Source organism: Variovorax sp. Sphag1AA, assembly GCF_014192575.1.
Classification (GTDB): domain Bacteria; phylum Pseudomonadota; class Gammaproteobacteria; order Burkholderiales; family Burkholderiaceae_C; genus Variovorax.
The window spans coordinates 113,066-226,184 of the sequence record NZ_JACHYC010000006.1; the positions used below are offsets into that span (position 1 = coordinate 113,066).

General features: G+C 65.9%; 112 protein-coding genes (2 of these 112 cut by a window edge). 71 read left to right on the top strand and 41 right to left on the bottom strand.

The genetic code is table 11. The annotated features are described in order from the left end of the window. Positions 1–749 carry the 5' portion of a hypothetical protein gene (locus FHW64_RS23345; protein ID WP_184530617.1) on the bottom strand. 1,198 nt of this gene lie to the left of the window's left edge, so only the first 749 of its 1,947 coding nucleotides appear in the window; it begins with the start codon at positions 747–749; its stop codon lies off the left edge, out of view. Between the two features lie 403 nt (positions 750–1,152). Between FHW64_RS23345 and FHW64_RS23350 the strand changes: the two genes are divergently transcribed. From FHW64_RS23350 to FHW64_RS23370, 5 genes are all read left to right on the top strand, one after another. Further along, positions 1,153–1,611 (top strand): excisionase family DNA-binding protein, encoded by a 459-nt coding sequence (locus FHW64_RS23350; RefSeq protein ID WP_184530618.1) that lies wholly within the window; start codon positions 1,153–1,155, stop codon positions 1,609–1,611. Between the two features lie 4 nt (positions 1,612–1,615). Beyond that, positions 1,616–2,191 carry a PIN domain-containing protein gene (locus FHW64_RS23355; protein WP_184530619.1) on the top strand — a complete coding sequence of 192 codons (576 nt, stop codon included), beginning with the start codon at positions 1,616–1,618 and terminating at the stop codon, positions 2,189–2,191. Between the two features lie 296 nt (positions 2,192–2,487). After that, on the top strand, positions 2,488–2,796 hold the full coding sequence (locus FHW64_RS23360) for a hypothetical protein (protein ID WP_184530620.1): 309 nt from the start codon (positions 2,488–2,490) through the stop codon (positions 2,794–2,796). Positions 2,797–2,936: 140 nt separating this feature from the next. Next, positions 2,937–3,236 (top strand): hypothetical protein, encoded by a 300-nt coding sequence (locus FHW64_RS23365; RefSeq protein WP_184530621.1) that lies wholly within the window; start codon positions 2,937–2,939, stop codon positions 3,234–3,236. A gap of 96 nt (positions 3,237–3,332) precedes the next feature. After that, complete coding sequence (locus FHW64_RS23370; protein ID WP_184530622.1) at positions 3,333–3,938, top strand: hypothetical protein; 606 nt, start codon at positions 3,333–3,335, stop codon at positions 3,936–3,938. Here FHW64_RS23370 and FHW64_RS23375 read toward each other — a convergent pair. Further along, positions 3,935–4,321: a hypothetical protein gene (locus FHW64_RS23375; RefSeq protein ID WP_184530623.1), complete on the bottom strand. Its 387-nt coding sequence runs from the start codon at positions 4,319–4,321 to the stop codon at positions 3,935–3,937. The two genes, FHW64_RS23370 and FHW64_RS23375, sit on opposite strands and share 4 nt — an antisense overlap. 101 nt (positions 4,322–4,422) lie before the next feature. Between FHW64_RS23375 and FHW64_RS23380 the strand changes: the two genes are divergently transcribed. Together FHW64_RS23380 and FHW64_RS23385 are read left to right on the top strand one after the other, a co-directional pair. Continuing rightward, positions 4,423–5,358 (top strand): hypothetical protein, encoded by a 936-nt coding sequence (locus tag FHW64_RS23380; RefSeq protein WP_184530624.1) that lies wholly within the window; start codon positions 4,423–4,425, stop codon positions 5,356–5,358. Positions 5,359–5,393: 35 nt separating this feature from the next. Further along, a complete protein-coding gene (locus FHW64_RS23385; RefSeq protein WP_184530625.1) occupies positions 5,394–5,705 on the top strand; it encodes a hypothetical protein in 312 nt (103 codons plus the stop codon). Positions 5,706–5,720: 15 nt separating this feature from the next. Here FHW64_RS23385 and FHW64_RS23390 read toward each other — a convergent pair whose 3' ends face one another. Beyond that, on the bottom strand, positions 5,721–6,998 hold the full coding sequence (locus tag FHW64_RS23390) for an MFS transporter (RefSeq protein WP_184530626.1): 1,278 nt from the start codon (positions 6,996–6,998) through the stop codon (positions 5,721–5,723). Between the two features lie 181 nt (positions 6,999–7,179). Between FHW64_RS23390 and FHW64_RS23395 the strand changes: the two genes are divergently transcribed. Further along, positions 7,180–7,797 carry a hypothetical protein gene (locus FHW64_RS23395; RefSeq protein ID WP_184530627.1) on the top strand — a complete coding sequence of 206 codons (618 nt, stop codon included), beginning with the start codon at positions 7,180–7,182 and terminating at the stop codon, positions 7,795–7,797. Positions 7,798–7,813: 16 nt separating this feature from the next. Here FHW64_RS23395 and FHW64_RS23400 read toward each other — a convergent pair whose 3' ends face one another. Beyond that, positions 7,814–8,452 (bottom strand): hypothetical protein, encoded by a 639-nt coding sequence (locus FHW64_RS23400; protein ID WP_184530628.1) that lies wholly within the window; start codon positions 8,450–8,452, stop codon positions 7,814–7,816. Positions 8,453–8,609: 157 nt separating this feature from the next. Here FHW64_RS23400 and FHW64_RS23405 point away from each other — a divergent pair, with 157 nt between their 5' ends. Continuing rightward, entirely contained in the window at positions 8,610–8,891 is a 282-nt protein-coding gene (locus FHW64_RS23405) for a hypothetical protein (RefSeq protein WP_184530629.1), read from the top strand. A 7-nt stretch (positions 8,892–8,898) separates the two neighbouring features. Here the strand turns inward: FHW64_RS23405 and FHW64_RS23410 are convergent, their stop codons facing one another. Beyond that, on the bottom strand, positions 8,899–10,449 hold the full coding sequence (locus tag FHW64_RS23410; protein ID WP_184530630.1) for an MFS transporter: 1,551 nt from the start codon (positions 10,447–10,449) through the stop codon (positions 8,899–8,901). Further along, positions 10,446–10,952: a MerR family transcriptional regulator gene (locus FHW64_RS23415; RefSeq protein ID WP_184530631.1), complete on the bottom strand. Its 507-nt coding sequence runs from the start codon at positions 10,950–10,952 to the stop codon at positions 10,446–10,448. Before FHW64_RS23415 ends, FHW64_RS23410 begins: the two co-directional genes overlap by 4 nt. A 115-nt stretch (positions 10,953–11,067) precedes the next feature. Between FHW64_RS23415 and FHW64_RS23420 the strand changes: the two genes are divergently transcribed. Further along, positions 11,068–11,469, top strand: coding sequence for a phage holin family protein (locus tag FHW64_RS23420; protein WP_184530632.1), 402 nt, complete (start codon positions 11,068–11,070; stop codon positions 11,467–11,469). A gap of 3 nt (positions 11,470–11,472) precedes the next feature. On the opposite strand, the gene FHW64_RS23425 is transcribed toward FHW64_RS23420, so the two are convergent. The 3 genes from FHW64_RS23425 to FHW64_RS23435 form a co-directional block, all read right to left on the bottom strand. After that, positions 11,473–12,450 (bottom strand): tripartite tricarboxylate transporter substrate binding protein, encoded by a 978-nt coding sequence (locus FHW64_RS23425; protein ID WP_184530633.1) that lies wholly within the window; start codon positions 12,448–12,450, stop codon positions 11,473–11,475. A 64-nt stretch (positions 12,451–12,514) separates the two neighbouring features. Beyond that, positions 12,515–12,940: a YbaY family lipoprotein gene (locus FHW64_RS23430; protein WP_184530634.1), complete on the bottom strand. Its 426-nt coding sequence runs from the start codon at positions 12,938–12,940 to the stop codon at positions 12,515–12,517. Further along, on the bottom strand, positions 12,937–14,958 hold the full coding sequence (locus FHW64_RS23435) for an acetoacetate--CoA ligase (protein ID WP_184531091.1): 2,022 nt from the start codon (positions 14,956–14,958) through the stop codon (positions 12,937–12,939). The genes FHW64_RS23430 and FHW64_RS23435 overlap by 4 nt, the downstream gene beginning before the upstream one ends. Before the next feature lie 191 nt (positions 14,959–15,149). On the opposite strand from FHW64_RS23435, the gene FHW64_RS23440 reads away from it, so the two are divergent. From FHW64_RS23440 to FHW64_RS23470, 8 genes are all read left to right on the top strand, one after another. Next, on the top strand, positions 15,150–15,809 hold the full coding sequence (locus tag FHW64_RS23440) for a peroxiredoxin (protein ID WP_184530635.1): 660 nt from the start codon (positions 15,150–15,152) through the stop codon (positions 15,807–15,809). An 11-nt stretch (positions 15,810–15,820) separates the two neighbouring features. Further along, complete coding sequence (locus FHW64_RS23445; protein WP_184530636.1) at positions 15,821–16,861, top strand: MBL fold metallo-hydrolase; 1,041 nt, start codon at positions 15,821–15,823, stop codon at positions 16,859–16,861. Between the two features lie 57 nt (positions 16,862–16,918). After that, positions 16,919–17,044: a hypothetical protein gene (locus FHW64_RS34505; RefSeq protein WP_260306302.1), complete on the top strand. Its 126-nt coding sequence runs from the start codon at positions 16,919–16,921 to the stop codon at positions 17,042–17,044. A gap of 138 nt (positions 17,045–17,182) precedes the next feature. Then, positions 17,183–27,745, top strand: coding sequence for a VCBS domain-containing protein (locus FHW64_RS23450; RefSeq protein ID WP_184530637.1), 10,563 nt, complete (start codon positions 17,183–17,185; stop codon positions 27,743–27,745). Between the two features lie 34 nt (positions 27,746–27,779). Then, a complete protein-coding gene (locus FHW64_RS23455) occupies positions 27,780–29,318 on the top strand; it encodes a TolC family protein (protein WP_184530638.1) in 1,539 nt (512 codons plus the stop codon). After that, positions 29,296–30,081, top strand: coding sequence for an efflux RND transporter periplasmic adaptor subunit (locus FHW64_RS23460; protein WP_184530639.1), 786 nt, complete (start codon positions 29,296–29,298; stop codon positions 30,079–30,081). Before FHW64_RS23455 ends, FHW64_RS23460 begins: the two co-directional genes overlap by 23 nt. Then, a complete protein-coding gene (locus tag FHW64_RS23465; RefSeq protein ID WP_311733353.1) occupies positions 30,078–31,421 on the top strand; it encodes an HlyD family efflux transporter periplasmic adaptor subunit in 1,344 nt (447 codons plus the stop codon). Before FHW64_RS23460 ends, FHW64_RS23465 begins: the two co-directional genes overlap by 4 nt. After that, a complete protein-coding gene (locus tag FHW64_RS23470) occupies positions 31,421–33,514 on the top strand; it encodes an HlyD family efflux transporter periplasmic adaptor subunit (RefSeq protein ID WP_184530640.1) in 2,094 nt (697 codons plus the stop codon). Before FHW64_RS23465 ends, FHW64_RS23470 begins: the two co-directional genes overlap by 1 nt. Before the next feature lies 1 nt (position 33,515). On the opposite strand, the gene FHW64_RS23475 is transcribed toward FHW64_RS23470, so the two are convergent. Both FHW64_RS23475 and FHW64_RS23480 read right to left on the bottom strand, forming a co-directional pair. Then, on the bottom strand, positions 33,516–33,869 hold the full coding sequence (locus FHW64_RS23475; RefSeq protein WP_184530641.1) for an energy transducer TonB: 354 nt from the start codon (positions 33,867–33,869) through the stop codon (positions 33,516–33,518). Then, on the bottom strand, positions 33,866–34,297 hold the full coding sequence (locus tag FHW64_RS23480) for a DUF1801 domain-containing protein (RefSeq protein WP_184530642.1): 432 nt from the start codon (positions 34,295–34,297) through the stop codon (positions 33,866–33,868). Before FHW64_RS23480 ends, FHW64_RS23475 begins: the two co-directional genes overlap by 4 nt. A gap of 115 nt (positions 34,298–34,412) precedes the next feature. Between FHW64_RS23480 and FHW64_RS23485 the strand changes: the two genes are divergently transcribed. Further along, on the top strand, positions 34,413–35,228 hold the full coding sequence (locus tag FHW64_RS23485; RefSeq protein ID WP_184530643.1) for a class I SAM-dependent methyltransferase: 816 nt from the start codon (positions 34,413–34,415) through the stop codon (positions 35,226–35,228). A 30-nt stretch (positions 35,229–35,258) separates the two neighbouring features. Next, positions 35,259–35,690: a MarR family winged helix-turn-helix transcriptional regulator gene (locus tag FHW64_RS23490; RefSeq protein ID WP_184530644.1), complete on the top strand. Its 432-nt coding sequence runs from the start codon at positions 35,259–35,261 to the stop codon at positions 35,688–35,690. 12 nt (positions 35,691–35,702) lie between these two features. Here the strand turns inward: FHW64_RS23490 and FHW64_RS23495 are convergent, their stop codons facing one another. The 5 genes from FHW64_RS23495 to FHW64_RS23515 all read right to left on the bottom strand — a co-directional run bounded on the left by FHW64_RS23495 (position 35,703) and on the right by FHW64_RS23515 (position 41,703). Next, positions 35,703–36,149: a MaoC family dehydratase gene (locus tag FHW64_RS23495; RefSeq protein ID WP_184530645.1), complete on the bottom strand. Its 447-nt coding sequence runs from the start codon at positions 36,147–36,149 to the stop codon at positions 35,703–35,705. Positions 36,150–36,152: 3 nt separating this feature from the next. Next, positions 36,153–37,433 carry a benzoyl-CoA 2,3-epoxidase subunit BoxA gene (boxA, locus tag FHW64_RS23500; RefSeq protein WP_184530646.1) on the bottom strand — a complete coding sequence of 427 codons (1,281 nt, stop codon included), beginning with the start codon at positions 37,431–37,433 and terminating at the stop codon, positions 36,153–36,155. Positions 37,434–37,487: 54 nt separating this feature from the next. Then, positions 37,488–38,915, bottom strand: coding sequence for a benzoyl-CoA 2,3-epoxidase subunit BoxB (gene boxB / locus FHW64_RS23505; RefSeq protein WP_184530647.1), 1,428 nt, complete (start codon positions 38,913–38,915; stop codon positions 37,488–37,490). A gap of 34 nt (positions 38,916–38,949) precedes the next feature. After that, complete coding sequence (gene boxC / locus FHW64_RS23510) at positions 38,950–40,620, bottom strand: 2,3-epoxybenzoyl-CoA dihydrolase (protein WP_184530648.1); 1,671 nt, start codon at positions 40,618–40,620, stop codon at positions 38,950–38,952. Positions 40,621–40,770: 150 nt separating this feature from the next. Further along, entirely contained in the window at positions 40,771–41,703 is a 933-nt protein-coding gene (locus FHW64_RS23515; RefSeq protein WP_260306304.1) for a helix-turn-helix transcriptional regulator, read from the bottom strand. 169 nt (positions 41,704–41,872) lie between these two features. On the opposite strand from FHW64_RS23515, the gene FHW64_RS23520 reads away from it, so the two are divergent. From FHW64_RS23520 to FHW64_RS23560, 9 genes are all read left to right on the top strand, one after another. Continuing rightward, positions 41,873–42,337 (top strand): DUF4863 family protein, encoded by a 465-nt coding sequence (locus FHW64_RS23520; protein ID WP_184530649.1) that lies wholly within the window; start codon positions 41,873–41,875, stop codon positions 42,335–42,337. Positions 42,338–42,348: 11 nt separating this feature from the next. Then, positions 42,349–43,908, top strand: coding sequence for a 3,4-dehydroadipyl-CoA semialdehyde dehydrogenase (locus FHW64_RS23525; RefSeq protein WP_184530650.1), 1,560 nt, complete (start codon positions 42,349–42,351; stop codon positions 43,906–43,908). Between the two features lie 37 nt (positions 43,909–43,945). Then, a complete protein-coding gene (locus tag FHW64_RS23530) occupies positions 43,946–45,493 on the top strand; it encodes a benzoate-CoA ligase family protein (protein WP_184530651.1) in 1,548 nt (515 codons plus the stop codon). Beyond that, on the top strand, positions 45,490–46,320 hold the full coding sequence (locus FHW64_RS23535) for an alpha/beta fold hydrolase (RefSeq protein ID WP_184530652.1): 831 nt from the start codon (positions 45,490–45,492) through the stop codon (positions 46,318–46,320). Before FHW64_RS23530 ends, FHW64_RS23535 begins: the two co-directional genes overlap by 4 nt. 96 nt (positions 46,321–46,416) lie before the next feature. Next, entirely contained in the window at positions 46,417–47,583 is a 1,167-nt protein-coding gene (locus FHW64_RS23540; RefSeq protein WP_184530653.1) for an ABC transporter substrate-binding protein, read from the top strand. Between the two features lie 139 nt (positions 47,584–47,722). After that, complete coding sequence (locus tag FHW64_RS23545; RefSeq protein ID WP_184530654.1) at positions 47,723–48,595, top strand: branched-chain amino acid ABC transporter permease; 873 nt, start codon at positions 47,723–47,725, stop codon at positions 48,593–48,595. A gap of 2 nt (positions 48,596–48,597) precedes the next feature. Then, complete coding sequence (locus tag FHW64_RS23550) at positions 48,598–49,548, top strand: branched-chain amino acid ABC transporter permease (RefSeq protein ID WP_184530655.1); 951 nt, start codon at positions 48,598–48,600, stop codon at positions 49,546–49,548. After that, entirely contained in the window at positions 49,545–50,291 is a 747-nt protein-coding gene (locus tag FHW64_RS23555; RefSeq protein ID WP_184530656.1) for an ABC transporter ATP-binding protein, read from the top strand. Before FHW64_RS23550 ends, FHW64_RS23555 begins: the two co-directional genes overlap by 4 nt. A 1-nt stretch (position 50,292) precedes the next feature. Then, positions 50,293–50,994, top strand: coding sequence for an ABC transporter ATP-binding protein (locus FHW64_RS23560; protein ID WP_184530657.1), 702 nt, complete (start codon positions 50,293–50,295; stop codon positions 50,992–50,994). Positions 50,995–51,007: 13 nt separating this feature from the next. On the opposite strand, the gene FHW64_RS23565 is transcribed toward FHW64_RS23560, so the two are convergent. From FHW64_RS23565 to FHW64_RS23575, 3 genes are read right to left on the bottom strand one after another with little or no spacing between them, the layout of a single operon-like run. Next, entirely contained in the window at positions 51,008–51,331 is a 324-nt protein-coding gene (locus FHW64_RS23565; protein ID WP_184530658.1) for a hypothetical protein, read from the bottom strand. Between the two features lie 11 nt (positions 51,332–51,342). Next, a complete protein-coding gene (locus tag FHW64_RS23570; RefSeq protein WP_184531094.1) occupies positions 51,343–52,875 on the bottom strand; it encodes a tripartite tricarboxylate transporter permease in 1,533 nt (510 codons plus the stop codon). A gap of 5 nt (positions 52,876–52,880) precedes the next feature. Next, on the bottom strand, positions 52,881–53,300 hold the full coding sequence (locus FHW64_RS23575; protein WP_409350639.1) for a tripartite tricarboxylate transporter TctB family protein: 420 nt from the start codon (positions 53,298–53,300) through the stop codon (positions 52,881–52,883). A 291-nt stretch (positions 53,301–53,591) separates the two neighbouring features. Here FHW64_RS23575 and FHW64_RS23580 point away from each other — a divergent pair, with 291 nt between their 5' ends. Then, entirely contained in the window at positions 53,592–55,403 is a 1,812-nt protein-coding gene (locus tag FHW64_RS23580; RefSeq protein WP_260306305.1) for a hypothetical protein, read from the top strand. A gap of 4 nt (positions 55,404–55,407) precedes the next feature. Here the strand turns inward: FHW64_RS23580 and FHW64_RS23585 are convergent, their stop codons facing one another. Both FHW64_RS23585 and FHW64_RS23590 read right to left on the bottom strand, forming a co-directional pair. Continuing rightward, positions 55,408–55,632, bottom strand: a complete 225-nt coding sequence (locus tag FHW64_RS23585; protein WP_184530659.1) for a hypothetical protein — start codon at positions 55,630–55,632, stop codon at positions 55,408–55,410. Positions 55,633–55,740: 108 nt separating this feature from the next. Continuing rightward, positions 55,741–56,175, bottom strand: a complete 435-nt coding sequence (locus FHW64_RS23590; RefSeq protein WP_184530660.1) for a hypothetical protein — start codon at positions 56,173–56,175, stop codon at positions 55,741–55,743. A gap of 151 nt (positions 56,176–56,326) precedes the next feature. Between FHW64_RS23590 and FHW64_RS23595 the strand changes: the two genes are divergently transcribed. The 3 genes from FHW64_RS23595 to FHW64_RS23605 are packed head-to-tail and all read left to right on the top strand — an operon-like array spanning position 56,327 to position 59,002. Next, positions 56,327–57,256: a DUF6502 family protein gene (locus tag FHW64_RS23595; RefSeq protein WP_221210471.1), complete on the top strand. Its 930-nt coding sequence runs from the start codon at positions 56,327–56,329 to the stop codon at positions 57,254–57,256. Next, entirely contained in the window at positions 57,253–58,605 is a 1,353-nt protein-coding gene (locus tag FHW64_RS23600) for a DUF5666 domain-containing protein (protein ID WP_184530661.1), read from the top strand. Before FHW64_RS23595 ends, FHW64_RS23600 begins: the two co-directional genes overlap by 4 nt. A gap of 28 nt (positions 58,606–58,633) precedes the next feature. Then, positions 58,634–59,002, top strand: a complete 369-nt coding sequence (locus FHW64_RS23605; protein WP_184530662.1) for an SseB family protein — start codon at positions 58,634–58,636, stop codon at positions 59,000–59,002. A 2-nt stretch (positions 59,003–59,004) separates the two neighbouring features. On the opposite strand, the gene FHW64_RS23610 is transcribed toward FHW64_RS23605, so the two are convergent. Next, positions 59,005–59,727: a Crp/Fnr family transcriptional regulator gene (locus FHW64_RS23610; protein WP_184530663.1), complete on the bottom strand. Its 723-nt coding sequence runs from the start codon at positions 59,725–59,727 to the stop codon at positions 59,005–59,007. Positions 59,728–59,832: 105 nt separating this feature from the next. Between FHW64_RS23610 and FHW64_RS23615 the strand changes: the two genes are divergently transcribed. The 4 genes from FHW64_RS23615 to FHW64_RS23630 all read left to right on the top strand — a co-directional run bounded on the left by FHW64_RS23615 (position 59,833) and on the right by FHW64_RS23630 (position 64,078). After that, positions 59,833–60,753: a 3-keto-5-aminohexanoate cleavage protein gene (locus FHW64_RS23615; protein WP_184530664.1), complete on the top strand. Its 921-nt coding sequence runs from the start codon at positions 59,833–59,835 to the stop codon at positions 60,751–60,753. Between the two features lie 16 nt (positions 60,754–60,769). Continuing rightward, a complete protein-coding gene (locus FHW64_RS23620; RefSeq protein WP_184530665.1) occupies positions 60,770–61,720 on the top strand; it encodes a 3-hydroxyacyl-CoA dehydrogenase NAD-binding domain-containing protein in 951 nt (316 codons plus the stop codon). A gap of 36 nt (positions 61,721–61,756) precedes the next feature. After that, positions 61,757–63,568, top strand: coding sequence for a feruloyl-CoA synthase (locus FHW64_RS23625; RefSeq protein ID WP_184530666.1), 1,812 nt, complete (start codon positions 61,757–61,759; stop codon positions 63,566–63,568). Positions 63,569–63,637: 69 nt separating this feature from the next. After that, a complete protein-coding gene (locus FHW64_RS23630; RefSeq protein ID WP_184530667.1) occupies positions 63,638–64,078 on the top strand; it encodes a surface-adhesin E family protein in 441 nt (146 codons plus the stop codon). A 16-nt stretch (positions 64,079–64,094) separates the two neighbouring features. Here FHW64_RS23630 and FHW64_RS23635 read toward each other — a convergent pair whose 3' ends face one another. Next, on the bottom strand, positions 64,095–64,649 hold the full coding sequence (locus tag FHW64_RS23635; RefSeq protein WP_184530668.1) for a DUF4136 domain-containing protein: 555 nt from the start codon (positions 64,647–64,649) through the stop codon (positions 64,095–64,097). A 133-nt stretch (positions 64,650–64,782) separates the two neighbouring features. Between FHW64_RS23635 and FHW64_RS23640 the strand changes: the two genes are divergently transcribed. From FHW64_RS23640 to FHW64_RS23650, 3 genes are all read left to right on the top strand, one after another. Beyond that, a complete protein-coding gene (locus tag FHW64_RS23640; RefSeq protein WP_184530669.1) occupies positions 64,783–65,241 on the top strand; it encodes an FHA domain-containing protein in 459 nt (152 codons plus the stop codon). A 263-nt stretch (positions 65,242–65,504) separates the two neighbouring features. Beyond that, positions 65,505–66,227, top strand: a complete 723-nt coding sequence (locus tag FHW64_RS23645) for an OmpW family protein (RefSeq protein ID WP_184531098.1) — start codon at positions 65,505–65,507, stop codon at positions 66,225–66,227. Positions 66,228–66,376: 149 nt separating this feature from the next. Continuing rightward, the gene (locus FHW64_RS23650) at positions 66,377–68,062 is read left to right on the top strand and encodes a methyl-accepting chemotaxis protein (RefSeq protein ID WP_184530670.1); all 1,686 of its coding nucleotides are present in this window, start codon (positions 66,377–66,379) and stop codon (positions 68,060–68,062) included. Between the two features lie 4 nt (positions 68,063–68,066). On the opposite strand, the gene FHW64_RS23655 is transcribed toward FHW64_RS23650, so the two are convergent. Together FHW64_RS23655 and FHW64_RS23660 are read right to left on the bottom strand one after the other, a co-directional pair. Further along, the gene (locus tag FHW64_RS23655; protein ID WP_184530671.1) at positions 68,067–68,459 is read right to left on the bottom strand and encodes a hypothetical protein; all 393 of its coding nucleotides are present in this window, start codon (positions 68,457–68,459) and stop codon (positions 68,067–68,069) included. Positions 68,460–68,583: 124 nt separating this feature from the next. Next, positions 68,584–69,906 (bottom strand): AsmA family protein, encoded by a 1,323-nt coding sequence (locus tag FHW64_RS23660; RefSeq protein ID WP_184530672.1) that lies wholly within the window; start codon positions 69,904–69,906, stop codon positions 68,584–68,586. Between the two features lie 107 nt (positions 69,907–70,013). On the opposite strand from FHW64_RS23660, the gene FHW64_RS23665 reads away from it, so the two are divergent. The 7 genes from FHW64_RS23665 (at position 70,014) to FHW64_RS23695 (ending at position 74,859) form a co-directional block, all read left to right on the top strand. Then, on the top strand, positions 70,014–70,442 hold the full coding sequence (locus FHW64_RS23665) for a hotdog fold thioesterase (protein ID WP_184530673.1): 429 nt from the start codon (positions 70,014–70,016) through the stop codon (positions 70,440–70,442). A gap of 73 nt (positions 70,443–70,515) precedes the next feature. Continuing rightward, on the top strand, positions 70,516–71,880 hold the full coding sequence (locus tag FHW64_RS23670; protein WP_184530674.1) for a solute carrier family 23 protein: 1,365 nt from the start codon (positions 70,516–70,518) through the stop codon (positions 71,878–71,880). Between the two features lie 109 nt (positions 71,881–71,989). Further along, positions 71,990–72,748, top strand: coding sequence for a septum site-determining protein MinC (gene minC / locus FHW64_RS23675; protein ID WP_184530675.1), 759 nt, complete (start codon positions 71,990–71,992; stop codon positions 72,746–72,748). Between the two features lie 50 nt (positions 72,749–72,798). Beyond that, complete coding sequence (minD, locus tag FHW64_RS23680; protein ID WP_184530676.1) at positions 72,799–73,614, top strand: septum site-determining protein MinD; 816 nt, start codon at positions 72,799–72,801, stop codon at positions 73,612–73,614. Positions 73,615–73,618: 4 nt separating this feature from the next. After that, positions 73,619–73,894 (top strand): cell division topological specificity factor MinE, encoded by a 276-nt coding sequence (minE, locus tag FHW64_RS23685; RefSeq protein WP_184530677.1) that lies wholly within the window; start codon positions 73,619–73,621, stop codon positions 73,892–73,894. A gap of 97 nt (positions 73,895–73,991) precedes the next feature. Beyond that, entirely contained in the window at positions 73,992–74,483 is a 492-nt protein-coding gene (gene phaP, locus FHW64_RS23690; RefSeq protein WP_184530678.1) for a TIGR01841 family phasin, read from the top strand. 130 nt (positions 74,484–74,613) lie between these two features. Further along, positions 74,614–74,859: a hypothetical protein gene (locus FHW64_RS23695; RefSeq protein ID WP_184530679.1), complete on the top strand. Its 246-nt coding sequence runs from the start codon at positions 74,614–74,616 to the stop codon at positions 74,857–74,859. A gap of 33 nt (positions 74,860–74,892) precedes the next feature. Here FHW64_RS23695 and FHW64_RS23700 read toward each other — a convergent pair whose 3' ends face one another. The 3 genes from FHW64_RS23700 to FHW64_RS23710 form a co-directional block, all read right to left on the bottom strand. Further along, on the bottom strand, positions 74,893–75,306 hold the full coding sequence (locus FHW64_RS23700) for an RcnB family protein (RefSeq protein ID WP_184530680.1): 414 nt from the start codon (positions 75,304–75,306) through the stop codon (positions 74,893–74,895). A 104-nt stretch (positions 75,307–75,410) separates the two neighbouring features. Further along, on the bottom strand, positions 75,411–75,701 hold the full coding sequence (locus FHW64_RS23705; protein WP_184530681.1) for a hypothetical protein: 291 nt from the start codon (positions 75,699–75,701) through the stop codon (positions 75,411–75,413). Continuing rightward, the gene (locus FHW64_RS23710) at positions 75,698–76,288 is read right to left on the bottom strand and encodes a cob(I)yrinic acid a,c-diamide adenosyltransferase (RefSeq protein ID WP_184530682.1); all 591 of its coding nucleotides are present in this window, start codon (positions 76,286–76,288) and stop codon (positions 75,698–75,700) included. The genes FHW64_RS23705 and FHW64_RS23710 overlap by 4 nt, the downstream gene beginning before the upstream one ends. A 67-nt stretch (positions 76,289–76,355) precedes the next feature. Between FHW64_RS23710 and FHW64_RS23715 the strand changes: the two genes are divergently transcribed. Further along, complete coding sequence (locus FHW64_RS23715; protein WP_184530683.1) at positions 76,356–77,780, top strand: FAD-binding oxidoreductase; 1,425 nt, start codon at positions 76,356–76,358, stop codon at positions 77,778–77,780. Between the two features lie 104 nt (positions 77,781–77,884). On the opposite strand, the gene FHW64_RS23720 is transcribed toward FHW64_RS23715, so the two are convergent. The 7 genes from FHW64_RS23720 to FHW64_RS23750 all read right to left on the bottom strand — a co-directional run bounded on the left by FHW64_RS23720 (position 77,885) and on the right by FHW64_RS23750 (position 83,869). Continuing rightward, positions 77,885–78,826 carry a ParB/RepB/Spo0J family partition protein gene (locus FHW64_RS23720; protein WP_184530684.1) on the bottom strand — a complete coding sequence of 314 codons (942 nt, stop codon included), beginning with the start codon at positions 78,824–78,826 and terminating at the stop codon, positions 77,885–77,887. A 5-nt stretch (positions 78,827–78,831) separates the two neighbouring features. Then, positions 78,832–79,374, bottom strand: a complete 543-nt coding sequence (locus tag FHW64_RS23725) for an alpha/beta hydrolase (RefSeq protein ID WP_184530685.1) — start codon at positions 79,372–79,374, stop codon at positions 78,832–78,834. Between the two features lie 40 nt (positions 79,375–79,414). After that, the gene (locus FHW64_RS23730; protein ID WP_184530686.1) at positions 79,415–80,275 is read right to left on the bottom strand and encodes a ParA family protein; all 861 of its coding nucleotides are present in this window, start codon (positions 80,273–80,275) and stop codon (positions 79,415–79,417) included. Between the two features lie 9 nt (positions 80,276–80,284). Next, complete coding sequence (locus FHW64_RS23735) at positions 80,285–80,899, bottom strand: LysE family transporter (RefSeq protein WP_184530687.1); 615 nt, start codon at positions 80,897–80,899, stop codon at positions 80,285–80,287. 60 nt (positions 80,900–80,959) lie between these two features. Further along, entirely contained in the window at positions 80,960–81,598 is a 639-nt protein-coding gene (gene rsmG, locus FHW64_RS23740; RefSeq protein WP_184530688.1) for a 16S rRNA (guanine(527)-N(7))-methyltransferase RsmG, read from the bottom strand. After that, complete coding sequence (gene mnmG, locus FHW64_RS23745; RefSeq protein WP_184530689.1) at positions 81,595–83,541, bottom strand: tRNA uridine-5-carboxymethylaminomethyl(34) synthesis enzyme MnmG; 1,947 nt, start codon at positions 83,539–83,541, stop codon at positions 81,595–81,597. The genes rsmG and mnmG overlap by 4 nt, the downstream gene beginning before the upstream one ends. A gap of 142 nt (positions 83,542–83,683) precedes the next feature. Beyond that, positions 83,684–83,869, bottom strand: a complete 186-nt coding sequence (locus tag FHW64_RS23750) for a DUF1328 family protein (RefSeq protein ID WP_184530690.1) — start codon at positions 83,867–83,869, stop codon at positions 83,684–83,686. Positions 83,870–84,053: 184 nt separating this feature from the next. On the opposite strand from FHW64_RS23750, the gene gstA reads away from it, so the two are divergent. Beyond that, positions 84,054–84,662, top strand: a complete 609-nt coding sequence (gene gstA, locus FHW64_RS23755) for a glutathione transferase GstA (RefSeq protein ID WP_184530691.1) — start codon at positions 84,054–84,056, stop codon at positions 84,660–84,662. 9 nt (positions 84,663–84,671) lie between these two features. Here the strand turns inward: gstA and FHW64_RS23760 are convergent, their stop codons facing one another. After that, complete coding sequence (locus FHW64_RS23760; RefSeq protein WP_184530692.1) at positions 84,672–85,898, bottom strand: YbfB/YjiJ family MFS transporter; 1,227 nt, start codon at positions 85,896–85,898, stop codon at positions 84,672–84,674. Positions 85,899–86,012: 114 nt separating this feature from the next. Between FHW64_RS23760 and FHW64_RS23765 the strand changes: the two genes are divergently transcribed. Continuing rightward, the gene (locus FHW64_RS23765; RefSeq protein WP_184530693.1) at positions 86,013–87,116 is read left to right on the top strand and encodes an alkene reductase; all 1,104 of its coding nucleotides are present in this window, start codon (positions 86,013–86,015) and stop codon (positions 87,114–87,116) included. Between the two features lie 12 nt (positions 87,117–87,128). Here the strand turns inward: FHW64_RS23765 and FHW64_RS23770 are convergent, their stop codons facing one another. Further along, a complete protein-coding gene (locus tag FHW64_RS23770; protein ID WP_184530694.1) occupies positions 87,129–88,499 on the bottom strand; it encodes a sensor histidine kinase in 1,371 nt (456 codons plus the stop codon). Further along, positions 88,496–89,185: a response regulator transcription factor gene (locus FHW64_RS23775; protein ID WP_184530695.1), complete on the bottom strand. Its 690-nt coding sequence runs from the start codon at positions 89,183–89,185 to the stop codon at positions 88,496–88,498. The genes FHW64_RS23770 and FHW64_RS23775 overlap by 4 nt, the downstream gene beginning before the upstream one ends. Before the next feature lie 405 nt (positions 89,186–89,590). On the opposite strand from FHW64_RS23775, the gene FHW64_RS23780 reads away from it, so the two are divergent. From FHW64_RS23780 to creC, 4 genes are all read left to right on the top strand, one after another. Beyond that, the gene (locus tag FHW64_RS23780) at positions 89,591–89,785 is read left to right on the top strand and encodes a heavy-metal-associated domain-containing protein (RefSeq protein ID WP_184530696.1); all 195 of its coding nucleotides are present in this window, start codon (positions 89,591–89,593) and stop codon (positions 89,783–89,785) included. A 112-nt stretch (positions 89,786–89,897) separates the two neighbouring features. Continuing rightward, positions 89,898–90,665 carry a TIGR04325 family methyltransferase gene (locus tag FHW64_RS23785; protein ID WP_184530697.1) on the top strand — a complete coding sequence of 256 codons (768 nt, stop codon included), beginning with the start codon at positions 89,898–89,900 and terminating at the stop codon, positions 90,663–90,665. Between the two features lie 31 nt (positions 90,666–90,696). Further along, a complete protein-coding gene (creB, locus tag FHW64_RS23790; protein WP_184530698.1) occupies positions 90,697–91,458 on the top strand; it encodes a two-component system response regulator CreB in 762 nt (253 codons plus the stop codon). A 4-nt stretch (positions 91,459–91,462) separates the two neighbouring features. Next, positions 91,463–92,902, top strand: coding sequence for a two-component system sensor histidine kinase CreC (gene creC, locus FHW64_RS23795; protein ID WP_184530699.1), 1,440 nt, complete (start codon positions 91,463–91,465; stop codon positions 92,900–92,902). Here the strand turns inward: creC and FHW64_RS23800 are convergent. Together FHW64_RS23800 and FHW64_RS23805 are read right to left on the bottom strand one after the other, a co-directional pair. Beyond that, positions 92,896–93,501 carry a hypothetical protein gene (locus FHW64_RS23800; RefSeq protein ID WP_184530700.1) on the bottom strand — a complete coding sequence of 202 codons (606 nt, stop codon included), beginning with the start codon at positions 93,499–93,501 and terminating at the stop codon, positions 92,896–92,898. The two genes, creC and FHW64_RS23800, sit on opposite strands and share 7 nt — an antisense overlap. A 78-nt stretch (positions 93,502–93,579) precedes the next feature. Beyond that, positions 93,580–95,961 (bottom strand): penicillin-binding protein 1A, encoded by a 2,382-nt coding sequence (locus FHW64_RS23805; protein WP_184530701.1) that lies wholly within the window; start codon positions 95,959–95,961, stop codon positions 93,580–93,582. A 318-nt stretch (positions 95,962–96,279) separates the two neighbouring features. Between FHW64_RS23805 and FHW64_RS23810 the strand changes: the two genes are divergently transcribed. From FHW64_RS23810 to FHW64_RS23880, 15 genes are all read left to right on the top strand, one after another. Beyond that, on the top strand, positions 96,280–98,346 hold the full coding sequence (locus FHW64_RS23810) for a VIT and VWA domain-containing protein (protein ID WP_184530702.1): 2,067 nt from the start codon (positions 96,280–96,282) through the stop codon (positions 98,344–98,346). 10 nt (positions 98,347–98,356) lie between these two features. Next, the gene (xrtQ, locus tag FHW64_RS23815) at positions 98,357–99,226 is read left to right on the top strand and encodes an exosortase Q (protein ID WP_184530703.1); all 870 of its coding nucleotides are present in this window, start codon (positions 98,357–98,359) and stop codon (positions 99,224–99,226) included. Beyond that, the gene (locus FHW64_RS23820; protein ID WP_184531099.1) at positions 99,216–99,779 is read left to right on the top strand and encodes a hypothetical protein; all 564 of its coding nucleotides are present in this window, start codon (positions 99,216–99,218) and stop codon (positions 99,777–99,779) included. The genes xrtQ and FHW64_RS23820 overlap by 11 nt, the downstream gene beginning before the upstream one ends. A 7-nt stretch (positions 99,780–99,786) precedes the next feature. Continuing rightward, complete coding sequence (locus FHW64_RS23825) at positions 99,787–101,061, top strand: biosynthetic peptidoglycan transglycosylase (protein ID WP_260306306.1); 1,275 nt, start codon at positions 99,787–99,789, stop codon at positions 101,059–101,061. A 75-nt stretch (positions 101,062–101,136) separates the two neighbouring features. Continuing rightward, on the top strand, positions 101,137–102,249 hold the full coding sequence (locus FHW64_RS23830; RefSeq protein WP_184530704.1) for an ABC transporter ATP-binding protein: 1,113 nt from the start codon (positions 101,137–101,139) through the stop codon (positions 102,247–102,249). Between the two features lie 75 nt (positions 102,250–102,324). Continuing rightward, positions 102,325–103,596, top strand: a complete 1,272-nt coding sequence (locus FHW64_RS23835) for a PotD/PotF family extracellular solute-binding protein (protein WP_184530705.1) — start codon at positions 102,325–102,327, stop codon at positions 103,594–103,596. 13 nt (positions 103,597–103,609) lie between these two features. Then, a complete protein-coding gene (locus FHW64_RS23840) occupies positions 103,610–104,530 on the top strand; it encodes an ABC transporter permease (RefSeq protein WP_184530706.1) in 921 nt (306 codons plus the stop codon). A gap of 1 nt (position 104,531) precedes the next feature. Further along, positions 104,532–105,422, top strand: a complete 891-nt coding sequence (locus tag FHW64_RS23845) for an ABC transporter permease (RefSeq protein ID WP_184530707.1) — start codon at positions 104,532–104,534, stop codon at positions 105,420–105,422. Between the two features lie 13 nt (positions 105,423–105,435). Beyond that, the gene (locus FHW64_RS23850; RefSeq protein WP_184530708.1) at positions 105,436–106,170 is read left to right on the top strand and encodes an aspartate/glutamate racemase family protein; all 735 of its coding nucleotides are present in this window, start codon (positions 105,436–105,438) and stop codon (positions 106,168–106,170) included. A 55-nt stretch (positions 106,171–106,225) separates the two neighbouring features. Next, a complete protein-coding gene (locus FHW64_RS23855; RefSeq protein ID WP_184530709.1) occupies positions 106,226–107,131 on the top strand; it encodes a pirin family protein in 906 nt (301 codons plus the stop codon). A gap of 131 nt (positions 107,132–107,262) precedes the next feature. Further along, entirely contained in the window at positions 107,263–107,817 is a 555-nt protein-coding gene (locus FHW64_RS23860) for a Spy/CpxP family protein refolding chaperone (protein WP_184530710.1), read from the top strand. Between the two features lie 165 nt (positions 107,818–107,982). Further along, a complete protein-coding gene (locus FHW64_RS23865; protein ID WP_184531101.1) occupies positions 107,983–108,741 on the top strand; it encodes an endonuclease/exonuclease/phosphatase family protein in 759 nt (252 codons plus the stop codon). Next, complete coding sequence (clsB, locus tag FHW64_RS23870; RefSeq protein WP_184530711.1) at positions 108,738–109,976, top strand: cardiolipin synthase ClsB; 1,239 nt, start codon at positions 108,738–108,740, stop codon at positions 109,974–109,976. Before FHW64_RS23865 ends, clsB begins: the two co-directional genes overlap by 4 nt. Beyond that, entirely contained in the window at positions 109,976–110,971 is a 996-nt protein-coding gene (locus FHW64_RS23875) for a lysylphosphatidylglycerol synthase domain-containing protein (protein ID WP_184530712.1), read from the top strand. Before clsB ends, FHW64_RS23875 begins: the two co-directional genes overlap by 1 nt. An 89-nt stretch (positions 110,972–111,060) precedes the next feature. Next, complete coding sequence (locus tag FHW64_RS23880; protein ID WP_184530713.1) at positions 111,061–111,780, top strand: DUF4130 domain-containing protein; 720 nt, start codon at positions 111,061–111,063, stop codon at positions 111,778–111,780. On the opposite strand, the gene FHW64_RS23885 is transcribed toward FHW64_RS23880, so the two are convergent. Next, positions 111,722–112,291, bottom strand: a complete 570-nt coding sequence (locus tag FHW64_RS23885; protein WP_260306307.1) for an acyloxyacyl hydrolase — start codon at positions 112,289–112,291, stop codon at positions 111,722–111,724. The two genes, FHW64_RS23880 and FHW64_RS23885, sit on opposite strands and share 59 nt — an antisense overlap. A 189-nt stretch (positions 112,292–112,480) precedes the next feature. Here FHW64_RS23885 and FHW64_RS23890 point away from each other — a divergent pair, with 189 nt between their 5' ends. Both FHW64_RS23890 and FHW64_RS23895 read left to right on the top strand, forming a co-directional pair. Further along, on the top strand, positions 112,481–112,969 hold the full coding sequence (locus FHW64_RS23890; RefSeq protein ID WP_184530715.1) for a polyhydroxyalkanoate granule-associated phasin: 489 nt from the start codon (positions 112,481–112,483) through the stop codon (positions 112,967–112,969). A gap of 55 nt (positions 112,970–113,024) precedes the next feature. Further along, positions 113,025–113,119: the start of a MerR family transcriptional regulator gene (locus FHW64_RS23895; protein WP_184530716.1), read on the top strand. 343 nt of this gene lie beyond the right edge of the window; 95 of the gene's 438 nt are visible here — the first part of the coding sequence; it begins with the start codon at positions 113,025–113,027; its stop codon lies off the right edge, out of view.

Sequence of the window (113,119 nt, forward strand, 5' to 3'; positions counted from 1 at the left end):
GGATTGGGTGAGTCCTTTGTTCCCGTGTCAGGAGCCCGGCCGGCGGCGATCAGCGCGGGTGCCGACTCGACCGTCATGCCGTTCGTCGCGACTATCGACGTGACTTGGGTCTGTAGTGCGGCCTCGCAAGCAGATGACCCCGGACCCTCGGCACAAGCCGACTGGATCGTGCTCTCTTGCGTGGCTCTGCTGACCGAAGCCAGCATGTCCAGCAACTCACGATGAACGGCCGTTCGGAGGTCGGCGTCGCTGATGGTTGCGCCGCTCAGATCGGTGCGTCCCTTCAAGCTTGCCAGCTGCCCGAGTTGCTGCTGCGCGATCAGGACCAGCAGGCGGGCATTCACCGCAGCCGCACGATTGGCTGCGGAGCTGTCGGCCGTGAAGTCGCTGAACAGCGATACGCCCAGCCCCACCTGAGCTCTCGCGCTTGCTTCTGCCTCGTCGGCAGATACGCCGGTGTCACGCAGGATCTGATTCACCAGCGTGGTCAGTGGACTCACAACACTGCTGCGACCGGGAGGCGCACTAAGGCTGAAGGCCACCGGAACCGGACCGGTGTCGGCATCGATTGCGTCCGTGCCCACCGCCGCCACGACGGGCGCCTTCGCGGAATCAGCGGGGGAAACGTCAAGAATGGCTTGACCCGTCGCGTCGGTGCGGGCGCTGGGCTCGCCGGCATCGAGCTGTCCGTTGTTGTTCAGATCCAGGAAGACCAGAGCGTTGCGAATCGCTCCGTCGATCACTTTCACACTGGTCTTCTGGGCTGTGGGTTCTGAAGCAGTCGGCGCCGACGTCTGTGTCTGCGCCGTTGGCGCAGCAGCGAAGAACCCCCCGCCGCCTCCGCCACCACCTCCACAGCCTGCAAGGCTGCCCACCACGATTGCCGCTCCACCGGCAAAGGCGCTCCAAGATTTCATTGTTGATTTCCGTTGTTTTGAGTGACTGTCGAGAGCCGGTTCTCCAAGGTCCCCCGGCCCCGGAAATCGTAACTGCGCGTTTCTTAAGAACGATTCGGCGTTTGTGCTGGTTTCTCGTTTGTTTAGGGGTTTCGTTTGTTTCTGTTGTTTCGTTTGTTGCGTTTGAAGTAGGATCGCGCGCAGGTGTCCGAAGAGGCACGCGGAATAACCAAATGGCAACTGCGAAAGGACGAAGATGAGCCAGCAGATTCTGGAACCCGCCACCCAGGCGGAGGCGGAGATGGCAGCGACCGCGCGCGCTCTATTGATCGCGGCGCTGGACCACTCCAAGGCCAAACAACTCAAGCTCACGATCGAAGGCGAAGGTCAGGACGCCCCTGCCTTGCACCTTCCGCCGAGGGCGCTTCGATTCTTTGCGGACGTGTTGCGGCAGATGGCACTGCGTCAGCCGATGCTCCTGATCCCGCAAAAGGCTCAGATGACTACCCAGGAAGCAGCATCGTTCCTCAACGTCTCGCGTCCATTCGTCATCAAGGAGATAGCCGCCGGGCGGCTGAGGTGCCACATGGTCAACACGCACCGGAGGATCGACTTCGAGGAGTTGATGCGCTACCAGGACGAGCAGCGTGCTCGCAGCGAGGCAGCCATGCGCCGCATGCACGAGGTCGATACGCAGCTCGGCGAGGAACCCTGAGCCGATGGCAGGGGCATCGCGCTACACCGCGCTCCTTGATGCGAACGTCCTGTTCCCAAAGCTGCAATGCGACGCGCTGTTGAGCCTCGCTCACGCCGGCCTCTACGCGGCCAAGTGGAGTGTGGATATCGAACGCGAATGGCTGCAAGCAAGGTCAGCCAAGTTTCCCGATAGCGACGAAGCCAATCGGACGAAGGCCCGCGCCATGTGCGAGGCCATCCCAGACTGCATGGTGGAGGGCTATGAATCCTTTGTCGAATGCCTGCAGTTGCCCGACCCGAACGATCGCCATGTGTTGGCCGCTGCGATCGTGGGCCATGCCGACGCCATCGTCACCAACAACCTGAGCGATTTCCCCATCGAGGCGCTCGACAAGCACTGCATCGACGTGCAGACGCCAGACCAGTTCATCGTCAATCAACTGACGCTGCATCCAACGCAAGCGCTGAGTGCCCTGCGCCAGATGCGAATGCGCTGGAACAACCCGGCGCACACGGCGGAGACGCTGGCCAAGCTGTTCGAAGTGCGTGGAATGCCGCTCACGTCTCTGCATTTGCTCGACCGCCTGGACGTGCTGTGAAACAGGCCAGGTGAACCCTTAGCGCAGCGAACACGGCCGATATACTGGCCCTCGTCACGACAGAGCGTGACCGGGTTTGGAAGCCCGCCAGCACCCCTGCGACGAAAGCCGCAGAACCCTCCGCAGGGAATTGCGGCTTTTTCGTTCGCGCCTGCTTTTAGGCGGCTCGAACGGGAGGGCTCACGCCCTGCCGGTTCTCGCAAGGGGTGCCCGGTCTTCCAACCTGTTCGAGTCGCCGCCACCGTTTGGAAGCGGAGGCGGCGGTTTTTGCAAACCGCACCCCTTGGAGGCCATTGATGGTCCACCCTACTTGCGCGCACGCGCACCTCCCCAACGATCCCCCCGCCCACGCCGACTCGCCCAGCGAGCCCCTCCCCGACCCCTTCGAACTCACGATGCAAGCCATCCGCGAGATCAAGGCAGCGCGGTCGGCGTATCACATCGTCACCTGCATCCAGAGCATTTCCGACGCGTCCGAAGCGCGCGAGCTGATGCTGCTCACCGACGCCGAGTTCAAGCGTCGCGTTGAAGCCGCCTTGGCGACGCTCAGGTCGATGCGCGGGCCGAACGGCAAGCGACTTTCGCCTGCGACGGTCGCGCTGTAACACCGGCGAGCCGGTCGCTGGCCGGCTCGCCAACTTCCAATCAGGCTTTCCCCCTGCCCCGCTCCGCGCGCAAGGCGCAGAGTGCCTGCGGCACATCCCGTGCCGGAGGCCGCCGCTCCCTTCGGCGGGGGAGATTGCAGATGATCATCTTCGTCCGCACCGCCGGCATCGCGCCGGGCAAGAACGCCAGCATGCTGGCGTTTTCGAAGGAAATCGTGGCCTACATCAAGGACGCCTACAAGTTCGATGTCGAGGTGCTGCTACCCATCGGCGGCAATCCGCAGCGGATCGGCTGGACCTCGCGGCACAAGGATCTGGCGGAGTACGACAGCGTCAATCTGCGGCTGATCGCCGACCCGAAGTACTGGGAGATCCTGAACAAGTACATCGACAGCTTCATGCCCGGGTCGGCGCACGACGAGATCTGGCGCACGCTCTGACCTCCGGCGTATAGCCGGGCGGCGGAGTGACAGCCGCCCAACCGCGCATCAGAATCCTTCGTTGTCGCCCATCGGCAGCGCGAGGAAGGTTCTTTCATGGCGGAGGAAGAGAAGTCCAAGTCCTGGTGGCAGACGTTGCCGGGGTTCATCGCCAGCCTGACGGCGGCCACGACAGCGGCCGCGGGGCTGCTGGTGGCGCTCAAGCAGGTGGGCTGGATCGGGTCACCGCAGCCGCCCGCGCCGCCGACGCCTCAACAGCAGCAGTCATCGCAAGGCGGGGGAACCTCGTCTGCGCCATCACCCTCCCCGGCTCCGGCCGCGTCGGCGGCCGCAGCGGCGCCAGCGAGCCATCCGGTGACCTTGCCCGAGTTGCGCGAATACAAGCTGGGGCCGGCAACCTTCACGCTGCTGTCCGCAACGCTGTCGCCGCAGACGGCGGAGAAGGATGCGTTGAAGATCCAGGTCCGCATGTTGAACAACAACACCTATGACGCGAACTTCTGGGACAAGGAGTTCCGCCTGATCCTCGATGGGGTGCCGATGGCGCCGGAGAGCAATCTCAACGAGCTGGTGGCGGCCCGTTCGGCCAAGGACGGTACGGTGATGTTCGTGGTGCCGCGCGGCACGGCGAGCGTCAATCTGCAGATCGACTACGCCGACCAGCAGACGGTGATCCCGCTGACACTCGCGGCGCCTCGCTAGGACAGGCGGCGCCATTCATCGAGGCAGTGCGCGGCGAGCGCCGTAACCCAGAACGGCTCTTTCGGATCGAAGGCGATGCCGAAGCGGGGCGAGACGAGGAAGCCGGCTCTTTCGAAGCAGTCATCGTCCTCTGCGTGGATGAAGAACGCGAGCGCGTCGAAGCCGATGGACCGCTGGCCGATGATGACGACGGACGCTTGCATGGTGACTTCTTCGAGCCGACCGCAGTCCTGGAAGCGGTAGATGACCGATCCGTAGTCGAGCTCGTTCAGGCCGACACTGTTTCGGCCAGTCTTGAAGGGCTTGCCGTGCAGGCGCCGCACGTCTTCCGCCGAGGCGGTGAACGGCAGGTCGTTGACGCGGATGAAGGGGTCGAGGTTCATGGCAACGCGCGGGCGGGCCAGGAGATTCTGGTGGTTTCTGCCGAGAACTGAGCCATGGGTTTGCTTCCAGAATGGCGATCGAAGCGAACGGAGAGCCCCTCATGAACGAATCTCCCGGCAGTGCGGCCGATGAGCCGCAGAACGAGCGCCGCGATCTGCTGCAGCGCATGTGTGCGCTCGCTGCGGTCGGGATGGCGACAGGCGGAAGCACGATCGCGGGCTGCGGCGGAGGGAGCAGCGGCGGCGGGGTTTCGTTTGTCGCCAACTCGGGCTCGGGGACTGCGACAGGGACGACTACGCCGTCGCCGGCACCCTCGCCTTCTCCTTCGCCATCGCCATCGGTTTCTCCGCCGCCGCCAGCAACTTCTCCAGCATCGTCGTCTGCGTTGGCGGCGCCCGCGCTGGGTCAGCACGGCCTGAGCTACAACAGTCTGAACGTCACCACCTCGGCGCTGGTGGTTTCGGGCATGTCCACACGCACGAGCGGAAGCACCTTGCTGGTCTGCGTCGGACGGGGCAACCAGTCCGCCAGCGCCATACCGACGGACAACGCGGGGAATGCGTTCGCCCAACTCGGCACGGCGCACGCGTACACGCTCTACCCCGACTCGGGCACGGCGCTGTTCGCCTGCGAGAAGGCGCGCGGGATGACTGGCCATGCGGTCACGGTGGCGAAGCCGGACCCGCTCGACGAGGTAACGCTGACCGTGGTCGAGATCACCGGCGGCGGCTCGGTGCACGACGTGAAGTGGCGCGAGGTGCTGTCCGGCCAGCCGCTGACCAGCGCCAGCGTCTCGACGACCGGCGCCGCGCTGCTGGTGGCGTGGTGGTGGGGCGACGCGAATTCCAACGGTGACAAGACGGCCGTGGCCGACGGCGGCTTCACGGTGATCGATTCAGTGCTCGCGGCGGGTCCGCTGGTGCAGGGCGCGGTGGCGGTCAAGCAGGTCTCGGCGGCCGGCACCTACAACGTGACGTGGACATCGACGCCGCAGCAGGGCGCGCAGCTCTGGCTGGTGGCGGTGCAGGCGGGGTGAAGGGAGCAGCCGCCGACTTGAGGTAGCTTCGCCGCATGACCCTGGACTATCTGGATTTCGACTACAGCGAAGACACCGAAGGCATCGGCGTGTTCGACGCCATGGCCACCATCCGCCCACAGCATCTCGCCGCGGTTCGCGCGGAAGTGGAACAGGTGCTCGGCTGGGCGAACGACGTCTTCGCCGGCCGGCGCGGACCGGTGGAAGACGGCGGGGAATGGGACTACGACTTGCAGGAGATGCCGGACGACTCGCCCGGTGAGGCGCGCCACACGGTGACGCTGTCGATCAGCGGCACCGAGGCGTTCTGCGCGGCGTTCCGTGAGGCGTTCGATCTGCCGGGCTGAGCGGCCTTCGCGACTTCAGGGATGCCGGGGCTGCAGCACTGTCATCCGCCGCCCCGCGCCCCAGCCGCTCCAGGCCATGCCGATGCCGATCACGACCATCAGCGCGGCGGAGCTTTCGAAGCCGCCGGTCCAGCCGCGCAGCAGTCCGGCGATCAGCGGGCCGGCGGAGGCCAGCACGTAGCCGCATCCTTGCGCCATGGCCGACAGTTGTGCCGTCACGTTGGCATCGGGCGAGCGCATGACGATCAGGGCCAGCGCGAGCGCGAAAGATCCACCCTGCCCCAGGCCGAGCAGCACCGTCCACAGCCAGACGCTCTCGAGCGGCGCAAAGAGGAAAGCCAGCAGCGAGACGAGGATGACCACCGTGAGTCCGAGCGCCAGCCCACGCTGGTCGCGGCAACGCGCGGCCACGGAAGGCGTGACGAGGCAGGTGCCGAGCTGCACGAGGATGGAGACGGCGAGCACGTAGCCGGCGGTCTGGCTGTCGAGGCCGCGCTCGCGCAGGATCGGCGACAGCCATCCCATGACGATGTACGCCAGCGAGGACTGCAGGCCCATGAAGCCGGTGACCTGCCATGCGAGCGGGTCGCGCCACAGGCTTCCGACGTGCGCACTCGGCGCGCTCGGCCGCGGGCGCGCGGCTAGAGCCTGCGGCGCCCACAGCAACACGACGAGGCCGGCGGGCAACGCCCAGAAGGCGAGCGCCGCGGTCCACGAGCCGTCGAAGAGATGCTCCAGCGGCACGGTGAAGGCAGCGGCGCTCGACGCGCCGGCGCACACAGCGAGGGTGTAGAGGCCGGTCATCATCGCGGCGCGGCTGGAGAAGTCGCGCTTGACGAGTCCGGGCAGCAGCACGTTGCCGACCGCGATGCCCGCGCCGGCCATCGCCGACGACGCGAATAGCATCGTCAGGTCGCCGGTGCCGCGCAGCAGCGTGCCGATGCAGATCAGGACAAGCGCGCCAAGCAGCGTGCGTTCAGGGCCGAAGCGCCGCGCGAGCGCCGGTGCGGGCGCCGCGAAGATGCCGAGGCACAGCAACGGCAGCGTGGTGAGCAGGCTCGCGCCGGAAGCGCCGAGGCCGGTGTCCTTCATGACTTCGGGCAGCAGCACCGAAAGGCTGCCGAACACCGGGCGCAGGTTGAAAGCGATGAGGATGAGGCTCAGGCCCAGCAGCAGTTGGCGGGCGCGTGTCTGCGCAGGCGCGGCGGAGGTGGCTTGAGAAGCGGGAGCAGAGGCGGTGGCGCCGGAGCGGACGTCCGCGCGAGGGCCGGACGCCCGGGCTGTGGATGGCATTGTCTGGATTGTTGTTGGATGGATACGAAGCGCAGGGCACTGTAGCGGGCCGCTCCGCGCGGCGTGCGCGCCGACCGAAGTAGCCGCGCAGACAGCCGGGAAAACACCGTTCTGTTCAGCCGATTGAAATGTGTGCGCTCGCCGCACAATGAACGCTCATGGCCACAAGAACTAACAAGCCGTGGAAACGATGAACCTCAATACGTTGCGCTTCTCGGGGCGGGACGGCGCGCCGTGCGTGCCGGGGGAGCCGATTTGCGTCCATTTCGGCGAGATTCTTGCGGGCACGGTCGACCCGGTGCCGCTGAGCCTTGGCGGCTCGCGCATCCTCCTTGCGCACTACAACCCGTCGACGGACGAGGCATCGCGACGCCTTCACAAACTGAATTTCGGCCGCGTGTCGCTGCTCGGCGTCACGGTGCACATCGCCGAGCACTACTCGAACGTGACCACGATCAGCTTCCTGCTGAACCGTGAGATCGAGGGCTATGGCGGCGGGGTGCGGCTGGCGGGTTCGCGCTCGGCGCTGCTGCAGAGCATCGGGGCGGAGAACATCGTGATCACGCCGCGGCCCGAACCCGAGCATGCCGGGCAGTTCGTGGTGGCGGCGGCGTGGCAGTACAACCAGCAGAACCTGGCATCGCTCAATGCCGCGCTGGCGGCGGAGTGGAAGATCTTCAGCGACCGCATGGAGCATGCCGACAGCGCGAGCGGTCGCACGCCGCGTGCCAATGCATGGCTGCGGCGATTCCTGCAGCGTCGCGGACGGCTGGGCGGCAGCGGGCGCAGGCCGGGGTAAGCGACGCGCGGCGGTTTCAGGCCGCCTCCAGCTCCCGGAAGCATGCGAGCACGGCGGTCGTGCCGGATGCGCCGTCGGCGCTGTAGCGCCAGTCCGGCGCTTCGTAATCCATGTGTGCGCAGATGTCGTCCCACGACTGCGCGAGTGCCGCCCATTCGGCGACGCCGGGTTCGTGCACGCGCTCGGCCAGCACGGTGAGCGCCTGCCGCAGCGACGGCACCTGTTCGATCAACAAACGGCAGCGTCGGAACGCATTGGCATCGCGCGGGAAGTCGCGCGGCGTGCCGCGGTAGTGGCGCGGACGCACGCCGGTCAGCAGCAGGAAGAGCGCGAGGCTTGCCGGGCCGTGCTCGCCCGCGGCCAGCCAGCGCAGAGCGTGGGGGTCGAGCCGAAGCGCGGCGCGGCCGAGCCTGGCGCGCAGGCGTTCGACCGCCGCCGGGGTTTCCTGCCGGCGCAGACGTGCGAGCGCGCTGGGCAGCCCGATGACGGCGCTCGCCTCCAGCATGCGAGCGGTGCCGGCGTGGAGCACTTCGCGATCGCTCGCCTGCTGCACCAGCGCCAGGAACTCCGGCAGCGGCATGTGGCCGTACACGATCCTGCACCCTTCGCGCATGAGGATCCGGTAGCTGGCGTCGCTGGCGGCAGTCGTGGTCACTCCGCTCTATCGGCAGAAATGAAGCCGGAAAACAGGGGGACGGCGCCGAGTTTTTCCGGGGCCGATCACGGTTTTCGGTGATGGCGCAGCGCGGCCAGTGTTTGTATCTTCATGGGTTGCCCCGGCGGGGCCCAAAAAGAAGCTACCCGGAAGTGAAATGCAGCCCGAAGTCGAGATCAGCAAACGCGGAGAGAAGAATTTCATCGCCTACGTCGGGATCGGCGATGGAACGCAGCGCTACGTCCGTGAAGGCTTGCAGTCGATCGCGCATTGCCTCAGCGACGCGGCGGCGGCGCTGGGCACCGAGTTCCGCTTCGCGACCGTGAGCTACGAGCGCACGCGGCTCGGCAGCTACCCGGTCGCCGTCATGGCGCACCGCGCACACGACGTGGCGGAAGAACTGTTGCTGAAGCTGGCGAACCTGCAGGTTGCGGCCTGAGCTTCGCTTAGTCGAGCACCTTCTGCGACGCGGCATAGAGCGCCGCGACGATCGCGATCACCGCCATCACGTGGAAACCGTCGAGCGAAGCCATGAAGGTGGCCTGCTGCTCGAGCATGCGCGAGAGCGATGCCAGCGCCATGGTGTGCGCTTCGCTCGCCGCGTGGCCAGCAGCCTGGAAGCCGCGCGTGAGCATGTCGAGCGTCTGCACGAAGGTGGCGTTGCCGAGGTTGGCCGATTCGCTGAGCCGCGTCTCGTGCAGCGCCGTGCGGTGCTGCTGCAGCGCGATCACGCTCGCGGTCGCGAAAGAGATCGCGAGTTGCCGGAGCAGGTTCTTGAGGCGGTAGCTGTGCGCGAAGTCCTCGCCCTTGAATGAGCGGAAGGTGACCCCGGCCACCGGCAGCATGACGAAGAGCATCATCAGGCCGCGCAGCAGCAGCGGCACGACGAGTTGCGCGCGCCCGGCCTGCGGCGACATGCGCGCGAGCCAGAAGCCCGCGATGGCCGCGATGACGAAGCCCGGCACCACCAGCCAGCGCTTGCGGGTCACGCGCGACGAGAACTTCATGTAGACGAACATCATCAGCCCGCCCACGAGCGACATCATCCCGGTGAAGTAGCCGGTGTCGCCGACGGTGAAGCCGAGGCCGCCTTCCATCATGCGCGGCAGCAGGTAGCTGAAGCCGGTGGAGAGGTAGTAGTAGACGACGTAAAGCGCGAGTCCGACCTGGAAACTCGCCTCACGGAGCCCCTGCAGCCGCACCAGCGGCGCGGGATGCTTCCACTGGTGGTAGCCGAACCAGGCGAGGCCCCCGACGCCGGCAATTGCGAGGCCGATGAGCGTCGGCGAACCGGAAAAGAGTTCGTAGTGCGCACGCGTGAGCACGACCTGCAGCGCGGCCTGCGCAAGGGCGAAGACGATGTAGGCGACGTAGTGTGGCTCGGTGCGCTGGTGGGGCGCGACGTCGCCGATGTCCGGCAGCGTCCACAGCGCCAGCACACCGATGAGCACCGCGACCGGCGCGCTGCAGAAGAACAGCGAGCGCCATTCGAAATGCGTGACCAGCCAGGCGCCGACGATGGGCGCGAGCGCGCCGCTGAAGATGATGAGCGCCATGAACACCCGCAGCGACTTCGCGCGCCGCTGCAGCGGAATGCCGATCTGGACCAGGATGCGGCACGCACCGAGCATCGGCCCGACGAAGTAACCCTGGAAGCCCCGCGCGAACATGAGCTGCACCGAGTTGTCGCTGAGCGCCGCGAAGATGCCACCGGCTGCGAAGGCGAACATGGAGACCGCGAGATAGCGGCGGTAGCCGATCCGCTCGACCCACGCATGCTGCTGAAGAATGCCGAGCACCGCGCCGAGCGCGTAGGCGCTGGAGGCCCAGACGAGTTCATCGGCGGACGCACTGACGCCGCCCGCGATGTAGCTCGCAAAGAACGCGAACAGCGCGTTGTCGAAATAGTCGATGCCGGTGATGACGGCGATGACCCAGGGCGCCAGCGCGGCGGCGCTGAGTCCGCGGCGCGGCAGGGCTGAAAGCTGCGAGCTCATGACGGCATGGCCTTGCGCAGCGCCGCCTTGCGCTCGGGCGCTTCGCGCTTGCGCTCTTCGAGGATGTCTTCGAGCGATTCGCCGTTGAGGCGACGCTCGACGTACTCGATGTCGCGACGCAGTTGCGACTGCAACGCGGCGGCTTCCTTGAGCTCGCGGCGGACTTGCTCGACACGGTTGTCCAGCGTTTCAAGCTGGGTGGTGAGCGTCGCCTTCAGCGTCTTGAGCGAGGCATTCGAGAGGCGCGGCCGACCGCCATCAACAGGCGCCTCGAAAGGCTGCTGAAGCATGGTGGTGATCGCGGTGAGCGAAAAGCCGAGCGACCGCATGCGCAGGATGCGCCCGAGCTTGTCGAGGTCGGCCGGCTCGTAGAGGCGGTAGCGGCCTTCGCTGCGTGCGGGGACGACCAGGCCGAGCTCCTCGTAGTACTTGAGGGTGCGCGGCGTGACGCCGAGCCGCTCGGCAGCTTCGCGGACGGTGATGGAACCATTGGCGTCGGTCATGACGCGATTCTACATCAACGTGTACGTTCACGTACATGTTTGCGCGGAATGACCCGCTCCGGACGACTGCGTAGATATGATCGCCCGGTCACTTCCAACGACGAGAAAGACCGACATGTCCGACTACCTCCCCTCGTTCCTCATCACCTGGGCGATCACCGCCCTGTCGCTGTGGGTGGCGAGCTATCTGTTCAAGGGAATCAAGTTCGAGGGCGCGGGCTCGATCATCATCGCGGCGCTGCTGCTGGGATTTGCGAACGCGATCGTGCGGCCGCTGCTGATCATCCTCACGCTGCCGCTGACGCTGCTGACCTTCGGGCTCTTCCTGCTGGTGATCAACGCGCTGATGATCCTGCTGGTCTCGGCCCTGGTGAAGGGCTTCAAGGTGTCGGGCTTCTGGACGGCCCTGTTCGCGAGCATCTTCATCTCGATCCTGAGCTTTTTCATCAGCGCAACGATCGATGGCGGCTCGCCCGAGACGCGCATCCAGATGCCGTCCGAAGGCAAGTGGCTCTGAGCCTTACTGCTTCGGAATGCCCGCCTGCCGGATCACGTCCGACCAGCGCTTGATTTCATCCTTGAGCAGCTTTGACTGCTGCTCCGGCGTGCTGCCGGCCGCTTCGACGCCGAGGGTGCGCAGGCGCTCCTTGACGTCAGGCGAAGCAAGCGCCTTGTTGGCTTCCTTGTTGAGCCGGGCGATGACTTCCGGTGGGGTCTTCGCAGGCACCGCGAGCGCGTTCCACGACGCGACGTTGAAGCCCGGAAAGCCGCTTTCCGCGACGGTCGGCGTGTCGGGCAGCGCGAAGGAGCGCTTGGTGCCCATGGTCGCGATGGCGCGCAATGCCTTGCCGTTGATCTGGCCCAGGATGGGCGCGAGGATCTCGACGCCCGCATCGACCTGACCGCCGCGCAGCGCATTGATCATCTGCGGCGAGCCGTTGAACGGAATCACCTGCACATCGACGCCAGTGCTGCGCTTGAACAGCTCGGCCGCGAGGTGTTGCGTGCTGCCCGTGTTGATGGTGCCGATGTTCACCTTGCCGGGGTTGGCCTTCGCGTAGGCGAGCAGGTCCTGCAGGGTCTTGAACTTCGAGTCCGCCTGGGTGACCACGGCCATGTCGAAGTAGCCGAGCATCGAGACCGGCGCGAAGTCCTTCACGGTGTCGAACGGCAGCTTGTTGAAGAGGCCGACGCTGACCGCGTTCCCGTTCGACATCAGCAGCATGGTCAGTCCGTCGGGCGCAGCCTTGGCGACCGTGTCGGTCGCGACCACGCCGCCCGCGCCGGGCTTGTTGTCGATGATGATCGATTGGCCCATGGATTCCGACATCTTCTGCGCCACCGTGCGCGCCGTGAGGTCGGCGACGCCGCCGGGACCGAAGGGCACCACGAGGCGGATGGGTTTGGTGGACGAAGGCTGCGCCTGCGCGCCTGCAACGATGGCGAGCGCCGCGAAGGCAACGATCGAGCGGCGGGCGAATTTGGGGAGGATGTTCATGGGATCAGGAGACGACGAGGTTGGATGCACAGGCGCGACCGATCGTAGCCGGTGCACCTGACGATCAGCGGTCCACGCGCGTGAGCATCAGGCTCGCGGTGTTGCCTTCGCGGTAGGTCAGCACGGGGTACGCACGGTCGGTGATGAAGAGCAACTGCCCGTCCTTGAGGATGCGCGCCGAGACGTTGTAGCGCATGCGTGGGTCGATGCGCGCGGGGTCCACGCTGAGTTCGAAGGCGATCGGCACCTGCTTGCCATCGGCGCGGATGCGCTGTTCGGCAAGCACGGTGGCGGCCACGTCCATGCGCGAGACATCGAGGAGCTGCACCACGATTTCTGCCGACGGGTCGAGCGCGATGCGCTCTCGGTACGCGACGGTGCCTGTCACTCGCACGAGTTCGGGCTTCGGCGCCGGCGGTGTCGTGCAGGCTGGCAAGAGAGGCACCGCCGCAGTGGCAAGGATCGAACGAAGGAAAGCGCGCTTGTTCATGCGTTCCGATTCTGCGCCTGCGACTTTGCATGTGCGGATGCGAAGGCCACGTACCAGTCGAGGCACCCGGGGTTGGCCATCGCCTCGCGGTTGACCACGCGCTCGATCGGCTGGCCGAGCATCAGCTTCTTGATCGGCAGTTCCTGCTTCTTGCCCGACAGCGTGCGCGGAATCTCCGCGACCTGCAGGATCTCGTTGGGCACGAAGCGCGGCGAAAGCGATGTCTTGATCGCGTTCTCGATCTTCGCGCGCATCGCGGCGTCGAGCGCCACGCCCGAACGGAGCACGACGAAGAGCGGCATGTAGCTTTCACGGCCGAGGTATTCGAGATCGACCACCATCGAGTCGAGCACCTCGGGCAAGCCTTCGACCGCGCTGTAGATCTCGCTGGTGCCCATGCGCAGGCCCTGGCGGTTGATGGTGGCGTCGCTGCGGCCGTAGATGATGCAGCCGCCGTCTTCCCCGATGCGGATCCAGTCGCCGTGGCGCCAGACGCCGGGATAGGTGTCGAAGTAGCTCGACAGGTAGCGCGCATTGCCTTCGTCGCCCCAGAAATAAAGCGGCATCGAAGGGATGGGTTGGGTGCAGACCAGCTCGCCGACTTCGCCGATCACGGGTTCGCCGTTCTCGTTCCACGCTTCGACCGCGGCACCAAGGAAGCGGCACTGCATCTGCCCCGGCACTTCCGGCAACTCGCGATTACCGCCGACGAACGCGCCGCAGAAGTCGGTACCGCCCGAAATGTTGTACCACCACACTTCGGACGAACCTGCACCGAGCACCTGCGCCGAGCCCCAGCGCTGCACTTCCTCAGACAGCGGCGAGCCGGTGCTGCCAAGCGCGCGCACGCGCGAGAGATCGCCGCAGTCCTTCGCGACCAAGCCGGCCTTCATGCAGTTGGCGAAGTACGCTGCGCCGGCGCCGAAGAAGGTGACCTTGTGCCGCGCAACGAAGCGCCACATCACGCCCCAGTCGATCTTCTCGCGGCTGCCGGCGGGGTTGCCGTCGTAGATGCAGATGGTCGCGCCGAAGGCCAGCCCCGAGAGCTGCGAGTTCCACATGACCCACCCGGTCGAGCTGTACCAGTGATAGCGCTCGCCATAGTTGTTGACGCTATAGCTCGGGCCGAGGTCATGGTGCAGGCCGCAGGCGTACATGTTGACGAGGATGCCGCCCTGCCCGTGCACGATGGGTTTGGGCAAGCCGGTGGTGCCGCTCGAATAGACGATCCATATCGGATGGTCGAAGGGCAGCCATTCGGGCTCGAAGGCGGCAGTCGCGGCATCGTTGCGCGAGACGGCTTCCGTCCAATCAGCTTCGGCCTCGATGCGCGCGGCGGCAAAGGGCGTGCACACCAACAGCAGCTTCTGCACGCTGGGCAGCGCGGCACGCAGTTCCTGCACGACCGTGCTGCGGTCGATCGGCTTGCCCCCGTAGTGGATGCCGTCGACCGCGATCAGCACCTTGGGCTCGATCTGGCGGAAGCGGTCAACCACGGCCGCGGTGCCCATGTCGGGCGCGCAGACGCTCCACACCGCGCCGATGCTCGAACAGGCGAGAAAGGCGACGAGCGTCTCGGGCACGTTGGGCATGTAGGCCGCGACACGGTCACCGCGCTGCACGCCGAGTTCGCGCAATCTCAGTGCGACGGAGGCGACCTGCCGGCGCAACTCCGGCCAGGAGATCTCGCGCACTTCGCCGAGTTCGTTGTCGGCGACGATCGCGAGCATGCCGGCCGCGTGCGCCGCATCGGCATGGCGGAAGACCTCCCGGGTGTAGTTGACCTGCGCACCCGGAAACCACTCGGTGCCCGGCATGTGGGTGTCGCCGACGACCCACGCGTGCGGTGTGGGCGAATGCATGCCGAAGAAGTCCCAGATGCTCTGCCAGAACGCAGGCAGGTCGGTGGTCGACCAGCGCCAGAGGGCGTCGTACGAATCGAAGGTCAGGCCCCGCTGGTCGCGCAGCCAATCCTGGTAGAGGCGGATCCGGGGGATGAAGGGGGCGGTTGTCTCGATGGTCTTGTTCACGCTTCGAGCCTAGCGCGGGGGTGGCCGGTCCATCAAGCGGGAAAGCACAAGCTTATGCAAATCCGCAGGGGTTCGATGCCTTGCTTGCGCCATCGGAACGTGGTGTACTTTTGGACTCCCTGCACGGCCACCGGCGGCCTTTTCCGCGGGGTTCTCACCATCAACTCGAAGGAGCGAATATGTCACTGCGCATCAACGATGTTGCGCCCGATTTCACGGCCAACACCACCCAGGGGCCGATCAAATTCCACGACTGGATCGGCGACAAGTGGGCGATCCTTTTCTCGCATCCGAAGGACTTCACGCCCGTGTGCACCACCGAGCTGGGCTACATGGCGAAGATCGAGCCGGAGTTCACCAAGCGCAATGCAAAGCTCATCGGCCTGAGCATCGACCCGGTGGATGCCCATGACAAGTGGGCCAAGGACATCGAGGAAACGCAGGGCCACCTGCCCAAGTACCCGATGATCGGCGACACCGACCTGAACGTCGCCAAGCTCTACAACATGCTGCCCGCGGAAGAGCCGGGCTCGTCCGACGGCCGCACCGCCGCGACCAACGCCACCGTGCGTTCGGTGTTCATCATCGGCCCGGACAAGAAGATCAAGCTGATGCTCACCTACCCGATGACCACCGGCCGCAACTTCGACGAGATCCTGCGCGTGCTCGACTCGATGCAGCTCACCGCTGCGCACAAGGTCGCGACGCCGGTGAACTGGAAGCACGGCGACGACGTGATCATTGCGGGCTCGGTCTCCGACGACGACGCGAAGAAGCTCTTCCCGGACGGCTGGACGGCGCCCAAGCCCTACCTGCGCGTGGTCAAGCAGCCCCGCTGAACGGTCGGCCGATGGTGTTCGAACAGATCGCCACCGGCGGCTGCCAGTCGTACCTGATCGGGTGCGACCAGACCTGCGTGGCCGCGCTGATCGATCCGGAGTTGAGCCAGATCGATCACTACATCGCGCTCACCGCGCGCGATGGGGTCCGCATCCGCTACCTGATCGACACGCACACGCATGCCGATCACTTCTCGGCCACGCGCGAACTCGCGCGTCGGCTGGATGTGCCGGTGGTGATGCACCGCGCGAGCCCCGCTCCCTTCGTCGACATGCGCATCGGCGATGGCGAGATGGTGGTGCTCGGCAAGCTCCGGCTGCAGGCCATGCACACGCCGGGACACACCGCGGATTCGATGTGCCTGCTGGTGGACGACAAGATCTTCACCGGCGACACCCTGCTCATCGGCGCGACGGGCCGCACCGACCTGCCCAGCGGCGACCCCGAGCAGCTCTACGACAGCCTCTTCAACAAGGTGCTCAAGCTCGACCCGGCGCTCAAGGTCTACCCCGCGCATGACTACAAGGGCCGCAGCCATTCGACCATCGGCGACGAGATCGCGACCAATCCACGCCTGCAGAAGCGCGATCGCGCCGAGTTCGTGGAGATGATGCGCAACCTCAACCTCACGATGCCGACGCACATCACCGAGGCGCTGCGCACGAACATGAGCGGCGGCAAGACGGTCGCGAGCCTGCTGGCCGAAGCGACGTCCGCCGTGCCCTTCATGTCGCTGGCCGAGCTGAAGTCGCGCGTGGAAGCCGAGGAGGACGATCTCATCGTGCTCGATGTGCGCGAGCGCGACGCCTACGAAGCAGGCCACATTCCCGGTGCGCGCCTGCTGCCGCGCGGACAACTCGAGCTGCGCGTGAACCAGGACCTGCCCGACCCGACGCGCCGCATCCTCGCCTGCTGCGAACTGGGCTACATCTCCACGCTCGCGGCGGCGACGCTGCGCTCGATGGGCTTCGTTCGCGCAGTCGCACTGGACGGCGGCATGAAGGCGTGGCGCGAGGCGGGCTACCCGCTGAAGCCGGGCAAAGAGGCCTGAGCCGGATCAGAATTCAAGGCGTTCGGGTCTCGTCGAAACGACCCCAAGGAGGACCCCATGAACCGAGCCCTCGCACTCCTTCTTGCCTGCGCGGCACTGGCAGCGCTTGCGGCCTGCGAGCCCAAGCCGCAAGGGCCCAAGGCGACTGCGGCACCGGCCTCTACTCCGGTCGCCACCGCATAGCGCACTACCGAATTACATCCACTTACGCAAGACGCACCAAAGGGCAAACCGCTCCCGGCTGATCTGTGTAAGTCTCGTATGTCGTCGCAGCACCCGCCGTGAAGGGGCGGCATGGGTGCGCAACAGGAGACGCGGGAAATGCAGATCAACGTTGCCTCTCAAGTGCCTCATGCTTTCAGACCGCAAACGCACGCCCTGGCGCTAGAGCCGCGAATCCTGTTCGACGGTGCGGCGGCCTCGGCGGTCGACCAGCAGCATCACACCGATCCCGCGCACCCTGCCGAAGCCGCGGCACCTGCCGACGCGGCGCGACCCGCGACCACTGCCGAACCGCCTGCGGCGCCGGCCCAAACCCCGGTACTGCCAGCGACACCCGCGCCGCACCAGCTCGTGGTGGTCGACAGCCGCATCGAGAACCGCGACCAGCTCACCGCGCAGTTGCCAGCCGATGCGCAATTGCTGGTGGTCGAACCCGGCACCGATGGTCTTGCGGCGATCTCGGCCGCGCTCGCACAGATGGGTCCGGTGGATTCGATCCAGATCTTCTCGCACGGCGCGTCGGGCCAGTTCACGCTCGGCAGCCGCACGCTGAGCAGCGACAACATCGCGGCCTCTGCGGATGTGCTGTCGGGTTGGCGCGCCGAGTTGCGCCCGGGTGCGGACATCCAGCTCTACGGCTGCAACGTCGGCGCGGGCGCGCCCGGACAGGCCCTGGTGAGTGAGCTGGCGCACTGGACGGGCGCCGACGTCGGCGCTTCGAACGACAACACCGGCGGCGCCGCAGCCGGCGGCAACTGGACGCTGGAGGTGCGCGCCGGCGACATCGACAAGCCGATCGCGCTCAGCGCCAGCGCCCTCGCCACCTACGACGGCCTGCTCGCCGACGCGGCGCCGACGGTGACTTTCACCAGCGCCGATCCCGTCGTGCTGCTGGGCGACAACTTCAGCTTCACGGTGAACTTCACCAACACGTCGACGCAGATCGGCTACGCGCCCTACATCGACCTGTTCTTCCCCGCCACCGGCCGGGACGGCGACGACGGCGTGACCTTCGTTTCGGCCACCTACCTCGGCCAGGCGCTGCAGACCTACACCTTGACTTTCGACGCCTCGGGCAACGCCACGCATCCGCTGTGGCGCGACGCCAACGGCAACCAGGTGGTGGTCACGGCCGCGAGCGTCGGCATGCAGCCGGGCGACCAGATGGTGGTGGTGGTGCTGCCCTACGGCAGCGTGGCGAACGACCAGCCGGTGATCCCGATCAACGTCACCGCGCACCTGAGCAACCTGGCCGACACCAGCTTCTCCGACGGCTCGCCGAATCTCGGCATCGGGGTGCGCGGCGCCTTCGAGTTCGGCAACGATTCGCTGAACAACCCGACGCAGGACCCGACGCTGGTCGGCGCGCTGGCCCCGGACCTGGTGGTGCACCCCACCATCCTGACGTTCACGCGCAGCATCGACACCATCGAGGGCGAAACAACCACCGGACCGAACTTCCCGCACACGCTGACGGTGACCGCCACGCCCGCGCCCGGGCAGACACTGGACGACGTGGTCGTGAAGCAGCCGATGCCGCCCCAGGTCGTGGTCACGGGCATCACGCCGGGGGCCGGCGGCACCATCACCTCGCTGACGCTGATCGACGGCACGGTCATCGACGGCCCGGCCGAAATCGCCGTGGCGCTGGCGGCAGGGACGTACCTGCGTGACTTCACGGTCACCTACCCCACGATGAGCGCTCCCACCGACACGCAGGTGTCGTTCTACGTTGCGGAGTTCGACAGCGGCGGCGATCCGGTGATCGACCCGGCGACCGGTAACCCGGTCAACATCATCATCGCGGGCGCCACCGCCACGGGCAGCTGGATACCGCTGGACCCGCGCGACCTGGTCCCGCCCGCCACCGACATCGACTTCAGCAGCGTCGGCCAGGGCACCACCTTCATCGCGCGGTCGCTGTCGATCCACAAGGAGTCGTCGGTCGCGGTGGACACCGGCACACCCGGCCTCACCCCCGGCGACACGCTCAACTACGAGCTGGACCTGGCGATCTCGGATTACTTCGCCTTTGGCGAGGACTTCTTCTTCAACGGCTCGTTCATCGTGACCGACCGGCTCGGCGATGGGCAGACTTTCACCGGCACGCCGATGCTGACCTTCACCTTCGAAGGCGTGACGCGCACGGTGCCCGTGGTCTACACCACGGTGGCGAACGCCGACGGCACGACCACGCTGGTGTTCGACCTCGTCGCGACGATCCAGGCCATCAACCCCACGCGCCGGGCGTTCTCCGGCGATCTGGCTGACGATTCCATCCAGCAGGGCCCCACCACCGGGGTGCTGACCTACCAGGCCACGGTCGGCCAGAGCTACACCCTGCCGACCGGCGCGCCGCACCCCGAGATCAACGAGGGCGACCCGGTCGGCAACAACGCCGAGGTGAGCGCCACGCTTCTCGACAGCCTGCTGAGCAACACCGGCGTGGTGCAGCGCGACACGTCGAGCGCCATCGGTACGGTGCCGACGCACAACGTCGACATCCAGCTCACCCAGGTCAACGGCGGCGCACCGCCTTCCGATGGCGAGCTGCGGCCGGGTGACCTCGTCACCTTCAGGCTGAGCTACGACCTCGTCACGAGCGACTACGAGCAGTTCAGCCTGACCGCCTATCTGCCGCAACCACTGCTGACCACGGCCGGCATCACCTGGGCGCAGGGCGGCGGCGCGGGGCAATGGGAACTCACCGGCGGCAACACCAACCTCGGCCCGGTGCTGAGCGTGAGCTCGGGGCCCGGCAACTCGGTGATCTTCAACTTCGGCAGCTATGCCGTCACCGCCACCACGGGCAGCCGCATCGAGCTCGAATTCACCATGCGCGTGGGCGACCAGCCCTTTGCCGATCAGCGCTCGCTCGCCGTGCTCGCCCAATCGCAGCAGCAGACGTCGCTGGATCACGCACAGCTGATTTCCTCCGACATCGCGAACATCACGTCGATTGCAGAGCCTGTGCTCGCCATCCAGCATGGTGTGGTGTCGACGAGCCATGGCACGGTGACCGGGACCACAGGCACCTGGGCCGCACCGGGCACGACCGGGCCGGCGTTCACCGGCAACATCACCGATCTCACCGCGGTGGACGGTCGGGTCGACGGCATCGACGCGAGCGACGTCGTGCGGCTCGCTACCGCGCTCGAGAACACCGGCGGCGGCGGCGCTTTCGACGTGGTGACGAGCATCACGCTGCCGCCCGGCCTGAGCTTCCTGAACGGCAGCCTCGCGGCCGCGAACCTGCAGATTCGGCGCGGCGACGGCACCCTGCTCACAGCGGGCGTCGACTACAGCGTCAGCGGCAACACCATCAGCTTCCTCGACGCCAACGGCATCGCTTCGCTGCTGCCGGGCCGGGCCGGGACGGCGGCGGACACGAGCGGCGCAAACATGGTCGTCATCACCTACGACACGGTCGTGTCCGGCACCATCGATGCCAGCCGCACGATGCAGAGCACCGCGACGCTCTCCAACTACGCGAGCGTGAACGGCGGCCCCGACTTCACGCCGACCGACCTGACCAACACCGCCGACGAGCAGGTGGCGGCACCGACGGTCATCAAGGTCTTCGCGGACGGCACGCTGGACAACGGCGATTCGAGCGCCACGCATACCACCGGCTCCGATCTCGTCATCGGCGAGAGCATGCTCTACGACATCGTGGTCACGCTGCCCGAAGGCGTGACGCAGACGCTCAGCATCGACGACCTGCTGCCCGCGGGCCTGCGGCTGGACACCACGTTCAACGGTGGCGCGGGCTACCAGATCATCACCACGACCACCGGCAGCGGTGCGCTGGGCGCGAACTTCAACGGCGCGGTGATCGCGGGCGCACTCAGCGGCATCGGCGGCACGCTCGGCAACGACGGCGTGGGCGCGCACCTCACGCTGAGCAGCGCCAGCGCGACCGGCGACAACGACACGGGCAACAACAGCTTCGTGCTGCGCGTGCGGCTGGTCGCGAGCAACACGATCGCCAACCAGGCGGGCCGCAACCTTCCGAACAACGCGCAGCTCGGCTACACCGACCCGGACGGCAATGTGCCCAATGGCACCGTACCGGCGGCGGTCACCGTGGCGCTCACCGGGAGCCAACCGACGGTCACGGTGCGCGAGCCCACGCTGGTGATCACGCAGACCACGGCCACCGACCCCGGCATCGGCGTCGACGAAGGCGACACGGTCGAGTTCATCATCACGATCACCAATGGCAGCGCCACGAGCGACTTCGATGCCTTCGACATCCACTTCCTCGACGCCATCCCCACCGAGCTCGCCAATCTGCAATTGCTGAGCGTGACCTACAGCGGTGGCGCGACCAACAACGGGCTGCCGGATTTCGCGCTCACGGCAACCCAGCTCATCTCGGTGCTGAACTCGGACATCGACATCCCGACGGGCGGCTCCATCGTGCTGCACTTCTCGGGCGTGGTGACGGCGCAGGCCGCGAGCCAGGCGGTGATCGACAACCCGATCCAGCTGCAGTGGACCAGCCTCAACGGCACTACCAGCAGCCCCACCGCCGATCCGGCGGGCGAGCGCACCGGTGCCGATGGCGTGCTGGGCAGCGGCGTGCTGAACGACTACCAGCGCCTCTCGAACCTTCTGGTGCCGGTCGCGCAGGCGATCCGCATCTCGCGCGTCGGCGGCCTGCCGGAGACGCCCGCGCCCGATCCCACCAACGCGCCGGTCGAACAGGTCACGATCGGCGAAATCATTCGCTACCGCGTCGCAGTGCTGGTGCCCGAGGGCCAGAACCCCAACTACGAGGTCCGCATCACGCTCCCGGCAGGGCTTGACTTCATCGACCCGGACGCGCTCGTCAACACGGTGCGACTGGCGCTCGTCTCCAACGGCGGGCTGACCAGCGACGCGGCCAACCTGATCGTCGGCGGCACGCTCGCGGTGAGCGGCGACGAGAACAGCCCCGTCGCGCTCTACATCACGCCCGACCTGAGCGGACCCGCACCGGACGGCGTGTTCAATCCGGCACGCATCACGGTTTCGCCGGACGGGCGGACGATCAGCTTCAGCCTCGGCAACCTGACCAACGCGGAGAACGACGTCAACCTCGAAGGCGTGGTGTTCGAGTTCAACGTCCGGGTGACGAACGAAGCGGTCAACCAGTCGACGAGTCCGCTGCTCGGCGTGTCTGCGCACGAGTTCGTGAACAACCTCGCGCGCGCCAACAGCGAAACCGTTTCCGAGCGCATCGTGGAGCCAGGCTTCTCCGGCGTCGACAAGCGCGTGATCGGGTTCGACCCGAATCCGGCGGCTGCGACGGGCACGGCCACGGTCCAGCTCAGCTTCACGAACAACGGCGGCTCGCCGGCCTTCGACACGCATCTTGCCGACGCGATCCCGGGCGGCAGCAACTACACGCTGGTCGGCGTGGTCATCGATGGCATCACCTATGCGCCGGGCACGCTGCCGACCGGCGTGACGGTCGACACCACGAACGGCATCAGCGCCGATTTCGCGCAGCTCAACAACGGCCAGAGCGTGCGGCTCATCTACAGCGTGACGCTGCCGAACACCGCCGCGATCGCGATCAGCAACGCCACGCTGACCTGGACCAGCCTGCCGGACAGCTTCACCGACTGGGGCGGCTCCGCCGTCGGCACGGCGGGCACGACGGATGGCGAGCGCACCGGCGCGGACGGCACCGTCGGCAGCGGCGTGCTCAACGACTACAGGCTCACCGAAGGTGCGGGCCTCGGTGTCATCAGCGGCACGCTGTGGAACGACACCTCGTCCGCGACGAGCTCGACCACGCCCGACGGGCCTGGACTGCCGGGACAGACCGTCACCCTCACGTGGGGCGGCGTGGACAACAACCTCTCGACCACCGCCGACAACCTCACGTTCACCACGACCACCGACATCAACGGCCGCTACCAGTTCGGGCTGCTGCCCGCGGGCAGTTTCCGCATCGACACGCCCACCGGCACGATCACCTACTCGCAGCCGATCGGCGACCTGCGCGTGCGCATCGACACCGACGGCGGCACGCTCGGCCAGATCCTGGTGACGCTCGGCGAGGCGCAGACCACGCAAGCCAATGCAGGCTACGTCGAGCAGAACGACGCGCCGGTCAACCACATGCCGGCCTCCGTACCGGACGGGTTCGAGGACATACCGCTCGAAGTCCACGGCATCACGGTGAGCGACATCGACGTCGACCGCGATCCCGACCCGGCGGGCCGCACGCTGCAGATCACCTTGTCGGTGACCAACGGCACGCTGTTCCTCTCTTCCGCGCAGGCCGGCGTGACCGTCACCGGCGCGAACACCGGGACCATGGTGCTCACCGGCACGGTCGCGGACCTGAATGCCGCACTCGACAAGCTGATGTATCTCGGCCGCCGGGACTTCAACGGCACCGACACGCTGACGGTGCTGACCAACGACCTCGGCAACTTCGGCGATCACAACAGCAACGGCATCCCGGGCGAACTGGCCGATGCGCTGACCGACCAGGACAGCATCGTGCTCACGCTGGAGCCGGTGAACGATGCGCCGATCGCCAACCCCGACACCGCCGATGCACTCGAGGCCGGCGGCACCCGCAACCAGCAGTTCGGCGTGGACCCGCGCGGCGGCCTGCTGGGCAACGACACCGATGTCGACATCGAGACCAACGGCGACATCCTGACGGTGACCCAGATCGGCCTCTCCGGCACCCCGCTGATCCCGGTGGTGCGACTGACCGTCGCGCAGGGACTCTACGGGCGGCTCGTGGTGAACGAGAACGGCATCTACCAGTACATCGTCGACAACAGCAACCCGGCGGTGGAGGCACTGCGCACGGCAGACCAGACGCTGGTAGAGCGCTTCAACTACGTCATCTCGGACCTCGGAGGGCTGACCTCCTCTTCGACGCTCACCGTGACCATCCACGGTGCGAACGACGCGCCGGTCGGCGTGGACGACACCGGCACCGCGATCGAGGCCGGTGGTGTCGCCAACGGCACGCCGGGCGCGGACGCCACCGGCAACGTGCTCACCAACGACACCGACGTCGACAGCGTCGCCAACGGCGAGACGCGGCAGGTGACCGGCATCCGTACCGTGCCGCAGGACGTGCCGGGCCCGGTCACGCCTGTGGCGCTGGGGAGCAGCAGCACCAACGGCACGCTGATCGCGGGCCTGTACGGCACGCTGAGCATCGGCGCGGACGGCACCTATCGCTACGTGGTGAACAACGCCGATCCGACCGTCCAGCGCCTCTCGGTCGGCGAGACGCTCACCGAGACGTTCAGCTATCGGGTCACCGACCGGGCCGGCCTGGACGACGTGGCCAACCTGGTGATCGTGATCCAGGGCCGCAACGACAACCCGGTGGCCAGCGACGATCTCGCGCACGCGACCGCAGGTTCGAACGACGGGACGCCGGCGGCGATTCCCGCCACCGGCAATGTCATCACCGACGCGAGCCGCCCCGGCACTGCGGACCAGCCAGGCGGCAACGGCATCGACCAGGACGTGGACAGCGCCGACAACCCGAACACGGTGCTGCAGGTGAACGGCATCCGGCAGGGCGCCGAAGCCGCAGGCGGCACGCTGACTGCGGTGGGCGGCGCGACGACCATCGCGGGCCTCTACGGGCAGATCACGATCAATCCCGACGGGTCGTTCACCTACAACGTGGACAACATCAATGCGACGGTGCAGGCGCTGCCGCCAGGCGCGACGATCGACGACGTCTTCACCTACCGCATCATCGACACACAAGGCGCGCCGGACACCGCGCAGATCGTTGTGCGCATCACCGGCGTGAACGATGCGCCGATCGCAGGCACGCTCACGGTCGACGCGATCGAGGCGAGCGGCGTCTTCAACGGCACGCCAGGCGTCGATCCAAGCTCCAATATCCATATCGTGGTCAGCGACCCGGATGGAGAGGTCCCCCTGGTGACCAGCATCCAGGACCCGATTACGGGAAGCACCTTTCCCGTTTCAGGCCCGACGCGCACCAACATCCTCACGCCGCTGGGCACCCTCACGATCGGCGCCGACGGTGGGCTGACTTTCACGGTCAACAACAGCAGTCCGATCGTGGAAGCGCTTCGCACCGACAGCGATCGTCTGACGATGAACTTCGCCTTCACCGTCACCGATTCCGGGGGCAAGTCCGCTGTTGGCACCGTGACCGTCGTCATCCACGGCCGCAACGACAACCCGGTGGCGGTCGATGACGGCGTCGATGCGATCGAAGCCGGCGGCACCTTCAACGCCACGCCGGGCCTGGACCCGAGCGGCAACCTGCTCACCAACGACACCGACGTCGATGCCGGCGACACGCGAACGCTGACGGCGATCCGCACCGGCACCGAGGCCGCTGGCGGCACCTTCACCGCGGTCGCTGCGGCCGGCCAGGTCATCCGCGGCCAGTACGGCACGCTGACCGTGCGCCCCGACGGTAGCTATGACTACGCGGTCGACAACACCCTCGCGGCCGTGCAGGCACTGCGCCAGGGCGACACGCTGAACGATGTCTTCAGCTACACGATGGTCGACACCGCCGGCGCTCCGGACATCGCGCAGTTCGCGGTGACGATCCACGGTGCATGGGACGCGCCGGTGGCCAACGACGACCTCGCCTTCTCGGTCGCGGACAACGGGCTCGGCATCTCGATCAACCCGACGAGCAACGTGCTGCCCAACGACACGGATGTGGACCGCCCCGACCTGCTCCATGTCTCGGGCATCCGGGCCGGCCAGGAAGCCGCAGGTGGCGCACTGCAACCCGTCGCCACGGGCACCACCAACACGAACGGCACCGTGATCAACGGCCTCTACGGCCAGCTCGTGATCGGCAGCGATGGACGCTACACCTACACGGTCGATCCCAACAATCCGGACGTGCAGGCGCTCGGTCTGCTGCAGCTTGCGCACGACTACTTCACCTACCAGGCGACCGACCTGGGCGGCCTGAGCGATCTGGCGCAGATCCACATCGTGATCATCGGCCTCAACGACGCGCCCAATGCCTTCCCCGACGATGCCGCTGCTGTCGAGGCCGGCGGGTTGCACAACAACCAACCCGGCGTCGACCCGCGCGGCAACGTGATCACCAACGACACCGATGCCGAGAACGATCCCCTCACCGTGACGCAGGTGCGAACCGGCGGGCTTGCCGTCAGCGGCACGGCCGGCACGGTGGGCTCGGTACTGCGCGGACAGTACGGCGACCTGACGCTCAACGCCGACGGTAGCTATACCTACCTGGTCGACAACAGCCTCCCCGCGGTCGAAGCGCTGCGAACCAGCGGCCAGACGCTGACGGACACCTTCACCTACACCATCCGCGACATCTGGTTTGCCACCTCGTCGGCTGAGCTTCGCATCACCATCGACGGACGCAACGACACGCCGATCGCGAACGACGACAACACCGTCTCGGTCGAGGCCGGCGGCATCGCCAACCAGACGCCGGGCCTGAACCCCACCGGCAACGTGCTTCCCAACGACACCGACGTGGACAGCGTCGCCAACGGCGAGACCCAGCGCGTGGTGACGGTGACCAGCCCCACGGGCGTCACTGCCGACGCGGGCCAAGTGCTCACCGGCCTCTACGGCAGCCTCACGCTCAATGCCGACGGCAGCTACACCTACGTGCTGGACAACACCAACCCCACCGTCCAGGCGCTGCGCACCGCCGACGAGACGATCACCGAGCACTTCACCTACGTCATGCGCGACACCGCCGGTGCGACATCGCAGGCGCGCTTCGATGTGCTGATCCGCGGCGCGAACGACAACCCCGTCGCGGCCGACGACAGCAACGTCGCGTCGAGCGAAATACCCGCGCCGAACGCCACCGGCAACGTGCTGCCCAACGACACCGACGTGGACGGCGGCGACAGCCTGCACGTCGTCGGCATCCGCACCGGTCCCGAGGCCGGCACCGGCACGACGGGCTCCGTCGGCCAGTCGATCGCCGGACGCTACGGCACGCTGGTGCTCAACGCCGACGGCAGCTACACGTACACGATCGACCAGACGAATCCCGATGTCCTCGCGGCGGCAGGGCTCGGGCAGGTGCTGCGCGACACCTTCACCTACACCGTCGCCGATCGCGCAGGCGCGACCGACACCGCGCAGCTTGTCATCAGCCTCGACGTCGCGGCACCGTACATCCCGCCGCCGCCCTACTTCAACACGCTCGCGTCGGAAACCCGCACCGACCAACCGCTGCCGGATGTCCGGCCCATGGTCTACGTCACGCCAGTGGTGCGGCAGGCGAACACGGTGCTGAGCCTCTCGGCCTGGGGCGCGGACGGCAGCGAGTTCTGGTGGCAATTGCCGCAGGAAATCCGGAGCACGTCACTCGGCGGTGGCCTCGGCGAAGTCCCGGGCCAGTACGTCTCGCGCGCGGTGGCGATCAGCCGCGACGAAAGCCAGCTCGACCTGGCATGGGTCAACGGCCGCGAAAGCCGCATCAGCCTGAGTGCGGACGGGCTCCTCGAAAACCCGTCGCTCTTCACCGTCGACCCGGATCGCATGACAACGTCGCCGCCGGCCGAGCCACCACCCGCGCAGCAGCCCACCGCACAGGGCTTCAGCGAGCAGCTTCGCGACGCGGCCCTGCGGCTCAATCCGCTCGGCGCTGCGCTCGCGGCGAATGCCGGATCGCCGCCCCTCTGAACATCGAGAACAACGAGAGCAAGGAAAAGCGCCCATGCATCGACCGCCTCTGAGACTGCTGAATGCCGCGATGGGATCGATCCTGCTGCTGACTGCGTGCGGCTCGCTGGAGCCCACGCCCTACACGCAGGATGAACTGCAAAAGCGCGTGGCCGACGACAAGGTCCGCATGTACGACAACCAGGAGCCGGTGACCACGCCGATCACCTTCTTCGAGGCGGCTGCCCGGGCGCTCAAGTACAACCTCGACTACCGCCTCAAGCTGATGGAGAACGCGCTGGCCGCAAACCTGCGCGACGTCTCGCGCTACGACATGCTGCCGCGGCTGGTCGCATCGGCCGGCTACGTCGGGCGCAACAACGATTCGGGCGGCACATCCATCGGCATCGAAGACCGGCAAGTCAGCCTGCGCGCATCGACCTCGGAAGAGCGCGACCGCAACCTCGCGGGCCTCGGGCTGAGCTGGAGCCTGCTCGATTTCGGCGTCGCCTACTACCGCACCCAGCAGCGCAACGACCAGATCCTGATGGCCAACGAGCGCCGCCGCAAGGTTGCGCAGAACGTGCTGCAGGACGTGCACAACGCCTACTGGCGCGCACTCGGCGCGCAGCGCCTGCTGCCGCAGGTCGACGGCCTGCTGGCCCGCACGTACAAGGCGCTCGAAGCCGCACGCGAGGCCGAGACCAAGGGCCTGCTGCCGCGGCAGGACATCCTCGCCTACCAGCGTGCGCTGCTCGACTCGGTCTACCTGCTCACCGTTCGCCGGCAGGACCTGGAATTCGCGCAGGCCGAACTTGCCGCGCTGATGTCGCTGCCGCCGGGCTCGAAGATGATCCTGGCCGACGTGGAAGAGCCGCCGATGCCGACCATCACCAAGGACGTCGACCGGCTCGAACAGCTCGCGCTCGAGAACCGCCCCGAGGTCATGGAAGAGTGGTACCGCATGCGCGCGGACGACTACGACATGAAGATCGCCAAGGCCCAGTTGTGGCCCAACGTGGCGCTCAACCTCGGCTACCAGTACGACTCCAACATCTACCTCTACAACAACGAGTGGGCATCCGTGGGCCTGCAGGTGTCGCTGAACCTGCTCAAGCTGCTGCAGATGCCTTCGCTGAATGCTGCGCAGGCGAACCAGACGCAGACCGCCGAGGCGCGGCGCGTGGCGCTGTCGATGGCGGTGCTCACGCAGGTGCGCGTCGGCTACCTGCGCTACCAGCTCGCGCGGCAGGAAGTGGACTTTGCCAACGAGAGCGTGCGCGTCGACCAGCGGCTTCTGGAGTACGCGCAGTCCGCGCGCACCGCCTCGGTAGGTACCGAGCTCGAGCTCATCCGCGCGGAGGGCCGCTTCCTGCTGTCGCGCTACCAGCGAGAGGCCGCCTATGCGAGCGCACAGGCCGCGCGCGGCCGTCTCTACAACTCGGTGGGCTTCGACGTGTTGCCCGAGTCGATCGACCAGACCGACGTGAAGACGCTCGCACGCGAGATCGAGCAGCGCCTGGCCGACCAGGAACGCCGCAACATGATGGCCAGCGTCGGAGGAAGCGCCAATGCGCCTGCGCAATCCCAGTGAAAGCCCGATTCGGCGCACGCTGATCGCACTGGCGTTCGGCGCAGGACTGTCGTGCGCGTGGGCAGCCGATCCGCGCGCCACCGCTGCAGCCGTGGCCGACGATCCGGGCGCGATCCGCGTGCTGCTGGCCGCGCAGCTCGAAACCACGCTGTCGAGCCAGATGAACGGCACGCTCGCCGACATGCAGGCGGTGCTGGGCCAGAAGGTCGCGAAGAACGCGCTGCTTGCACAGTTCATCTGCACCGAGACGCAGGCGCGCGCGAAGGTGGCAGGCGCGGAACTCAACCTCGCACGCCAGAACCTCGAAGCCAAGCGCAACCTGCAGAAGCTGAACGCGGCGGGCGATCTCGAAGTGCTCAACGCCACCACCGAGGTCGAAAAGGCCGACGGCGCACTCACGCTCGCGCGCACGCAGGTCGGCTACTGCCAGGTGCGCGCGCCGTTCTCGGGCCGCGTGGCGAAGGTGCTCGCCAAGCCGCACCAGACGGTGAGCGCCGGCACGCCGCTCTTCGACCTGGTGAGCGACGGGCCGCTGAAGGTGCGGCTCAACGTTCCGTCGACGCTGCTGGCGAGGCTCAAGCCGGGCACGCCCGTCGCGGTGTCGATCCACGAGACGGGCAAGACCTATCCCGCGAAGGTGAGCGCGATCAACGCGCGGGTGGACGCCGTCGCGCAGACGGTGGAACTCGAAGCCCGCCTCGACAACGAACATCCCGAACTCATACCGGGAATGAGCGGCATCGCCCGGTTCCCCGGCCAGTGACCACCGAACGCACGCCGCCGCCCGCGCTGCTGATGAACCTGAGCGCGCTGCGCGATCGCGCGCTCGCCGCGCCCACGCTCGACGCGCTGGCCTTCTCGATGGCCAACGATCTCTATCCGCTGCTGCGTTACCGGCAGGCGCTGGTGATGAAGCAGGACGGCGAGCGGCTGGAGTTGCTCAATGTCTCCGGCCTTGCGCGGCCCAGCGAGGATTCGCCCTACCTCGTGTGGCTCCAGCGCGCCGGCAAGTGGCTCGCGAAGCAGATCGACGGCGACAAGCCGCTCTGGCTTGCGCGCGAAGCGGTCGATCCGCCACCCGACATCGCCGAGGGCTGGGCCGAGTGGTGGCCCGCCGGGCTCTGGTGCGTGCCGCTCCGCGACCGCGAGGGCCGCAGGCTCGGCGTGGTCCTCTTTCTGCTCGACCAGCCGCCCGCCGCACCACTGCCACCTTTGCTCGAAGGCGTGTGGCAGACCTGGGCGCACTGCTGGAGCGGCTTCGATGCACGCCGGCGTCTGCCGCGCTGGCGGCCCGGGCGCAAGCAGGTGCTCGTGGTCGTTGCGGTGCTCGCCGCGCTGCTGCTGGTGCCGGTGAGCCAGACCGTGCTCGCGCCGGCGGAGATCGTGTCGCTCAACGCGCAGGTCGTCAGCTCGCCGATCGACGGCGTGATCGCGCGCATGCATGTGCGCCCCAATCAACCGGTGGAGGCGGGCACACTGCTCTTCTCGCTCGACGAGACCACGCTGCGCAACCGCGCGGAGGTGCTGACCAAGGAAGTCGCGGTTGCGGATGCCGAACTCATGGCGGCGAGCCAGCGCGCCTTCGACAACCCGCAAAGCAAGAACGAGCTCACCTTGCTCAACGCCCATTCAAGGCAGAAGCGCGCCGAACTCGCGGCGGTCGAGGCGCAGCTCAAGCGCACGCAGGTGCTGTCCCCACGCGCGGGCGTGGCGGTCTACAGCGATCCCAACGACTGGCTCGGCAAGCCGGTGGCGACCGGCGAGCGCATCCTGCAGGTGGCCGACCCGGCGCAGCCCGCGATGCGCGTGCAGTTGCCGGTCGCCGATGCGATCGCGCTGGAGCCCGGCGCGAAGGTCACGCTGTTCCTCACCGCGTACCCGCTCGATCCGCTGAAGGGGCACATCCTCGAAACCAGCTACCAGGCGAAGCCGAGCGAGGAAGGTGTCTCCTCGTACCGCTTGCTCGCGAGCATCGACGACCCGCCGGCGCATGCACGGCTCGGCCTGCACGGCACCGCCAAGCTGCAGGGCGAGCGCGTGATGCTCGGCTACTACCTGCTGCGCCGCCCGCTCGCTGCCGCGCGCGCTTGGACGGGCTTCTGATGAACATCGACCCCGCCGACCTCCCCACGCCGCCGCTGCGCGAGGACCTGCGGCTGGCTGAAGCCGGCGCGAGCCTGCGCGGCGATCCCGCGTGGGTGATCCAGGACACGGTGGTGAACCGCTTCTATCGCATCGGCTGGCTGGAGTTCGAATGCCTGCTGCGCTGGGGGCAGACCCCGCGCCGCATCTGTGAACAGATCGCCGCGCAGACCGCGCTCGAGCCCGATGTCAGCCAGGTGCTGGGCTTCCGGCGCTTTCTCGAACAGCACCGCCTGCTGCGGCCTTCCCCCGGTGCCGCACCGCCGGCGGGTGGCGGCGGACCATCGTGGCTGAGCTGGCGCTGGTGGCTGCATCACTACCTGTTCTTCCGCATTCCGCTGCTGCGCCCGCAAGTGCCGCTTGCATGGCTCGCGAAGCGGCTGGGCTGGCTGTTCCACCCCATGACCGCATGGCTGGTGATCGTGCTGAGCCTCGCGGGCATCGTGCTGGTGCTGCACCAGTGGGACACCTTCAGGCACGACGTGGTGGAGTCCTTCTCGGCCGAAGGGCTCGTGAGCTTCGCGCTTGCGCTGATCGTCGCCAAGACACTGCACGAGCTCGGCCACGCGCTGGTCGCGACGAGGCTCGGGCTGCGTGTCGCGCACATGGGCGTGGCCTTCGTCGTGATGTGGCCGATGCTCTACACCGACACCGGCGAAAGCTGGAAGCTGCGCAGCGCCAAACAGCGACTCGCGATCGCATCGGCAGGCATCCTCACCGAACTGTCGCTCGCGGGGCTTTCGACGCTGGGGTGGGCCCTTTGCGATCCGGGGCCGCTGCGCAATGCGCTGCTCTATCTCGCGACCACGAGCTGGGTCCTGTCGCTGGCGCTCAACGCGAGCCCCTTCATGCGCTTCGACGGCTACTTCATCCTGTCGGACCTGCTGGACTTTCCGAACCTGCACGAACGGGCGGGGGCACTGGCGCGCGCCACCTTGCGCCGCACGCTGCTGGGGCTCGCAGAACCGTGGCCCGAGCACTTCAGCCCGCCACGGCGTCGGATGCTCGTCGCCTTCGCGATGGTCACCTGGCTCTACCGGCTGGTGATCTTCTTCGGCATCGCGGTGGCGGTGTACCTGTTCTTCTTCAAGGCGCTGGGCATCGTGCTCTTCGCGGTCGAGATCGGTTGGTTCATCGTGATGCCGGTGTGGCGCGAACTGCGCCACTGGTGGGTGCGCCGGCGCGAGGTGACACACGGCCGCCGTCTCGCGATCGGTGCTGTGCTGTTCGCGGTACTGCTGGTGCTCGCGGTGCCATGGCGCACGCAAGTGCACGCACGGGGAGTGGCACGCGCCGAACAGCACCTGCGCATCTATGCGCCCTACCCCGCGCTGCTGCAACAGGTGCGCGCGGCTGGTGACGTCAAGCCGGGCGACACGCTCGCGGTACTGGAAGAACCCGACATCGCCGCGCGCAACATCGGCAACGAAGAGAACATCCGCGGCCTGCGCGAACGGCTCGCCGGACTGATGGCCGATCCATCAGGCCTCGAACAGGATGCGGCCACGCGCCAGCGGCTGATCGCGCAGATGGAGCAGGCGCGCGCCGCGAAGTCGGAAATGTCGCGACTGGTGCTGCAGGCGCCGTTCGCGGGGCGCTGGCTCGATGTCAATCCCGAGTGGGCTGCGGGCCAGTGGATCGGTACGCGCGAACTCATCGGCGTGCTCGCCGACCCTTCGCGCTGGCAGGTGGATGCGTATGTCCGTCAAGATGAAGTGCAGCGCCTGCGCGTCGGCGGCCGTGCGCGCTTCTATCCCGAAGGAGAACTGACACCGATCGAAGGCCGCGTGATCGCGATCGGCACCACGCGCGTCAATCAGCTCGACCATCCGATGCTGTCGTCACGCTACGGCGGCCCGCTCGCGACCGTGCCGCAGGGCGAGCAACTCGTGCCTTCGCCCTCGCTCTTCCAGGTGCTCGTGCAGCTCGACGGACCCGCACCCGAACTGCGCGAGACGCGCGGCCACGTGCAGATCGAGGGAGAGCGGCGCAGCCTGCTCGCCGAAGCGGCCCGGCACCTTGCCGCGGTGGCGATGCGCGAGAGCGGGTTTTGAGTCAGTACGCGCGGATGGCGAAGCGGACCGGCACTTCGCGCCACACCACGCCGCCATCGTCCGGCGTGGGCTTGAACTGCCATTTAGAGACCGTGTCGACCGCAGAGCGGTCCAGGCGCGGATAGCCGCTCGACTGCTTGACCTCCACGGCCGCCGGCCGGCCGTCGGGCGTGGTCCGCACACGCAGGAGCACGGTGCCCTGTTCGCCCTTCTCGCGCGACTCTGCCGGGTAGGGAGCCTCCGGATTCGGTGGGTTCGGCTTCCATTCACCGGTTTGCGCCGGAGCCGCGCACGCAGCCAGCAGCACGACGGCCGCGCTTGCAACGAGGGATTTGGAAATGCGCAGGTATTTCATTCGGGGTCTTTCTTCGTCCGCTTGGGCTTGGGCTTGGTCTTGGCGACAGTGTTCAGCGCGATCGCTGCACGGATGAGCGCCTTGAACGCACTCGCGTCGAGCTTCTCGCCTTCACGGATGTCGATGGCGCGGCGGACATTGCCGTCGAGGCTCGAATTGAAGAGCTTCGCCGGATCATCCAGCGATGCGCCCTTGGCGAAGGTGAGCTTCACGACCGCCTTGTAGGTCTCGCCGGTGCAGATGATCCCGTCGTGCTCCCAGACCGGCGTGCCCATCCACTTCCAGGTCTCGACGACCTCGGGGTCCGCCTCCTTGATGAGCTTGCGCATGCGGGCGAGCGTCTCGCCGCGCCAGTCGCCCAGTCCGGCGATGCGCTCGTCGATCAATTGGGATGGCGGTGGACCCTCGGCCGATTCCGGCTTCTTCATGCGCGTCTCCAGACGTTGCAAAGCGGGCTACTTTATCCGGAGGAGCCGCGCGATTGACACCCCCCGCGGGCCCGCGCACCATCATCGATCGAACCCAACGCCATGGAGGAAGCGCATGAGCAACGCCTTCCGCGATTTCGAGCACGCCGGCTGGGCCGACCCGTCGGTGTGCGCAGGCTACGACGACCTTCTCTCGGGGCTGACGACGCAATCGATCGGGCCACTGCTCGATGCCGCGCACGTGGCCCGAGGCAGCATCGTGCTCGATGCGGCATGTGGCGCGGGCTATGCGGCCGGTGCGGCACTCGCGCGCGGGGCCGAGGTGGTCGGAGTCGACTTCTCCGCAGAGCAGGTGCGGCTCGCCGCGCGGCGCTTTCCGGGCGCGACCTTCGTCGAGGCCGACGCGGGCAACCTGCCATTCGATGGCGAGCACTTCCACGCGATCGTGTCGAACTACGGCGTGCTGCACTTTCCCGATCCCCAGCAATTCTTTCGCGAAGCGTTCCGCGTGCTCAAGCCAAGCGGCCGGCTCGCGTTCACGGTCTGGGAAGTGCCGCAGCAGGCAAGACTCTTCGGCGCGGTGCTCGAGGCGATCACTGCGGCCGGCTCGCAGGACGTCGGACTGCCGGCCGGGCCGCCGATGTTCCAGTTCGCGGATGCAGTGGCGAGCGAGAAGGCCCTGGCGGAAGCGGGCTTTGCCGATGTCGCGGTGACCCGACTGCCGCAGAGCTGGCGCGCGGCCTCGGGCGAGCAGGTCCTGCTGACGGTGAAGACCGGCACGGTGCGCACACGTGGCACGCTGCAGCGGCAGCGCACCGAGGTGCTCGATGCGATCGACGACGCGATCCTCGATCGGCTGGAGCCCTACCGGACGGCAGATGGCTACGAAGTGCCGATGCCCGCGGTGCTGGTTGCGGCGCGCAAACCCTGACGCTGACGCCGCGGGCGCTACATTCGCCCCATGCCAGAACCGAGGGTCCGACTTCTTCACAACCTGCCGCACCTGCTGCGCCGCGCACATTTCGAGTGCGAGGCGCTGTTTCCCGCCGTCTACGGCGATGCGGTGACCCCACGCCAGCTCGCGCTGCTGGTGGCGGTGCAGCAGCGTCCGGGTGCTTCGCAGCGGCAGATCGCGGAGGACATCGGGCTCGATCTCAACACCTGCAGCGATCTTGTCGTGCGCACCGTGGGCAAAGGGTTGCTGTGCCGCGATCGATCGCCGCTGGACGCGCGCAGCTTCTGCCTGCGGCTCAGCGAAGACGGGCGACGGCTGCTGGACGATCACGCCGGCAAGTCGGCGTCGTATGTCGATGCAGTGACTTCGCGACTGAGCGAGGCCGAACGCGCGCAGCTCACCGCACTCCTGCGAAAGCTGCTGGGCTTCGAAGGCTGAGCGCGCCGTGTCTCAGCGCTGAGGCTCGGGGAGCCTGAACAGACTCGTCGCTTCCAGATCGAGCACGGGCAACTCGCGCTGGTTGAAGAGTCGCCAGCGCCAGCGCAGGATGCCGAGCGTCGGGCGCTTGTCAGAACGACGCGCCTCGACCACATCGGCGACGAGTCGCAGGCTGTCACCGGGCCGCACCGGGTTGGGCCACTTCAGGTATTGAAGCCCCGGCGATGCGAAGGACTCGGAGCCCACGAGCGCTGCATCGGTGACGAGCCGCATCGCGATGGCCGCCGTGTGCCAGCCGCTCGCGATCAGGCCGCCGAATGCGCCCTCGGCAGCGCGTTCCGCATCGGTGTGGAACCACTGCGGGTCGTAGGCATTCGCGAACTGGAGAAGCTCTGCCTCGGTCACGAGATAGGGCCCGGCCTCGATGACCTGCCCCTCGTGAAACTCCGAGAACTTCATCCGTCAGTAGGTTTCGAGATGGAGGCGCCCTTCGCGCTTGAGCGCGGCGCCGATGGTGTCCCAGTCGAGCCCGGCCTCGGTCACGACATCGCGCAGCGCCAGCACCACGCCCTCTTCCATGCTCTTCAGGCCGCACACATAGAAGTGGCTCTGGCCGTCCTTCAGCAGTTCGACAAGGTCCGCCTTGCGGTCGCGCATCGCGTCCTGCACGTAGCGCTTGGGCTGCTCCGGCGTGCGCGAGAACGCGAAGTTGATGTCGATGAAGTCCTTGGGCAGCGTCTGCAGGGGGCCGAAGTAAGGCAGCTCCTGCTGCGTGCGTGCGCCGAAGAACAGCATCAGCTTGCCGCCTTCGAACTTGCCGCTCTTGCGAAGGCGCCGGCGCCATTCGGTCATCGCGCGCATCGGTGCGCTGCCGGTGCCGGTGCAGATCATCACGATGTGCGACTTCGGGTGATTCGGCATCAGGAAGGAATTGCCGAAGGGGCCGATGACCTGCACCTTGTCGCCGACCTTGAGGTCGCAGACATAGTTGCTGCACACGCCGCGCACCGGGTTGCCATGGTGGTCTTCCAGCACGCGCTTCACCGTGAGCGAGATGTTGTTGTAGCCGGGCCGCTCGCCGTTGCGCGGGCTCGCGATGGAGTACTGGCGCGCGAAGTGTGGCTTGCCGTTGGCATCGACGCCCGGCGGGATGATCGCGATCGACTGGCCTTCGAGCACCGGGAAGGGCATGCTGCCGAAGTCGAGCACGATGTGGTGCGTCTGGTTCTCGTAGCCCGCTTCGGTGCAATTGAAGTTGCCGACGACGGTGGCAGTGGTCGGTGCCTTCGGCGGGTAGAGGTTGGTGTACGCATGCGCGGCAGACCACGGCGGCGTGGTGGCGCCGTACTGCGCGGAGTTGAAAGCCACTTCGCCCGGCGCGGATGGCGGTTGCGGCACCGCAGAAGCGGCGGCCTGCAACTGCACCTCGTCGCCCGCGCTCAGGCCTTCTGCTTCGAGTTGCTCAGGCGAGAGCTCTGCGGGCAGTTCGTCCCAGGTGAGCTGTTCTTCGATCGAATAAGCGCGCGCCGTGGGCATGGTGCGCCAGTTGTCGATCGACCCCGTCGGGCATGGCGAGATGCAAGCCATGCAGCTGTTGCAGATGTCGGCACGGACGACGTAGTTGCGATCGTCGTGCGTGATGGCGCCCACGGGGCACGTCGCTTCGCAGGTATTGCAGCGGATGCAGATTTCCGGGTCGATCAAGTGCTGCTTGATGACCTTCACTTCAACGGCCATGTCCATCGTGGGTCTCCTTGTCGTCGCAGACGGGTTGCCCCGTCCGCGAACTTCTCATTCTCAGCCGAAGCGAACGTACTCGAAATCGACGGGCTGGCGATTGATGCCCATCACCGGCGGCGCGATCCAACCAGCGAACTTGCCGGGGTCTACGACACGGCCCATCAACGATGCCACGAAAGCGAAGTCTTCGGGAGTCGGCAGCCACTCGCCCTTCTTGGCGTTCCATTCGGCCTCGTTTACCACGCGGCCTTCCGGCGACATCTTGATGCCGGCGAGCGCGCCGATCTGGCGGTTGAAGGCCTTGTGCGGCACGGTGAGGCGGGTCGGGATGCCGGCCTTTTCGAGGACCTTGTTCCAGCGGGCCACGCCGGCGACCGAGTCCTTGATGAAGTCGTCGCGCAGCACCTCGTTGAGCGCGTTGAGCATCGGCACTTCCTTCTCGACGAGCTGGCCGTTCTGCACTTCGAGGACCTTGTAGGTCTGGCCCTTGAGCACGTGGTCGTCGGTGCGCTTGCCTTCTTCGTAGCGGCCCTTGAGGCCCGAGCTGTAGAAGATGGCAGCGTTGCTCGACTGGTCAGCGCCGAAGAGGTCGATGGTGACGCTGTAGTGGAAGTTCAGGTAGCGCTGGATGGTGCCGAGGTCGATGGCGCCGGCCGCACGCACCTTGGCGGGGTCGTCGGTCTTGAGTTCGTTCATCACCTGCGCGGTGCGCTGCAGCACGCGCGAGACGCCGCTTTCACCCACGAACATGTGGTGCGCTTCTTCCGTCAGCATGAACTTGGTCGTGCGTGCGAGCGGGTCGAAGGCGCTTTCGGCGAGCGCAGAGAGCTGGAACTTGCCGTCGCGGTCGGTGAAGTAGGTGAACATGAAGAACGCGAGCCAGTCGGGCGTCTTCTCGTTGAAGGCGCCGAGGATGCGCGGGTTGTCCTGGTCGCCGGACTGCCGCTGCAGGAGCGCCTCGGCTTCTTCACGGCCGTCGCGACCGAAGTGCTTGTGCAGCAGGTAGACCATGGCCCACAGATGGCGGCCTTCTTCGACGTTGATCTGGAACAGGTTGCGCAGGTCGTACATGCTGGGCGCGGTCAGGCCCAGGTGACGCTGCTGCTCGACCGACGCGGGCTCGGTGTCGCCCTGCGTGACGATGATGCGGCGCAGGTTGGCGCGGTGCTCGCCGGGCACGTCCTGCCAGGCCTTCTCGCCCTTGTGGTCGCCGAAGTGGATCTCGCGGTTCGCATCGCCCGGGTTCAGGAAGATGCCCCAGCGGTAGTCGCGCATCTTCACGTGGCCGAACTGGGCCCAGCCTTGCGGGTCGACGCTCACCGCGGTGCGCAGGTAGACCTCGTAGTTGGTCGAGCCGTCCGGGCCCACGTCGTCCCACCAGTTGATGAAGTTCGGCTGCCAGCCTTCCAGCGCGCGCTGCAGCGTGCGGTCTTCGCTCAGGTTGACGTTGTTCGGGATCTTCTCGCTGTAGTTGATCGAGCTCATGTCTTGTTTCCTTGAGTGTTCGTGGGACGGATGATCAGACGCGGTTCATGTCGAAGCCAGCCTTCTGGCCGGTGCCGTAGACCTTCAGTGCGCCCTTCTCGCCGACGGCGTTCGGGCGATTGAAGATCCAGTTCTGCCAGGCGGTGAGCCGGCCGAAGATGCGGGTGGCCATGTTCTCCTTGCTGGCGAAGCGCAGGTTGGCTTCGAGGCCGGTCAGCGCATCGGGCGACATCGCGACGCGCTCTTCGACCGCGATGCGGATCTCGTCTTCCCAGTCGATGTCGTCAGGCGCCATGGTGATCAGGCCGAGCTTGAGCGCCTCGTCCGCATCGAGCGCCTTGCCGGCGGCGCCGCGTGCGGCTTCGAGTGCGGGGACTTCCTCGTAGAAGCGACGCTGCAGACGGCTCTGGTCGTTCACCAGCGGGAAGAAGCCGAAGTTGAATTCGTTGAGCGTGAGCTTCGGTGCCTTGTCGGCATCGTCGGGCAGCGCGAGCATGTACGCGCGATCGGCGGCAAAGGCCAGTTCGGCCAGGGTGCCGGCGAAGCAGGAGCCCGACTCGATCAGCGCGAAGAGGCTGCGCGACGACACATCGAGGCGCGCGAGCGTGCGGCGCAGCAGGCCGATGGTTTCGCGCACCAGCCAGTGGTCCTTGTTGGCGAGCACGGTGGCGTCGCTGGCGAGCACGGCCTGCGCATCGCCTTCGGTCTTGAGCAGCCAGGTGCCGATGTCGAGCTCGTTGGTGCGCATGCAGAGGATCGCGTCGTCGAGCTGGCGGGCCATCGCGAGCGGCCACCAGGCGGTGCCCGCGGCTTCGATGCCGGCGATGTCGGTGGGTTGCGCGGTCTTCGGCGCCTTGACGGTGAAAGTCGCGGTGCGGCGGGCGCGGTCGATCTCGACGGTCACATATTCATAGCGCAGGCTGTCGGGGCCGTCCTCGCGTTCGACGCGGGTGAGGCTCACGCCCTTGCCGTTGCCCGGGCGGTGGCTGCCTTCACCGAGCTTGGCGGCGCGTTCCTGCACGGCAGCACCGAACTGCGCGGGCTTCGCGATCGCATCGACGAGACGCCATTCGACCGCACGCTGGCCACGCACGCCTTCGACACTGGTGCAGAAGATGTCGGCGAGGTCGTGGCGCACGTGGCGCTTGTCGGTCACGCGGGTCAGGCCGCCGGTGCCGGGCAGCACGCCGAGCAGCGGAACTTCAGGCAGCGAGACGGAAGAGGAGCGGTCGTCGACCAGGATGATCTCGTCGCAGGCCAGCGCGAGTTCGTAGCCACCGCCGGCGCAGGCGCCGTTGACCGCCGCGACGAACTTCAGGCCGGAGTGCTTCGACGAGTCTTCGATGCCATTGCGGGTCTCGTTGGTGAACTTGCAGAAGTTCACCTTCCATGCGTGACTCGACACGCCGAGCATGAAGATGTTGGCGCCGGAGCAGAAGATGCGGTCCTTGGCGCTGGTGACGATGACCGAGCGCACTTCCGGGTGCTCGAAACGCACGCGGTTGAGCGCGTCATGCAGCTCGATGTCCACGCCCAGGTCGTAGCTGTTGAGCTTGAGCTTGTAGCCGGGGCGGATGCCGCCGTCTTCCGCGACGTCGAGCGACAGGCGGGCGACCGAGCCTTCGACGCTCAGGTTCCAGTGACGGTACTGCGTGGGGTCGGTGCGGTAGTCCACGCGGGCGGGGTGAGCAGCGGTTTCGGCCATGTCGGTCTCCTTGGGTTCAGGGGCGTTTCGGGGGCATCGAGGAACAATAGTGCATTCGCCTATCGCATGGACATGCATCATGCTGCATGTTTTGAGGCGCGTCAACCCTGGAATGAATTTTTTACAGGCGGTGGATGGACCGGAGGCGGTTCAGCCTTCGTGGAGCATGGTTTCGCGCACGGCATGGCGCAGGAGCTGGAAGCTCTCTGGCAAACCGTGCCCGCTGGTGTCGACGCTCAGGTCGGCCTTCGAATAGAAGGCGGCGCGGCCGGCAAGGATGCGGCGCAGGTCGTCCATGGCCTCCTTGCTGGCGGCCATGGGCCGGGTGTCGCCCTGCGCGGCGACGCGGCCCATGTGTTCCTCGGGCGCGGCCTGCAGCCACACGGTGGTGCAGTGCGCGAGCAGCTGGTTGAAGGTGGCGGGGTCGGACACGATGCCGCCCGGCGTGGCGATGACCACCTCGCTGTAGATCTGGATGGTTTCCTCGAGCGCGCGGCGCTCGTAGCGACGATAGGCGTTGGTGCCGTAGAGATCGTGGATCTCCCGCACGCTGCAGCCGGCGAACTTCTCGATCTCGCGGCTCAGCTCGATGAAGGGCACGTCGAGGTCGTCCGCCAGCATCTGGCCGAGCGTGGACTTGCCTGCACCACGCAGCCCCACCAGTGCGATGCGGCGCAGCCGCGCCGGATCGCCCGCCGCGGTGCCGAGCAGCTCGCCGAGCGCGATGCGGGCGCGGCGCAGGTCGGCTTCGCTGCGGTGCTCCAGCAGTTCGCGGATCAGCAGCCATTCGGGCGAACTGGTGGTCACGTCGCCGACGAGCTCGGCCAGCGAGCACTGGAGTGCGCCGGATACCTGCTGCAGCACCAGGATCGACGCATTGCCGATGCCGTATTCGAGATTGGCGAGATGGCGCTCCGACACGTTGGCCGCCTGCGCGACCGCCTTGCGGGTGAGCCCCCTTCGCGCGCGCAGGTTGCGAACGCGGTCGCCCAGCGCCACCAGCAGCGGGTTCTTGGCCTCTTCGGCCGGCTGGGACGCATCGGTGTCGGCGGTCAGGACCGCGTCGTCGGCTCGCTCATTCATGAGGTTCTTTCACTGTCTTCCGATGGGTGAATCTCAGGGTTATCACCCATTCATGCACTATATTGCTTGACACCCGATTGGTGGGTGCTTATGGTTCGCACACAGGCAAGATACTGCACACCGGCAATTGCCGCAAGCCAGTTTGTCCCCCACGAACCACGAGGCGCCCATGTCCAAGCAAGCCTTCCATCAACTCGTCGCCGATGTCGCGACCCAGATCGCCGGCCGCCCGCTCGACGCGGACCTCGACCAATGGCTCAACACCCACCATGGCGCCGGCAGCCTCACATATGAAGCGCTGAAGCAAGCCTGCATCGGCGGCGTCGCCGAAGGCTGGCTGTGCGAGCGCGAAGGCGGCGGCATCCGCTACGGAAGGGTCTTCAAGGCCGAGGACGCGCTGAACCGCTTCTCGGTCGACGTCGTCGACATGCGTGACATCGCCGGGCCGCATCACACCCATCCGGGCGGCGAGATCGATTTGATCATGCCGCTCGAAGGCGATGCGACTTTCGACGGCCGGCCTGCCGGCTGGTGCGTCTATCCGGCGGGCAGCGCGCACTTCCCGACCGTCGCGCAGGGCCGTGCCCTTGTTCTTTATCTGTTGCCAGAAGGCCAGATCCAGTTCACCAAGTAATAGATAAGCAGATGACCGAGCTTCTTTCCAACTACGTCGCCGGCCGCTGGCAGGCCGGCACGGGCGCCGGAACGCCGCTGTTCGATCCGGTGCTCGGCACCGAGCTGGTTCGTGTCGACGCGACCGGGCTGGATCTGCCCGAAGCCTTCCGCTTTGCACGTGAAACCGGCGGCGCCGCACTGCGTGCGCTGACCTATCGCCAGCGCGCGGGCCTGCTCGCCTCCATCGTGAAGGTGCTGCAGGCCAATCGCGACAGCTATTACGAAATCGCCACCGCGAACTCCGGCACGGTGAAGAACGATTCAGCGGTCGACATCGACGGCGCGATCTTCACCATCGGCCAGTACGCGAAATGGGGCGATGCACTCGGCGACGTGCGCGCGCTGCGCGATGGCGATGCGGTGAAGCTCGGCAAGGAGCCGGTCTTCCAGTCGCAGCATCTGCAGGTGCCGACGCGCGGCTTGGCCCTGTTCATCAATGCCTTCAACTTCCCGTCGTGGGGACTGTGGGAGAAGGCCGCGCCTGCCCTGCTCTCCGGCGTGCCGGTGATCGTGAAGCCCGCGACTGCCACCGCGTGGCTCACGCAGCGCATGGTGCGCGATGTGGTCGAGGCTGGCGTGCTGCCAGCGGGCGCGCTGTCGGTGATCTGCGGCAGCTCGGCCGGGCTGATGGACCAGCTCGAAACTTTCGACGTGGTGTCGTTCACCGGCTCGGCCGACACCGGTGCGGTGATCCGATCGCACCCCGCCGTCGCTCAGCGCTCGGTGCGCGTGAACATCGAGGCGGACAGCCTGAACTCCGCGCTGCTGCTGCCGGATGCCGCGCCGGGGTCGGATGCTTTCAATCTTCTCGTTCGCGAGGTCGTGCGCGAGATGACGGTCAAGTCGGGCCAGAAGTGCACCGCGATCCGTCGCATCCTCGTGCCTGCGGCTTCGTATGACGCGGTCGCGGAAGCGATCGGCGCAAAGCTCGCTGGCGTCACGGTCGGCAACCCGCGCAACGAGACGGTGCGCATGGGCTCGCTGGTGAGTCGCGCACAACTGAATGCGGTTCGCGAAGGGCTCGACGCACTCAAGACGCAGGCAAGCGTGCTGCATAACGGCAGTGCGAAGGCGCTGGTCGAAGCCGATCCCGCCGTTGCCGCCTGCATCGGCCCCGTGCTGCTCGGCGCGCGCGATGCGGATGCCGCGCAGCGCGTGCACGACATCGAGGTGTTCGGCCCGGTCGCGACGCTGCTGCCCTATCGCGATCTCGATCACGCCATTGCACTGGCGCATCGTGGCCAAGGCTCGCTCGTGACCTCGCTCTATGGCGCGGACGAAGCGGCGCTGGGTCAGGCATCCGTTCAGCTCGCAGCAAGCCATGGCCGCGTGCACGTCATCACGCCCGATGTCGCGCAGGCCCACACCGGCCACGGCAACGTCATGCCGATGTCGCTGCACGGCGGCCCCGGCCGCGCGGGTGGCGGCGCGGAACTCGGCGGCCTTCGCGCGCTGGACTTCTATCACCGCCGCAGCGCGGTGCAGGCCAGCCCCGCGGTGCTCGCGCAGCTCGGCCTGCCACAGACATAGCGCCCACGCGGCCCGAAAGAATCCAAGGAGACACACGATGAGCCTGCCTGACACCTTCAATTTCGCCGAGCACCTGTTCGCACTCAATCGCGGGCGGGCGCAGAAGACGGCCTATGTCGACGACCGTGGCGCGCTCGGCTACGGCCAGCTCGAAGACCGCGCGCGTCGCCTCGCCGCCGCACTGCTTGCCGACGGCGTGCAGCGCGGAGATCGCGTGCTGCTGCTGATGCTCGACAGCAGCGATTGGCCGGTGTGCTTTCTCGGCGGCCTCTATGCGGGTGTGGTGCCGGTCGCGGTGAACACGCTGCTCACGCCGGACGACTACGCCTACATGCTCGAACACAGCGGCGCGACTGCGGCGATGGTGTCCGGCGCATTGCTGCCGGCGCTGCAGGAAGCGATGGCGAAAGGCACGAACCAGGTTCGCAAGCTGTTCGTCTCGCAACCCACCGCCGCGCTGCCAGAGAACGCACGCAATCTCGATTCGGCGATCGCGGCGCAGCAGCCGCTTGCGTCGCCCGCTGGCACTTCGCCGAAGGACCACGCCTTCTGGCTCTATTCGTCGGGCTCCACCGGCAAGCCCAAGGGCACCGTGCATACGCATGCGAATCCGTGGTGGACCGCGGAGCTGTATGGCAAGCCAGTGCTGGGCCTCACGGAGAACGACGTCTGCTTCTCCGCGGCCAAGATGTACTTCGCGTACGGGCTCGGCAATGCGCTGACCTTCCCGCTCTCGGTGGGCGCGACAGTGCTCCTGATGGCCGAGCGGCCCACACCCGATGCGACCTTCAAGCGCTGGACCGGCGCGCACAAGCCCACGGTGTTCTTTGGTGCGCCGACCGGCTTCGCGGGCATGCTTGCATCGCCCCACCTGCCGGCGCGCGACGCGGTGGCGCTGCGCATGTGCTCCTCGGCCGGCGAGGCACTGCCAGGCGAGATCGCCCAGCGCTTCAAGCAGCACTTCGGCTGCGAGATCGTGGACGGCATCGGCTCGACCGAGATGCTGCACATCTTCATCTCCAACCGGCCCGGCGACATCCGCTACGGCACCACAGGCCGTCCGGTGGAAGGCTACGAGATCGAGCTGCGCGGCGAGGACGGCCAGCCCGTTCCCGTGGGCGAAGTCGGCGACCTCTATATCAAGGGGCCGAGCACCGCCATCATGTACTGGGGCAACCCGGAGAAGACTGCCGACACCTTCCGCGAAGGCTGGACCAAGAGCGGCGACAAGTACTCGCGCGATGCCGACGGCTACTACACCTACGCGGGCCGCAGCGACGACATGCTCAAGGTCAGCGGCATCTATGTCTCGCCCTTCGAGGTCGAGGCCACGCTGATGCAGCACCCTGCGGTGCTCGAAGCCGCGGTCATCGGCAAAGAGGACGCTGACGGCCTCACGAAGACCAAGGCCTTCGTGGTGTGCAAGGAAGGCCAGAGCGTCAGCGAAGACGAACTGAAGGCCTTCGTTAAGGAACGCCTCGCGCCCTACAAGTACCCGCGCTTCATCGAGTTCGTCGACGAGTTGCCAAAAACGGCGACGGGCAAGATCCAGCGCTTCCGCCTGCGCGAGCGGGAAAAGGCATGAGTGCCGAATCCCAATTCGCCGCCATCCAATGGCGGGGCCGGGACGTGCGCGTCGAATACGTGCACATCGCACCGGAACGGCGCGATGCACCGCTCGTCGTCTTCCTGCACGAAGGGCTCGGCTCGATCGCGATGTGGAAGGACTTCCCCGAAAAGCTCTGCGAGGCCGGCGGCTTTCGCGGACTGGTGTTCTCGCGTCCCGCCTACGGACGCTCGACGCCGCGCGAAGCGGACGAAGTGTGGGATGTCGACTTCATGCACCGCCAGGCGCATGAAGTGCTGCCCGCCTTCTTCGAAGCGCTGGGCATCGACGAGAAGCCCTGGCTCTTCGGGCACAGCGACGGCGGCTCGATCTCGCTGCTCTACGCCTCCCGCTTTCCGGATCGCGTGGCGGGCCTGGTGGTGCTCGCGCCGCACATCTTCGTGGAGGACGTGACGGTCGCGAACATCGAGCTGGCGCGCAAGGCCTATCTCGAGACCGACATGCCGAAGAAGCTCGGCCGCTATCACGACGATGTGGACTCGGCCTTCTGGGGCTGGAACCGCATCTGGCTGCACCCACCCTTCAAGCAATGGAACATCGAAGGCGAGCTCGGCACGATCCGTTGCCCGGTTCTTGCTATGCAAGGCATCGATGACGAATACGGGACCTTGCGCCAGATCCGCGACATCGCCAAGCATGTGCCGCAAACGCAGTTGCTGGAGATTCCTGACTGCGGGCATTCCCCGCATCGCGATCAGCCCGAAACGGCGATAGTTGCGACCGTTTCATTCGTGAGGAGCCATTCGGAAAATGTCAGGGAAAACTCTCATTTGAGAGCTAAATAATTTACTAGTAAAGTATTGACGCCTTCAGCAATCTGCAGGTGTCCCTGGATTTCGAACGGCCCCGGTCGCCAACTTTTATCAACGAAGGAGTCTTCCATGAGCACCCGCATCGCACGCACCACGCTGACGGCCCTGACGCTGGCCTGCATCGCCACGTTGGGCCACGCCCAGACGGGCAAGCTGAAGGTGGGCCTGATGCTTCCATTCAGCGGCACGTATGCAGCGCTCGGCGTCGCGATCGAGAACGGCTTCAAGCTGCAGGTCGAAGAAAAGGGCGGCAAGCTCGCCGGCCGCGAGATCGAGTACGTGAAGGTCGACGATGAATCCGATCCGGCCAAGGCCACGGACAACGTCAACAAGCTGATCAAGCGCGACAACGTCGACGTGATCATCGGCACCGTGCACTCCGGCGTCGCGATGGCCATGGCCAAGGCCGCCAAGGAAAGCGGCACCGTGCTGATCGTGCCCAATGCCGGCGCCGACGCAGTGACCGGCCCGATGTGCGCGCAGAACATCTTCCGCAGCTCGTTCTCGAACTGGCAGCCCGCGTATGCAATGGGCGAAGTCGCAGGCAAGCAAGGCAAGAAGAAGGCGATGACGATCACCTGGAAGTACGCGGCCGGCGACGAGTCGGTGGCAGGCTTCAAGGAAGGCTTCGAGAAGGCGGGCGGCAAGGTCGACAAGATGCTCACGGTGCCATTCCCGAACGTGGAGTTCCAGGCGCTGCTGACCGAGATCGCTGCGGCCAAGCCCGATGTGGTGTACGCCTTCTTCGCGGGCGGCGGCGCGGTCAAGTTCGTCAAGGACTATGCGGCTGCGGGTCTGAACAAGACGATCCCGCTCGTTGGCCCCGGCTTCCTGACCGACGGCACGCTCGAAGCGCAAGGCGACACGGCGCAAGGCATGCAGACGACGCTGCACTACGCGGATGGTCTGAACACGCCGCGCGACACAGCCTTCCGCACCGCCTATGCCAAGAGCTTCAAGCTGCAGCCTGATGTGTATGCCGTGCAAGGCTATGACGCGGCGCAGATCCTCAACATCGGCCTGACGGCGGTGAAGGGTGACATCTCGAAGAAGGCCGAGTTCGCAGCTGCGGTCGAGAAGGCCAAGATCGACAGCCCGCGCGGCACGTTCACGATGAACAAGGCACACAACCCGGTGCAGGACATCTACCTGCGCAAGGTTGAGGGCAACGAGAACAAGCTGGTCAACATCGCGGTGAAGAACCTCGCCGACCCGGCCCGCGGCTGTAAGTTGTAGCTCGCCCCCAGGCTGCGCGCACTTCGTGTCGCTTCGCCAACCCCCTACCGGGGGCAACACCAGCGGCCCGGCTAAGCCGGTTCCGCGGTGTTTCCCGGATGGGGCTCTTCTTTAAACCTTCCAATAAGAACCGCACACCGTGGACATCGGTACCTTTCTGGTTCAGTGCCTGAACTCCGTGCAGTACGGTCTGCTGCTGTTCCTGGTGGCGTCGGGGCTGACGCTGATCTTCGGGATCATGGGCGTGATCAATCTCGCGCACGGCAGCTTCTACATGATCGGCGCCTACATGGCGTTCGCGCTGGCGCCGCTGTTCGGTGACCAGTTCATCGTGATGCTGGTGGCGGGCGTGGTGCTCGCAGCGATCTTCGGCTATGTGCTGGAGTGGGCGTTCTTCAGCTATCTCTATCAGCGCGATCACTTGCAGCAGGTGTTGATGACTTACGGGCTGATCCTCGTGTTCGAGGAACTGCGCTCGCTGCTGGTGGGCAATGACGTGCACGGCGTGAAGGTGCCGGCTTGGCTCGATGGCAGCTTCGCGCTGGGCGATCTCATGAGCTATCCGTGGTATCGCCTCTTCGCTTCGGCGGCTTGCGTGGTGCTTGCTGTGGCGCTGTATTACGTGGTCAATCGCACGCGGCTGGGGATGATGATCCGCGCCGGTGCAAGCAATCGCGACATGGTGCGCGGCCTCGGCATCGACATCCGCCGGCTCTATCGCATCGTGTTCGCAGCCGGTGTCGCGCTTGCGGCGCTGGCCGGGATGATCGCGGCGCCGATGTCCTCGGTCTATCCGGGCATGGGCGCGAGCGTGCTGATCATCTGTTTCGTGGTGGTGGTGATCGGCGGCATCGGTTCGATCACCGGCGCGCTGGTGGCCTCGTTGCTGGTCGGCTTCGTCGACACCTTCGGCAAGGTGTTCTTTGCGGAGCTGAGCGGCATGGGCGTGTATGTGCTGATGGCGATCGTGCTCATCTGGCGTCCCGAAGGTTTGATGGGCAAGAGGCTCTGAGCATGCAACGCGCTTCGTTCTACATCCCCGTGGCTTGCGCATTGCTGCTGGCCCTGCTCGGCCCGACGCTGAGCCCCTATCTCTCCGACCTCGTGGTGAAGGTGATGATCCTTTCGATCTTCGCGCTGAGCCTCGAACTGCTGGTCGGCATGACCGGCCTCGTGAGCCTCGGCCATGCCGCGTTCTACGGCATCGGCGCGTATGCGACGGTGCTCGGCTCGGGCAAGGAAGGCGGCTCGATCGCGCTGCTGTTGCCACTCGCGATGGGTTGCGCTGCCGCCTACGCACTCGTCGTCGGCGCACTGAGCCTGCGCACGCGCGGCGTGTACTTCATCATGGTCACGCTGGCATTTGCGCAGATGGCGTTCTTCGTGTTCCACGACACCGCGCTTGGCGGCGGCAGCGATGGAATCTACATGTACATCCGCCCCACCCTCGGTGCGCTCGACCTGGAGAGCAGCCGCGTGCAGTTCTACTTCGTGCTGGCGTCGCTGGTGTTCACCTATGCGCTGCTGGCGCTCATTCGCCGCTCGCGCTTCGGCGCGGCGCTCGCGGGCATCCGCGTGAATGAACAGCGCATGCGCGCGGCGGGCTTCCCGGTGTATGGCTACAAGCTTGCGGCATTCGTGATCGCAGGCGCCCTGGCCGGGCTCGCGGGCTTCCTGCTGGCTTCGCGTGACGGCGTGGTCAACCCCGAGCTGCTCGCATGGCACAACTCGGGCGAGGTGCTGCTGATGATCATTCTTGGTGGCCTCGGCCATCTGCGCGGCGCGGTGATCGGCGCTGTGGCCTTCACGCTGCTGAAGGAACTGCTGTCGACGCATGCCATCGTCGGCCCGCTCGCGGACCACTGGCAGCTCACGCTGGGCCTCGCCATCATCGCCTTCGTGGCGCTGCTGCCCAAGGGCATCATCGGCATTGCGGCGCGTATCTCGCCAAGGGGTGCAGCATGACGACCTTGCTCGCAGTCGAATCGCTCACGCGCCGCTTCGGTGGGCTGGTCGCGGTCAATGCGGTCACGCTGGATCTTCGCCGCGGCGAAGTGCACGCGGTGATCGGCACCAACGGTGCTGGCAAGTCCACGTTGATCAACATGCTCTCGGGGGAGATCGGCGCGTCCGAAGGGCGCATCTCGCTCGATGGCGAAGACATCACCGATCGCGCGCAGTTCCGCCGTGCGCTCGCCGGCGTCGGCCGCAGCTACCAGCGCACCACGATCTTTCCCGAGTTCACGGTGCTGGAGAACTGCCGCCTCGCCGCGCAGGCTGCGACGCCGAAGCCGTGGGCCATCTGGCAATCGTCGAAGCGCTGCGAAGAGAGCAACACGTCCGCGCGCGAAGCACTCGCCGCTGCCGGACTCGACGCCGTGGCCGATCGCATCGCCGGCACGATGAGCCACGGTGCCAAGCGCCAGCTCGAAGTCGCGATGTGCCTCGCGACCAAGCCACGCGTGCTGCTGCTCGACGAGCCGCTCGCCGGCATGGGGGCCGAAGAAACCGAACGCATGCTGGCACTGCTCGAGCGGCTCAAGCAGTCGCACGCGATCCTGCTCGTGGAACACGACATGGATGCGGTCTTCCGCATCGCCGACCGCATCACGGTGATGGTGAACGGCACGGTGATCGCCACCGGCGACCCGGCCTCGATCCGCCAGAACCCCGAAGTGCGGATTGCCTATCTCGGGGAGGACCACTGACATGCTGAAAGTCCAGGGCCTCAACACCTACTACGGCGACAGCCACATCCTGCGCGGCGCCGACGTCGACATCCCCACTGCCACCTCGGTCGGCCTGCTCGGCCGCAACGGCATGGGCAAGACCACGCTGATCCGCTCGGTGATGGGCTATGTGCGTCCCGCGTCCGGGCAGGTGCTGCTCGACGGCCAGAACGTCACCGGCTGGACGCCCGAGAAGATGGCGCGTCGCGGTATCGGCTACGTGCCTGAGGGGCGCGGCATCTTTCCGAACCTGTCGGTGCGCGAGAACCTCGTGATGAGTGCACGTGCCGGCATCGACGGACGGCGCGACTGGACCTTCGATCGCGTGATGGCGACCTTCCCTCGCCTCACGGAGCGGCTCTCGCACGGCGGCCAGCAGCTGTCGGGGGGCGAGCAGCAGATGCTCTCGATCGGCCGCGCGTTGATGACGAACCCGCGCCTGATGATCCTCGACGAAGCCACCGAAGGCCTCGCCCCGCTGATCGTCGCGGAGATCTGGCGGGTGATCAGCGACATCCGCGCCACGGGCATCGCCACGCTGATCGTGGACCGCGACTGGCGCAAGGTGCTCGCGCACACCGACCAGGCGGTCGTGATGGAGAAAGGCCGCATCGTGCGGCAAGGCGCGTCGGCCGATCTGCTGGCCTCGCCCCAGGTGCTCGAGGAAGTGCTCGGCGTCTGACGCGCGTGGCGCGTCAGCGCGTCGAGCCGCGCTTCACGTCCGTCGCGCCCGCAAGCGTGCTCATCACACGGGGGCGCGGCAGATCCATGCGCAGATGCGCGAGCATGGCGTCCAGCTCCGCATCGGAATGGCCGTCGCCGCGGCCTTCAAGGTCCCACTCCCAGATGGCCTGGATGTCGGGGACGAACATGTTGTCGAAGACTTCAGCGGCAACCCATGCCACATTGGTCCGCTCAAGGCCGAAACGATTTGCAAGTCGCCGAAGGGCCGCCGACAGCGGCCCTTTGATCAGCTCTTCCCTGGCAACGCGGCGAACCTCGTCGCTGACTTCAAACATGACGCCTTCGCTTATTCCTGCGGTTCCAGTGCGTGGGTGGTCTCCGGCACGACGCCTCCCTTGCCCTTCTTGCGCTGCTGGAGAACGAACGCAGTCACCTGCCAGACGATGAACACGGAAATCAATGCCATGAGCGTGCCGCTGATCGGACGCTGCACGAACACGTTGAAGCTGCCACGGCTCAGGAGCATCGCGCGGCGGAAGTTCTCTTCGAGCATCGGGCCGAGGATGAAGCCCAGCATCAGCGGTGCAGCATCGAGCTCGAGACGCATGAAGAGGTAGCCCATCAGGCCGAAGGCGGCGGTGATGAAGACGTCTTCCAGGTTGTTGTTCACGCTGTACGTACCGATGCAGCAGAAGAACAAGATGCAGGGGAACAGAACGTTGTACGGGATCTTGAAGACCGACAGCCAGTAGCGGACCAGCGGCACGTTCAGCACCAGCAGGAAGACGTTACCGACCCACATACTCGCCACCAGGCCCCAGAAAAGTTCGGGGTGGCTTGCGATCATGTTCGGGCCCGGCTGGATGCCCTTGATGATGAAGGCGGCCAGCATCAGCGCCATCACTGCGTTCTCGGGAATACCGATGGACATCAGCGGGATGAAGCTGGTGCGTGCAGCAGCTTCGTCGGCTGCAGCCTGACCGGCCACGCCTTCGATACAGCCGGTGCCGATCTCGTCCTTGTACTTGCTGACCTTCTTGTCGATCGCATAGGCAGCGAACTGCGCGATGGTCGGGCCGCCGCCGGGCAGGATGCCCAGGAAGGAGCCGATGGCGCTGCCGCGCAGGGCGCTCGGCCAGATGCGCTTGAACTCATCCCACGTCGGGATCAGGTTGATCTTGCCGTTGAAGGGCGAGCGCTCTTCGCGCGCATCGAGGTTCTTCGTGATTTCGGCGATACCGAAGCAGCCGAGCGCGATGCTCACGACGCCCACGCCGTCCACGAGGAATGGCAGGTCCATGGTGAAGCGTTGCGCGCCGCTGTTCACGTCGGTGCCGATACAGCCGAGCAGCACGCCGATCATGCACATCGCCAGGCCGTTGAGCAGGCTGCCGGTGGTCACGAAGCTCACGCAGACGAAGCCCACGAGCATCATCGCGACGTAGTCGGCCGGGCCGAAGAGGAAGGCCACCTCGCCCAGCACTGGTGCCAGGAAGGTGAGCACGATGATCGCGACCGTGCCGCCGATGAAGCTCGAGAAGCCCGCGGTGAATAGCGCCACCCCGGTCTTGCCCTTGAGCGTCATCTGGTAGCCGTCGATACAGGCCACGATACTGCTCGCGTGCGGGATCTTCATGGTGATCGCGCTCACGCTGTCGCCATACTGCGCCCCGTAGTAAATGCCGGCCAGCATGATGAGTGCGCCGGTGGTCGGGATCGAGTACGTGAGCGGCAGCAGCAGACTGATGGTCGCCAGTGGCCCGAGGCCCGGCAGCAGGCCGACCAGCGTGCCGACGGTGCACCCGATGGCGCAGTACATCAGGTTGTGGAGCGTGAGGGCGTGCGAGAAACCGAACGCCAGGTTGTTGAGTGCTTCCATCATGATCAGAACAGCGGCAGGTTCAGGCCGAGCAGGTATTGAAGGGCCAGAGCCATCGCGATCAGGCCGGCGGAGATCTTGACGTTGCGCCACCACGAGTAGGACGTGCCGGCCAAGGTCGAGCAGAACACCAGGAAGACGATGCCCGCGATCATGTTCACGAACATCGACACCACCGCGAAGCCGCCGAGGCTCGCCATGATGATCACGATGTTGCGGAAGTAGAGGGGCAGATGCACCTTCTCGACGAAGAAGGAGCGCACCACCGTCGCGATGCCAATCACCATCAGCATGCCGCTGACCATGGCGGGGAAGAAGCCGGGCCCCGCGTGACTGAGTTCTCCGATGGGGTAGCGAAGCGCGGTCAGACCGAAGGTCGCCGCGATCGCCATGAGGAACAAGCCTCTGACTAGATTTCTATTCATGTAAGCACGATCAGGTTGGGGTCATCGAATCCCGCGGCGGCAGCTGTGGCCGATGCGGAACTTGTCTCCATCCGGCGGGATTTCCGGATGCTTCGATGTTCTTGCCGCCTAACTGAGCGGAATCTGACGGCGCCCGTTCGTGAAACTACGTATCAGGCGATTGCGGCGACCCCCGGCGAGTGCCAAAATTTGCGCCCCTGATCCGAAGCAAGCATTGCCGATCACCCCTGCGCACTGCGTTGCGAGCGGCGCAACGGCGGCGAATCGGTCCTCGATCCGAGGAGGTATGCCATGCCGCTGCGTCGATCTCTCGCTCCGCGCGGCGATGCCATTGCGGCATCTGCCTGCATCTTCGCAGCCGTCAGCTTGCTGCTGCCTGACGGCGTCACCGCCGGCAAGCCGGGCGACGGTTTTGATCCACTGCTGTTGTCGCCAGACAACATCTGCGGGCCGGGCGCAACAGGACAGCCTGCATTGCTGAAAGCGCTGGTGCGCGTCGCATCGACGCAGACCGCGAACGCGCCACCAGATCAACCGGCATCGGCCGAGGTGCCGCTCTACAAGGATCTCGGCTCGCTGGCGTTCAAGGTCAGCACGAAGAGTCCCAAGGCGCAGGCCTATTTCAACCAGGGGCTGCGGCTGGCCTTCGGCTTCAACCATGCGGAGGCGCAGCGCGCCTTCCAGGCTGCGCAGAAACTCGATCCGCAGTGCGCGATGTGTTTCTGGGGCGAAGCGCTGGTGCTCGGCACCAACATCAACGTGCCGATGATGCCGGACGCCAACGCGCCCGCGATGGCGGCGTTGACCAAGGCGGTTGCGCTCAAGGGCAATGCGAGTGCGAAGGAACAGGCGCTGATCGGCGCGCTCGAAAAGCGCTACACGAACAACCCACCGGCGAATCGCGCACCGCTCGATGCCGCCTACGCGGATGCGATGAAGAAGGTCGCGGAAAGCTTCCCGGCCGACGACACCATCCAGGTCCTCTACGCCGAGGCCGCGATGGACACGCAGCCCTGGGACTACTGGGAAGCCGGCGGTGCGACGTCGAAGGGCCGTGGCGCAGACATCGTCAAGACGCTGGAGACGGTCCTCAAGCGCAATCCGACCCACGCCGGCGCGATTCATCTCTACATCCACGCGATGGAGGCATCGACTCAACCTGAGAAGGCGCTGTCCTATGCCAACCGCCTCGCGGCGTTGATGCCAGGCGCGGGCCATATCGTGCACATGCCGGCGCACATCTACTATCGAGTGGGCATGTATCGCGATTCGATGACGCTCAACCAGAAGGCAGCGAAGGTCGACGAGGGTTACTTCAAGACATCGGCCTCGGATCCGATCTACAAGACCGCCTACTACCCGCACAACGTGCATTTCGTGCTGGTGTCGGCCGAGAAGGGCGGCGACGGCAAGACAGCCGTCGAGTCGGCATCGAAGCTCGACGCATCAGTGCCGATGGAGCTGGTGAAGATGTTCCCCATCCTGCAGCCGATCAAGTCCGCGCCTTACGCGGCGCATGCGCGCTTCAGCGATCCGGACACCATCCTCAAGCTGCCGGCGCCTGCCGAGGATGCGGCGGTCGTGCAGACGATGTATCACTACGCGCGCGCCGTCGCCTATGCGAACAAGAAGGACAAGGCCAACGCGCAGAAGGAGATCGACGCGATCGAGAAGATCGAAGGCACCGCCGACTACAAGACCTTCGAAGCGTGGCAACTGCCCGCGCGCGAAATCATCCGAACCGCGGGCCTCGTCGCCGCCGGGCGGCTGGCCGATGCGAACGGCGATCTCGATGCCGCGGCGAAGTTCTACTCCGATGCGATCGCGATCGAAGACACCCTCCCCTACACCGAACCGCCCTACTGGTACTACCCGGTTCGGCAGTCGCTCGGCTCAGTGAAGCTGCGGCAGGGCAAGCTCGACGAAGCGCAGCAGGCCTTCAGGGATTCGCTTGTGAAAGTGCGCAACAACGGCTGGGCACTCGCGGGGCTGGTCGAGGTGGAGCGCAAGCGGGGCGATGCCAATGCCGAGAAGGCAGCGCGCAAGGCGTATGAGCGCGCATGGTTCGGGCCGCGCGGCGGACCGGACCTTGCGGCGCTTTGACGTCCTAGCCGCGCGTGTCGACAACGTCCGTGTCGTTCGGCAAGGTCCAGGACTCGCCCGGGAGGATGAGCTTCGAGTCGAACGGGTCCTTTGTGACCTGCCTGCCCGGGTTCTCCGCCCTTGCGGCCGCCAATGCGTTTTCGGTGCCCCTGAAGTTGTAGATCCCGTTCCTGTACTTGTAGTGGACGAGGAGCGACAACGTGGGTGAAGCTGTGAAAGTCTGGTTCATGGTGATGCTCCTTGGCTGATCGCTGACGCGCGCGAATACGTGACGCGAACGGTAGACCCCAGGAGCTGGCGACGCATCCCTCCTGCTTGGGATGCGTCATTGCGCGCGTCATCTGACGGGAATGAAAGCCGTAATCAATACGAGCGAACTCATCACCACCCATACCGCCGCGAGATCCCACGCCAGGGTGCGGTTGCCTGTCCGTTCGCGCCGATGCCTGAGCACCATCGGCGCGCGCGCATTGGCGCAGGAGTAGTACGCCGGGAGCTTGTGCTCGCAGCCCTTGCAATAGCGCGCGCCCGCACGGTTGAGCGTCTTGCACTCCTCACAGATTTCGCCTCCGTCATCCTTGGCTGTCGATCGCATGAGATCGAGGAATCCTGCGAACGCGACGGGTGCCGATGACGATGCAAGGTCGGCCGGCTCGTTCGCCCATGCGCTTTGCAGCGGCGCAGCCCGACCGAATTCAACGAAGGCATGGTGCGCGATGAACAGCGGATGCCCGCGTGTACGACCAGAGATGACAGCATGGATAGAAGGCATAGGACTTTCCTCGCTTTCGTCGATGTGAAAAAATCACATCTCGAGAGTGTGTTCTCCAATGAGCGTCGAAGCAATCCTGTCGGACGGGAACTGAACTTCGTGTACGCGTCGCCAAGGCAGGAGAACGACTCGCCGCAACATGGTGGGCTGCATGACGAAGGAAGCCGTGAGAGCGACCGGTGCCTCAAGAGGCCGAGCAAGGGCTCTGCCTTCCGCGAAGCTCGTGCAGCTCGCGGAGGGCCAGCTCGACTGGGTGCTCGCGGCCTGCTCGCGCGTGATGCGCCCGCTCGTGCGCCTTGCGGTGCGCATGGGCGTCAAGCATGCGCAGCTCGACGAGCTCTTGCGCAGCCTGCTTGTCGAGGAGGCGCAGCGCACCTGGCGCGAGAAGGGCACTGAAGCGAACCTCAGCCAGATCTCGCTCACGACGGGTCTCAATCGCAAGGTCGTGACTTCGATCGTGCGCGAGACCATGGAGCACCTTCCCTATTCCGAGATGTCCGCGCCCGCGAAGACCGTGACGCTGTGGCTGCGCATGTGCACCGACGATCCTTCACGGCGGAGGTTGCCGATCAACGCGGTCGCGCGCGGCCCTTCGTTCGAAGCGGTCGCGCGCAAGGCCAGCCGCGGCAACGTGCACCATCGCGCGGTGCTCGACGAGCTGGTGCGACTCGGCATGGTGACCGAGAGCGAGGACGGTTTCGCTGAACTCGATGCCGACGGCTTCGTGCCCGCGCAGGACATGCGCAGCATGCTGGCCTTTCTCGGCGACAACGCGCGCGACCACCTGCTCGCGGCGGTGTCGAACACCCTCGGTGGGCAGCCGGCATTCCTCGAGCGCTCCGTGTTCGCCAAGGGCATCGCGCTGGACGATTGCGAGCGCATCCACCAGTTCGCGCGCACGCGATGGAATGCCTTGCATCACGAACTCACGCAACAGCTGACCGATGCTTTCACCGAAGCGCCGAAGTCTGCGTCGGCGCGGATGCGAATCGGCATCTATGCCTACTTCGAACAAGGTCCCGCGCCGGCTTCCGAAGCTGCTGCGGATGCATCTGCTCCGCCCAAGGAAAGACGACCATGACGAAGACTTGTTTGCGCGATATCTGCCTGGCGCTGGTAGTGGCGGTGGTGGTTTCCTGCGGCGGTGGCGGTGGTGGGGGCGGCGTCATGCCGATCGCCGCCGGAGGCGCTGCAGGAGCACCAGGAGCGGCGCCCGCCAATACGTCAGCGCAGCAGTCGCTGCTGGACAGGACGGTCTCCCCCGCAGGCGGCGGCAGCGGGCCGGGTGATACGGGCTCCGCCAACGGTAGCGGTGGCACATCGGTGGCAGGTGGCGACGACGGCTCCGGCGTCGGCTCGGGTGGCACAGGGGTCAGCACGGCAGACGCGACCGGCATCGGCTCGGTGGACGGCGCCGGCAGCATTCTGGTCAATGGCGTCCGCTACAACACCGACGGCGCGGTGGTGGCGCTCGACGATGTCCCGGGCCTGCAGCTCGGCATGACTGCGAAGGTGATCGGGCCGTTCGACAACGACCTCACGATGGGCAGTGCGAAACGGGTCGAATCGTCCATCGACCTGCGCGGACCGGTGACTTCGGTCAATGCGCAGCAGGCCAGCTTCACGATCCTCGGCACCACGGTCACGACGGACGCCGCGACCGTATGGGCCGACTCGAACGGCATCACCGATGTGACAACCGGCGCAACGCTGCAGGTGTGGGGCCTTCCCTCCACGCCGGGCAGCCTGCGCGCAACGCGCGTGGAAGTGCATGCGAGCGGCACGCCGATCCTGAGCGGCGCGGTGCAGAACCTCGACACCGCGATGCGGCGCTTCAGCATCGGCGGCTACGTGATCGACTACAGCCAGGCCGCCGTGACGGGCGGCAACGGCGGGACATTCGCCAACGGCGTGCTCGTGCGCGTGCGGGCGAACACGATCGGCGCGAACCTGCTCGTCGCGAGCGCCGTGCAATGGTGGTATCCGGCCCCGATCGCCAATGGCACGCAGTTGCAGCTGGCCGGCGTGGTGACCGACTTCGCGGGGCTCAATTCACTGCGCGTGCTGGGCGTACGTGTGGATGCGTCCGCGGCAAAGGTGTCCGGCGGCCCCGCAAACTCGGTGGGCAACGGCGTCGGGGTGATCGTGGGCGGCGTACTCTCGAACGGGGTGTTGCAGGCGAGCACCCTCAAGATCCGGCTCGTGCCGGGCACCGGCGGGCAGCCGTCGTTCAGCCTGACCGGGCAGATATCGACCTTCAACTCGATCGCCGATTTCCGCATCAAGGGACAGCCGATCGACGCCAGCGGACCGGGCGTGAGCTTCGTCAACGGCACCGCCGCGAACCTCGGCGCGCAGGTGCGGGTGATGGTCGAAGGCAGCCGCGTTGCCGAAGGCGTGCTCATCGCCGATCGCGTCACCTTCCAATGAGGTCACGATCCATCGCAGGAGCACCAGGATGGACCTCAACAACTCGCTGGAACTGGTGCTGTCGCACGCGCGGTGCGGCTCGCTGACGATGGAAGACCTGCTCCGGGAATTCGCCGATTCGGAGCTGATCGTGGCCAGCCGGACGAAGATGGTCGAACACGGTTCGCCATTCCGACCGCTGCTGCTCTCCAGGGAGCAGAACATGATGATGGCCTGCTTCACCGACAAGTGCCGCATCGGCGACTTCGCTTCCGTCGCACCGCACGCCATCGTGATGAAGGGCCGCGACGTGCTGCGGGCGCTCCCGCTGGGGATGGGGCTGGTGATCAACCCCGGGACGACGCTGGACCTGGAGCTCTTTCCCGAGGGCACGTGCCCCGCATACGTCTGCCTCTGACGCTAGATGCGATCGCCGAACCGGCGTAGGCCTTCGACGTCGATCACGGTGATGCCGCCGTACTCGATGCGCAGCAGTCCCGCATCGCTCAACCGCTTGAGCGCCGCGTTGCAGCGCTGCCGCGACAGACCCGACAACGCAGCGATCTCCTCCTGCGACGTCTCCAGGTGCTTCTGCCCGAGCGGATGCAGCCACGGATGAAACAGCCCCGCCAGCGCGCGCGCCACCTGGCTGTCGGCGTCGAGCAGGCGATGCGCCGCGTAGTTGCCCATGAACCAGTGCAACCGCTCGTTGATCTGCGCAAGCAGAAAGTGGTTGAAGCTCATCTGCGTCCGGTTCAGCCACTCGAAGGTGTCCTGCGGCATCACGGCCACGCGGCTGTCGCGCAGCGCGATGATGTCCGCAGAGCGAGGCACGGCGCGAAGCAACGTGCCCTCGCCGAACCAGCTGCCGACCGTGAGCCCCCCGAAGGTCACGGAGCGGCCATCGTCCGAGGTGACGGACCACTTGAGCAATCCTTCGAGCGTGCCGTACCAGTGCAGCGGCACCTCGCCGCGCCGGCACAGTGCGGCGCCGGCCGCGACGGGCTCCTCGCGCATCTCGTCGAGCACGCGCGCCTGCGACTCGCCGTCGAGCTGCGGAAACCAGCCGGAGAGCGCCAGCAGGCGCGGGATGGTCAGGGAAAGGCTGGCCGCTTGTCTCTCGGCTGCGGACTTGTTGCGCATGGGGGCTCCTGCGCCTCGTTATCCCTGATCCGAAATGTCATCGCGATGACTGTCAGGGCGAAGGCGGCCAAAAATAATACCGCGCTGTCCCACAGGAGATAGCCCATGTCCAAGCGCAAAGTGATCGTGACCATCGCCCCGACCGGCGGCATGGCGCACAAGTCCCAGAACCCCCACCTGCCGACGCAGCCCGCAGAGATCGCTGAAGACGTGATCCGCTGCTGGAAAGCCGGCGCGAGCGTTGCCGCGATCCACGCGCGTCGTCCCGACGACGGTGCGACCTGCGATGCCGCGGTCTACCGCGAGATCAACACGCGCATCCGCGATGCAGGCTGCGACATCGTGATCAACAACTCGACCGGCGGCGGCGTGCATGGCGACATGGTGAAGCCGCTTCAAGGCAACCGCTGGGAGATCGCGTGGGAGGAGCGCATCAAGGGCATGGACGCGGGCGCGGAAATGTGCACGCTGGATGCGACCACGCTCAACCTCTCCTTCGAAGGCCGCGAGATCCTGATGGACACGCCGCTGAGCAAGGGCCGCGAACTGGCGGCGGGCATGAAGGCGCGCGGCATCAAGCCCGAGTGGGAAGTGTTCAGCCCCACGCACATCCTTCAGGACACGACGACGCTGATCAACGAAGGGCTGGACGAAGAGCCGTACTTCATCAACCTGGTGATGAACGTGCACCGCAACTTCCAGAACGCGATGCCCTTCTCGCCACGCCACCTGCAGATGATGGTGGACACGCTGCCCAAGGGCGCGATCTTCTGCGTGAGCGGCATCGGGCCTTCGCAGCTCGAAGCCAACATCAGCGCCCTGCTGCTGGGCGGCCATGCGCGCGTCGGGCTCGAAGACAACCTCTACTACCGCCACGGCGAGCTGGCGACGAACCTGCAACTGACGGAGCGCATCGTGCGGATCATCCGCGAGATGGACATGGAACCCGCGACGCCCGCCGAGGCCCGCGACATGATGGGCCTGCCGCGCGTCGGACTGCCGCGCCCCGAGTTCGCGCCGCGCTGAACGCAGGAGCGCCACCATGAACACTTCGACGAGTGATGTGAAACGCGTGGCGGTCGTCGCCACGGGCGTGATCGGGGCAAGCTGGGCCGCCTACTTCCTCGCGCGCGGGCTGGACGTGGATGCGACGGACCCATCCCCCGGTGCCGAAGAGCGGCTGCGCGCAGCGGTGGCGCAGCATTGGCCGACGCTCGAGCGCTTCGGCCTCGCCGAGGGCGCATCAACCGACCGCCTGCGTTTTCACGCGCAACTCGAAGACGCGGTCGCACAGACGGACTTCGTGCAGGAGAACGGCCCCGAGCGCATCGACATCAAGGCCGAGTTGTTCCGTCGCATGGATGCAGCCGCACGGCCGCATGTGATCCTGGCGTCCAGCTCATCGGGACTTGCGATCAGCGGCGTGCAGGCGCAGTGCAAGCACCCGGAGCGCGTGGTGCTCGGCCATCCGTTCAATCCGCCGCACCTGATCCCGCTCGTGGAAGTGGTGGGCGGCGAACGCACGTCGCCGGATGCCATTGCGCGGACGATGGCCTTCTACACCGCGATCGGCAAGCGGCCGATCCACGTCAAGCGCGAGGTGAAAGGACACATCGCGAACCGGCTGCAGGCTGCGCTGTGGCGCGAAGCCTTCCACCTGGTGGACCAGGGTGTGGCCTCGGTGGCCGACATCGACACCGCGATCGCTCACGGCCCGGGCTTGCGCTGGGCGGTGATGGGGCCCTTCATGAACCTGCATCTCTCGGGCGGCGCGGGTGGCATCGCGCATGTGCTCGACCATCTCGGCGGGCCGATCGAAGACTGGTGGCATGACCTCGGAGCGCCTTCGATGACGGCGGATCTCAAGCAGAGAGTGACCGCGGGCGTCGCCGACGAACTCGGCCCGCGACGCACTGCAGACCTCGAAGCCGCACGCGACACCCTGCTGATGAACCTGATTCGCGACAAGGCCTCCACCGGCACACTCGAATAACAAGCGAAGCGGCATCGACCGCCGAGGAGACAAGACATGACCACCCCCGCCTTCTTCGAAGACGAAAGCCAGATCGCACCGCCGCGCACGGTTCGCATCGACCTGGACGATGGCTCGTTCATCCTGCGTTCGCCCGTAGCGCTGAGGCCGTACGCGCGATGCATCGGCGACTGGCTGGAACGCTGGGCGCGCGAGACGCCCGATGCGCTCGCTCTGGCCGAGCGTGATGAAAGTGGCGAAGGCTGGCGCAAGCTCAGCTATGGCGAGTTGCGCCGCGCCGTGGGATCCGTCGCGCAGGCACTGCTGCACCTGGGCGTGCCGAAGGACAAGCCGGTGGTGATCCTGTCGGACAACGCGATCGACCATGCGGTGCTGATGCTCGCGACGATGCACATCGGGCGCACCGCATGCTCGTTGTCGAGTGCCTATTCGCGCATGGCCAAGGACCCTTCGCGGCTCCACGGCATGCTGCGCGCGCTGGGGCCCTCGGTGATCTACGCATCCGACGCGAAGGTCTACGGCCCTTCGCTCGCGGGGAGCGGCGTCGATGCGATCACGGTCTTCAGCCGCAACGCCGATGCGCACACCGGTGCAATCCCTTTCGAACGGCTCCTGCAGACGGAAGAAACGCCATCGGTGATGCAGGCCTTCGATGCGATCCTGCCGGACGACCATGCCAAGTACCTGCTGACCTCCGGCTCCACCGGGAAGCCGAAGGTGGTGATCAACACGCACCGCATGCTGTGCGCGAACCAGCAGATGATGGCGCAGACCTGGCGCTTCCTCGACCAGGAGAAGCCGGTGCTGGTCGACTGGCTGCCATGGAGCCACACCTTCGGCGCGAACCACAACTTCAACATGGTGCTGAGCCATGGCGGCGCGCTCTACATCGATGAAGGGCGGCCCGCGCCCGGCCTGATCGAGAAGACGGTGCGCAATCTGCGTGAGGTGCGGCCGACCTTGCTGTTCAATGTGCCGCGCGGCTACGACATGCTGCTGCCCTTCCTGGAGGCCGACGAGGCGCTCGCAACTGAAGTGCTCTCTCGCCTGCGCCTGGTGTTCTACGCCGCGGCGGCGCTGGCGCCGTCGACATGGGAGCGGCTGGAGGCCGTGGCGCATCGGGCTCGGCCGACGCGGCCGCTGTGGCTCACGACCTCATGGGGCGCAACGGAGACGTCGCCCGCGATCACGACCGCGCACTGGCGGCTCGACGGTGCGGGCTGCATCGGCGCGCCGCTGCCTGGGCTCGAGCTCAAGCTGGTGCCCAACGGCGACAAGCTGGAGATGCGCGTGAAGGGCGTGTCGGTGTTCCCCGGCTACCGCAACGGGCCGCGCGAGACCTCCGAGGCATTCGACGAGGAGGGCTACTACCGCATCGGCGACGCGGGCTACCTGGTTCATACCGAGCTGCCCGAACGCGGCGTGATGTTCAACGGCCGCGTGGCGGAAGACTTCAAGCTGTCCAGCGGCACCTGGGTGTCGGTGGGCACGCTGCGTGTCGAACTGGTGTCGCGCCTCGCGCCGCTGGCGCAGGACATCGTGATCACCGGGCACGACCGCGCGGAGATCGGCATGCTGGTGTTCCCGAGCCCGCAGGCGGCATCCCGGCCGCGCGAGGAACTGCATGCCGCGCTGCAGCGCGTGATGCGCGACATGCGCGATGCAGGTGCGGGCTCGTCGCAGTGCCCGGTGCGCGCCATCGTGCTGGGCGCCCCGCCCGACATCGATGCGGGCGAGATCACAGACAAGGGCTACATCAACCAGCGCGCCGTGCTGATGCGTCGTGCCGACCAGGTGGCAAGGCTGCACGCCGATCAGGTTGATTCGGAAGTGATTCGCCTCGATTGACGCGCGGGCGGTCGCCCGGGGACCGCTGGCTAGAATCGCTCGCTTCTTCGGCCAGCAAAGGAATCGGACTTGAGACGGCGGCTCGTGTTGCTCAGCATCGTGGCTTGCAATGTGCAGGCACAGTCGCAGGTCCCGCCTCCAGCGCCGACGCAATGGTTCACCGTGACGGGCAATCCCGCGGATCCGTCGATGGACACGGTGCAGGTCGATCCCGTGGCCACCCAGGTCGAGGGCCAGTTCAAGACCATGAACGTGCGGGTCAGCCGCGCGAGGCAGCGTTTCAACTGGGAGAACGTGCCCTACCGCTCCTATGAGTCGAAGGTGGTCTTCGACTGCCGCGCGCGCAAGGCCGGCTATACGTTCGCGACCTTCTATCCGCAGCCGCTCTGGCAAGGCCCGCCGATCAAGAAGACCGACTACTCGGCCAACCCGCAGCCGATGCTGTTCCGCGACGTCGAACCCAACCCCACGGAGCGCATCATCCGCGCGGCCTGCCAGCCCGGCAGCTAGCCTGGGGCTGCGCGCTTCACCGCGTGCGCGCTGAACCGCCGCCAGGCGGGAAGCCGGCGAAAAGCTTGTCGAGCGCCGCCTGCACGCTCGCATTCACCCGCGACGGATCGTCCGGCAGCACCCCGCTCGCGCTGCCGCGCCAGATGGCGCGCTTGGTGCCGCCATCGAACATGTCGACCAGCAGCGCGCCCTTCTCGTAGTCGTCGGTGGACATGGTCACGTAGCCCGGCCAGTTGCTTCCGATGCCGAGCCAGTTGAGGTCGTGGCCGATGCCGCTGTAGAAGTTGTTGAAGTTCTGGCCCTTCACCCGGGTGACATGGGCGGAGACGCGGATCTCGCCGTTCTCGGGCACCCGTTTCCAGCCGCGGGCCTGCAGTCGCGAATCGATGCCGGAGATGATGACCTGCGGCACCAACGCGCCGCCGTCGTCGCCGGAGATCCAGCTGTAGGTGCGGTCGTTGCCGAAGCGCGCGTTCGGGTCGAAGTCGGTCTTGACGGTCGCAGTGCTGGCGCAAGCGGTGAGCACGAGGGCAAGGGCCAAGGCAAGGAATCTTCCGAGTCTTCCGATCATGTTCGCTCCTGTTGCGGCGCATGTTACAGGCGCGGATTGCGGAAAGTTGCCGCACTCCCCCATCGGGACGCTTCAAAACCGGCTGGACGCGCCGAAAAGCACTACACGTTCAACCACTTACAGCGAGAAGCACATGTCCAGACTCATCGTTCTGACGCGGCACGGCAGCGTGCGGCAAGTCAACCTCAAGGGGCCGATCACGACGATCGGCCGCGACCCCAACTGCGGCCTCCACATCGACAGCCTCGGCGTGAGCCGGCATCACGCGGCGATCCGCTGGATGGGTGACCGCTACGTCGTGCTCGACATGGCGAGCCGCAACGGCACCTTCGTGAACCAGTCGCGCATCCGAGAAAGCACGCTGCGCAACGGCGATGCGATCGGCGTCGGCGACTGCCAGATCCGCTTCCTCCAGACGATCAGCGCGCTGGCCGACGAGGACGCGCTGAAGCTGGTCACGGTGGCCGGCAATCCGGTCGAGATCGAAGCCGCGCGGCAGCGCAGCGACTGGGCAAGCTTCTTCCGGCAAGGCCGCATGGCACGTCAGGCCGAAGCCCGCCGCTACGCAGGTGTCGAGTGGCGCGCCGAATGACCGTGACCGTGGCAGGTTCGCCCAAAAAGAAGGCCCGCACGCAGCGGGCCGAATGATCTTTGGTAAGAAGATCCCTGGAGAACCAGCCTTGATATCGGCGGCTCGTCCGAAAATTTGAGTGACCGGGGCAAACCTTCACATCGAGAGTGGGTGCTTACAAAATGGCCTTGCCTTTGTTGTAGCCTATGTGACACGTGCGTCGAACCAATTAAACGCATACGTATCATATGGGGTTCCCCTTCCCCTCAACTCACTCTTACATGATGAAGACAAAACTGTTTGCGCTGGCCGCTGTTGCCGCTCTCGGTTCCGGCAGCGCCTTGGCGCAAAAGGCTGGTGACTGGCAAATCGGCGCCGGCTGGCTCCATTTCGCACCGCAGGATTCGAGCAAGCCCCTGACCTTCACCTCGCCGGTCGCGGCCGTGGTCCCGGGCTCCGGCGCGGACGCCGGCACCTCTGACACGCTGGGTCTCAGCGCCACCTACTTCTTCGACAGCCACTGGGCGGCCGAAGGCGTGATCGGCATTCCGCCGAAGTTCAAGCTCTACGGCACCGGCACGCTGGCGCCGATCGGGGAAATGGGCGAAGCGCGCCAGTGGAGCCCCACGATCCTGGCCAAGTACTACTTCAATGACGGCGAAGCCAAGCTGCGTCCCTTCGTGGGCCTCGGTGCGACCTACGTCTGGTACAGCGACGTGAAGCTCACCCCGACGCTCCAGGGCGCACTCGCGAGCCGCGTCGGCATTCCGGCGGCTGCGTCGTCGACCACGGCCAAGCTCGACAGCACCTTCGCGCCGGTGTTCAACGTGGGCGCGGCCTACCAGTTCGACCAGCACTGGGGCATGTCCTTCTCGGTGTCGTACATCCGCCTGAGCACCACGGCCAAGCTGACCACGACCGCCCTGGGCGTGCCGGTGGCAGCGAGCGAAGCGGGTCTCAAGCTCAACCCGATCGTTCCGTACCTTGCGGTGACGTACAAGTTCTAAGCCCCTGAGCTTCCAAGTCCCGGTTCCCGGGCCGGAGGGCGCGCAATGCGCTCTCCGTTTCTCTTCCCCTGCTCAAGTTCGGCGGATTCCAGCCGATATGCGAATGCGCAGCCTGCGCACTTCCCATCGCATCTTCCGGAATCACGACCATGTCCTTGAGCAACATATCGATCGGCCGGCGTCTCGCCCTCGTGCTTGGCGCCATTCTTGCCCTCTTCCTCGCCAGCAGCGTGTTCGCGGTGCTGAAGCTGCAGCGCCTGGGCGAAGAGATCGACCGCATGGTCAACGACAACGTGAAGACCGAGCGCGCGGGTTCCGACTGGCTGCGCCACACGACTTCGGGCGTGCAGCGCGCGGCGGCGATCGCCAAGAGCAGCGACCCGAGCCTGATCGCCTACTTCGCGCCGGCCACCGCGGCCTCGATCAAGGACACGAACGAGCTGCAGAAATTCATCGAAGGCCAGATGGTCAAGCCGGACGAGCGCGCCCTCTTCGAGAAGGTCGGCGAACTGCGGAAGGACTATCTCGCGGCGCGCGAAGAAGTCAGCAAGCTCAAGCTCGCAGGCGACCTCGAAGGTGCGAACCGCGTGTTCACCGCGCGCTTCGAGCCGACTTCCGTCAGCTACCTCGCCGGCGTGCAGAAGATGGTGGACCTGCAGCGCGCCGAACTCGACGCTGCCGCCGAGCGCGGACAGGCCCTGCGTGCGCAGACGAGCACGCTGCTGATGGTCTGCACCGCGCTTTCGTTGGCACTGGGCGGCGCGATGGCGTGGTTCCTCGCGCGCAGCATCACGCGTCCGCTGCGTCGTGCCGAATCGATGGCCCAGGCCATCGCCGACATGGACCTGACCGGCGCGCCGCAAACGAGCTATGCCGCCGATGAAACCGGCCGACTCCTGCAAGCGCTCGACCAGATGCGCACCGCGCTGCAGTCTTCGCTGCGCCAGGTTCAGGGTGTGGTCGTCAACGTATCGACGGCCAGCTCGCAGATTGCATCGGGCAACCAGGATTTGTCGTCGCGCACCGAAGAGCAGGCAAGCTCGCTCGAAGAGACCGCAGCGTCGATGGAAGAGCTCACCAGCACCGTGAAACAGAACGCGGACAACGCGCGCCAGGCCAACCAGCTTGCGGTGTCGGCTTCGGAAGTGGCGGTGCGCGGTGGCAGCGTGGTGAATCAGGTCGTGGACACCATGGGCTCGATCAATGCGTCCTCGCGCAAGATCGTGGACATCATCGGCGTGATCGACGGTATCGCGTTCCAGACCAACATCCTGGCGTTGAACGCGGCGGTCGAAGCCGCTCGTGCCGGTGAACAAGGCCGTGGCTTTGCAGTCGTGGCTTCTGAAGTGCGCAACCTCGCACAGCGCTCGGCAGCTGCAGCCAAGGAGATCAAGACCCTCATCGACGACTCGGTGGGCAAGGTCGAAGAAGGCAGCAAGCAGGTCGCCGAAGCGGGCCGCACGATGGACGAGATCGTCGACAGCGTAAAGCGGGTGACGGACATCATGGGCGAGATCACAGCGGCGAGCCAGGAGCAGACCTCGGGCATCGAGCAGATCAACCAGGCGATCACGCAGATGGACCAGGTGACGCAGCAGAACGCCGCGCTGGTCGAAGAAGCCGCAGCCGCTGCTGCATCGCTGCAGGAGCAGGCCGGCAGCCTTTCGCAAACGGTGAGTGTGTTCAAGCTGGACAGCCGGGGCCATCGCCCGATGGCCGTCGCACAGCGCGCGGTGCCGGCAAAGCCTGCGCCGGTGGTCAAGAAGGCCGCGGCACCGGCGCAGAAGGCCGCCCCCGCGGCCGTGGCAGCAGGCGGCGACTGGGAGTCGTTCTGACCCGCTAGAGCTCCGGACCGGCTGCCGGGTCCGCGTGCTGTTCGTTGAAGCGCTTTTCAGCGGCAGCCAGATGGGTCGTCAGGACGTGCGAGATCACGTTGATGCCAAGGCCCGCGAAGAGCGCGGGCAGCAGGTAGAGCGCCACCCGCACTTCCGAGACGAAGAAGACGTCGTCCGCGAGGGAAGGCGTCGCGCTCGCGAGGGTCGCCAGCCGCTGCAGGAAGAAGACATCGATCCCCGCGATCGCGACCAGCGTGAACCCGAGGACCAGCACCGTGAAACGCGAAATCGCACGCTTGGCGATCAGCACGCCGTAGATCGAGAACGGCAGTACGACGGACACGGCCACCATGATCCAGAAGCGCACTTCCGTGAAGACCGAATAGCTGACGTGCATGGCTGAACCTCGGGTGGCTGGAGCAGGTGGAAACCGAAGACGCGGAGCTTGTCATGGGCACCGCCCCGGGATTGTCTAGCGCACGTAAAGAAATCGGGTCAGCAAATTTCAGCCGTAACGTCGCTCAGCGCTTCGGCGGCGACTTGCCGGGAGCGGACGGCTTGCGTGGCGACTTCGCTTCGTCGGGGCCGAGCAGCTTGTCCATCGCCTGCCCCACGCGCGCCCCGATCGCGGTGCCCACGCCGGGCAGCACCGCCGTGCCGACCGCCGCGCCCGCGAGCGCCGCGCCGGTCAGCGACAGCACTGGCGCATCGAGCGTGCCGCCGAGCTTGAGCGGAACACCCACGACGCCATCCACGATGTCAACCGCCGCCTCGCCATCGAGCTTGCGGTTCAGCACGGTGGCTGCGCCGCTCGCGGTGAGTACGCCCGATCTCGCCTTGAGATTGCTGTAGCGCAGCATCACGCCGTCGTCGAGGATTTGCGTGTCGAGCGTGCCGGTCAACGATTCCAGCCGCGTCTGCCCGCCACGAGCCGAATCGGGCGCGGTCACTGCCTTGGCGAGATCAAAGCCACTGAGCGTCGCCGGTGCAACCGTGAAGCGCGTGCGGGTGTGCAGGTGGCGAATCAGCTCGCCGACGTTGGCGCCCTGGGTGTCCACCTCCGTCGGCCCGTTGACTTTGCCTTCGACCGCGCTGTGGCGGTCGAAGCCGCGCAGGAGTGAGGCGAGGTCCACGCCCTTCGCCTCCAGCGCGGCTGTGAGCCGCACCTGCCCATCGTCTCTGGCCTCGAGCCGCGTGGTGCCGTTCCACGTGCCGCCGCCGAGGTCGATCAAGGTTCGCCAGCGATCGTCCTCACCCTCTCGCTCGACACGCAGTCGGGCCGGGGGCGAGACGCCCGGGCGGCGAATCTCGGCTTCGCGCGGGCGCCAATGGGGGTCGAAGCGCACATCGACGTCGTAGGCCAGCGCGATGTCGCGGCGGTCGATCCAGGAGATGTCGCGCAGGCGCACCGTCTGGACGGGCACGTCGGTCAGCGACCAGCCACCCGCGAGCGCAATCGCCGTATCGCCGCCATCCCAGCGCCCACGGAACGCGCGCACGGAATCACGCGGCAGCACCGCCCCGCTCACCTCCACTTCGTCGATCGCAACCTTGCGGCCCCAGAGCGAAGCCAGACGGGGGCGGACCACGATGCGATGCACGGTGATCGGCCTCGGCTGCCCAGTTGCGACGTCTTCGAGCTCGATGACCGGCGAAGGCCGCAGCGCCCAGTGCGCCGCACCGATGCGCAGACCGATCCCCGACGCCTTCTCGAAGCGCGCGGCAATTTCCGATGCGAGCTGCTCGTCGCTCGGCAACTGGCCGCGCACCCAGATGCCCAGTCCAGCCAGCAGCACCACCAGCAAGGCGGCGGAGACGGCAATCCAACGTCGCGTCCGGCTCATGGTCGTAGCTTGCGCACATCGGAGCCGCTCTGCTGTCAGCGATGAGCGCGTCGTTTTCTGCGCCAATCGCTATAGTCTGCGCAGCCCGAATCTGGAGAAATTTCCCAATGCGCATCTGGAAGAAAGAAATCTCGGTCGAGGAATTGACCCGAAGCCACATCGATACGGCGGTCGCCAACCTCGGGATGGAGTTTCTGGAGATCGGGGACGACTTCATCCGGGCCCGCGTACCCGTCGACAAGCGCACGGTGCAGCCCTACGGCATCCTGCATGGCGGCGTCTCGGTGGTGCTGGCGGAGACGCTGGGCTCCTGCGGTGCGCACTACTCGGCACCCGAGGGCCATCGCGCAGTCGGGCTGGACATCAACGCGAACCACATCAGGTCCGCGACATCGGGGTGGGTCACCGGCACTGCGCGACCGGTGCACCGGGGCCGGACCACGCAGGTCTGGCAGATCGACCTCACCAACGACGCGGGCGAGCTGACCTGCGTCTCGCGCATCACCATGGCCGTGCTGGCGCCCCGCGGCGACTGACCGTCCCGGCGGGCCGCCCCGCCCCACAACCGCTTCCTGGCAAAAGAAGAAACGAACCTACGAGGAGATAACCATGAGCGAGTCCTACCTTCCGCGCTGGCAAAAGGTGTCGGCCAGTGCGGGTGCCGTCGTCACGCCCGAACAGCGCCTGCCCTGGCCGCAGACCGCGGCGATGGGCGTGCAACACGTGATCGCGATGTTCGGCGCCACGGTGCTGGCGCCGATCCTGATGGGGTTCAACCCCAATGTGGCGATCCTCATGAGCGGCATCGGCACGCTGCTGTTCTTCTTCATCACCGGCGGACGGGTGCCGAGTTACCTGGGGTCGAGCTTCGCCTTCATCGGCGTCGTGATCGCGGCGACGGGCTATGCAGGCTCGGGGCCGAACACCAATCTCGGCGTAGCACTCGGCGGGATCATCGCGTGCGGGCTGGTCTACGTGCTCATCGGCGTGATCGTGTCGCTCACCAACGAGCGGCGCACCAAGCGCGCACCCGTGAAGGGCCTCGAGGGCATGGAGGTCGAGGAAGTCGAGAGCGACGTGGCGGTGCACTGGATCGAGCGGCTGATGCCGCCGGTGGTCACCGGCGCGGTGGTGGCGGTGATCGGGCTCAACCTCGCGAGCGTGCCGATCAAGAACATGGCGCCGACCGGCTTCGACACGTGGATGCAGCTCGTGACCTTCCTGAGCGTGGGCCTGATCGCGGTCTACACGCGCGGGATGATGCAGCGGCTCTTGATCCTCATGGGGCTGATCGTCGCCAGCATCATCTATGCGGTGCTGACCAACGTGCTCAGGATGGGCAAGCCGATCGACCTCGGCCCGCTCGGCGCGGCAGCGTGGTTCGGCATGCCGACCTTCTCGTCGCCGGTGTTCGACGCGAATGCGATCCTGCTGATCGCCCCGGTGGCCGTCATCCTCGTGGCCGAAAACCTCGGCCACATCAAGGCCGTCGGAGCGATGACCGGTCGCGACCTCAATCCGTACCTCGGTCGCGCCTTCATCGGCGACGGCGTCGCGACTATGGTGAGTGGCGCCCTCGGCGGCACCGGCGTGACGACCTACGCGGAAAACATCGGCGTGATGGCCGCCACCAAGATCTACTCGACCGCGATGTTCGTCGTCGCCGCGCTCATCGCGCTGGTGCTGGGCTTCAGCCCGAAGTTCGGCGCGCTGGTGCAGGCGATCCCGCTGGCGGTGATGGGCGGCGTGAGCATCGTGGTGTTCGGCCTGATCGCGGTGTCGGGCGCGAAGATCTGGGTCGACAACAAGGTCGACTTCTCGAAGAACAAGAACCTCATCACCGCTGCGATCACGCTGATCCTCGGCACCGGCGACTTCACGCTGAAGTTCGGCCAGTTCGCGCTCGGCGGCATCGGCACCGCGACATTCGGCGCGATCCTGCTCTACGCGCTGCTCAGCCGCTCGGAGAATTGAAATGAAACCTGGTGCAAGAGGTGTTCTGTCAGGTGATAGCGAAGCGTCTGTTTCATGGCGCGGAAGCCACTCCCGTTAGACTCCAACGCTTTTCGCACCTACGTTTTCCATGGCCGATGCATCCGCCGCGCGCAGCAAGACGGTATTCGAGTTCAAGAGCGCAACGCTGCCGCTGATCGCGGTCATTCTCCGCACCGCCGATCTCGACGTGCTCGCTGAAGCGCTCGACGCCCAGCTTGCGGATTCCCCCGACTTCTTCGAGCAGGAGCCGGTCGTCATCGACCTCTCGCAACTGCAGGACGAAGACGCCGAAGCCGACATCGATTTCGTCCGCCTGCGCGACATGCTCTCGCGCCACCAGACGCAACCCGTCGCAGTGCGTGGCGGCACCGATGCGCAGAACGCCGCGGCGCGCGCCGCCGGCCTGTCGGTCACCGCGATGCCCGCCGCACCGGCAGCCAAGGCGGCAACCCCGCCCGCAGAGCCGCCGAGTGAAGCCCCGCAGATCGTGCGCGAAGTGCCGGTGCCGTCCAACGGCACGCTGGTCATCGACAAGCCGCTGCGCTCGGGCCAGCAGGTGTATGCGCGCGGCGGCGACGTGATCGTCACGGCCATCGTGAGCTTCGGCGCCGAGGTGATCGCGGACGGCAACGTCCACGTGTACGCACCGCTGCGCGGCAAGGCGATCGCCGGTGCGCGCGGCAACACCGATGCGCGCATCTTCACGACCTGCCTGGAAGCGCAGCTCGTCGCCATCGCCGGCATCTATCGCACATCCGAAGTCCCGCTGCCGCCCGAAGTGGCAGGCAAGGCGGCGCAGATCTCGCTTCAGGACGGCAAGAAGATCCTGATCGAGGCGATCGAATGAGATTCCGGCATCAACCGAACAACTGAAACGAACGAAAGAGGAATGTGGCAATGGCCAAAATTGTGGTGGTGACATCGGGCAAGGGCGGCGTCGGCAAGACGACCACGAGCGCGAGCTTCGCGTCCGGTCTCGCTCTGGCAGGCAAGAAGACGGCTGTGATCGACTTCGACGTCGGCCTGCGCAACCTCGACCTCATCATGGGCTGCGAGCGCCGCGTGGTGTTCGACCTGATCAACGTGATCCAGGGCGAAGCCAACCTGAGCCAGGCGCTCATCAAGGACAAGCACTGCGAGAACCTCTACGTGCTGGCCGCCTCCCAGACGCGCGACAAGGACGCTCTGACGCAGGACGGCGTCGAGAAGATCCTCAAGGAGCTGGCCGATCAGGGCTTCGACTACATCGTGTGCGACTCGCCCGCCGGCATCGAGGTCGGCGCGCTGATGGCGATGCACTTCGCGGACGAAGCGCTCATCGTCACCAACCCCGAGGTGTCCTCGGTGCGCGACTCGGACCGCATCCTGGGCATGCTCAGCTCCAAGACCAAGCGCGCCAAGGAAGGCGGCGAACCGATCAAGGAGCACCTGCTGATCACCCGCTACAACCCCAACCGCGTGGCGGGCGGACAGATGCTGTCGCTGGAAGACATCCAGGACATCCTGCGCATCAAGCTCATCGGCGTGATCCCCGAGTCCGAGAGCGTGCTGCAGGCTTCCAACCAGGGCGTGCCCGCGATCCACGACAAGGACACCGACGTGGCGCAGGCCTACAGCGACGTGGTGGCGCGCTTCCTCGGCGAAGAGCGGCCGATGCGCTTCGTCGACGCCGAGAAACCCGGCTTCTTCAAACGAATCTTCGGATCGAGGTAGTTCGATGTCCCTCCTCTCCTTTCTGCTGGGCGAAAAGAAGAAGACGGCCAGTGTCGCCAAGGAACGGCTGCAGATCATCCTCGCCCACGAGCGCAGCAGCCTCGGCAACAAGCGGCCCGACTATCTGCCGGAGTTGCAGCGCGAGCTGATCGCGGTGATCTCCAAGTACGTGTCGATCAAGGCCGAAGACATTAAGGTCCACCTCGAGAAGCAGGATGACCTCGAGGTGCTCGAGGTCAAGATCGAGTTGCCCGACGGCACGGCTGTCGCGACTCGCTGAACGCGTCTCCGGTGCGGATTGCGCCATCCGGGGCTTCCATCGGAAGGCCCTGTGGGCGTATCGTCGCAACTCCAACATCAACTGGAGACATCGCACCATGGCAACTAGCAGAACGAGCACTACCGCCGCGAAAAAGGCGGGCTCAACGCGCAGCAGCGCCGCCGACGACATCCAGGACGCCTTCATCAAACCGCTGAAGGGCATGGCGGACCGGCTCCAGAATCTTCCATTGGCCGGTGCCGCCGGCGCGATCGTGGAGGGTGGACGGAAAGACCTGCAGGCGCTCATGGAGGCCAACGAGAAGTCGTACCAGGGCCTGCAGGCCGTGGTGCAGCGGCAGACCGAGATGCTCAAGACATCGATCCAGGACTGGCAGAGCACCGTCAAGGGCATGTCGGCCGGCGAGCCGCGCGAAAACCTTGCCAAGCTCGACGCGATGGGCAAGGCCGCGTTCAAGCAGGCGCTCGACGACATCCGCGAGCTGTCCGAAATGGCGGCCAAGTCGCAGTCCGAAGCGTTCGAAGTGGTGCGCAAGCGCATCGGTGAGAACGTGGACGAGGTGAGCAAACTGCTGCGCACCCGCAAGTAGCAGCTTCTCCGGGCCCTCGGGCTCGGTGTTTCTCCTCTGCGAAATCGAGAAATACGCCCGTGACACGTCACACAGGGCGCGTACATTGCTTAGGTTGTGTTCCAGCGATCCGACGATCAAGAATCAAACCATGGCATCGATTTCTCAGACGCGCGCATCCTCGAAGGTGGACGCCAAGGCCGCAGAGCGTGAACGGCTGCGGCAGGCCCTGCCCGCCACCGTCGGCCATCTGCGGCAGCATCAGGCCGGCCGGATCGACGACAACGACATCGAAGCCTACGTGCAGCTCAACTGGCTGGAATGGCACGGCGGCGGGTTGCGGCTCACGATCACGGGCCGCAACGTCTGCGCACAGGTCGCGACACCTGCGTCCTGATCCCGCGCCGGGCCGCTTTGCGGCCCTTTCTTTTTAGCCGTTGGCAATGATCGTGGCGATCAGGCCTGTGGCCACGGCCGCCAGCACGAAGTCGCCTCCCACGCCCACCCACTGGTAGCCACGCGGCGGCGCGTACAGGCGGTGCGCATGCCAGTCGTTCACGACGTAACCCGGCGTGCGATACGCGACCGGGAGGCGGTCGCCGCGATGCCACTGCGCGTAGGGCCTCACGTAGCCTTGGCGGACGACCTGCGGTTGCGGGCGGAAATCCGGACGGCCGTGGTTCTCGAATCGCTGGGGCTGCGGCATGTAGCGCTCGTGGCGTTCGCCGCGGTCATGGCGGTCAGGTCCGCGATCGAAGCGGCCGTCCTGGGCGAAGGCGCTTCCGGCCATGCACATCGCCAGCGCTGCTGCGACGACGGTCATGCTCTTCTTCGACTTGATCATTCTGGAACTCCTGTTCGCGTTGATGAGGAGTCCAGTGTGCGCAGCGCATGTATCGCGCCGCCCTCACGCCTGTATGCGCGAGGTGAAGCAAGGTAAAGGTGCGTTCAGGGCGCCGTGCCTTGGGGGCCGACCGCCGGGGTGGACGCGTGGTGCGAGCCGTGCGGCAGCTTGCGACCCAGGCTTTCGCCCCAGCGCCGCACAGGCGCACTCGCCTTTTCGGCGGTGTTGTTGACACCCCTGCGCGTGGCGTCCGCGCCGCGCTCGATGCCACGGCCGGTGGCATTCGCACCCTTTTCGATGCCGCCGAGGACCTTGTTGTCGCTCGCGAATGCCGCCGACGTCAGCAGCACGGCTGCGGTCACGGCCACGAAGAGGTTCTTGTTGCGAGAAATCATGCGTTGGGTTCTTTCGATTCGGATTCAGCGGCGGCGCGCGCCATGCGTTCGCTCTTCCAGTAGACATCATCGCCACCGTCGACGCGGTTGAGCACACGCGCCAGCACGAAGAGCAGGTCACTCAGCCGGTTGAGGTACCGGCGCAGCGTGTCGTTGATCTCTTCCGTCGCACCAAGGGCCACCACGGCGCGCTCGGCGCGGCGAGCCACGGTCCGGCATACATGCGCGAGCGAGGCGCCGCGCGTGCCCGCCGGCAGGATGAATTCCGCAAGCCGCGGCAGCGTCGCGTTGTGGTCGGCCAGCGCGTTGTCGAGCTGCAGGAGTGCCTCAGGCTTGAGAAGCGTGTAGCCCGGCATTGAGAGCTCGCCGCCAAGGTTGAACAACTGATGTTGCACATCGATGAGCAGTTCGCGCACAGCGGCGGGCATCGGCTCGCACAGCAGCACGCCGATGCTGGAGTTGAGTTCGTCGACGTCACCCATCGCCTGCACGCGCAGGTGGTCCTTGGGTACGCGCGTGTTGTCGCCGAGGCCGGTGGTGCCGTCGTCGCCGGTGCGCGTGGCGATCTGGGAAAGGCGGTTGCCCATGGAATGTCCCTGTCTTTCTTTCAGGAGTGCGGTTCGTAGAATGTTAGACCCCTTCAGGAGCCCGCCGATGAACGCCCCCACCGCACTCTCCCACCTGACGCCCGAGATCGCACTGCGCGAAGTGCCCGATGCACTGATCGAAGCCCTGAAGGCCCGCTTCGGCGATCAATGTTCCACGGCGATGGCCGTTCGCGCGCAGCACGGCCGCGACGAATCTTCTTTTGAAGCGCCGCCGCCCTCCGCGGTCGTGTTTGCCGAGAGCACGCAGGACGTCGCCGATGCCGTGAAGCTCGCGAGCGAGTACAGCGTGCCGGTGATCCCCTTCGGCGTGGGCTCCTCGCTCGAAGGCCACCTGCTCGCGGTGCAGGGCGGCATCAGCATCGACGTGAGCCGCATGAATCGCGTCCTCTCCGTCAACGCCGACGACCTCACCGTGACCGTGCAGCCCGGCGTCACGCGCAAGCAGCTCAATGAAGAGATCAAGAGCACGGGCCTCTTCTTTCCTATCGACCCGGGCGCGGATGCATCGATCGGCGGCATGTCAGCCACCCGCGCAAGCGGCACGAACGCCGTGCGCTACGGCACGATGCGCGAGAACGTGCTGTCGCTCGAAGTGGTCACCGCCAGTGGCGAGATCATCCGCACCGGCACGCGCGCCAAGAAATCGTCGGCAGGCTATGACCTCACGCGCCTGTTCGTTGGCAGCGAAGGCACGTTGGGCGTGATCACCGAGATCACGCTGCGCATCTACCCGCTGCCTGAAGCGGTGTCCGCTGCGATCTGCTCGTTCCCGAGCATCGAGGCCGCAGTGCGCACCACCATCGAGACCATCCAGCTCGGCGTGCCGATCGCGCGTGTGGAACTGATCGACGTGAACACGGTGCGCATGGTCAATGCGTACTCCAAGCTCAACCTGCGTGAAGAGCCGATGCTGCTGATGGAATTCCACGGCTCACCCACCGGCGTGAAAGAGCAGGCCGAGACGGTTCAGGAAATCGCGAGCGGCCACGGCGGCAATGCCTTCGAATGGGCCAGCACGCCCGAGGAGCGCACCCGCCTCTGGACCGCGCGCCACAACAGCTATTTCGCGGCAGTGCAATCGCGCCCTGGCTGCCGCGCGATCTCGACCGACACCTGCGTCCCGATCTCGCGCCTGGCTGATTGCCTGCTCGAATCGGTCGCGGAAGCCGATGCGAGCGGCATCCCCTATTTCCTCGTTGGCCACGTCGGTGACGGCAACTTCCACTTCGGCTATCTGCTGGATCCCAATGATCCGAAAGAACGCGAAACGGCCGAGAAGCTCAACCATTCCCTCGTCGCGCGTGCCCTGTCGCTTGAAGGCACCTGTACGGGCGAGCACGGTGTGGGTCTGCACAAGATGGGCTTCCTGGTCGACGAAGCCGGCGCCGGTGCGGTGGACGTGATGCGGACGATCAAGCGCGCGCTCGATCCCAAAAACATCATGAACCCCGGCAAGATCTTTAGTCTGTAGACCAGGACACCCGCGGAACCGGCTCTGCCGGGCCGCTGGGTGTGCCCCCTGCAAGGGGGTGCAGAGCCACACGAAGTGGGCGAGGCTGGGGGTGAGCGATATACCTAAGCCGTCTGACGGATGCGGTCGATCAGGCCGTTCAACGCGTCCAGCGAGCCGAAGTGAATCGCTAGCTCACCGCTTTCTTCCACGCGCCCTCCTCGCTTGCTGCGCTTCTTGATGCGCACCTCGACCTCGGCGGCGAGCAGGTCGGCAAGTTCTTCTTCCACACGCAGCAGGTCGCGCGACTTTTCGGCCGTGCCGCGGCGCGAACTCGGCGTCAGGCTGAATTCCGCGGCGAGTTTCTTGACCAGCGCTTCGGCTTCGCGCACCGACATCTTCTTCGCGGCGATCTGGTTCGCAGCCGTGATCTGCGTGCCCTTGTCCAGCGACAGCAGCGCGCGGGCGTGCCCCATGTCGATGTCGCCGGCCATGAGCATCGCCTGTGCCGGCTCGGCCAGGTTCAACAGGCGCAACAGGTTGCTGGCCGCGCTGCGCGAACGTCCAACGGCCTGCGCTGCGGATTCGTGAGTGAGTCCAAACTCAACGACCAGGCGTTGCAAACCTTGGGCTTCTTCCAATGGATTGAGGTCTTCGCGCTGGATGTTCTCGATCAGTGACATCGCCGCGGCGGCCTCGTTGGGCACGTCGCGGACCAGGACGGGCACGCTCTCCAGCCCGGCGAGTCGGGCGGCACGGAAGCGGCGCTCGCCGGCGATGATTTCGAATTCGGCGTTCTTCTCGCGCGCTGCGTCGGTGTCGAGGCGGCGGACGAGGATCGGCTGCATGATCCCCTGCGCCTTGATGCTTTCGGCCAGTTCGTAGAGCGCGCCCTCGTCCATGCGGGTTCGCGGCTGGTAGACGCCAGGCACCATCTGGTCCAGGGTCAGCGACGTCGGGCTCGGCGGTGCCGAATCATCCGGCGCAGCGGTGTCGGGTCCGTTGAAGGTGGGGCCCAGCAGGGCTTCGAGTCCGCGGCCAAGGCCCTTGGGTTTTTTTGTCGCCATGGAGGTCAGTGTTCTTTCAGGAGATCGGTCAGGAGCTTGCGACCCTCGGGCCAGTCCCCGAGGCCGGATTCGCTGTTGATGTGGCCACGTGCGCCGGCATCGATGTAGCTGGCGCCCCAGTCGCGAGCCATCTCGCGGGAGCGCTCAGCAACGCAATAAGGATCGTTGTTTGCCGCGATCATCCGTGCGGGGAATGGCAGCGGCTGGCGCACGATTGGCGACCAGCCGGGGATCATCTGCCGCAGATCGTCACGCTCTACATCGCCCGGAGCGACCAGCAACGCCCCGCGAACTTTGCCGGCATGACGCGTGTGCACTGCCCAAGCCGCGACGAGGATGCAGCCCAGGCTGTGCGCCACGAGCGCAACCGGTCCCGGTGCCGCGATGACCTCTTCTTCCAGCCGAGCGGACCAGTCGCCGCGCAGGGGCCGCATCCAGTCGTGCTGTTCGACGCGATGGTCGCCGTAGATCGCTTCCCAGCGGCTCTGCCAGTGGTCGGGGTCGCTGTTCTGCCAGCCAGGCAGCAACAGGATCTGGGGAGAGGTCATCGGCGATAGATGTGTGGAGTTATTGAGGGTGGTCTGGGGATTACGGCGATTCTTCGGGCGCATGGACCGCCACCGGCGGCGGATCCATCGGTACTGGCGCAGCGGACGACGAAGCATCAGAGGCCATCGCACTGGCCGGCGGCATCTTTCGCACGAGCTCTTCGGCAAAGGTGATGAACGCCTGGCTGCCCTTGGCCGGTGGATCGAAGACAACGCCCGGCAGTCCATAGCTGGGCGCCTCGGCGAGCCGCACATTGCGCGGGATGACGGTATCGAACACCTTGTCGCCGAAATGCGCCTTGAGCTGCTCGCTGACCTGCTGCTGCAGCGTGATGCGCGGATCGAACATGACGCGCAGCAGGCCGATGATCTGCAGGTTCTTGTTGAGATTGGCATGCACCTGTTTGATGGTGTTCACCAGATCCGTGAGGCCTTCGAGCGCGAAGTACTCGCACTGCATCGGCACGATGACGCCGTGTGCCGCGCACAAGCCGTTGAGTGTCAGGAGGCTCAGGCTCGGCGGGCAATCGATCAGGATGAAGTCGTATTCGGCGCCAACTGCGGCAAGCGCCGTCCGAAGGCGCTTTTCGCGCCGGTCCAGGGCGACCATCTCGACTTCCGCACCGGCCAGTTCGCGGTTCGCGCCCAGCACGTCATAGCCACACTTTTCGGACGTCACCCGCGTCTCGGCGACGGAAGCCGATTCGAGCAGCACGTCATACACCGTTGTCTCGAGCTGCCGCTTGTCGATCCCCGAGCCCATGGTCGCATTGCCCTGCGGATCGAGATCGATCATGAGGACCCGCTGCCCGACCTTGGCCAAGCCAGCGGCCAGATTGACTGTGGTCGTCGTCTTGCCGACGCCGCCCTTTTGGTTCGCGATGCAGAAGATCTTTGCCATACCCGCGGCTTACCTTGAGATGGCGAGCCGGACGCCGAAGCCGATCAGGAAGATGCCCGCGATCTTGTTCAGCCAGACCGTCGCCCGCGGATTTGCGCGCACGCGTTCAGCCAGGAAATGGGTCAACAGGGTGGCAGTGAGGCCGTAGAGGAAGGTCAGGAAGGCGATGGTCATGGCCATCACCGCAAAGGTTGTCAGGCCCTGATGGCGCGCCGGATCGACGAACAGCGGGAAGAACGCCATATAGAAGACGATCGCCTTCGGGTTGAGCAGCGTGATCGTCAGCGCCTGCTGGAAGTACTGGCGGGGGCGGATATTGAGGATCGGCGCAGCGCCGGGCTTGGTGCGCAGCATCTTGAAGCCGAGCCACGCGAGATAGACCGCCCCGAGCCACTGCACTAAGTGAAAAGCGGTCGGATAGGCAGTAAGCATGGCAGCAACGCCGGCGACTGCGGCCCACATGAGCACCTGATCCCCCGAAATCACACCGAAAGTCGCTGCAAGCCCGCCGCGGATGCCGCCTTTGCTCGTCGAGGTGATCAGCGCCAGGTTGCCCGGTCCGGGAATCGCCAGAAAAAGGATGATGGCTGCGACGAACGCGCCGTAGTCAGCGATGCCGAACATGCGATTTGCTCAAAAAGGGGATCCGTCGAGTCTAAGCGAGGTCGACGCGGAGCAAGTCGCTCAATCAGCGGGTTTTCGCATCCAGACGATGCAGCGCTCTGCTTCCAGGCCCGGAACAGACAGTTGTTCCACGTGAAACACCTCGGCCTGGGGAGGAAGTTGGGCGATTTCGTCGCTGGGCACCTTGCCCTTCATGGCCAGCCAGACGCCGTCCGGACCCAGGAGGTGGACAGATCCCAAAACGAAATCCGGCAGGGAGGCAAAGGCGCGCGAGCTGATGACGTCATAGCTGCCGGTCAGCGTCTCGACGCGGGCGTGCAGGCCACGCAGATTGCGCAGGTCGAGTTCCGATGCAACCTGCTGAATGAAGGCTGCCTTCTTGGCGACGGCATCTACGCAGGTGACGTCGACGTCATTCCGCAGAATTGCGATCACCACGCCTGGCAGCCCTGCCCCAGCCCCGACATCCAGCAACCTAGCCTTGCCGTCGCATTGCCGTTGAAGTGGTGCAATGACGGCAAGGCTATCGAGCAAATGGTGCGTCAGAACGGCCGCCGGATCCCGCAGCGCGGTCAGGTTATAGACCTTGTTCCACTTGAGGATGAGTTCGCCGTACGCCAGGAGCCGCTGGCTCTGCTCATCGCTCAGCGTGATGCCGAGCGCTTCTGCACCCTGTCGTAGCTGTTCCTTCTGGCTCATTCGGCGGACTGCGCCTCGGTCGCCGTATCGCGCACAAAGGCGCGGTGGCCGCCCTTACGGAGGTGGATCATCAGCAGCGAGATAGCCGCTGGCGTCACTCCGGAGATGCGCGAAGCCATGCCCAGCGTCTCCGGACGGTGCTTCGCCAGCTTCTGGCGGACTTCAATGCTCAATGCCTTGACCTGGCTGTAGTCCAGATCCTCCGGCAGCTTGAGGCTCTCGAAGTGAGCGGCCCGCTCGACTTCGTCGTGCTGGCGGTTGATGTAGCCGGAGTACTTGGCTGCGATCTCGATCTGCTCGATTTCCGTTTCACCCAGGGCTTCATCGGACCGGTACTTCCCACCGTCCATGGACATGAGCGATTCGTAGCTGACATTCGGCCGCCGCAGCAGGTCGCCGAGGTTGTATTCGTGGTCGATGGCCTTGCCCAGCACCCGTTCGGACTCCGCGGCCGGCAAGTTGCGGGGATTCACCCAGATCGACCGCAGCCGCTCTGTTTCACGTGAAACAAGGTCGCGCTTGCGCGAGAAAGCATCCCACCGGGCGTCGTCCACCAGGCCGAGCTTTCGACCCATCTCGGTCAGACGCATGTCGGCGTTGTCTTCGCGGAGCTGGAGCCGGAATTCGGCACGGCTCGTGAACATGCGGTACGGCTCGGTCACGCCCTTGGTAATCAGGTCGTCCACGAGCACACCCAGGTAGGCCTCGTCGCGCCGAGGCAGCCAAGCATCCTCTCCCCTGCACTGCAGCGCCGCATTGATGCCCGCAAAGAGCCCTTGCGCCGCCGCTTCTTCGTAGCCGGTCGTCCCGTTGATCTGACCCGCAAAGAACAAGCCCCGGATCGCACGCGTCTCGAAGTTGCTCTTGAGTTCGCGCGGATCGAAGTAGTCGTATTCGATCGCGTAGCCGGGACGGAGGATATGGGCGTTCTCCAGGCCGGCCATCGAACGAACCAGCTGGAACTGGATGTCGAACGGCAGGCTGGTCGAAATCCCGTTCGGGTAGTACTCGTTGGTGGTCAGCCCTTCGGGCTCGAGGAAGATCTGATGGCTTTCCTTGTCGGCGAAGCGGTTGATCTTGTCTTCCACGCTCGGGCAGTAACGCGGACCGACACCATCGATCTTGCCGGTGAACATCGGGCTGCGGTCGAAGCCGGAGCGGATGATCTCGTGCGTGCGCGCATTGGTGTTCGTGATCCAGCACGGCATCTGCTGCGGGTGCATGTCCGCACGACCCATGAAGCTGAAGACGGGCATCGGCCCTGCCCCGCCCGGCATGCCGTCACCGGGCTGCTCGGTGCACTTCGAGAAATCGATGGTCCGGCCGTCGAGACGCGGCGGCGTGCCGGTCTTGAGCCGCCCTTGGGGCAACTTCAGCTCCTTGAGGCGCGCCGAAAGACTGACCGCAGGCGGATCACCCGCACGACCAGCTTGGTAGTTGTCCAACCCCACATGGATCCGGCCATCGAGGAAAGTCCCCGCAGTCAACACCACGGTACGTGCGCGGAAGGCGATGCCCACCTGCGTCACCGCGCCAACGACACGATCGCCCTCGATCATCAGGTCGTCGACCGCCTGCTGGAACAGCGAAAGATTCGGCTGATTCTCCAGCCGGCGCCGAATGGCTGCCTTGTAGAGCACCCGGTCGGCTTGTGCGCGCGTTGCACGCACGGCGGGGCCCTTGCTCGAATTCAGAACCCGGAACTGGATGCCGCCCTCGTCCGTCGCGATCGCCATCGCGCCGCCGAGTGCATCGACTTCCTTGACCAGATGGCCTTTGCCGATGCCGCCGATCGACGGGTTGCAGCTCATCTGCCCCAGCGTTTCGATGTTGTGGGTCAGCAGGAGGGTGCGAGCGCCCATCCGGGCGGATGCGAGCGCGGCTTCGGTGCCGGCATGGCCTCCGCCGACGACGATCACATCGAATTCTTCGGGATACAGCATGAGAGTGGGCGCACTACCGCGTGCGCTGCGCAAGGGGGGCGCTGATTTTAATCGCCGCCGGCCCCACTCGCCGCTTTGGGGACAAAGCCAGTGCTTGAACTGTTGCTATCCAATTGATAGCAACACGCTTGTTAGCAGTTGCTCACTCCAGCGTCTTCTTGATGGCACCCACGCCAAGTGCGGCCAGCACGAGGAACACGACCGCGAGGATCAGGAACAGTCCGAACAGCACCTTGGCGATGCCCGCCGCTCCGGCGGCCACGCCGCCAAAGCCCAACGCGCCGGCAATCAGCGATATCACGGCGAAAACAATGGCGTACTTCAACATGCACGAACTCCTTGCAATGACCACCATCGCACAGCAACGCCGAGATTAGGAACGAGTTCGCCGCTCACCCATAGTCGGCGCGCGCGAGCCGCCGTAGGACAAGTACGCCGAGACCACGAACCCGCTAGCATCAGCCTCCCCTTTCCCAAAAAACAATCATCGAATTTCGATAGGAGTTTTCCGAATGAAGCTGTACTACTCGCCGGGCGCATGCTCGCTGTCTCCCCACATCGCGCTGCGCGAAGCCGGGCTCGCTTTCGAACCGGTGCTCGCCAGCACCAAGAGCCACAAGCTGCAGGATGGCACCGACTACTACGGCATCAACCCCCTGGGCTACGTGCCGATGCTTGAACTCGACGACGGCACGCGCCTTCGCGAAGGCCCAGCCATCGTGCAATACGTGGCCGACCAGGTGCCCAACAAGAATCTCGCGCCCGCCAACGGCACGCTGTCGCGCTATCGCCTGCAGGAATGGCTGACGTTCATCGGCACCGAGATCCACAAGACTTTCTCGCCGTTGTTCAACCCGAACATCGCAGACGAGGCCAAGGCGGTCTTCAAGGACAAGCTCAAGTCGCGCTATGAGTGGCTCAACGGCCAGCTCGCGGACAAGCAGTTCCTGATGGGCGACCACTTCACCGTCGCGGACGGCTACTTGTTCACGGTCACCAACTGGACCAAGCCGATGAACATCGACCTCTCCGCTTTCCCGAACGTCACGGCATGGCACGCCCGTGTTGCCGCACGCCCCGCCGTGCAGGAAGCGATGAAGGCCGAAGGCCTCCTCAAGTAAGCGCGTCTCTCAGGCAGGCGGCGGCTGCAACGGCTTCTGGCGTGAAGCCAGCAGCGCGCCTGCCCACAGGATCCCCGCCGAGGCCACGAGGCCTCGCGCCAGGCCCCCACTCCCGTCGGAGATCCAGCCCGTCAGCGTTGGGCCGACGATCTGACCGGCCGCAAACACGATCGTGAAAGCACTGATGCCCGTCGCCCATTGCGATGCAGGCAGGTTGTGCCGGACCAGCGCCGTCGTCGACGCGACGACCGAAAGAAACACCGCACCGAAGAGCAGCCCCGACGCCATTGCCAGCGCCCATGACGCGCTCACGACCGGCAGGATCGTCGCCACACCGAGCAGCGCATTGAGGATCGCCTGCGGCTCGCCGCCGCGGAACCTGTCGAGCAAGCCCGACCACAACCGCGACGAAGCCACGCATGCCACGCCGAGCAGTGCGTAGAACATCGTGATGTTGCCCGCTCCAGCGCCCTGCTCGCGCAACAAGGCGATCACGAAAGTCATGTAGCCGATGTAGCCAGCGCCGAACAACGTGTAGCCAGCCAAGGCCCAGCCGAACCTGTGCACTTGCGCCGCAGGATTCGCCGGCGATGCACGCGCAGGCGCGGGTGCCGCTGCGTTCGCGTCGCCCGGCATCCTGCGCATCTCCAGCGCGAGCACGGCCGTCGCGACAAAGCTCGCAACCGCCAGTGCCCACCACGCCCATGACCATCCGTGCGGCACTTGCGAAGCTGCCTGAAGGACCGCCGGCACCAGCAATGCCGACAGCGTGATGCCCAACCCGGTTCCGCCGTAGTAGATGCCCAGCAGAAAGCCTGCGCGCGTGGGCTGCAGCGACCCGAGCCGCGCTGCCAGCAATCCGCCGGCAACGAACACCCATGCGCTCGCCAGCCCGGCAAGCAAGCGTTGCAACAGCAAGGCGGGTGCAGAAACGAGAAAACCACTCGCGACCATGAACACGCTCGCCCAGAACGCGCCACCCACCAGCAACTGCTTCGGCCCGAACCGCCGCATCAATGCGGGCGTCATCAAGGCGCCGAGCAGATACCCTGCGGCGTTCGCCGTGTTCATGCCGCCGGCGAGTGCGTAGCTCCATCCGAGGTCTTCCCGCATCGGCGGCAGCAGCAGCCCGTACGAGAAGCGCGTGATCCCCAGCGACACCGCAGCACCGAGCGACAAGGCCAGCGCCAGCTTCAGGACTTGGGCGGGCGTGGGCGTGGCGGCATTCGATGTCATGGGCTCGCGGCCATTCTGCTGCATCGCTTAGCACCAAACCGACAACCCCGTGACAGCGGGGATGAGTTGCCGGGTTTACCCTCGGCGTCGTTCTCAACAACAAGCAACGCGAACATGTCATCCCTCTTCGATCCCATTCAGGTCGGCGACCTGCACCTGCGCAACCGCGTGGTGATGGCGCCGCTCACGCGCAATCGTTCGCCCAATGCCATTCCGCGGGACATCACCGCGACCTACTACGCACAGCGTGCGAGCGCCGGCCTGCTGATCACCGAAGCCACCGCCATCAGTCATCAGGGCCAGGGGTATGCGGACGTCCCGGGTCTCTACGGCACCGAGCAACTCGATGCATGGAAGCATGTGACGAGCGCGGTGCACGCCAAGGGCGGCAAGATCGTGGTGCAGCTCTGGCATGTCGGCCGCGTATCGCACAACGAGCTTCAGCCCGATGGCGGCAAGCCTGTCGCGCCTTCGGCGATCGCTGCAAAGACGAAGACCGTGCTGATCAAGAACGGCATCCCGACTTTCACCGACACTTCCGAGCCCCGCGCGCTTGACGCTGGCGAACTGCCCGGCATCGTGCATGCCTATGCAGTCGCCGCTCGCAGCGCGGTCGAAACCGCGGGTTTCGACGGCGTGGAGATCCATGGCGCGAACGGCTATCTGCTCGACCAGTTCCTGAAGAATGGCAGCAACAAGCGAACCGACGACTATGGCGGCAGCATCGAGAACCGAGCCCGCCTCCTGCTTGAAGCGACACGTGCGGTCGTCGACGCCATCGGCGGCGGCAAGGTCGGCATCCGTCTTTCGCCGGTGACGCCCGCGAACGACGTGCACGACGACAACCCGCAGCCGCTCTTCGACTACGTGATCCGCCAGCTCGCGACACTGAACCTCGCCTACATCCACGTCATCGAGGGCGCGACCGGTGGTCCACGGGAGATATCCGACCGGCCGTTCGACTACGAAGCGCTCAAGGCGGCCTATCGCCAGGCTGGCGGCAAGGGTGCATGGATGGTGAACAACGGCTACGACAAGCCGCTCGCCGAAGAAGCGCTGAAGGAAGGCGATGACCTCATCGCCTTCGGCAAGCCCTTCATCTCGAACCCCGACCTCGTGCGCCGGCTGCGCGAGAACGCCCCGTTGAATGCGTGGGACAAGAACACCTTCTACGGCGGCGGCGAAGCGGGCTACACCGACTATCCAGCGCTCGCCTGACGGCAGTTCGCGTCAGTCAGGCCCGAAAGCCAGGCTGACGCGCAAGCCGCCTTCTTCCGAAGCCTTCGCGAAGCTGAGCTCGGCACCGAGCAGCTTCGCGTAGCGCGCCACGATCGCCAGGCCGAGCCCTGCGCCTTCACCCAGCTTCTGGCCCTCAGGCCCCTGCATCCATCGCTCCATCAGATCGCGCTGGGCAGCGTCGGGGATTCCGGGGCCGTCGTCGATGACGCTCATGGTCCTGCCGTCAAGTTCGATGGTGATCGTGTGCCCGCCGTAGCGCAGTGCGTTGTCGATCAGGTTGTCGAGCGTGCCTTCGACCAGCGCCATGCTCGCCTGCACCGTGACCGGCTCGTCGATGCCCTTCGCGCCCAGGTCGACGCCCTTGGCGTCGGCGCGCGCCAGATGGCGCAGCACGGTATGGCGGATCAGCTCATCGAGACGCACCGCCTGCTGCTGCAAGCCCGTTCGCCTTTCGTTGGCCAACGCCAACGCCAACAACTGATCGACCAGATGGCTGGCACGCGCCTGGCTGGTCGCGATCTCCTTGAGTTGCTCGCGCCATACCTCGGGCTTCTGTTGCGCGAGACCATAGTCCGCGAGCGCACGGATGCCCGCGAGCGGCGTGCGCAGTTCATGCGCGACGTTGCCCGCGAACTCCCGCTGCGCGGAGGCACTCTGCGCAAGCCTTTCGAGCAGCGCATTGAGCGTGTCGCCCAATTGCTCCAGCTCTCGCGAACTCCTTGCGACGGGAACCGGCTTCAGGTCGCTCGCGTTCCGCTTTTCCAGCGTTTGCCTCAGTTCGCCGAGCGGCCGAAGCTCATGCCGGATGCGGCGCCACAACCACGTCGCAAGCAGTACCAGCAGCACGATCTGCGGCGCGATCGAATAGACCAGCAGTCTCTCGATCAGGACACCCCGCGCGGTGGTGGTCTGCGCCACCACGACGCTGAAGACATCGGGCTCGTCATGATTCATCACCACCGCCCGGAGCGACTGGCCCTCGTAGACCACATGCGAGAAGCGATGCCGCGCACCTTCTTCCGGCAGCGGCGCCGTCAGCCCCTGATTGCCGGCGAGCAGGGATCCATCGGGCCGCAGCACCGCGAAGAACACCTGCTCGTCCTGGTCGAAAAGCATGTTCGTGACTTCGCGGGGCGACAGCGGCAGCTCGATGCCGTGCTCTCCCGAACGAACGTTGGCCGATATCGCAAAGGCATCGTCGAGCAGCGCGCGATCGAAGGCCTGCCGCGTGAAATAGCTCGCCAGATACAGCGCGACCGCCGTGCCGAGAAACCAGGTCAGCGCCAGCGGCAGCAACACGCCTCGCAGCACCCGCGTGGTCAGGGACGGCGCGGCGTGCGTGCGCGGCGGCGTCACCGTCACACTTCGGCTTCCAGCAGATAGCCGATGCCGCGCAAGGTCCGGATCGCCGCGCCGCTGCCAACCAGCTTCTTGCGCAGCCGCGAGATGAAGGCCTCGAGCGCGTTGTCACCCAGCGAATCGTCGAAGCTCGATAGCTTGTCCGACAGTTCGCGCTTGCTGATGGTCCGGCCGGGCGGGCTCATGAGTTCCCACAGCACCTCGAATTCGCGCGCCGGCAGATCGAGCGGCACGTTGCCGATGCCGAAGCGCCGCGCGCGACGGTCGAGCCGCAGCTTGCCGAGGGTGGAAATGTCCTCCGTGCCTTGGGCGCGCCGCACCAGTGCACGAAGACGCGCTTCCACTTCCGCGAGATCGAAAGGCTTGCCGAGATAGTCGTCGGCACCCGCGTCCAGGCCGGCGATTCGTTCTTCAGTGCGATCGCGCGCAGTCAGGATCAGGACCGGCGTCCGGTCGCCGCGTTGGCGCGCGTGCCGCAACGCGGTCAGACCACTGGAGAGTCCGCTGGTCGGGCTGGGCGTGGCCGGCAGGTTCAGATCCAGAAGCACCGCGTCGAAGGTCTGCACGCGCCACAAGTGCTCAGCTTCTTCGACGCTCGCCGCCACATCGACGCGGTGTCCCGCATCGCCAAGGCTGCGCAGCATCACGCCACGCAGTACCGCGTCGTCTTCGACCAGGAGGATTCGCATAGCTCTAGCAGGTGGAGAAAACTAAGGGGTTGTGTTTGTACAGCATGTACACGCATTCAACGACGTCTGTCAAAGCACAACTCTGGGGACAGTTTCGGCACAAGCCATAGGTTGTCCACAGGTCCGTCGCGTTTTGCAGAGTTGTTCGAGTTGACGCTACACCACGGAAGCGCGGCTGCGCACAGCGAACAGGACACAGCAAGTCCCTGTCGGCAAAGGAAAAAAACGATATATCCACAGCAGCATGCGACCCTTATCTACTACTACTAATTTGAATAAGAGAAATAGGAGAGGAATAGGAACAGCCGTGGATTTCCGCGCGCCAGCGCCCACGGGCTGGACATTGCCATGGTGAGAAGGTTCAAACTAGCAGTTCCGTCATCCAGTACGAAAGGAGCCACTCCGATGAGCCAGAAATTTCAGGTCACCGGCATGAGCTGCGGGCACTGCGCCAATTTGGTGCAGAACGCGGTGCAAGCGATCGATCCCAAGGCTCAGGTCACGGTCGACCTCGAGACGGGTCATGTAGATGTCGTGAGCCAGCACCCGCGCACGGACATCATCGTGGCCATCGAAAACGCCGGATATCAGGCGAAGTAACAACAACTCCCTGTCTTGGAGGGCCGGTAAGCTCGGAAACCTCACCAGCAGTTGAATACTTTATGTTTCAACGTGCAAAATGTGTCATTTCTGCTGACATCAACGAGGTGCCATGCTTTCCAGCCTTCTGCCTTCCTCGGTTCGCGAATCCACGTACCGCCGCAAATTCCTGGAAAACCGGGACGAGAACCTGTTCATGGGTTCTTTCGCAAGCTTCGCGGACGCCCAGGCCCATGCGCCGGTCGGCAAGACGGTGGGCTACGACACCCCCGAGGCTGCCAACCTCTACAGCCACCAGATCTACTTCTACGACTACCCTGCCCTCTTCTGGCTGGGCCGGTCGCTGGACAGTGGCCTGCGCACCGTGTTCGACCTGGGCGGGCACATCGGCATCAAGTACTACGCGTTCCGGCGCGTGCTGAACTATCCGGCGGACTTGCACTGGACCGTTTGCGATGTGCCGGGCGTGATCAAGGCCGGCGCGGAAGTCGCAGAGCAGCGTCAGGTCGCCAGCCAACTGGACTTCACGACTGATTTCCGCAACGCGAGCGGCTGCGACCTCCTGTATGCATCGGGCAGCCTGCAGTACCTCCCGCAGCGGCTGTCAGAGATCCTGGCCGAGCTGCCGGTGAAGCCCAAGCGCATCATCATCAACACGGCGGCGGTCCATCCCGAAAAGACGCTCTACACGCTGAACAGCATCGGCGTGGCGGTATGCCCGTATCGCATCGAGCACCATGACCGACTCTTTGCGGATCTGACGGAGGCGGGCTATGTGCGCCGCGACGCGTGGCGCAACGAGGGCAAGCCGATCGAGGTGCCCTTCGTCGAAGGCGGAGACCAGCCCTACTACGCAGGCTGCTGCTTCGACTTGAGCTGAGCCCGCGCGGCTGCGGGCTACCATCCGGGCCATGCTTTTCAACCCCCGGATCCTGATCGCCGAAGACGAATCCGGCATTGCCGACACCCTGCAATACGTGTTGCGCACCGACGGCTTTGCGCCGGTCTGGTGCCCGACTGCGCAGGAGGCGATTGCGCAATTCACCGCCGAGCCGCCCGCGCTCGCGATTCTGGACATCGGCCTGCCCGACATGAACGGCTTCGAGCTGTTCAAGCGGCTGCAGGCGCTGCCAGGTGGTGCCGAGGTGCCGATGCTGTTCCTCACCGCGCGCAGCGACGAGATCGATCGCGTGGTCGGGCTCGAACTGGGCGCGGACGACTATGTTGCTAAGCCGTTTTCTCCGCGCGAGCTGGTGGCACGGGTGCGGACCATCCTGCGGCGAAGTGGGCGCAATGGACAGACCGCCCCTGCACCGGCGGTGGCGGCGTCGACGGCAGCAACCGCGCCTGCAACCACCCATTCGCCCACCGTGCCGTTCGCGGTCGACACCGAACGCATGCAGATCCGCTACTACGGCCGCTTGCTCGAACTCTCCCGCTACGAATACGGCTTGTTGCGGCTGATGGTCCAGCGACCGGGCCGCGTCTTCACGCGCGACGAGCTGCTGCGTCTCGTGTGGGACGAGTCGAGCGAGAGCTTCGACCGCACGGTCGATGCGCATATCAAGACCCTGCGAGCCAAGCTCAAGGCGATCGCGCCGGACGTCGAACCGATCCGCACCCTGCGCGGCACCGGCTATGCGCTGAACGAAGAGCTTCCGTCGGGCGCGTGACAGGGTGACGCGCAGAACTCGCATCTTCATCGGCATCCTGCTGATCTATACGGTCGGGATCGCCTTCCTGCTCTACCGCGTGGTGGCGGACATCGATCCGCGCTACCGGGAGTCGGCGGAGGAGTCGCTGGTCGAGACATCCCAGTTGATGGCAAGCCTGATCGAGCAGGACGTGATTGCAGGCGCGATCAATGTCTCCCGGCTCGACCCTCTGTTCCGCTCGGTCTACGCGCGACAGTTCTCGGCGCAGATCTACAACCTGCATAAGCGCCACGTGGAGCTGCGCATGTACGTCACCGATCGAACGGGCCGCGTGCTGTTCGATTCCCTCGGGCGAAGCACTGGCGCAGACTATTCGCAGCGCCCCGACGTCAGCCGCTCGCTGGCCGGCGTCTACGGCGCGCGCACTTCGCGCGACATCGCAGGTGATCCGCTCACTTCGGTGATGTACGTCGGCGCGCCGATCCGCTGGGGCAACGAAATCGTCGGCGTGGTCACTGTCGGCAAGCCGGTGCGCAGCTTCGGGCAATTCGTCGAAGACGCACGCGCGCGCACGCTGTGGGTCGGTGCCGGCTCGGCCTTGGCGCTGCTGGTGCTCGCGATCATCGTGTCGATCTGGCTCGTTCGGCCCTTCGGACTTATCTCTGACTACGTGGGATGGCTACGCAATCAACGCAGCCTGAGCCTGTCTCGCATGATCCGGCGTGCGGTGGACACGCTTCGCGGTGGGCTGCGTGAAATGCGCGATGCGCTCACGGGTCGCAACTACGTCGCCGACTACGTGCAGACCTTCACGCACGAAGTGAAGAGCCCGCTTTCTGCGATCCGCGGCGCGGCAGAGCTGATCCAGGAACCTTCGATGCCGCAAGCTGAGCGCGAACGCTTTCTTGCCAATATCGCGCACGAGACACAGCGCATCCAGGAGATCGTCGATCGCATGATGGAGCTCACGGCCCTCGAGACGCGGCGAGCACTCGAACGCAGCGAGCCGGTCGCGCTCGCACCCTTGCTGCGCGACATCGGCACCGGCGCGCAGGCCGCGGCATCGAAGCGGGACATCCGCATCAACGTGGCGATTCACAACGAAGCGCGCGTGGAAGGCGACCCTTTCCTGCTTCGCCGCGCGATCAGCAACTTGCTCGACAACGCGATCGATTTTTCACCGGATGGCGCGGAGGTGCTGCTCGCGCTGGAAGCGGAAGGACGGAGGGCGCGGATCACCGTGCGCGATCGCGGCAAGGGCATCCCCGACTTCGCGAAGGACAAGGTGTTCGAGAAGTTCTATTCGCTGGCACGCCCGCACAGCCAGAAGAAGAGCACCGGCCTCGGGTTGGCTTTCGTCAAGGAGATCGCCACGTTGCATCGGGGTCGTGTCGAACTCGTCAATGCACCGCGCGGCGGAGCGCAAGCGACGCTCACGCTGCCGCTGCTCGCGAATCACTGACGGGTGAGGGCGAGGTACGCGTTGCGCGTGCCCGGGCTGACCGAATCGATGAGTTGCTGGTAGGCGGTCTTGTGCCGCGCGAGCATGCGGGCCGAAGCAATCGCCTTCGACTTGCAGAACCAGTGGCAGGTGTGCTGCATCAGGAAGAGCTCCGCGGACATCATGTAGGCCTTGGCCTTCTGCGTCCGGTGCACGTCGTTCTGCGCCACTTCCGCGATGCCGCGCGCGTGGATCGCGAAAGCCTTGCGCACGTCGAACGTCGCTGCAGGAAGGAATTGAGTCGCGTAGGGAAGCGAGATCGGCAAGGTGCTGACGCGCGCTTCCTTTTCGTCGACGCGCGAGAACTCGGAGGCGAAGTTGCTGAACTGCATCGACAGCTTGCGTTCGGTGTCGTCGAGCAGCGCCCAGATCTGTGCGCGGCGCTCCGGATCGTCTTCGCCCAGGCACCGCAGGTAGCCTTCGGTGAGGTTTTCCATCAGCTTCTCGATCTGGTAGTTGCCCAGATGGCTGCCGAGCAAAGCGATGCGACGGCGCTGGTCTGCCGACTTGAGGATGGACGCGCCGATGAGGACGATCGTCGCCAGGATGAGGAATTCCATGGCCGGATGTGAGAAAGGGGATGTGGAGTGTAGATAGCTCCACATCCCCTTTCGTGCATTTCGCGCCTCGGCGACGGCCTATCGGAAGAAGTCGAGGATGCGGCTGCGTTCCTCTGCAACTGGCGGCGGACCGACTGGTGCACCGGCGAGCGCTTCGGCCGATGTCGGCGCCTGCGTGTCGACACCCAGGCTTGCGACGCCATGGCCGGGGCCGAACTCGTCGAAGTACCACTCGCCATCGATATTGGCGAGCCCGCCAGGCGCGCGTGGTTCAGTCACCGGCACACCCTTCAACGCGGTCTGCATGAAGCCGATCCAGATCGGCAGGCTCAGGCTGCCACCGGTTTCGCCACGCACGCCGAGCTGACGGGGCGTGTCGTAGCCGATCCAGGCCACACCCACCATCGACGGCTGGAAGCCCGCGAACCAGGTATCGAACGAATCGTTGGTCGTGCCGGTCTTGCCGAAAAGGTCGCTGCGGCGCAGCGCCTGGCCGGCCTTGGCAGCCGTGCCGCCCTTCACCACGCTCTGGAGCAGCGAACCCATGACGAAGGCATTGCGCTCGGGAATCGCGCGGCGGCTTTCGTCGAGTACCGGTGCTTCGGTTTCGAGCAGGACCTTGTCCTTCATGTCGGTGACGCGCGTGACCAGATACGGATTCACGCGATAGCCGCCATTGGCAAATACGGAGTACCCGGCCGCCATCTGCATCGGCGTGACCGAACCTGCACCCAGCGCCATCGGCAGATTGGCGGGTTGCTTGTCGCGATCAAAGCCGAAGCGGGTGACCCAGTCCTGCGCGTAGTCGACGCCGATGGACTGCAGCACGCGGATCGTCACCATGTTCTTCGACTGCTGCAGCGCGCGGCGCAGCGTGATCGGGCCGTCGTAGGTGCCGTCGTAGTTCTTCGGCTCCCAGGCCTGTCCACCGGGACCGGCCTCGAAGGAGATCGGTGCGTCGTTGACGATGGTGCTCGGCGCGAAGCCCTTCTCCAGCGCGGCCGAGTAGATGAAGGGCTTGAAGCTCGAACCCGGCTGGCGCCATGCCTGCGTGACGTGGTTGAACTTGCTGCGTCCGAAGTCGAAGCCACCCACGAGTGCCTTGATCGCACCGCTCTTCGGGTCCATGGCGATGAACGCGCCTTCGACCTCGGGCACCTGAGTGATTTCCCATCCGCCCTTGGCCATCTTTGCGACGCGGATGACGGCACCCGGGCGGATCTTGATCGCGGCAGGTGCCTTGGCAGCGAGGCCCGACTGGGCAGGCCGCAGGCCTTCGCCAGAGATCTGCAGTGTTTCGCCGTTCGCACGCACCGCAGTGACTTCCTTCGGGCTGGCCTCGAGCACCACGGCCGCGACCAGGTCGCCGTTGTCCGGGTGGTCGGCGAGCGCGTCGTCGACTGCATCGTCGAGTTCCTTCGCATCGTCCGGCAGGTCGGCGAAGGCTTCGGGGCCGCGATAGGGTTGGCGCCGTTCGTAATCGAGGATGCCGCGACGCAGCGACCGATAAGCCGCTGCCTGGTCGGCCGAATCGAGCGAGGTGTAGACCTTGAGCCCGCTGGTGTAGATGCTGTCGCCGTACTGCGCATGCATCATCTGCCGGACCGTCTCCGCCACGTACTCGGCATGCAGGCGATCGGGGTCGGCCGCATCGCGCAGATGCAGTTCTTCCTGCTTGGCCTGCGCTGCCTGCTCGGCTGTGATGAAGCCGGTCTCCTGCATGCGATCGATCACGTAGAGCTGCCGTGCGCGCGCGCGGCGCGGATTGGCCACGGGGTTGTTGGTGCCTGGTGCCTTGGGCAGGCCCGCGAGCATCGCGGCTTCGGCGATGGTCACTTTCTGGAGCGGCTTGCCGAAGTAGGTCTCGGCGGCGGCCGCGAAGCCGTAGGCGCGATTGCCGAGGTAGATCTGGTTCAGGTAGATCTCGAGGATCTGGTCCTTCGTGAGCTCGCGCTCGAGCTGCATCGACAGCAGGATCTCGTAGGCCTTGCGGCTCAGCGTGCGTTCGGAGCTCAGGAACACGTTGCGTGCGACCTGCATCGTGATCGTGGAGGCGCCCTGCTGCCGGCCGCCGCGCAGGCTGGAGAAGGCCGCGCGCACGAAGCCCTTGTAGTCCACGCCGCCGTGGTCGTAGAAGCGCGCGTCCTCGACCGCGAGCACTGCGTCCTTCATCACCTTCGGAATGTCCGCGAAGGGCGTGAGATTGCGGCGCTCTTCGCCGAACTCGCCGATCAGGCTGCCATCCGCCGCGAACACGCGCAGCGGCAGCTTGGGTCGATAGTCGGCCAGGTCGGAGACGCTCGGGAGCTTCGGATAGATCACCGCAACCGCGGTCGCCGCGCCGATCATCACGACGAGGGCGCCTGCCGCAATCGCGGCGCCGCCCCAGATGGCAATGCGACGCAGTGGGCTCGGGGGAGCCTTGCGCGCTTGCTCGCTGGAAGAAGAAGGTTTCGACATGTGGATGGGGACCGACGCAGGATTCTCGGAATACTCTTTTACAGAGTCATACATTTGCTATCAGTCAGATAGCGCCGCCGGCCCGGATAGGAGCAACTCTGCATTTTCCAGTTCCCGGGCCGGAATTCAAAAGGGATGACGCCCTAATGCTGACCGCCCTGGCGGAAGCGCGTGTGAAGACCCTGCGGGCCGGACTTCACACAGACTTCACACAGCGCCGGCGGCTTCAAACAGGCTTCCAACTGCCTTCAAGGTCCCCCTCGACATTGCTGACGTGCACCGTTGCACGACACCCATCGAGGGACAAGGACCAACGTCATGGAAGCTTCCATACTCCGCCCCGGCCGCTGGCTCTGGCTTGGCACGCTGAGCCTGGCCACCACCTGCTTCGCCCTGCTGCTCGCACGGCCCGTGCATTCGCAGGAAGCGCCGGGCCCGCGCCTGAAGACCGAGAGCCCGTACTTCTTCGTGAAGAGCGACGACCCGGAAGTCGACCGCCTGCCGCTCAAGGGCACGGAGGTCGATGTGAAGATCTCCGGCGTGATCGCGGACGTGACCGTCACGCAGACCTATCGCAACGAAGGCAAGCGCCCGATCGAGGCGCGGTATGTTTTCCCCGGCTCGACGAAGGCGGCAGTGAGTGGTCTCAATGTGCGTCTGGCGGATCGCCTCATCACCGCGCAGATCCGCGAGAAGGAACAGGCGCGCATCGAATACGACACGGCGAAGAAGGAAGGCAAGACGGCCGCATTGCTGGAGCAGCACCTGCCCAACGTGTTCCAGATGAATGTCGCGAACATCCTGCCGGGCGACGACGTGAAGGTCGAGCTGCGCTACACCGAACTGCTCGTGCCGCAGGCTGGCAATTACCAGTTCGTCTTTCCGACGGTGGTGGGCCCGCGCTACAACAGCCCGCAATCGGAGAACGCGCAGGCGCGATGGGTTGCGCAGCCCATCCTGCGTGCGGGCGTCGAGCCGAACACGAGCTTCAAGCTGAAGGTCGCCCTAGACACGCCGCTGGGCATCAAGGAAGTGCGCTCGCTCACGCACGACATCGACGTGCAGCGCCGCGACGGTGACGAGCACGCGGACATCACGCTCGCACGTAGCAGCGGCCCGGCTGACAACCGCGACTTCGTGCTCGACTACCGGCTTGCGGGCGAGCGCATCGAGTCGGGCCTGATGCTCTATGAAGGCCACGGAGAGAATGCCGAGAACTTCTTCCTCGCGATGGTCGAGCCGCCCAAGTCGGTTCCCGCGAACGTCATCTCGCCGCGCGACTACATCTTCGTGGTCGACATCTCGGGCTCGATGCACGGATTTCCGCTGGACACCGCGAAGGCCACTCTGGAGCGGCTCATCGGCGGATTGCGTCCGAGCGACAGCTTCAACGTGCTGCTGTTCTCGGGCAGCAACCGCATGCTCTCGCCGCACTCGGTGCCTGCCACGCGTGCCAATATCGAGCAGGCGCTCGCGACCATTCGCAACTACAGCGGCAGTGGCAGCACCGAGCTGATCCCCGCGCTGAAGCGCGCCTATGCCGAACCGAAGGCCGACGATGTGTCGCGGACCATCGTGGTCGTGACCGACGGCTACGTCACCGTCGAGCGCGAGGCCTTCGAGCTGGTGCGCAAGAACCTTTCGAAAGCCAATCTCTTCGCCTTCGGCATTGGCTCGTCGGTCAACCGGCACCTGATGGAAGGCCTTGCGCGCGCCGGCATGGGCGAGCCTTTCGTCATCACCGACGCGGTGCAGGCGCCCGAGCAGGCCGCGCGCTTCCGCCGGATGATCGAATCGCCGGTGCTTACCAGCGTGAAGGCGCGCTTCGAGGGACTGGATGTCTACGACGTCGAACCGGGCGCATTGCCCGATGTGCTCGGCGAACGACCGGTGATCGTCTTCGGCAAATGGCGCGGCGAGGCGAAGGGCCGCCTGATCATCGAAGGCCGGAGTGCCAACGGGCCATATCGTCAGGAACTGAAGGTCGACTCGCAAGCGCGCAAAGATGCCGCGGCGCTGCGCAGCCTGTGGGCACGTCATCGCATCGCGAGCCTGAGCGACCAGGAGGCGCTGGAAGGTGGCGACGACTATCGCAAGCGGATCACCGATCTGGGATTGCGCTACAGCCTGCTCACGCAATACACGAGCTTCATCGCGGTGGACAAGCTGGTGCGCAACGTTGCACCGCAGAACAGCGTCGGCGTCGACCAGCCGGTGCCTCTCCCCAAGGGTGTGAGCGAACTGGCAGTGGGGCAGAGTCTCGGCGCCGAAGTGCCGAGCACGCCCGAACCCGAGACGCTCGGGGCGATCGCGGTCGTCATCTCGATGCTCGCGATGCTGCGCCGCCGCGCACGTCGCAATGACCCACGCCGGTTCACGGCCTGAGGAGCAAGACATGTCACTTGCCGTACTCGCCCAAACCCACCCGCGCGTCATCGACTGGGGCATCCGCCTCGATCGCGCACCGGCAGCCGGCTGGCTCGCACTGCAGGCGGGCGCCCTGATGCCGCACTGGATCTGGATGGCGCGTCGCATGCACGACGGATCGGACGATCCGCTGGGCCTTCTGGCGCTGGCAGCGCTTGCCATGCTCGTGTGGAGCGTTCGAAGCGAGCTGCGTCCTGCACCGCGCCTCGGCTGGCTCGCCATCGCAAGCTTCGGCACGCTGAGCGCAGCGCTGCTTCGCACGGGCCTGGGCCCGTTGCCGGCGATGCCGCCGCTGGTTGCTGCGTTGCTCGCCGTGCTGGCGATGGCCTGCGGACTGCTCGCCTTCCTGCCCCGGCGAGTCGCAGGTTTGCCGGTGGCGCTGCTCGCCCTGCTGGCACTGCCGCTGCTCTCGTCGTTGCAGTTCTACGCGGGCTATCCGCTGCGCGTGATCACCGCCGAAGCCAGTCGTTGGCTGCTGATGACGGGCTTCAGTGTGGCGCGCGAGGGCAGCAGCCTTCTCGTCGACGGGCAACTCGTGATCGTCGATGCGCCCTGCTCCGGCGTGCAGATGGCATGGTTCGGCTACTTCACGGCCTGCGTGGTCGCGCTGTGGTCGGGGCGCGATGGACGCAGTTTTCTGGCGCGGCTGCCAGCCATCGGGCTGTTGGTGCTCGGCGGGAACATCGTGCGCAACAGCGTCCTGGTGGCGCTCGAAGCCGCAGGGCATGTACCACCGGCGTGGCTGCACGACGGCTTCGGGCTCGTCCTTCTCGCGCTGGTGTGCGGAGGCATCGCACGGGTGATGACTACAGGAGGCCGCCGTGTCGATGCTCTTTGAACGCTGGTTCGCCAACCGCTTCGTCAATCGCATCGCGCACAAGGCGGCCTTCGCTTCGGCAATGCTGCTGTGCATGTTCTGGTCGCTCGCGTCGGCGCTTCAGGCCGATGCGCAGCCGCCAGCGGCAGCAGTCTTCCAGGAATGGCCGAACGAATGGGATGGCCGGCCGCTGCAGCCGCTGGCGCTCAGCGAGGTGGAACATCGCTTCGCCGACCGCTTTCCCGGTGCGATCGCGCGCATGACCGACGGCCGCCAGATGCTGGTGATGCGCCGCGTCGACACCCCCACTCGCATGCTGCATCCGGCCGCCGACTGCTATCGCGCGTTGGGCTATGGCATCGCGCAGGCGCGCCTGGAGCAGGACGTTCATGCCCGACTGTGGCGCTGTTTCGTCGCCGAGCGACACGGCGTGCAGAAAATGCGCGTCTGCGAGCGCATCGTCGATGCCCAGGGGGCCGCTTTCACCGACACTTCAGCCTGGTACTGGGCAGCAGCCAGCGGACGGTCCAACGGCCCTTGGCAAGCTGTCACGTCGGCGAGAACTATCGAGTGAGAGAGATTTGCTGAAAAAGGCCCTGCTTTACCTGCTTTTCGCGACCCTGGCCCTGGTGTTGACGGCCGGCATCGCCGCGTACCTGATCCTGCGGCTGTCGCTCGCGCCCGGTCCTGACGAATGGCCTGCGCGGGTCAAGGTCGGTCCGGTTTCGGTGGACGTCGGCGTGCCGACCGCCATCCGGCTTGCCACCTCGTCGTGGTTCGCGCCGTGGATCGCGGGCCGCACCGTCGAGACCAGCTTCGGCTCGGTGCAATTCGGCTGGAACGAACCCACCGCAACGCTCGAACTGCAATGCGCGCCGTGCAGCGCCACCGTGCCCTCGCTGGGCAAGACGCCGATCCACGTCGATCGACTCAAGGCGACAGTGCGGCGCGATGCAGGCACCCTCAGCGGCCTGCTCGAAGCCTCCGCGCCGGGCGCAGTCACGACCGAAGGCACGGGCGACGTCGTGCTGCACGGACGCTGGGACGGCCGGCTCACGCAGAAGAACCTGCAACTCGACATCCGCGCCGACAGCGCGCCGATTGCCCATTGGTACGCAGTGCTCGCGCCCGACCTGCCCGAGCTGAAGCGCGCGCGCATCGGGGGCACCATGGGCCTGCGCGCGCATGTGACCCTGCCGGCCGGCACCTATTCGCTGACACCCCAGATCGAGGGCTTCACGGTCGAAGGCCTCGGCACCGAGGCGATCGCGAATGCGGCCACGAGTTGTGGCCCGGCGAGTCGCCTGAGCAGCGAAAGCTGGCTCGCCCGCTCGGTGATCTCGGCCGAAGACCAGCGCTTTTTCAATCACCCCGGTTACGACCTGACCGAGCTCGCGGCTTCGCTCGAGGCCAACCAGAAGGCGTCGCGCACCGAGCGCGGCGGCAGCACCATCACCCAGCAGCTCGCCAAGATCCTCGTGACCGGTGGCCAGCAGAACGCCGACCGCAAGCTGCGCGAACTGCTCTACGCGGTCGAGATGGAGCAGACGCTGGGCAAGGCGCGCATCCTGCAGCTCTACCTCGACAACGCGCCGTGGGGTGCACGCATCTGCGGCGCGGAGACCGCGGCGCGCACCTATTTCAAGCGCTCCGCGCGCAACCTGGATCCGGTCCAGGCGGTCTGGCTCGGATCCATGCTGACCAATCCGGCACTGGCAGTGCGCAAGTGGCAGCAGGACGGCAACATCAACGTCGAGCGGGCGACCAAGGTGGCCGACGGCGTGCGCGGCATCACCAAGGCGCAGCGCGATGTCTTGCTGAAGAGTGTTGCAGGCGCCAAGTTCGCCCCGCCCTGACCCCTTGAAGGTGCGCACCAAGACGGCGCACCGGAGCGCCGAACCGCTGGCATATGTCTTGCGATGCCAGCATCGATGGATGCCGTCACCGCCCCACCGCCCGCAGCCGTTGAAATCGTCGCGCTGACCAAGCGCTATGCCGCGGGCGCGCCGCCCGCGGTCGACCAGATCGACCTGCGCATCGCCAGCGGCAGCTATTGCTGCCTTCTCGGCCCTTCGGGCTGCGGCAAGAGCACCACGCTGCGCATGGTCGCGGGGCATGAGTCGGTGTCTGCCGGCGACATCCTGCTGGACAACCGGAACATCACCAACCTGCCGGCGGCCGCCCGTGGCACCGCGATGATGTTCCAGAGCTTCGCGCTCTTTCCGCATCTTTCGGCACTGGACAACGTCGCGTTCAGCCTGAAGATGAAAGGCGTCACCAAGACCGAGCGCCATCGCCGCGCGAAGAACCTGCTGGAGCGCGTCGCGATGGGCCACCTGTCCGAGCGCAAGCCGGCCGAGCTCTCCGGCGGTCAGCAGCAGCGCGTGGCGCTGGCGCGTGCGCTCATCACGGAGCCGCGCGTCCTGCTGCTGGACGAGCCGCTCTCCGCGCTCGACCCGTTCCTCCGCATCCAGATGCGCGCCGAGCTGCGCCGCTGGCAGAAGGAACTGGGCCTGACCTTCATTCACGTCACGCACTCGCAGGAAGAGGCGATGGCGCTGGCAGACACTATGGTGGTGATGAATCACGGGCTGATCGAGCAGGTCGGCTCGCCGCATCAGGTCTACAACCATCCTTCCAGCGAATTCGTTGCGCGCTTCATGGGCGGCCACAACGTCTTTGCGATGAACGACGGCCTGATCGCGGTGCGCAACGACCACATGCGCATTGCGCCATCCACCGGCGACGCCGGCGAAATGGGCGTGCCGGCGCATGTGACCGACATCGAATACCAGGGCACCTACGTGCTGATCGGCCTGCGCCTGACCGGCGTGCGCCCGGAACGCAGCAACGTCTCCGTCCTGCTGTCGGAGCAAAGCTTCGTCGGCCGCCCCTACGAGGTGGGCGACAGCGTGCGCCTGAGCTGGTCGGAAGCCGATGCGCGTGCCCTCGGCCCGGGCGCCACGCGGCCGGGTGACTCGGGCAATGGCTCGCCCGCATCCCGACCGGCGCCGTTGTCAGCCCTCGCGGCGATGGCAGCGTGATCCGCCTCGTACGTCGCGTCGCGGCGGCCGTGATTTCCCTTTCCTTCACCACCACTGGCTCTTCGGAGACCCACCATGTCCAAAAAAACTGAAATCTCTTCCACCGATGTGCAACGCCGCACGCTGCTGAAGGGCACCGCGGGCATTCTTGCGGCGGGCGCATTCCCCGCGATCCATGCGCAGGAAAAGATCGTGCTGCGCTACCTCGGCACGGCGGTCAACCAGGACAAGGCGATCGCCGAGAAGTTCAAGGCCGACACCGGCATCGAGATCCAGTACGTGGCCGTGACCACTGACGACGTGACCAAGCGCGCCGTCACCGCGCCCAACAGCTTCGACCTGATCGACACCGAGTACTTCTCGCTCAAGAAGATCGTGCCCACCGGCAACCTCAAGGGCATCGACACCAAGCGCGTGAAGAACGCGGACAAGATCACCACGCTCTTCACCAAGGGCGAAGTGGCGGGCAAGAAGGTCGGCGACCAAGGCACCGCGCCGATCAAGGTGATCTACCTCGAAGGCGAAAAGAGCAAGGCCTTTGCAAAGTCGCCGACGCAGTTCATGTCGCTGATCCCGACCACCTACAACGCCGACACGCTGGGCATCCGGCCCGACCTGATCAAGCGCCCGATCGGTTCGTGGGCCGAACTGCTGAACCCGGAGTTCAAGGGCAAGGCGGCGATCCTGAACATCCCGTCGATCGGCATCATGGATGCGGCGATGGTGGTCGAGTCGAAGGGCATTCACAAGTACGCCGACAAGGGCAACATGACCAAGGCCGAGATCGACCTCACGATCAAGACGCTGATCGAGGCGAAGAAGGCCGGCCAGTTCCGCGCGCTGTGGAAGGACTTCAACGAGTCGGTGAACCTCATGGCCTCGGGCGAAGTGGTGATCCAGTCGATGTGGTCGCCGGCCGTCACTGCGGTGCGCAGCAAGGGCATCGATTGCACGTTCCAGCCGCTCAAGGAAGGCTATCGCGCATGGGCCTCGGGCTTCGGCCTGCCCGCGACGCTCTCGGGCCGCAAGCTCGACGGCGCCTACGAGTTCATCAACTGGTTCCTCGATGGTTGGGCCGGTGCGTACCTCAATCGCCAGGGCTACTACAGCGCGGTGCTCGAGACCGCCAAGGCCAAGATGGAGCCTTACGAGTGGGCCTACTGGATGGAAGGCAAGCCCGCGGAGAAGGACATCAAGAGCCCGCAGGGTGACGTGATCGCGAAGGCCGGCGCGGTGCGTGACGGCGGCAGCTACGAGCAGCGCATGGGCGGCATCGCCTGCTGGAACGCCGTCATGGACGAGAACGAGTACATGGTTCGGAAGTGGAACGAATTCGTCGCTGCTTGAGCTTCCTGAGGCCATGAGCGCCATCGCGACAACGGCTCCGGCCAATGCCACCTCACCTGTGCGGACCATCCGCGCATGGTGGCAGGCCGCGCCGTTCGCGCTGGTGTTCCTGCTGTTCTTCATCGCTCCGCTGGCGCTGATCGCGATGGTCAGCCTGTGGAACTTCAACGAATACGAGCTCATCCCCGCGCTGTCGCTGCGCAACTACCTGAGCATCTTCGAAGGCTGCTCGCATCTCACGGACAACGGTGATTTCTGCGTCACGCTGTCCACGTATCTGAGCACGCTCAAGTTCTGCGTTCTCGTGTGGGCGATCACGCTGGTGGTCGGCTTTGCAGTGGCGTACTTCCTTGCCTTCCACGTGCGATCGTCCACGATGCAGACGCTGCTCTTCGTGCTGTGCACGGTGCCCTTCTGGACATCGAACGTGATCCGCATGATCTCGTGGGTGCCGCTGCTGGGCCGCAACGGCCTCGTCAATCAGGGATTGATGTGGCTCGGCGTGGTCGATTCGCCGATCGAGTGGCTGCTCTTCTCGGACTTCTCGGTGGTGCTGGCCTTCGTGCATCTCTACACGATGTTCATGATCGTGCCGATCTTCAATTCGATGATGCGCATCGATCGATCGCTGCTCGAAGCGGCGAGCGACTCGGGTGCGTCGGGCTGGCAGACGCTGTGGAACGTCATCGTGCCGCTCTCGCGCACCGGCATCTTGATCGGCTCGATCTTCGTCATCACCATCGTGATGGGCGACTTCGTCACGATCGGCGTGATGGGCGGCCAGCAGATCGCGTCGGTCGGCAAGATCATCCAGGTGCAGACGTCCTACCTGCAGTTCCCGCTTGCCGCGGCCAACGCGATGATCCTGCTCGCGGTGGTGCTGATGATCATCTGGTCGCTCACGCGGCTTGTGGACATCCGCAAGGAGCTGTGAATTGAGTCACCGTATCGGCGAGCGGCGCAGTCGCGGTTTCTGGCCACTGGCAGTGGTGTTCGCGCTGTTCGTGGTGTTCCTCTACGGCCCGATGATCACGATCTTCGTGCTGAGCTTCCAGGGGCCTGAGGGCGGCCTCACCTTTCCGTTGCGAGGGGTCTCGCTGCACTGGTTCCACAAGCTCGCAGAGGGGCTCGGCACAGTGGACATCGGCGCGGCATTCCGGCGCTCGATGCTGCTGGGTGCAGTGGTGATGCTCTTCACCGTCGTGCTCTCGGTACTCGCAGGCCTGGCCTTCCGCAAGAAGCTCAAGGGCGGCAACGCGCTCTTCTTCATCACCATCGCGAGCCTGATCATGCCGTCGATCATCGTGTCGCTCGGCATCGGTTTGCAGTTTCGCCTTCTCGACAGTGGCATCAAAGGGGCACTCACCGCTCTGGATGCCACGAGCACGCTGGAGAACTACGGGACGGCACTCGGCCTTCTTACCTCGGCGCTGGGCGCGCATCTGACGTGGACCCTCCCCTTCGGGCTGCTGATCATGTTCGCGGTGTTCAACCGCTTCAACCCGGCATACGAAGAAGCAGCACGTGATCTCGGCGCGACGCCCTGGCAGAGCTTCCTGCACGTGGTGCTGCCGCTGATCGGGCCGTCGGTTGTGGGCATCGGGATGTTCGGTTTCACGCTGAGCTGGGACGAGATCGCGCGCACTTCGCAGGCGATCGGCGACGTCAACACCTTGCCGCTCGAACTCCAGGGCCTGACTTCGACCGTCACCACGCCCGCCATCTACGCGCTCGGCACGGTCACCACGGTGGTGTCCTTCGCGGTCATGGCCATCGCGCTCGGTTCAGCGGCCTTGCTGCGCAGGCGTTCCGCGCGGCGGGGCTGATGCGGCGACAGGCATGGCGCGGCTGCTGGTCATCAATCCGAACACCTCTGGATCGGTCAGCGATCTGCTGCAGCGCCGGGTGAGTGCCGCGGTCGGCGGGACGCACTACGTCCGCACCGTCACCGCGCGATTCGGCGCACCCTACATTGCCAGCGAGGCCAGCTATGCGGTTGCCCAGCACGCAACGCTGGACGCCTGGGCGGCCGCGCATGCGAATGGCGAGCGGCCCGACGCGGTGCTCATCGGCTGCTTCGGCGACCCGGGCCTCTTCGCGCTGCGCGAAGGCGCGGGCGTGGCAGTCGGCGGTCTGGCGGAGGCGTCCTTCATCGCGGGCGCGCGTCGGGGCCGCTTCGCGGTGGTCACCGGTGGCGAGGCGTGGAGGCCGATGCTCGAACGTCTCGCCTGGTCGCTCGGATACTCGGCATCGCTTGCAGGCATCCACACCGTGGCGCCCACCGGTGCGCAGCTCGCTGCCGATCCGCAGGGCGCGCGGTCGCTGCTCGCAGAGGCTTGTCGCGACGCGGCGCAACGCTTCGGCGTGGAGGCGGTCGTTCTCGGCGGCGCAGGGCTCGCCGGCATCGCCGCAGAGATCGCCGATGCGGTGCCTGTGCCGCTGATCGATAGCGTGGATGCCGGCGCCGCGTGGGCTTTGGAGGCCGTCGGATCGTCTGTCCCAGGGGCGAAAGCCGTAGCGGGCTTCGGCGTCGCCTGGCAGAGCGTCTCCTGGGAACTTGAGTCCTTCGGCTGAGCCCTCGCCGCCCCCACCGCCAGCGCGGTCGTCCGGACCGTGCCACCATGGCCCGATGACCAGCCCGCACCACCCCCACAACGTCCATGCCGCCCAGCCGGCTTCGCTCGCCAGGCCGCGGCCGGTCGAGCAGATCGTCGCCGGTGTTTCGACCAGCGACGGCGACGGCGTCAAGCTCACGCGCGTGCTGCAGCACACGCTGCAGGAGCGGCTCGATCCCTACCTGATGCTCGACGCCTTCGGCAGCGACAACCCCGGCGATTACATCGGCGGCTTTCCAAGTCATCCGCATCGCGGCTTCGAAACCGTGACCTACATGATCTCGGGCCGCATGCGCCATCGCGACAGTCATGGCCACGAGGGGTTGCTTTCCAACGGCGGCGTGCAATGGATGACCGCCGGCCGCGGCCTGGTGCACAGCGAGCTGCCGGAACAGGAAGAAGGCTTGATGGAAGGCTTCCAGCTGTGGCTCAACCTGCCCGCCAGGGACAAGATGCGCGAGCCCTGGTATCGCGATATCCAGAGCGCGGAGATCCCGGAGTTCACCACCCCTGCCGGCGTGCATGTGCGCGTGATCGCCGGGGAGAGCCACGGCGTCGCGGGTGCGATGAAACGCGAGCACACCGAGCCTCTCTACCTCGACATCACCATGCCGCCCGGCGCCGAATTCGCGCAGGCGCTGCCGGACGATCGCAATGCGCTGATCTACGTGTTCCGTGAATCGGTCTTCATCGGCAACAGCGAGATCCCGACGAAGCGCATGGCGATCATGGCCAACGAAGCCGGCAGCGACGGCGTGCTGCTGCACGCGCCCGGCACCAACCACAGCCCGGCCCGGGCGCTGCTGATCGCCGGCAAGCCTCTGCGAGAGCCCATCGCGCAATACGGCCCCTTCGTCATGAACACCCGCGAGCAACTGATGCAGGCGGTGCAGGACTTCCAGCACGGCAAGTTCGGCTGATGGCGGCAGCGCGCGCCTTCATCTATCTTTACGCGCGCTAACCCTCGCATCACTCGGTGGAAACATGGGGCCGCCACACTTTCCCTCACCTGCTGCCCTTCGGTGGCAGGCTTCGGAAAGGAAGCACTCTCATGATCACGTCTCGCAAAAGCCTTCTCTGTGCCGGATTGCTGGCTGCCACGGTAGCCTCGGGCGCCTTCGCGCAAGCACCGGCGACCTCGCCCGCTGCGCCCTCCGCCCAGGGCCAGTCCGCCGCGCAAGCGCCGGCCAAGGGTCCTCGCGGGCGGGAAGACCGCGCACAGCGCTTCGAGCAGATGAAGCAACGCCATGCGCAGCACCTCGCCGCGCTCAAGGAAAAGCTCAAGCTCACCCCGGCGCAGGAAGGCGCATGGAACTCGTTTGCTGATGCGCAGCAAATGCCCCCGGCGCCGCCCCCCGGTCCGCGCATGAACCGCGACGAGTTCGCCAAGCTGACCACGCCGCAACGCCTCGACCTGATGGAAAAGCACCGCGCCGAACGCAGCGCGATGTTCGCCAAGCGCGCCGATGCAACGCGTTCCTTCTACGCTGGCCTGACGCCTGAACAGCAGAAGACCTTCGATGCCGAGTCGATGCGCCGCTTCGGCCCTGGCGACCGTGAAGGCCGTCCGCATCCGCATCACCCGGCTGCGCCCGCCAAGAGCTAAGCGCTCGACAGCCCCTGCACGAAGCCCGCGACGCGCAAGCGCCGCGGGCTTTTCCACATTCAGCTGGCGGCTTCGACCTTGAAAGAACGTGGCGCGCTCCTACAGCACGTCTGAGCGGCGCGTCTTACAACTGATGCCGTGAAGCTCTCGTCCCCCACGGAAGCCATGACGGTCCGGCCGACGTCGCTGAAGGTGATGACTGTGAACACCCACAAGGGCTTCACGGCGCTGAATCGCAAGTTCATCCTTCCCGAGTTGCGGGAAGCGGTGCGCACGGTGGGGGCGGACGTCGTGTTCCTGCAGGAAGTGCTCGGCACGCACTCGCGGCATTCGCGCAAGATCGACAACTGGCCGGAGGCGCCGCACTACGAATTCCTTGCAGACACGATGTGGCCGCAGTTCGCCTACGGGCGCAATGCGGTCTATCCGAAGGGCCACCACGGTAACGCGGTGCTGTCGAAGTTCCCGATCGTCAACTACCGCAACCACGATGTCTCCGTCCTCGGGCCCGAGAAGCGCGGCCTGCTTCACTGCGTGCTTCGGCTGCCCGCGCGGCCGGTGGACGTCCATGTGATCTGCACGCACCTGGGGCTGTCGGAGAACCATCGGCAGCAGCAACTGGAGTTGCTGTGCCACATCGTGCGCGACGAGGTGCCCGCGGACGCGCCGCTGATCGTCGCGGGCGACTTCAACGACTGGCGGGGGAAGGCACACGCCATCCTCGAACAGGGTGCGGCGCTGCGGGAGGTCTTCGTGCAGGCCCACGGCAGCGCGGCCAGGACGTTTCCGGCGCGCTTCCCGATGCTGCCGCTGGACCGCATCTACGTGCGCAACGCGGCGGTGCATGCGCCGGTGGTGCTTCCGCGCAGGCCTTGGTCTCATCTGTCGGACCACGCGCCCCTCGTGGCGGAGATCGAACTGTGAGCGCATCGAAGAATCCGCGCTGGGTCGGCGGCAATCGGGTCGAGCTGCTCGAGAACGGCGAGCAGTACTACCCGCGTGTCTTCGAGGCCATCCGCGACGCGCGACGAGAAGTGGTCATCGAGACCTTCATCCTGTTCGAAGACAAGGTCGGGCAGGAGCTGCACGCCGTGCTGCGCGAGGCGGCGCTGCGGGGCGTCAAGGTCGACGTGATGGTCGACGGCTTCGGCTCACCGTCACTTTCATCCGCTTTCATCGAAGGGCTCACCTCGGCGGGCGTGCGGGTCCGGGTGTTCGATCCGGGCAAGCGGTTGTTCGGAAAGCGCCTGAACTACTTCCGCCGCATGCACCGCAAGATCGTGGTCGTCGATGGCGTGACGGCGTTCGTCGGCGGCCTCAATTTTTCGGCGGATCACCTGCTCGACTTTGGCCCGATGGCAAAGCAGGACTATGCGGTGGCGCTCCAGGGGCCGATCGTCGAGGAGATCCATCATTTCGTCCTGCGTGAGATCGCGGTCGGCGGCAAGGGTGCGAGCTGGTTCCGGCGGCGGCTCAAGGTCACGGAACATCACGCGATAGAGCCCGAAGGCACGGCCGAGGCGCTCTTCGTGACGCGCGACAACCGGCGCCACACCAACGACATCGAGCGGCACTATCGCGCGGCGATCCGCAGCGCGCGCGAGCGCATCGTGATCGCCAACGCCTATTTCTTCCCGGGTTACCGGTTGATCAAGGAAATGCGCCGCGCAGGGCGTCGTGGCGTGGCGGTGCACCTGATCCTGCAGGGTGAGCCTGACATGCCATTCGTGAAGGTGGCGGCGAGCATGCTCTATCACCACCTGCTGCATGCGGGCGTCCACATCCACGAATACATCGATCGGCCGTTGCACGGCAAGGTGGCGCTGGTGGATGACCAGTGGAGCACGGTGGGCTCGAGCAACCTCGACCCGTTGAGCCTGTCGCTGAATCTCGAGGCGAATGTGATCGTGCGCAGCCGGGAGTTCAACCACGTCCTCTGGGATAAGCTCCACGACCTCATGGAGAACAGTTGCAGGCAGGTGCAGACATCGGATCTCACCGAATGGAGTGCGTGGCGCCTGGTGCGCAGCTTTTTCATCTTCCACCTGCTGCGCTGGTATCCGGCGTGGGTCGGATGGCTGCCGCGACATGTGCCGCGCCTCGAACCCCTCGGAAAGCAGGGGCCGCGCGGCGGCTCCACGCAGACGGACGTGGCGTGATGGCCAGCCCACCGGCAGCAGGCACCGCAGCCCCGGCGGAACCTGCCGCGTCGACTCACTGGGAACACGTCAAGCGCATCGCCGCGTGGGTCTTCTTCGCGGCTGTCGTGGCGCTGATCTGGCGGCAGGCGCGCCATATCGACTGGTGGACCGTGCTCGCATCGATCCGGGCGATCCCGCTGCCGATGATCCTTGCGGGAGCGCTGCTGGCCTTCTGCAGCCATCTCCTCTACAGCACCTACGACCTCCTCGGCAGGCGCATGACCCATCACGATCTCGGCACGGTGCCGGTCATGGGCATCACTTTCATCAGCTATGCCTTCAACCTGAACTTCGGTTCGCTGGTCGGCGGCGTGGCTTTCCGCTACCGGCTGTACTCGCGGCTCGGCCTCCGGCCGAACACGATCACGCGAGTGCTTGGCTTCAGCATGCTCACCAACTGGTTTGGCTACTTCGTGGTGGCCGGCGCGGCCTTCTGCTTCGCGCCGATGACCCTGCCGCCGGACTGGCGAATCGACAGCGGCGGGCTGCGTATCCTCGGCGCGGGACTGATGCTGGTCGGCATCGCCTACCTCGCGCTGTGTGCCGCGGCGCGCGAGCACACCTGGAACATCCGCGGCCATGAGCTCGACACGCCGCCACTGCGCATCGCGCTGCTGCAGCTCGCGATGTCAGGCGTCAACTGGTCGCTGATCGGGGGGATCGTCTGGTTCCTGCTCCAGCAGCAGGTGGAATACACCACCGTGCTTTCGGTGCTTCTGGTCGCAGCCGTGGCCGGCGTGATCACGCACGTGCCGGGCGGGATCGGCGTGCTGGAGGCGGTATTCCTCGCGTTGCTGTCGCACCGGCTACCAGAGGCCCAGATCCTCGGGGCGCTGCTCGCGTACCGTGCGCTCTATTACCTGCTGCCGCTCGCGGTGGCGCTGGTGTTCTACGTGGTCGCGGAGATGCACGCGAGGCGCGTGCGAAGGATGCTTTCGACGGCTTCGGGCTGAATTCCGAATGCGCCAAGCCAGCGCATGCTTCGGTCTTTTTCGCCTGTATGCCTACAGGGCCGTCGGCGGGGGCGCCCTAATTTGACGGCATGGCGCAGCACTCCGTCACGCTCTCGAGTCAGACCGATCTGCAGGGTTTCCGGCGCGAAGCCCGCGTTCTGCTCGCGGGGCTCGTCCCACCCGAGGAAGCGCACTGGGATGCGCCCGCGATGCCCGACGACCTGCATCGGCAGCCGTACGCGACCCTGATGAGGTCAGACGAGAAGCCGCCGAGCGGCGTCAATCTGGTGTTGCCACGCTCCTTCCTGTCCCTCTGCAACATGGTGATCCTGCACCACGATCCGGCGCGCTTCGCGCTGTTGTACCGGCTGCTCTGGCGCCTGGTGCACGAGCCCGCCCTGCATCGTGATCCGCATGACGATGACCGTCTTCGTGCGTTGCACATGGCGCGTGCGGTACGCCGCGACATGCAGAAGATGAAGTCGCAGGTGCGATTCATGACCATCCGCCAGACCGCAGATGGCGAGCCGTTGCAGATCGCATGGTTCGCGCCCGACCACTACATCGTCGAAGCGGTCGCGCCCTTCTTCATGCGCAGGATGGCCCATGCGCTGTGGGCCGTGCTGACGCCGGAGAGCAGCGTCCGGGGGCGCGGCGAGTCACTCGAGTTCGGTCCGGGTGCGCGTTGCGAGCGCAGGCTGGATCGTGATGCGGCTGAAAGCGAGTGGCTCGGGTGCTATTACCAAGTCTTCAGAAACGATAGAGATAGCGAACCCGCACGAAGTTTTCACCCGGATTCGGTTCCTTGATGGTGCCGTTCGAGAAGTGCTGGAGCCGCACCGACACCTCGTGCTCGCGTTGCATGCCGAAGCTCAGGCCGGCGCCGATCTGCTCGGTGAACTGGAAGGCGGTGCTGAACTCGCGGTCCTCGGTGCGATAGAGATGGTCCATCAAGGTGCCGCCGAGGCCGGCCTCGACGAACCAGGGCGATCGCCCTTCGCTGAAGCGATACCGGACGTTGGCGATGGCACCGATCTGGGCGTAGTTGTCCTTTTCGTTGCTGTTGGGCTTCGGCTTGGGTGCCCGCCAGCCGCTCAGGAAGAAGTCCCAGTAGAAGCTCATGTCGCCGCCCCACATCAAGCGATTGGCGGCCAACGGCATGGTCAGCCCGACCTGCAGCGAATCGGTCGATCGCCCGCTTTGCGGCGTTGTGCCTGCTTCGACGTAAAAGCCCATCGCCCTGTCGTCCGGCGCGGCATGGACCGCAGCCGATAGCAACACGCCCCCCACCCACAGGATGGCTTTGGCGCAGGAAGTCATGTTTCTCATTCTTCGAACCCTGCGTTGAGTTTGCACTTGTTGACAATCCTAAAGGGTTATTCAGTGATTGCGCTTGAGGCTCCGTCGTACCCGGTTGGAGAACACGGCCATCGATCATGCTGCAATGCAGCAAACACTGCACGGAAGGCCTATAGTTCTTCTTCGAGTTCCGCGCACCGAGTCCCCCCTATGCCTACCTCCCGTTTCTTCAATCCCCTGATGCTGTGGGCCGATGTCGCGGCCACTGCCAACGAAATGTTCCTGTCGTCCAGTTCGGTGATCCGCATGAGGACCGAACGCATCGCCCGGGCAGGCCTTGCGCCCAGCGACTCGGATGTCGCTGAATTCCAGCTCATGGGACACGAGAAGCTCGCAGCCGCCAGCGAGGCTGGCGCCGCGATGGTCAATCAACTGCACACGACCCAATTCGCACTCTTCAATCGCGCTGTGAAACACTGGCTCAGCGGCGGCGTCGCGCTGTTCTCGCTTGCGACCAGCACTTCGCAGGCGCAGGCGGTGACGCACGCCGAAGCCGTCGGGACGTCCGCAGCTCGCACCGCTGCGGCGATGAGCCAACTCAGCAGCGCCGGCGCTCGCATCGTGCAGCGCGGCCTGAAGCCGATCCACGCCAAGGCGACGGCCAACGAGCGCCGCCTCGCGGCACCGGCCGCGCCCTGAAAAAAAGTTGCATCCGCAAAGCTTCGCGCAAGGCGAGGCTTGCTAGCCTTTGCGCATGCGGATCTCCGAGCTTGCACAACGCACCGGCGTGACGGTGCACGCCCTGCGCCACTACGAGCGCATGGGCCTCCTGGTGCCGGCGCGCACCGC

Coding starts and splice junctions, on each gene's coding strand:
- FHW64_RS23350 (WP_184530618.1), top strand. CDS start 1,153: ATGAGCCAGCAGATTCTGGAACCCGCCACCCAGGCGGAGGCGGAGATG.
- FHW64_RS23355 (WP_184530619.1), top strand. CDS start 1,616: ATGGCAGGGGCATCGCGCTACACCGCGCTCCTTGATGCGAACGTCCTG.
- FHW64_RS23360 (WP_184530620.1), top strand. CDS start 2,488: ATGGTCCACCCTACTTGCGCGCACGCGCACCTCCCCAACGATCCCCCC.
- FHW64_RS23365 (WP_184530621.1), top strand. CDS start 2,937: ATGATCATCTTCGTCCGCACCGCCGGCATCGCGCCGGGCAAGAACGCC.
- FHW64_RS23370 (WP_184530622.1), top strand. CDS start 3,333: ATGGCGGAGGAAGAGAAGTCCAAGTCCTGGTGGCAGACGTTGCCGGGG.
- FHW64_RS23375 (WP_184530623.1), bottom strand. CDS start 4,321: ATGAACCTCGACCCCTTCATCCGCGTCAACGACCTGCCGTTCACCGCC.
- FHW64_RS23380 (WP_184530624.1), top strand. CDS start 4,423: ATGAACGAATCTCCCGGCAGTGCGGCCGATGAGCCGCAGAACGAGCGC.
- FHW64_RS23385 (WP_184530625.1), top strand. CDS start 5,394: ATGACCCTGGACTATCTGGATTTCGACTACAGCGAAGACACCGAAGGC.
- FHW64_RS23390 (WP_184530626.1), bottom strand. CDS start 6,998: ATGCCATCCACAGCCCGGGCGTCCGGCCCTCGCGCGGACGTCCGCTCC.
- FHW64_RS23405 (WP_184530629.1), top strand. CDS start 8,610: ATGCAGCCCGAAGTCGAGATCAGCAAACGCGGAGAGAAGAATTTCATC.
- FHW64_RS23410 (WP_184530630.1), bottom strand. CDS start 10,449: ATGAGCTCGCAGCTTTCAGCCCTGCCGCGCCGCGGACTCAGCGCCGCC.
- FHW64_RS23415 (WP_184530631.1), bottom strand. CDS start 10,952: ATGACCGACGCCAATGGTTCCATCACCGTCCGCGAAGCTGCCGAGCGG.
- FHW64_RS23420 (WP_184530632.1), top strand. CDS start 11,068: ATGTCCGACTACCTCCCCTCGTTCCTCATCACCTGGGCGATCACCGCC.
- FHW64_RS23425 (WP_184530633.1), bottom strand. CDS start 12,450: ATGAACATCCTCCCCAAATTCGCCCGCCGCTCGATCGTTGCCTTCGCG.
- FHW64_RS23430 (WP_184530634.1), bottom strand. CDS start 12,940: ATGAACAAGCGCGCTTTCCTTCGTTCGATCCTTGCCACTGCGGCGGTG.
- FHW64_RS23440 (WP_184530635.1), top strand. CDS start 15,150: ATGTCACTGCGCATCAACGATGTTGCGCCCGATTTCACGGCCAACACC.
- FHW64_RS23445 (WP_184530636.1), top strand. CDS start 15,821: ATGGTGTTCGAACAGATCGCCACCGGCGGCTGCCAGTCGTACCTGATC.
- FHW64_RS34505 (WP_260306302.1), top strand. CDS start 16,919: ATGAACCGAGCCCTCGCACTCCTTCTTGCCTGCGCGGCACTGGCAGCG.
- FHW64_RS23450 (WP_184530637.1), top strand. CDS start 17,183: ATGCAGATCAACGTTGCCTCTCAAGTGCCTCATGCTTTCAGACCGCAA.
- FHW64_RS23455 (WP_184530638.1), top strand. CDS start 27,780: ATGCATCGACCGCCTCTGAGACTGCTGAATGCCGCGATGGGATCGATC.
- FHW64_RS23460 (WP_184530639.1), top strand. CDS start 29,296: ATGCGCCTGCGCAATCCCAGTGAAAGCCCGATTCGGCGCACGCTGATC.
- FHW64_RS23470 (WP_184530640.1), top strand. CDS start 31,421: ATGAACATCGACCCCGCCGACCTCCCCACGCCGCCGCTGCGCGAGGAC.
- FHW64_RS23475 (WP_184530641.1), bottom strand. CDS start 33,869: ATGAAATACCTGCGCATTTCCAAATCCCTCGTTGCAAGCGCGGCCGTC.
- FHW64_RS23480 (WP_184530642.1), bottom strand. CDS start 34,297: ATGAAGAAGCCGGAATCGGCCGAGGGTCCACCGCCATCCCAATTGATC.
- FHW64_RS23485 (WP_184530643.1), top strand. CDS start 34,413: ATGAGCAACGCCTTCCGCGATTTCGAGCACGCCGGCTGGGCCGACCCG.
- FHW64_RS23490 (WP_184530644.1), top strand. CDS start 35,259: ATGCCAGAACCGAGGGTCCGACTTCTTCACAACCTGCCGCACCTGCTG.
- FHW64_RS23495 (WP_184530645.1), bottom strand. CDS start 36,149: ATGAAGTTCTCGGAGTTTCACGAGGGGCAGGTCATCGAGGCCGGGCCC.
- boxA (WP_184530646.1), bottom strand. CDS start 37,433: ATGGACATGGCCGTTGAAGTGAAGGTCATCAAGCAGCACTTGATCGAC.
- boxB (WP_184530647.1), bottom strand. CDS start 38,915: ATGAGCTCGATCAACTACAGCGAGAAGATCCCGAACAACGTCAACCTG.
- boxC (WP_184530648.1), bottom strand. CDS start 40,620: ATGGCCGAAACCGCTGCTCACCCCGCCCGCGTGGACTACCGCACCGAC.
- FHW64_RS23515 (WP_260306304.1), bottom strand. CDS start 41,703: ATGAATGAGCGAGCCGACGACGCGGTCCTGACCGCCGACACCGATGCG.
- FHW64_RS23520 (WP_184530649.1), top strand. CDS start 41,873: ATGTCCAAGCAAGCCTTCCATCAACTCGTCGCCGATGTCGCGACCCAG.
- FHW64_RS23525 (WP_184530650.1), top strand. CDS start 42,349: ATGACCGAGCTTCTTTCCAACTACGTCGCCGGCCGCTGGCAGGCCGGC.
- FHW64_RS23530 (WP_184530651.1), top strand. CDS start 43,946: ATGAGCCTGCCTGACACCTTCAATTTCGCCGAGCACCTGTTCGCACTC.
- FHW64_RS23535 (WP_184530652.1), top strand. CDS start 45,490: ATGAGTGCCGAATCCCAATTCGCCGCCATCCAATGGCGGGGCCGGGAC.
- FHW64_RS23540 (WP_184530653.1), top strand. CDS start 46,417: ATGAGCACCCGCATCGCACGCACCACGCTGACGGCCCTGACGCTGGCC.
- FHW64_RS23550 (WP_184530655.1), top strand. CDS start 48,598: ATGCAACGCGCTTCGTTCTACATCCCCGTGGCTTGCGCATTGCTGCTG.
- FHW64_RS23555 (WP_184530656.1), top strand. CDS start 49,545: ATGACGACCTTGCTCGCAGTCGAATCGCTCACGCGCCGCTTCGGTGGG.
- FHW64_RS23560 (WP_184530657.1), top strand. CDS start 50,293: ATGCTGAAAGTCCAGGGCCTCAACACCTACTACGGCGACAGCCACATC.
- FHW64_RS23565 (WP_184530658.1), bottom strand. CDS start 51,331: ATGTTTGAAGTCAGCGACGAGGTTCGCCGCGTTGCCAGGGAAGAGCTG.
- FHW64_RS23570 (WP_184531094.1), bottom strand. CDS start 52,875: ATGGAAGCACTCAACAACCTGGCGTTCGGTTTCTCGCACGCCCTCACG.
- FHW64_RS23575 (WP_409350639.1), bottom strand. CDS start 53,300: ATGAATAGAAATCTAGTCAGAGGCTTGTTCCTCATGGCGATCGCGGCG.
- FHW64_RS23580 (WP_260306305.1), top strand. CDS start 53,592: ATGCCGCTGCGTCGATCTCTCGCTCCGCGCGGCGATGCCATTGCGGCA.
- FHW64_RS23585 (WP_184530659.1), bottom strand. CDS start 55,632: ATGAACCAGACTTTCACAGCTTCACCCACGTTGTCGCTCCTCGTCCAC.
- FHW64_RS23590 (WP_184530660.1), bottom strand. CDS start 56,175: ATGCCTTCTATCCATGCTGTCATCTCTGGTCGTACACGCGGGCATCCG.
- FHW64_RS23595 (WP_221210471.1), top strand. CDS start 56,327: ATGACGAAGGAAGCCGTGAGAGCGACCGGTGCCTCAAGAGGCCGAGCA.
- FHW64_RS23600 (WP_184530661.1), top strand. CDS start 57,253: ATGACGAAGACTTGTTTGCGCGATATCTGCCTGGCGCTGGTAGTGGCG.
- FHW64_RS23605 (WP_184530662.1), top strand. CDS start 58,634: ATGGACCTCAACAACTCGCTGGAACTGGTGCTGTCGCACGCGCGGTGC.
- FHW64_RS23610 (WP_184530663.1), bottom strand. CDS start 59,727: ATGCGCAACAAGTCCGCAGCCGAGAGACAAGCGGCCAGCCTTTCCCTG.
- FHW64_RS23615 (WP_184530664.1), top strand. CDS start 59,833: ATGTCCAAGCGCAAAGTGATCGTGACCATCGCCCCGACCGGCGGCATG.
- FHW64_RS23620 (WP_184530665.1), top strand. CDS start 60,770: ATGAACACTTCGACGAGTGATGTGAAACGCGTGGCGGTCGTCGCCACG.
- FHW64_RS23625 (WP_184530666.1), top strand. CDS start 61,757: ATGACCACCCCCGCCTTCTTCGAAGACGAAAGCCAGATCGCACCGCCG.
- FHW64_RS23635 (WP_184530668.1), bottom strand. CDS start 64,649: ATGATCGGAAGACTCGGAAGATTCCTTGCCTTGGCCCTTGCCCTCGTG.
- FHW64_RS23640 (WP_184530669.1), top strand. CDS start 64,783: ATGTCCAGACTCATCGTTCTGACGCGGCACGGCAGCGTGCGGCAAGTC.
- FHW64_RS23645 (WP_184531098.1), top strand. CDS start 65,505: ATGAAGACAAAACTGTTTGCGCTGGCCGCTGTTGCCGCTCTCGGTTCC.
- FHW64_RS23650 (WP_184530670.1), top strand. CDS start 66,377: ATGTCCTTGAGCAACATATCGATCGGCCGGCGTCTCGCCCTCGTGCTT.
- FHW64_RS23655 (WP_184530671.1), bottom strand. CDS start 68,459: ATGCACGTCAGCTATTCGGTCTTCACGGAAGTGCGCTTCTGGATCATG.
- FHW64_RS23660 (WP_184530672.1), bottom strand. CDS start 69,906: ATGAGCCGGACGCGACGTTGGATTGCCGTCTCCGCCGCCTTGCTGGTG.
- FHW64_RS23665 (WP_184530673.1), top strand. CDS start 70,014: ATGCGCATCTGGAAGAAAGAAATCTCGGTCGAGGAATTGACCCGAAGC.
- FHW64_RS23670 (WP_184530674.1), top strand. CDS start 70,516: ATGAGCGAGTCCTACCTTCCGCGCTGGCAAAAGGTGTCGGCCAGTGCG.
- minC (WP_184530675.1), top strand. CDS start 71,990: ATGGCCGATGCATCCGCCGCGCGCAGCAAGACGGTATTCGAGTTCAAG.
- minD (WP_184530676.1), top strand. CDS start 72,799: ATGGCCAAAATTGTGGTGGTGACATCGGGCAAGGGCGGCGTCGGCAAG.
- minE (WP_184530677.1), top strand. CDS start 73,619: ATGTCCCTCCTCTCCTTTCTGCTGGGCGAAAAGAAGAAGACGGCCAGT.
- phaP (WP_184530678.1), top strand. CDS start 73,992: ATGGCAACTAGCAGAACGAGCACTACCGCCGCGAAAAAGGCGGGCTCA.
- FHW64_RS23695 (WP_184530679.1), top strand. CDS start 74,614: ATGGCATCGATTTCTCAGACGCGCGCATCCTCGAAGGTGGACGCCAAG.
- FHW64_RS23700 (WP_184530680.1), bottom strand. CDS start 75,306: ATGATCAAGTCGAAGAAGAGCATGACCGTCGTCGCAGCAGCGCTGGCG.
- FHW64_RS23705 (WP_184530681.1), bottom strand. CDS start 75,701: ATGATTTCTCGCAACAAGAACCTCTTCGTGGCCGTGACCGCAGCCGTG.
- FHW64_RS23710 (WP_184530682.1), bottom strand. CDS start 76,288: ATGGGCAACCGCCTTTCCCAGATCGCCACGCGCACCGGCGACGACGGC.
- FHW64_RS23715 (WP_184530683.1), top strand. CDS start 76,356: ATGAACGCCCCCACCGCACTCTCCCACCTGACGCCCGAGATCGCACTG.
- FHW64_RS23720 (WP_184530684.1), bottom strand. CDS start 78,826: ATGGCGACAAAAAAACCCAAGGGCCTTGGCCGCGGACTCGAAGCCCTG.
- FHW64_RS23725 (WP_184530685.1), bottom strand. CDS start 79,374: ATGACCTCTCCCCAGATCCTGTTGCTGCCTGGCTGGCAGAACAGCGAC.
- FHW64_RS23730 (WP_184530686.1), bottom strand. CDS start 80,275: ATGGCAAAGATCTTCTGCATCGCGAACCAAAAGGGCGGCGTCGGCAAG.
- FHW64_RS23735 (WP_184530687.1), bottom strand. CDS start 80,899: ATGTTCGGCATCGCTGACTACGGCGCGTTCGTCGCAGCCATCATCCTT.
- rsmG (WP_184530688.1), bottom strand. CDS start 81,598: ATGAGCCAGAAGGAACAGCTACGACAGGGTGCAGAAGCGCTCGGCATC.
- mnmG (WP_184530689.1), bottom strand. CDS start 83,541: ATGCTGTATCCCGAAGAATTCGATGTGATCGTCGTCGGCGGAGGCCAT.
- FHW64_RS23750 (WP_184530690.1), bottom strand. CDS start 83,869: ATGTTGAAGTACGCCATTGTTTTCGCCGTGATATCGCTGATTGCCGGC.
- gstA (WP_184530691.1), top strand. CDS start 84,054: ATGAAGCTGTACTACTCGCCGGGCGCATGCTCGCTGTCTCCCCACATC.
- FHW64_RS23760 (WP_184530692.1), bottom strand. CDS start 85,898: ATGACATCGAATGCCGCCACGCCCACGCCCGCCCAAGTCCTGAAGCTG.
- FHW64_RS23765 (WP_184530693.1), top strand. CDS start 86,013: ATGTCATCCCTCTTCGATCCCATTCAGGTCGGCGACCTGCACCTGCGC.
- FHW64_RS23775 (WP_184530695.1), bottom strand. CDS start 89,185: ATGCGAATCCTCCTGGTCGAAGACGACGCGGTACTGCGTGGCGTGATG.
- FHW64_RS23780 (WP_184530696.1), top strand. CDS start 89,591: ATGAGCCAGAAATTTCAGGTCACCGGCATGAGCTGCGGGCACTGCGCC.
- FHW64_RS23785 (WP_184530697.1), top strand. CDS start 89,898: ATGCTTTCCAGCCTTCTGCCTTCCTCGGTTCGCGAATCCACGTACCGC.
- creB (WP_184530698.1), top strand. CDS start 90,697: ATGCTTTTCAACCCCCGGATCCTGATCGCCGAAGACGAATCCGGCATT.
- FHW64_RS23800 (WP_184530700.1), bottom strand. CDS start 93,501: ATGGAATTCCTCATCCTGGCGACGATCGTCCTCATCGGCGCGTCCATC.
- FHW64_RS23805 (WP_184530701.1), bottom strand. CDS start 95,961: ATGTCGAAACCTTCTTCTTCCAGCGAGCAAGCGCGCAAGGCTCCCCCG.
- FHW64_RS23810 (WP_184530702.1), top strand. CDS start 96,280: ATGGAAGCTTCCATACTCCGCCCCGGCCGCTGGCTCTGGCTTGGCACG.
- xrtQ (WP_184530703.1), top strand. CDS start 98,357: ATGTCACTTGCCGTACTCGCCCAAACCCACCCGCGCGTCATCGACTGG.
- FHW64_RS23820 (WP_184531099.1), top strand. CDS start 99,216: ATGCTCTTTGAACGCTGGTTCGCCAACCGCTTCGTCAATCGCATCGCG.
- FHW64_RS23830 (WP_184530704.1), top strand. CDS start 101,137: ATGGATGCCGTCACCGCCCCACCGCCCGCAGCCGTTGAAATCGTCGCG.
- FHW64_RS23835 (WP_184530705.1), top strand. CDS start 102,325: ATGTCCAAAAAAACTGAAATCTCTTCCACCGATGTGCAACGCCGCACG.
- FHW64_RS23840 (WP_184530706.1), top strand. CDS start 103,610: ATGAGCGCCATCGCGACAACGGCTCCGGCCAATGCCACCTCACCTGTG.
- FHW64_RS23850 (WP_184530708.1), top strand. CDS start 105,436: ATGGCGCGGCTGCTGGTCATCAATCCGAACACCTCTGGATCGGTCAGC.
- FHW64_RS23855 (WP_184530709.1), top strand. CDS start 106,226: ATGACCAGCCCGCACCACCCCCACAACGTCCATGCCGCCCAGCCGGCT.
- FHW64_RS23860 (WP_184530710.1), top strand. CDS start 107,263: ATGATCACGTCTCGCAAAAGCCTTCTCTGTGCCGGATTGCTGGCTGCC.
- FHW64_RS23865 (WP_184531101.1), top strand. CDS start 107,983: ATGACGGTCCGGCCGACGTCGCTGAAGGTGATGACTGTGAACACCCAC.
- FHW64_RS23875 (WP_184530712.1), top strand. CDS start 109,976: ATGGCCAGCCCACCGGCAGCAGGCACCGCAGCCCCGGCGGAACCTGCC.
- FHW64_RS23880 (WP_184530713.1), top strand. CDS start 111,061: ATGGCGCAGCACTCCGTCACGCTCTCGAGTCAGACCGATCTGCAGGGT.
- FHW64_RS23885 (WP_260306307.1), bottom strand. CDS start 112,291: ATGACTTCCTGCGCCAAAGCCATCCTGTGGGTGGGGGGCGTGTTGCTA.
- FHW64_RS23890 (WP_184530715.1), top strand. CDS start 112,481: ATGCCTACCTCCCGTTTCTTCAATCCCCTGATGCTGTGGGCCGATGTC.